General features: G+C 69.1%; 107 protein-coding genes and 14 pseudogenes (1 of these 121 only partly in view). 48 read left to right on the forward strand and 73 right to left on the reverse strand.

Annotated features, from left to right (window positions below; genetic code table 11):
• Nucleotides 1–374: 374 nt before the first annotated feature.
• From AB0G20_RS27625 to AB0G20_RS27650, 6 genes and pseudogenes are all read right to left on the reverse strand, one after another.
• On the reverse strand, nt 375–617 hold the full coding sequence (locus AB0G20_RS27625) for a hypothetical protein (protein WP_361306890.1): 243 nt from the start codon (nt 615–617) through the stop codon (nt 375–377).
• A 337-nt stretch (nt 618–954) separates the two neighbouring features.
• Nucleotides 955–1,541, reverse strand: a pseudogene (locus AB0G20_RS27630) (HNH endonuclease family protein).
• A 24-nt stretch (nt 1,542–1,565) separates the two neighbouring features.
• Nucleotides 1,566–3,188 (reverse strand): hypothetical protein, encoded by a 1,623-nt coding sequence (locus AB0G20_RS27635; RefSeq protein WP_361306892.1) that lies wholly within the window; start codon nt 3,186–3,188, stop codon nt 1,566–1,568.
• Between the two features lie 602 nt (nt 3,189–3,790).
• Nucleotides 3,791–4,249: a maleylpyruvate isomerase N-terminal domain-containing protein gene (locus AB0G20_RS27640; RefSeq protein WP_361306894.1), complete on the reverse strand. Its 459-nt coding sequence runs from the start codon at nt 4,247–4,249 to the stop codon at nt 3,791–3,793.
• A 229-nt stretch (nt 4,250–4,478) separates the two neighbouring features.
• Nucleotides 4,479–4,604: pseudogene (locus tag AB0G20_RS27645) on the reverse strand (IS630 family transposase); the annotation flags it as partial.
• A 40-nt stretch (nt 4,605–4,644) separates the two neighbouring features.
• On the reverse strand, nt 4,645–5,160 hold the full coding sequence (locus tag AB0G20_RS27650; protein WP_361306896.1) for a hypothetical protein: 516 nt from the start codon (nt 5,158–5,160) through the stop codon (nt 4,645–4,647).
• 176 nt (nt 5,161–5,336) lie between these two features.
• Between AB0G20_RS27650 and AB0G20_RS27655 the strand changes: the two are divergent.
• Nucleotides 5,337–5,435, forward strand: a pseudogene (locus AB0G20_RS27655) (IS5/IS1182 family transposase); the annotation flags it as partial.
• Between the two features lie 121 nt (nt 5,436–5,556).
• Here AB0G20_RS27655 and AB0G20_RS27660 read toward each other — a convergent pair.
• The 3 genes from AB0G20_RS27660 to AB0G20_RS27670 form a co-directional block, all read right to left on the reverse strand.
• Nucleotides 5,557–6,327: a glycoside hydrolase family 25 protein gene (locus AB0G20_RS27660; RefSeq protein ID WP_361306898.1), complete on the reverse strand. Its 771-nt coding sequence runs from the start codon at nt 6,325–6,327 to the stop codon at nt 5,557–5,559.
• Nucleotides 6,328–6,478: 151 nt separating this feature from the next.
• On the reverse strand, nt 6,479–7,468 hold the full coding sequence (locus AB0G20_RS27665; protein WP_361306900.1) for a histidine kinase: 990 nt from the start codon (nt 7,466–7,468) through the stop codon (nt 6,479–6,481).
• Nucleotides 7,469–7,484: 16 nt separating this feature from the next.
• A complete protein-coding gene (locus tag AB0G20_RS27670) occupies nt 7,485–8,501 on the reverse strand; it encodes a hypothetical protein (protein WP_361306902.1) in 1,017 nt (338 codons plus the stop codon).
• A 199-nt stretch (nt 8,502–8,700) separates the two neighbouring features.
• Here AB0G20_RS27670 and AB0G20_RS27675 point away from each other — a divergent pair, with 199 nt between their 5' ends.
• Complete coding sequence (locus AB0G20_RS27675; RefSeq protein ID WP_361306904.1) at nt 8,701–9,363, forward strand: response regulator transcription factor; 663 nt, start codon at nt 8,701–8,703, stop codon at nt 9,361–9,363.
• 25 nt (nt 9,364–9,388) lie between these two features.
• Here the strand turns inward: AB0G20_RS27675 and AB0G20_RS27680 are convergent, their stop codons facing one another.
• The 14 genes from AB0G20_RS27680 to AB0G20_RS27745 form a co-directional block, all read right to left on the reverse strand.
• A complete protein-coding gene (locus AB0G20_RS27680) occupies nt 9,389–9,931 on the reverse strand; it encodes a M23 family metallopeptidase (protein WP_361306906.1) in 543 nt (180 codons plus the stop codon).
• 632 nt (nt 9,932–10,563) lie between these two features.
• Nucleotides 10,564–11,136, reverse strand: coding sequence for a hypothetical protein (locus AB0G20_RS27685; RefSeq protein ID WP_361306908.1), 573 nt, complete (start codon nt 11,134–11,136; stop codon nt 10,564–10,566).
• 1,548 nt (nt 11,137–12,684) lie between these two features.
• A complete protein-coding gene (locus AB0G20_RS27690) occupies nt 12,685–13,755 on the reverse strand; it encodes an alpha-hydroxy acid oxidase (RefSeq protein ID WP_361306910.1) in 1,071 nt (356 codons plus the stop codon).
• A gap of 1 nt (nt 13,756) precedes the next feature.
• Nucleotides 13,757–15,034 (reverse strand): ATP-grasp domain-containing protein, encoded by a 1,278-nt coding sequence (locus AB0G20_RS27695; RefSeq protein ID WP_361306912.1) that lies wholly within the window; start codon nt 15,032–15,034, stop codon nt 13,757–13,759.
• Nucleotides 15,031–16,398 carry an MFS transporter gene (locus tag AB0G20_RS27700; protein ID WP_361306914.1) on the reverse strand — a complete coding sequence of 456 codons (1,368 nt, stop codon included), beginning with the start codon at nt 16,396–16,398 and terminating at the stop codon, nt 15,031–15,033. The genes AB0G20_RS27695 and AB0G20_RS27700 overlap by 4 nt, the downstream gene beginning before the upstream one ends.
• Before the next feature lie 16 nt (nt 16,399–16,414).
• On the reverse strand, nt 16,415–17,422 hold the full coding sequence (locus AB0G20_RS27705; protein ID WP_361306916.1) for a hypothetical protein: 1,008 nt from the start codon (nt 17,420–17,422) through the stop codon (nt 16,415–16,417).
• Nucleotides 17,419–18,339: a branched-chain amino acid transaminase gene (locus AB0G20_RS27710; protein WP_361306918.1), complete on the reverse strand. Its 921-nt coding sequence runs from the start codon at nt 18,337–18,339 to the stop codon at nt 17,419–17,421. The genes AB0G20_RS27705 and AB0G20_RS27710 overlap by 4 nt, the downstream gene beginning before the upstream one ends.
• 6 nt (nt 18,340–18,345) lie before the next feature.
• Complete coding sequence (locus AB0G20_RS27715; protein WP_361306920.1) at nt 18,346–19,557, reverse strand: GNAT family N-acetyltransferase; 1,212 nt, start codon at nt 19,555–19,557, stop codon at nt 18,346–18,348.
• Complete coding sequence (locus AB0G20_RS27720) at nt 19,554–20,798, reverse strand: hypothetical protein (protein ID WP_361306922.1); 1,245 nt, start codon at nt 20,796–20,798, stop codon at nt 19,554–19,556. The genes AB0G20_RS27715 and AB0G20_RS27720 overlap by 4 nt, the downstream gene beginning before the upstream one ends.
• The gene (locus AB0G20_RS27725) at nt 20,795–21,913 is read right to left on the reverse strand and encodes an Ldh family oxidoreductase (RefSeq protein WP_361306924.1); all 1,119 of its coding nucleotides are present in this window, start codon (nt 21,911–21,913) and stop codon (nt 20,795–20,797) included. Before AB0G20_RS27725 ends, AB0G20_RS27720 begins: the two co-directional genes overlap by 4 nt.
• Nucleotides 21,910–23,370 carry a dipeptide epimerase gene (locus AB0G20_RS27730; protein WP_361306926.1) on the reverse strand — a complete coding sequence of 487 codons (1,461 nt, stop codon included), beginning with the start codon at nt 23,368–23,370 and terminating at the stop codon, nt 21,910–21,912. Before AB0G20_RS27730 ends, AB0G20_RS27725 begins: the two co-directional genes overlap by 4 nt.
• Nucleotides 23,367–24,650: a lysine 2,3-aminomutase gene (locus AB0G20_RS27735; protein WP_361306928.1), complete on the reverse strand. Its 1,284-nt coding sequence runs from the start codon at nt 24,648–24,650 to the stop codon at nt 23,367–23,369. The genes AB0G20_RS27730 and AB0G20_RS27735 overlap by 4 nt, the downstream gene beginning before the upstream one ends.
• A gap of 19 nt (nt 24,651–24,669) precedes the next feature.
• A complete protein-coding gene (locus AB0G20_RS27740) occupies nt 24,670–25,707 on the reverse strand; it encodes a diiron oxygenase (protein WP_361306929.1) in 1,038 nt (345 codons plus the stop codon).
• A gap of 79 nt (nt 25,708–25,786) precedes the next feature.
• Entirely contained in the window at nt 25,787–26,497 is a 711-nt protein-coding gene (locus AB0G20_RS27745; RefSeq protein ID WP_361306931.1) for a TauD/TfdA family dioxygenase, read from the reverse strand.
• Between the two features lie 281 nt (nt 26,498–26,778).
• On the opposite strand from AB0G20_RS27745, the gene AB0G20_RS27750 reads away from it, so the two are divergent.
• Nucleotides 26,779–27,231, forward strand: coding sequence for a GNAT family N-acetyltransferase (locus AB0G20_RS27750; protein WP_361306933.1), 453 nt, complete (start codon nt 26,779–26,781; stop codon nt 27,229–27,231).
• Nucleotides 27,232–27,294: 63 nt separating this feature from the next.
• Here AB0G20_RS27750 and AB0G20_RS27755 read toward each other — a convergent pair whose 3' ends face one another.
• From AB0G20_RS27755 to AB0G20_RS27765, 3 genes are all read right to left on the reverse strand, one after another.
• The gene (locus AB0G20_RS27755) at nt 27,295–27,687 is read right to left on the reverse strand and encodes an alpha/beta hydrolase (RefSeq protein WP_361306935.1); all 393 of its coding nucleotides are present in this window, start codon (nt 27,685–27,687) and stop codon (nt 27,295–27,297) included.
• A gap of 449 nt (nt 27,688–28,136) precedes the next feature.
• Nucleotides 28,137–29,135: a YdcF family protein gene (locus AB0G20_RS27760; RefSeq protein WP_361306937.1), complete on the reverse strand. Its 999-nt coding sequence runs from the start codon at nt 29,133–29,135 to the stop codon at nt 28,137–28,139.
• Between the two features lie 55 nt (nt 29,136–29,190).
• Entirely contained in the window at nt 29,191–29,445 is a 255-nt protein-coding gene (locus tag AB0G20_RS27765; RefSeq protein WP_361306939.1) for a hypothetical protein, read from the reverse strand.
• On the opposite strand from AB0G20_RS27765, the gene AB0G20_RS27770 reads away from it, so the two are divergent.
• Nucleotides 29,435–29,725, forward strand: a complete 291-nt coding sequence (locus AB0G20_RS27770; protein WP_361306941.1) for a hypothetical protein — start codon at nt 29,435–29,437, stop codon at nt 29,723–29,725. The two genes, AB0G20_RS27765 and AB0G20_RS27770, sit on opposite strands and share 11 nt — an antisense overlap.
• Nucleotides 29,726–30,107: 382 nt before the next feature.
• Here AB0G20_RS27770 and AB0G20_RS27775 read toward each other — a convergent pair whose 3' ends face one another.
• The 3 genes from AB0G20_RS27775 to AB0G20_RS27785 form a co-directional block, all read right to left on the reverse strand.
• The gene (locus AB0G20_RS27775; RefSeq protein ID WP_361306943.1) at nt 30,108–30,455 is read right to left on the reverse strand and encodes an Rmf/CrpP fold protein; all 348 of its coding nucleotides are present in this window, start codon (nt 30,453–30,455) and stop codon (nt 30,108–30,110) included.
• Between the two features lie 210 nt (nt 30,456–30,665).
• Entirely contained in the window at nt 30,666–32,162 is a 1,497-nt protein-coding gene (locus tag AB0G20_RS27780; protein WP_361306945.1) for a non-reducing end alpha-L-arabinofuranosidase family hydrolase, read from the reverse strand.
• Between the two features lie 191 nt (nt 32,163–32,353).
• Nucleotides 32,354–33,790, reverse strand: coding sequence for a non-reducing end alpha-L-arabinofuranosidase family hydrolase (locus AB0G20_RS27785; RefSeq protein ID WP_361306947.1), 1,437 nt, complete (start codon nt 33,788–33,790; stop codon nt 32,354–32,356).
• Nucleotides 33,791–34,420: 630 nt separating this feature from the next.
• Here AB0G20_RS27785 and AB0G20_RS27790 point away from each other — a divergent pair.
• Nucleotides 34,421–34,587, forward strand: a pseudogene (locus tag AB0G20_RS27790) (DUF305 domain-containing protein); the annotation flags it as partial.
• Nucleotides 34,588–34,749: 162 nt separating this feature from the next.
• Nucleotides 34,750–35,262, forward strand: coding sequence for a DUF4396 domain-containing protein (locus tag AB0G20_RS27795; protein ID WP_361307444.1), 513 nt, complete (start codon nt 34,750–34,752; stop codon nt 35,260–35,262).
• 114 nt (nt 35,263–35,376) lie between these two features.
• On the opposite strand, the gene AB0G20_RS27800 is transcribed toward AB0G20_RS27795, so the two are convergent.
• Nucleotides 35,377–35,904 carry a hypothetical protein gene (locus tag AB0G20_RS27800; protein ID WP_361306949.1) on the reverse strand — a complete coding sequence of 176 codons (528 nt, stop codon included), beginning with the start codon at nt 35,902–35,904 and terminating at the stop codon, nt 35,377–35,379.
• Complete coding sequence (locus AB0G20_RS27805; protein WP_361306951.1) at nt 35,901–36,071, reverse strand: hypothetical protein; 171 nt, start codon at nt 36,069–36,071, stop codon at nt 35,901–35,903. The genes AB0G20_RS27800 and AB0G20_RS27805 overlap by 4 nt, the downstream gene beginning before the upstream one ends.
• Before the next feature lie 101 nt (nt 36,072–36,172).
• On the opposite strand from AB0G20_RS27805, the gene AB0G20_RS27810 reads away from it, so the two are divergent.
• Complete coding sequence (locus tag AB0G20_RS27810) at nt 36,173–36,742, forward strand: TetR/AcrR family transcriptional regulator (protein ID WP_361306953.1); 570 nt, start codon at nt 36,173–36,175, stop codon at nt 36,740–36,742.
• Between the two features lie 250 nt (nt 36,743–36,992).
• On the opposite strand, the gene AB0G20_RS27815 is transcribed toward AB0G20_RS27810, so the two are convergent.
• Both AB0G20_RS27815 and AB0G20_RS27820 read right to left on the reverse strand, forming a co-directional pair.
• Complete coding sequence (locus AB0G20_RS27815; RefSeq protein WP_361306955.1) at nt 36,993–37,745, reverse strand: hypothetical protein; 753 nt, start codon at nt 37,743–37,745, stop codon at nt 36,993–36,995.
• A 97-nt stretch (nt 37,746–37,842) separates the two neighbouring features.
• Entirely contained in the window at nt 37,843–38,394 is a 552-nt protein-coding gene (locus AB0G20_RS27820) for a pentapeptide repeat-containing protein (protein ID WP_361307446.1), read from the reverse strand.
• A gap of 174 nt (nt 38,395–38,568) precedes the next feature.
• On the opposite strand from AB0G20_RS27820, the gene AB0G20_RS27825 reads away from it, so the two are divergent.
• Nucleotides 38,569–38,967: a hypothetical protein gene (locus tag AB0G20_RS27825; RefSeq protein WP_361306957.1), complete on the forward strand. Its 399-nt coding sequence runs from the start codon at nt 38,569–38,571 to the stop codon at nt 38,965–38,967.
• A gap of 234 nt (nt 38,968–39,201) precedes the next feature.
• Here the strand turns inward: AB0G20_RS27825 and AB0G20_RS27830 are convergent, their stop codons facing one another.
• A complete protein-coding gene (locus AB0G20_RS27830; RefSeq protein WP_361306959.1) occupies nt 39,202–39,573 on the reverse strand; it encodes a low affinity iron permease family protein in 372 nt (123 codons plus the stop codon).
• Between the two features lie 302 nt (nt 39,574–39,875).
• Between AB0G20_RS27830 and AB0G20_RS27835 the strand changes: the two genes are divergently transcribed.
• Entirely contained in the window at nt 39,876–40,049 is a 174-nt protein-coding gene (locus AB0G20_RS27835; RefSeq protein ID WP_361306961.1) for a hypothetical protein, read from the forward strand.
• Nucleotides 40,050–40,551: 502 nt separating this feature from the next.
• On the opposite strand, the gene AB0G20_RS27840 is transcribed toward AB0G20_RS27835, so the two are convergent.
• The 5 genes and pseudogenes from AB0G20_RS27840 to AB0G20_RS27860 form a co-directional block, all read right to left on the reverse strand.
• Entirely contained in the window at nt 40,552–41,046 is a 495-nt protein-coding gene (locus AB0G20_RS27840; RefSeq protein ID WP_361306963.1) for an STAS domain-containing protein, read from the reverse strand.
• Between the two features lie 111 nt (nt 41,047–41,157).
• A pseudogene (locus AB0G20_RS27845) lies at nt 41,158–41,340 on the reverse strand (hypothetical protein); the annotation flags it as partial.
• Nucleotides 41,282–42,544 carry a PP2C family protein-serine/threonine phosphatase gene (locus AB0G20_RS27850; RefSeq protein ID WP_361306965.1) on the reverse strand — a complete coding sequence of 421 codons (1,263 nt, stop codon included), beginning with the start codon at nt 42,542–42,544 and terminating at the stop codon, nt 41,282–41,284. The pseudogene AB0G20_RS27845 and the gene AB0G20_RS27850, both read right to left, overlap by 59 nt.
• A 200-nt stretch (nt 42,545–42,744) precedes the next feature.
• The gene (locus AB0G20_RS27855; RefSeq protein ID WP_361306967.1) at nt 42,745–43,533 is read right to left on the reverse strand and encodes a hemolysin III family protein; all 789 of its coding nucleotides are present in this window, start codon (nt 43,531–43,533) and stop codon (nt 42,745–42,747) included.
• A 60-nt stretch (nt 43,534–43,593) separates the two neighbouring features.
• Entirely contained in the window at nt 43,594–43,926 is a 333-nt protein-coding gene (locus AB0G20_RS27860; RefSeq protein WP_306920941.1) for a MerR family transcriptional regulator, read from the reverse strand.
• 919 nt (nt 43,927–44,845) lie between these two features.
• On the opposite strand from AB0G20_RS27860, the gene AB0G20_RS27865 reads away from it, so the two are divergent.
• Nucleotides 44,846–45,016: a hypothetical protein gene (locus tag AB0G20_RS27865; RefSeq protein ID WP_031106884.1), complete on the forward strand. Its 171-nt coding sequence runs from the start codon at nt 44,846–44,848 to the stop codon at nt 45,014–45,016.
• Nucleotides 45,017–45,253: 237 nt separating this feature from the next.
• On the opposite strand, the gene AB0G20_RS27870 is transcribed toward AB0G20_RS27865, so the two are convergent.
• The 3 genes from AB0G20_RS27870 to AB0G20_RS27880 all read right to left on the reverse strand — a co-directional run bounded on the left by AB0G20_RS27870 (nt 45,254) and on the right by AB0G20_RS27880 (nt 47,951).
• Complete coding sequence (locus AB0G20_RS27870; RefSeq protein WP_361306969.1) at nt 45,254–45,463, reverse strand: hypothetical protein; 210 nt, start codon at nt 45,461–45,463, stop codon at nt 45,254–45,256.
• Between the two features lie 306 nt (nt 45,464–45,769).
• Nucleotides 45,770–46,888, reverse strand: coding sequence for an acyl-CoA desaturase (locus AB0G20_RS27875; protein WP_361306971.1), 1,119 nt, complete (start codon nt 46,886–46,888; stop codon nt 45,770–45,772).
• 7 nt (nt 46,889–46,895) lie between these two features.
• Nucleotides 46,896–47,951: a ferredoxin reductase gene (locus AB0G20_RS27880; RefSeq protein WP_361306973.1), complete on the reverse strand. Its 1,056-nt coding sequence runs from the start codon at nt 47,949–47,951 to the stop codon at nt 46,896–46,898.
• Between the two features lie 87 nt (nt 47,952–48,038).
• Here AB0G20_RS27880 and AB0G20_RS27885 point away from each other — a divergent pair, with 87 nt between their 5' ends.
• The 3 genes from AB0G20_RS27885 to AB0G20_RS27895 all read left to right on the forward strand — a co-directional run bounded on the left by AB0G20_RS27885 (nt 48,039) and on the right by AB0G20_RS27895 (nt 50,622).
• Nucleotides 48,039–49,178, forward strand: coding sequence for a helix-turn-helix domain-containing protein (locus tag AB0G20_RS27885; protein WP_361306975.1), 1,140 nt, complete (start codon nt 48,039–48,041; stop codon nt 49,176–49,178).
• A 155-nt stretch (nt 49,179–49,333) separates the two neighbouring features.
• The gene (locus AB0G20_RS27890) at nt 49,334–49,672 is read left to right on the forward strand and encodes a thioredoxin domain-containing protein (RefSeq protein WP_361306977.1); all 339 of its coding nucleotides are present in this window, start codon (nt 49,334–49,336) and stop codon (nt 49,670–49,672) included.
• Nucleotides 49,673–50,190: 518 nt separating this feature from the next.
• Nucleotides 50,191–50,622 (forward strand): hypothetical protein, encoded by a 432-nt coding sequence (locus tag AB0G20_RS27895; protein WP_361306979.1) that lies wholly within the window; start codon nt 50,191–50,193, stop codon nt 50,620–50,622.
• A gap of 613 nt (nt 50,623–51,235) precedes the next feature.
• On the opposite strand, the gene AB0G20_RS27900 is transcribed toward AB0G20_RS27895, so the two are convergent.
• The gene (locus AB0G20_RS27900) at nt 51,236–52,135 is read right to left on the reverse strand and encodes a hypothetical protein (protein WP_361306981.1); all 900 of its coding nucleotides are present in this window, start codon (nt 52,133–52,135) and stop codon (nt 51,236–51,238) included.
• Entirely contained in the window at nt 52,132–52,524 is a 393-nt protein-coding gene (locus tag AB0G20_RS27905) for a hypothetical protein (RefSeq protein ID WP_361306983.1), read from the reverse strand. The genes AB0G20_RS27900 and AB0G20_RS27905 overlap by 4 nt, the downstream gene beginning before the upstream one ends.
• 162 nt (nt 52,525–52,686) lie before the next feature.
• Here AB0G20_RS27905 and AB0G20_RS27910 point away from each other — a divergent pair, with 162 nt between their 5' ends.
• Nucleotides 52,687–55,578 carry a CHAT domain-containing protein gene (locus AB0G20_RS27910; RefSeq protein WP_361306985.1) on the forward strand — a complete coding sequence of 964 codons (2,892 nt, stop codon included), beginning with the start codon at nt 52,687–52,689 and terminating at the stop codon, nt 55,576–55,578.
• A 55-nt stretch (nt 55,579–55,633) separates the two neighbouring features.
• Here the strand turns inward: AB0G20_RS27910 and AB0G20_RS27915 are convergent.
• Nucleotides 55,634–55,909, reverse strand: a pseudogene (locus AB0G20_RS27915) (HEAT repeat domain-containing protein); the annotation flags it as partial.
• A 297-nt stretch (nt 55,910–56,206) separates the two neighbouring features.
• On the opposite strand from AB0G20_RS27915, the gene AB0G20_RS27920 reads away from it, so the two are divergent.
• On the forward strand, nt 56,207–57,394 hold the full coding sequence (locus AB0G20_RS27920; RefSeq protein WP_361306987.1) for a serine hydrolase domain-containing protein: 1,188 nt from the start codon (nt 56,207–56,209) through the stop codon (nt 57,392–57,394).
• Between the two features lie 211 nt (nt 57,395–57,605).
• Here AB0G20_RS27920 and AB0G20_RS27925 read toward each other — a convergent pair whose 3' ends face one another.
• Nucleotides 57,606–58,136 (reverse strand): cupin domain-containing protein, encoded by a 531-nt coding sequence (locus AB0G20_RS27925; protein ID WP_361306989.1) that lies wholly within the window; start codon nt 58,134–58,136, stop codon nt 57,606–57,608.
• 64 nt (nt 58,137–58,200) lie between these two features.
• Nucleotides 58,201–59,097 (reverse strand): phosphotransferase, encoded by an 897-nt coding sequence (locus AB0G20_RS27930; protein ID WP_361306991.1) that lies wholly within the window; start codon nt 59,095–59,097, stop codon nt 58,201–58,203.
• A gap of 95 nt (nt 59,098–59,192) precedes the next feature.
• Between AB0G20_RS27930 and AB0G20_RS27935 the strand changes: the two genes are divergently transcribed.
• Entirely contained in the window at nt 59,193–59,666 is a 474-nt protein-coding gene (locus AB0G20_RS27935; RefSeq protein ID WP_361306993.1) for a GNAT family N-acetyltransferase, read from the forward strand.
• 759 nt (nt 59,667–60,425) lie between these two features.
• On the opposite strand, the gene AB0G20_RS27940 is transcribed toward AB0G20_RS27935, so the two are convergent.
• Entirely contained in the window at nt 60,426–61,850 is a 1,425-nt protein-coding gene (locus tag AB0G20_RS27940; protein WP_361306995.1) for a protein kinase, read from the reverse strand.
• A 444-nt stretch (nt 61,851–62,294) separates the two neighbouring features.
• Nucleotides 62,295–62,924 carry a hypothetical protein gene (locus tag AB0G20_RS27945; RefSeq protein WP_361307448.1) on the reverse strand — a complete coding sequence of 210 codons (630 nt, stop codon included), beginning with the start codon at nt 62,922–62,924 and terminating at the stop codon, nt 62,295–62,297.
• 372 nt (nt 62,925–63,296) lie between these two features.
• On the opposite strand from AB0G20_RS27945, the gene AB0G20_RS27950 reads away from it, so the two are divergent.
• The 3 genes and pseudogenes from AB0G20_RS27950 to AB0G20_RS27960 all read left to right on the forward strand — a co-directional run.
• Nucleotides 63,297–63,689: a nuclear transport factor 2 family protein gene (locus AB0G20_RS27950; RefSeq protein ID WP_361306997.1), complete on the forward strand. Its 393-nt coding sequence runs from the start codon at nt 63,297–63,299 to the stop codon at nt 63,687–63,689.
• A gap of 78 nt (nt 63,690–63,767) precedes the next feature.
• Nucleotides 63,768–63,860: pseudogene (locus AB0G20_RS27955) on the forward strand (hypothetical protein); the annotation flags it as partial.
• 338 nt (nt 63,861–64,198) lie between these two features.
• A pseudogene (locus tag AB0G20_RS27960) lies at nt 64,199–64,363 on the forward strand (ISL3 family transposase); the annotation flags it as partial.
• Between the two features lie 302 nt (nt 64,364–64,665).
• Here AB0G20_RS27960 and AB0G20_RS27965 read toward each other — a convergent pair.
• Together AB0G20_RS27965 and AB0G20_RS27970 are read right to left on the reverse strand one after the other, a co-directional pair.
• Nucleotides 64,666–64,914 (reverse strand): annotated as a pseudogene (locus AB0G20_RS27965) (leucine zipper domain-containing protein); the annotation flags it as partial.
• 50 nt (nt 64,915–64,964) lie between these two features.
• On the reverse strand, nt 64,965–65,333 hold the full coding sequence (locus AB0G20_RS27970) for a VOC family protein (RefSeq protein WP_361306999.1): 369 nt from the start codon (nt 65,331–65,333) through the stop codon (nt 64,965–64,967).
• 92 nt (nt 65,334–65,425) lie between these two features.
• On the opposite strand from AB0G20_RS27970, the gene AB0G20_RS27975 reads away from it, so the two are divergent.
• Nucleotides 65,426–66,391, forward strand: a complete 966-nt coding sequence (locus AB0G20_RS27975; protein WP_361307001.1) for a WYL domain-containing protein — start codon at nt 65,426–65,428, stop codon at nt 66,389–66,391.
• A 429-nt stretch (nt 66,392–66,820) separates the two neighbouring features.
• A pseudogene (locus AB0G20_RS27980) lies at nt 66,821–66,946 on the forward strand (IS5/IS1182 family transposase); the annotation flags it as partial.
• A 61-nt stretch (nt 66,947–67,007) separates the two neighbouring features.
• Here the strand turns inward: AB0G20_RS27980 and AB0G20_RS27985 are convergent.
• Together AB0G20_RS27985 and AB0G20_RS27990 are read right to left on the reverse strand one after the other, a co-directional pair.
• Nucleotides 67,008–67,655 (reverse strand): S41 family peptidase, encoded by a 648-nt coding sequence (locus tag AB0G20_RS27985; RefSeq protein WP_361307003.1) that lies wholly within the window; start codon nt 67,653–67,655, stop codon nt 67,008–67,010.
• 654 nt (nt 67,656–68,309) lie between these two features.
• Entirely contained in the window at nt 68,310–68,912 is a 603-nt protein-coding gene (locus tag AB0G20_RS27990) for a CGNR zinc finger domain-containing protein (protein ID WP_361307005.1), read from the reverse strand.
• 82 nt (nt 68,913–68,994) lie between these two features.
• Between AB0G20_RS27990 and AB0G20_RS27995 the strand changes: the two genes are divergently transcribed.
• The 4 genes from AB0G20_RS27995 to AB0G20_RS28010 all read left to right on the forward strand — a co-directional run bounded on the left by AB0G20_RS27995 (nt 68,995) and on the right by AB0G20_RS28010 (nt 72,733).
• Nucleotides 68,995–69,789: an MBL fold metallo-hydrolase gene (locus tag AB0G20_RS27995; protein ID WP_361307007.1), complete on the forward strand. Its 795-nt coding sequence runs from the start codon at nt 68,995–68,997 to the stop codon at nt 69,787–69,789.
• 136 nt (nt 69,790–69,925) lie between these two features.
• Nucleotides 69,926–71,011, forward strand: coding sequence for an LLM class flavin-dependent oxidoreductase (locus AB0G20_RS28000; protein ID WP_361307009.1), 1,086 nt, complete (start codon nt 69,926–69,928; stop codon nt 71,009–71,011).
• A gap of 77 nt (nt 71,012–71,088) precedes the next feature.
• Entirely contained in the window at nt 71,089–71,370 is a 282-nt protein-coding gene (locus AB0G20_RS28005) for a hypothetical protein (protein ID WP_361307011.1), read from the forward strand.
• A 76-nt stretch (nt 71,371–71,446) separates the two neighbouring features.
• Complete coding sequence (locus AB0G20_RS28010; RefSeq protein ID WP_361307013.1) at nt 71,447–72,733, forward strand: MFS transporter; 1,287 nt, start codon at nt 71,447–71,449, stop codon at nt 72,731–72,733.
• 226 nt (nt 72,734–72,959) lie between these two features.
• Here the strand turns inward: AB0G20_RS28010 and AB0G20_RS28015 are convergent, their stop codons facing one another.
• Nucleotides 72,960–73,091: a hypothetical protein gene (locus AB0G20_RS28015; RefSeq protein ID WP_361307015.1), complete on the reverse strand. Its 132-nt coding sequence runs from the start codon at nt 73,089–73,091 to the stop codon at nt 72,960–72,962.
• A 141-nt stretch (nt 73,092–73,232) separates the two neighbouring features.
• Between AB0G20_RS28015 and AB0G20_RS28020 the strand changes: the two are divergent.
• Nucleotides 73,233–73,571, forward strand: a pseudogene (locus tag AB0G20_RS28020) (hypothetical protein); the annotation flags it as partial.
• On the opposite strand, the gene AB0G20_RS28025 reads toward AB0G20_RS28020, so the two are convergent.
• A complete protein-coding gene (locus tag AB0G20_RS28025; RefSeq protein ID WP_361307017.1) occupies nt 73,523–74,503 on the reverse strand; it encodes a winged helix-turn-helix domain-containing protein in 981 nt (326 codons plus the stop codon). The pseudogene AB0G20_RS28020 and the gene AB0G20_RS28025 sit on opposite strands and share 49 nt — an antisense overlap.
• Before the next feature lie 89 nt (nt 74,504–74,592).
• On the opposite strand from AB0G20_RS28025, the gene AB0G20_RS28030 reads away from it, so the two are divergent.
• The gene (locus AB0G20_RS28030; protein WP_361307019.1) at nt 74,593–75,909 is read left to right on the forward strand and encodes an MFS transporter; all 1,317 of its coding nucleotides are present in this window, start codon (nt 74,593–74,595) and stop codon (nt 75,907–75,909) included.
• 183 nt (nt 75,910–76,092) lie between these two features.
• The gene (locus AB0G20_RS28035) at nt 76,093–76,677 is read left to right on the forward strand and encodes a DinB family protein (RefSeq protein WP_361307021.1); all 585 of its coding nucleotides are present in this window, start codon (nt 76,093–76,095) and stop codon (nt 76,675–76,677) included.
• A 438-nt stretch (nt 76,678–77,115) separates the two neighbouring features.
• Here the strand turns inward: AB0G20_RS28035 and AB0G20_RS28040 are convergent, their stop codons facing one another.
• From AB0G20_RS28040 to AB0G20_RS28050, 3 genes are all read right to left on the reverse strand, one after another.
• Nucleotides 77,116–77,490: a hypothetical protein gene (locus tag AB0G20_RS28040; protein ID WP_361307476.1), complete on the reverse strand. Its 375-nt coding sequence runs from the start codon at nt 77,488–77,490 to the stop codon at nt 77,116–77,118.
• Nucleotides 77,491–77,925: 435 nt separating this feature from the next.
• A complete protein-coding gene (locus AB0G20_RS28045; RefSeq protein ID WP_361307023.1) occupies nt 77,926–78,435 on the reverse strand; it encodes a GNAT family N-acetyltransferase in 510 nt (169 codons plus the stop codon).
• A 20-nt stretch (nt 78,436–78,455) separates the two neighbouring features.
• Entirely contained in the window at nt 78,456–79,076 is a 621-nt protein-coding gene (locus tag AB0G20_RS28050; RefSeq protein WP_361307025.1) for a TetR/AcrR family transcriptional regulator, read from the reverse strand.
• Nucleotides 79,077–79,191: 115 nt separating this feature from the next.
• Here AB0G20_RS28050 and AB0G20_RS28055 point away from each other — a divergent pair, with 115 nt between their 5' ends.
• A complete protein-coding gene (locus tag AB0G20_RS28055; protein WP_361307027.1) occupies nt 79,192–80,103 on the forward strand; it encodes an alpha/beta fold hydrolase in 912 nt (303 codons plus the stop codon).
• A 686-nt stretch (nt 80,104–80,789) separates the two neighbouring features.
• Here the strand turns inward: AB0G20_RS28055 and AB0G20_RS28060 are convergent.
• The 5 genes from AB0G20_RS28060 to AB0G20_RS28080 all read right to left on the reverse strand — a co-directional run bounded on the left by AB0G20_RS28060 (nt 80,790) and on the right by AB0G20_RS28080 (nt 85,681).
• Nucleotides 80,790–81,797, reverse strand: coding sequence for a hypothetical protein (locus tag AB0G20_RS28060; protein WP_361307029.1), 1,008 nt, complete (start codon nt 81,795–81,797; stop codon nt 80,790–80,792).
• A 396-nt stretch (nt 81,798–82,193) separates the two neighbouring features.
• Complete coding sequence (locus tag AB0G20_RS28065; protein WP_361307450.1) at nt 82,194–82,667, reverse strand: helix-turn-helix domain-containing protein; 474 nt, start codon at nt 82,665–82,667, stop codon at nt 82,194–82,196.
• A gap of 271 nt (nt 82,668–82,938) precedes the next feature.
• The gene (locus tag AB0G20_RS28070) at nt 82,939–83,805 is read right to left on the reverse strand and encodes an alpha/beta hydrolase (RefSeq protein WP_361307031.1); all 867 of its coding nucleotides are present in this window, start codon (nt 83,803–83,805) and stop codon (nt 82,939–82,941) included.
• 612 nt (nt 83,806–84,417) lie between these two features.
• A complete protein-coding gene (locus AB0G20_RS28075) occupies nt 84,418–85,008 on the reverse strand; it encodes a TetR/AcrR family transcriptional regulator (RefSeq protein ID WP_361307033.1) in 591 nt (196 codons plus the stop codon).
• Between the two features lie 172 nt (nt 85,009–85,180).
• Nucleotides 85,181–85,681, reverse strand: a complete 501-nt coding sequence (locus tag AB0G20_RS28080; protein WP_361307035.1) for a PaaI family thioesterase — start codon at nt 85,679–85,681, stop codon at nt 85,181–85,183.
• A 105-nt stretch (nt 85,682–85,786) separates the two neighbouring features.
• Between AB0G20_RS28080 and AB0G20_RS28085 the strand changes: the two genes are divergently transcribed.
• Nucleotides 85,787–86,254, forward strand: a complete 468-nt coding sequence (locus AB0G20_RS28085) for a helix-turn-helix domain-containing protein (protein WP_361307037.1) — start codon at nt 85,787–85,789, stop codon at nt 86,252–86,254.
• Between the two features lie 192 nt (nt 86,255–86,446).
• On the opposite strand, the gene AB0G20_RS28090 is transcribed toward AB0G20_RS28085, so the two are convergent.
• Nucleotides 86,447–86,650, reverse strand: coding sequence for an alpha/beta hydrolase fold domain-containing protein (locus AB0G20_RS28090; RefSeq protein WP_361307452.1), 204 nt, complete (start codon nt 86,648–86,650; stop codon nt 86,447–86,449).
• A gap of 233 nt (nt 86,651–86,883) precedes the next feature.
• Between AB0G20_RS28090 and AB0G20_RS28095 the strand changes: the two genes are divergently transcribed.
• From AB0G20_RS28095 to AB0G20_RS28120, 6 genes are all read left to right on the forward strand, one after another.
• On the forward strand, nt 86,884–87,897 hold the full coding sequence (locus AB0G20_RS28095) for an NADP-dependent oxidoreductase (protein ID WP_361307039.1): 1,014 nt from the start codon (nt 86,884–86,886) through the stop codon (nt 87,895–87,897).
• A 128-nt stretch (nt 87,898–88,025) separates the two neighbouring features.
• Nucleotides 88,026–89,000 (forward strand): GNAT family N-acetyltransferase, encoded by a 975-nt coding sequence (locus tag AB0G20_RS28100; RefSeq protein WP_361307041.1) that lies wholly within the window; start codon nt 88,026–88,028, stop codon nt 88,998–89,000.
• A 721-nt stretch (nt 89,001–89,721) separates the two neighbouring features.
• The gene (locus AB0G20_RS28105) at nt 89,722–90,627 is read left to right on the forward strand and encodes an NADP-dependent oxidoreductase (protein ID WP_361307043.1); all 906 of its coding nucleotides are present in this window, start codon (nt 89,722–89,724) and stop codon (nt 90,625–90,627) included.
• A gap of 78 nt (nt 90,628–90,705) precedes the next feature.
• Complete coding sequence (locus tag AB0G20_RS28110; protein WP_361307045.1) at nt 90,706–91,767, forward strand: alkene reductase; 1,062 nt, start codon at nt 90,706–90,708, stop codon at nt 91,765–91,767.
• An 8-nt stretch (nt 91,768–91,775) separates the two neighbouring features.
• Nucleotides 91,776–92,255: a MarR family winged helix-turn-helix transcriptional regulator gene (locus tag AB0G20_RS28115; protein ID WP_361307047.1), complete on the forward strand. Its 480-nt coding sequence runs from the start codon at nt 91,776–91,778 to the stop codon at nt 92,253–92,255.
• Between the two features lie 729 nt (nt 92,256–92,984).
• The gene (locus AB0G20_RS28120; RefSeq protein ID WP_030853914.1) at nt 92,985–93,155 is read left to right on the forward strand and encodes a hypothetical protein; all 171 of its coding nucleotides are present in this window, start codon (nt 92,985–92,987) and stop codon (nt 93,153–93,155) included.
• Between the two features lie 152 nt (nt 93,156–93,307).
• Here AB0G20_RS28120 and AB0G20_RS28125 read toward each other — a convergent pair whose 3' ends face one another.
• Nucleotides 93,308–94,510, reverse strand: coding sequence for an epoxide hydrolase family protein (locus tag AB0G20_RS28125; protein WP_361307049.1), 1,203 nt, complete (start codon nt 94,508–94,510; stop codon nt 93,308–93,310).
• A gap of 103 nt (nt 94,511–94,613) precedes the next feature.
• Here AB0G20_RS28125 and AB0G20_RS28130 point away from each other — a divergent pair, with 103 nt between their 5' ends.
• The 3 genes from AB0G20_RS28130 (at nt 94,614) to AB0G20_RS28140 (ending at nt 97,666) form a co-directional block, all read left to right on the forward strand.
• Entirely contained in the window at nt 94,614–95,189 is a 576-nt protein-coding gene (locus AB0G20_RS28130; RefSeq protein WP_361307051.1) for a CGNR zinc finger domain-containing protein, read from the forward strand.
• A gap of 854 nt (nt 95,190–96,043) precedes the next feature.
• On the forward strand, nt 96,044–96,547 hold the full coding sequence (locus tag AB0G20_RS28135; protein ID WP_361307053.1) for an Imm21 family immunity protein: 504 nt from the start codon (nt 96,044–96,046) through the stop codon (nt 96,545–96,547).
• Between the two features lie 429 nt (nt 96,548–96,976).
• The gene (locus AB0G20_RS28140) at nt 96,977–97,666 is read left to right on the forward strand and encodes a hypothetical protein (protein WP_361307055.1); all 690 of its coding nucleotides are present in this window, start codon (nt 96,977–96,979) and stop codon (nt 97,664–97,666) included.
• A 120-nt stretch (nt 97,667–97,786) separates the two neighbouring features.
• Here the strand turns inward: AB0G20_RS28140 and AB0G20_RS28145 are convergent.
• Nucleotides 97,787–97,894 (reverse strand): annotated as a pseudogene (locus tag AB0G20_RS28145) (Ku protein); the annotation flags it as partial.
• Nucleotides 97,895–98,559: 665 nt separating this feature from the next.
• On the opposite strand from AB0G20_RS28145, the gene AB0G20_RS28150 reads away from it, so the two are divergent.
• From AB0G20_RS28150 to AB0G20_RS28160, 3 genes are all read left to right on the forward strand, one after another.
• A complete protein-coding gene (locus AB0G20_RS28150) occupies nt 98,560–99,564 on the forward strand; it encodes a 2-dehydropantoate 2-reductase N-terminal domain-containing protein (protein WP_361307057.1) in 1,005 nt (334 codons plus the stop codon).
• Between the two features lie 196 nt (nt 99,565–99,760).
• Complete coding sequence (locus tag AB0G20_RS28155) at nt 99,761–100,180, forward strand: hypothetical protein (protein ID WP_361307059.1); 420 nt, start codon at nt 99,761–99,763, stop codon at nt 100,178–100,180.
• Nucleotides 100,181–100,546: 366 nt separating this feature from the next.
• Entirely contained in the window at nt 100,547–100,801 is a 255-nt protein-coding gene (locus AB0G20_RS28160) for a hypothetical protein (protein WP_361307061.1), read from the forward strand.
• Between the two features lie 350 nt (nt 100,802–101,151).
• Here the strand turns inward: AB0G20_RS28160 and AB0G20_RS28165 are convergent, their stop codons facing one another.
• Nucleotides 101,152–101,598: an ATP-binding protein gene (locus AB0G20_RS28165; RefSeq protein ID WP_361307454.1), complete on the reverse strand. Its 447-nt coding sequence runs from the start codon at nt 101,596–101,598 to the stop codon at nt 101,152–101,154.
• 212 nt (nt 101,599–101,810) lie between these two features.
• On the opposite strand from AB0G20_RS28165, the gene AB0G20_RS28170 reads away from it, so the two are divergent.
• On the forward strand, nt 101,811–102,173 hold the full coding sequence (locus tag AB0G20_RS28170; RefSeq protein ID WP_361307063.1) for an STAS domain-containing protein: 363 nt from the start codon (nt 101,811–101,813) through the stop codon (nt 102,171–102,173).
• Nucleotides 102,174–102,231: 58 nt separating this feature from the next.
• Here AB0G20_RS28170 and AB0G20_RS28175 read toward each other — a convergent pair whose 3' ends face one another.
• Complete coding sequence (locus AB0G20_RS28175; protein ID WP_361307065.1) at nt 102,232–102,582, reverse strand: ANTAR domain-containing protein; 351 nt, start codon at nt 102,580–102,582, stop codon at nt 102,232–102,234.
• A 226-nt stretch (nt 102,583–102,808) separates the two neighbouring features.
• Between AB0G20_RS28175 and AB0G20_RS28180 the strand changes: the two genes are divergently transcribed.
• On the forward strand, nt 102,809–103,291 hold the full coding sequence (locus AB0G20_RS28180) for a GNAT family N-acetyltransferase (RefSeq protein ID WP_361307067.1): 483 nt from the start codon (nt 102,809–102,811) through the stop codon (nt 103,289–103,291).
• A gap of 253 nt (nt 103,292–103,544) precedes the next feature.
• On the opposite strand, the gene AB0G20_RS28185 is transcribed toward AB0G20_RS28180, so the two are convergent.
• The gene (locus tag AB0G20_RS28185) at nt 103,545–104,912 is read right to left on the reverse strand and encodes a DEAD/DEAH box helicase (RefSeq protein WP_361307456.1); all 1,368 of its coding nucleotides are present in this window, start codon (nt 104,910–104,912) and stop codon (nt 103,545–103,547) included.
• A 287-nt stretch (nt 104,913–105,199) separates the two neighbouring features.
• A complete protein-coding gene (locus AB0G20_RS28190) occupies nt 105,200–105,628 on the reverse strand; it encodes a hypothetical protein (protein WP_361307069.1) in 429 nt (142 codons plus the stop codon).
• 63 nt (nt 105,629–105,691) lie between these two features.
• On the opposite strand from AB0G20_RS28190, the gene AB0G20_RS28195 reads away from it, so the two are divergent.
• On the forward strand, nt 105,692–106,423 hold the full coding sequence (locus AB0G20_RS28195; RefSeq protein WP_361307071.1) for a helix-turn-helix domain-containing protein: 732 nt from the start codon (nt 105,692–105,694) through the stop codon (nt 106,421–106,423).
• Between the two features lie 26 nt (nt 106,424–106,449).
• A pseudogene (locus tag AB0G20_RS28200) lies at nt 106,450–106,584 on the forward strand (IS110 family transposase); the annotation flags it as partial.
• Nucleotides 106,585–106,591: 7 nt separating this feature from the next.
• Here the strand turns inward: AB0G20_RS28200 and AB0G20_RS28205 are convergent.
• A pseudogene (locus AB0G20_RS28205) lies at nt 106,592–106,801 on the reverse strand (hypothetical protein); the annotation flags it as partial.
• 8 nt (nt 106,802–106,809) lie between these two features.
• Nucleotides 106,810–107,928 (reverse strand): serine hydrolase domain-containing protein, encoded by a 1,119-nt coding sequence (locus AB0G20_RS28210; protein ID WP_361307073.1) that lies wholly within the window; start codon nt 107,926–107,928, stop codon nt 106,810–106,812.
• A 172-nt stretch (nt 107,929–108,100) separates the two neighbouring features.
• On the opposite strand from AB0G20_RS28210, the gene AB0G20_RS28215 reads away from it, so the two are divergent.
• Nucleotides 108,101–108,751, forward strand: coding sequence for a TetR/AcrR family transcriptional regulator (locus AB0G20_RS28215; RefSeq protein ID WP_361307075.1), 651 nt, complete (start codon nt 108,101–108,103; stop codon nt 108,749–108,751).
• Between the two features lie 353 nt (nt 108,752–109,104).
• Here the strand turns inward: AB0G20_RS28215 and AB0G20_RS28220 are convergent, their stop codons facing one another.
• Nucleotides 109,105–109,974 (reverse strand): MBL fold metallo-hydrolase, encoded by an 870-nt coding sequence (locus AB0G20_RS28220; protein WP_361307077.1) that lies wholly within the window; start codon nt 109,972–109,974, stop codon nt 109,105–109,107.
• Nucleotides 109,975–110,160: 186 nt separating this feature from the next.
• Between AB0G20_RS28220 and AB0G20_RS28225 the strand changes: the two genes are divergently transcribed.
• Nucleotides 110,161–110,853 carry the 5' portion of a phytanoyl-CoA dioxygenase family protein gene (locus AB0G20_RS28225; RefSeq protein ID WP_361307079.1) on the forward strand. It continues 78 nt past the right edge of the window, so only the first 693 of its 771 coding nucleotides appear in the window; its start codon is at nt 110,161–110,163; its stop codon lies off the right edge, out of view.

Consider the following 110,853-nt stretch of genomic DNA (forward strand, 5'->3'; position numbering starts at 1 on the left):
TACGGACGACGAGCACTCACGCCTCTTCCAACGACGGCCAACAGCACCAGTCACAAAACCATCCCAGAACACCAACTACCTAGATCAGATGCCCTCTTAGGCCACCGCGAATGACCCCGCACCGGCGTCCCGTCAGAGCGCACGTAATCCCGAATCCAAGGCATACAGGCCTCCCCCTCGATGACCGGACCGCCCATGGTGACAGCAGGCACTGACAACCGGTCCGCGCAGCACCACACACGGTGATCAAGGAAGGCCTGAACAGGACGTTGCCGAGCAGGGGGTGCTCAATTCCTTGACCGCCGAGCGTAGCGCCGGATAGGCGAGCGCGTAGGTGTCCTCGAGTATGTGGCGGGCGGTTCGCCGGGGCGTCCTCATGCGGCGTCCTGGGGGTAGAACTGCCTGCGCCATTTCCGGTACCGGCCGATGGGTCCGTCCGTGCGCCACAGGACCACGTCCTGGCGCCCCAGCCTCCTGGTGACGACCTGGCCGGGCTTCACCTCGCCGGCCAGGCCCATGTAGAACCATCCGTCCGGTATCGGAAGAGGGCTGACTCCCGGCGGATAGGCGGGGCTCGGCTTGTGGTCGTGGGCTGTCCAGGTACGCAACCTCTTCATGGCCCGTCCCCCTCGGTGAACTTCCGGGCCTCGTCGAGGAGCGTCTCGACCAGTGTCCCCGCCCTCCCCTGGCCGGGGACAGCCCCGAACCCGTGCACGCCAAACCCTCCCCCCGACCAGCCCGGCACGCCCTGTCGCCAGGAGCGCATGGATCACGAAGAGGCAGTGCATATGACCATCACATGCCCCGCGCGCCCCTCCCGCGCCCCGCACGCTGTGGTGCGCTGACGCCCGCCCCGGGCAGCACCGCTCACACGGCCGGGCCCTGAGCTGGATCCCAGCCGAGCGAGGGGAGCTCCGCAATCGCGTTGGCCCTCCCCTGCAGCCGCCAGGCCGGTTATGCGGCTGACTCGTACGTCACGGTCTGCTCTGGGCAGCCGGCCGCCACCTCGCGCAGGGCCGCCACCTCGGCGTCATCCGCTGTGAGGCTCCAGCGGAGCTTCGTTGCGACCCACTCGGCGACGTACCGGCAGTGCACGTCGGCGGCAGGCGACAGCCACTGGGCGGGATCCTGGTCTGCGTTGGACTGTTCGAGCGGGCCGTGACCGCGACCAGACTGCTGGCCGCACCCTGGTCGTTGGCGTACGCCTCGCGGCGCTGCGCCGTCCACGCCGACGCACCGCTGTCCCAGCTTTCCGCCACGGGCACCATGTGGTCGATGTCCAGGCCGGAGGCTGACGTCACCCACACCTGGTCGTAGTACGACCACCAGCTCCCACCCGTCAGACGGCAGCCGGGTCCGACCGCAGGGGCTTCGACGGCCTCGGAGATCAACACTTCGGCACGCGTGTTGCAGCCGTCAGAGGGGTTGGCGCCGGCGTTCCCGTGGCGGAAGGCGTCCCGGTCGTAACCGTCCCGGGACTCCGTCCCCGTCGGCAGGGCGGCGACGGCTTCGGGACCCCGCACGTCCGTGTGGTCCGGCAGCTTGGTGGGCACGCTCTTGATTCATCACACGGTGTAGGTGAAATGCCACCAGTTGCTGCTGGGGCCTGAGCTTCCGTCCTCGGCGATGCCGGTAACCCGCCAGCGGCCCTTTTGGGCGCCCGCGAAGTCGAACTGGTAGCTGGTACTTGCCGTCTCGTCCTTGATCCAGGGACGCCACTCAGTGTCGTAGAACTCAACCTCGACGGTGTACCGGCTTGTCCCGCTGACGGACTCCCAGGTAAGCGTGGTGGTCCGTGGGAAGGTTTCGAACACCGTGCCGTCAGCGGGGCTGACCTGCACGGGTGCCTGCATGCTGGTGTCGTAGCGGAAATATCGCCAGGGGCTGGTGCTTCCGCTGGTCCCATCCGCCGCGATGGCGGTAATCCGCCACCGGCCCTCGTTGTCGGCTGGCCATTGGAAGCTGTGGCTGGTGTCGGTGGTTGTGGTGTTGGCCTGTGGGGACCAGGCGCCAATGGTCACGCAGTGCTGACACTCGACCTCGACACGGTATTCGGACGCGCCGGTCACACCGGCCCATTCGACCGTCGTGGTCCGCGGGGAGTGGGTGAGCACTGCCCCGTCCCCTGGCTGCAGGAGTGTGGGGGCGGGCAGTCTGGACGGGCTGCTCTCCCCGCCGCCGCGGGTCGTGGATCCGCTATTGCCGGTGCCTGGGTTGGTGGTGCCGTTGCCAGTGTCACCGGTGCCTCCCGTGCCACCGGGGTTACGGGACGATCCGCCGTCAGAGGTAGTGGTGGTGTTACCGCTGGCACCGCCGCTCTGGTCAGCGCCTCGGGTGGGTGAGGGCGAACTGTCGTCGGTGGGCAGACGGTCCAAGACGTATCCGGCAACCAGGACGGTACATAACAGGACCACTGCGAACGAAAGGAGGTAGGCGGCTGCGTGGCCGGCGCGCCGGGCGTTCTCCCCTGACGGCAACGCAGCGGTGGACCGAAAAGGGGAAGGCCGAGGCACGGGCGGAGGGGGCGCGGACCGAGATGGCGTAAAGGTGGTTTCTTCATCAGGAACAGCGTCTACGGGTTCGGCGCGAGCGATTTGGCGGATCAGCGCCTGCTCAACCTGGTCCAGCAGCCAAGCGGTGTTGTCCAGCATTGCGTCGACAGCTGGGGGGCGCTGGGCACCGGGGGGTGGCGTGACGATGGGCTGCGGAGGAAGTGGGACTCCAGCGCGTGCGATCTGCCCATGCAGCCGGGCGGCTTCGTCCCGGAGCTGGACAGCCGGGTGCTCCTTGTCCAGGTCGTCTTCGGCCGCAGACTCCGGTGGCCGAGATGCCCGCTCGGCCGCCATGGCGTGCTGGCGACGCCGGAGGTCCTCCTCCTCCTTCTTAAAACGGTAGTACTCGGCTAGACCTGGCCGGGTGACTTCCACAGCACGCAGATACAGACCCCACACGTGTTCGCGGACTGTTTCGGTCAGCGGCTGCCCAGGGGCCTTCTCGTCGACCAGATCCAGCAGCGCGAACAGCTCCGCGCAATCGGGTAGCTGCAGGCCGTTGGCAATCCTGCTGAGCTTCGTCTCGCTGTACCCCAGCCTCTTGATCATCGCGGCATAGGTGAAGCCCAGTTCTTTCATCCGATCGAAGACGACCACCCGGAGCACTGCGACGAAGGCCCGTTTCTTCGGTTCCATCGCCTCCGGAAGCTCCTTGCGCGGACGACCCTGCGGTCGGCCTTCCTCTGGTCGGCCGTTGGTGTCCTGCCTCGCCAAGTTCTTTCCCCCCGACCCCCACCAAGGGCTTTATTTCACCCCTGGTCTGCGCTTCTTTCCTCTTGAGCAAGATTTTTTGGTCCCCGACGGTGGGTGCACCGCCCCGGCTTCCGCCCGGAACGGCGCCACCCGCTGCAGAAGGAGACCAGCATGGCCAACAGCAGTCACCCACCGCATTCGTTCGGACACATTCGCCCCGCGGCGGTGTGCTGTGTATGAGTTCGCATTCGAGTTCGCCGGGAACTTCCTGTCGGGTCTGGCCCTGGCCGCCTCCTTCGTGCTGGCTCGCAAGGTGCGGGCACGGTACGCGCGTCGTCGGCGCCCAGACGACAACCCGGCACCATAACCCTGCGCCCGAGCGGGAACATCCACTTCCGCCAATCACCACACGGACTTGCGATAGCGGGTGCTGGTAGGACCCCTGTCACCAGCCGCACCACGGCAGCCGGGACCGCCGGCGGGTCCTCGGTCAGGAAGGTGCCGAGCATCCGAACACCTCGTCGCCGGACAGCGTTTCGCCCGCGTCAGGCCCAGGGCCCTCTTGTCCAGGCGGAAGGACTGTTCCAACTCCGGAGGAAGAGCCGGTTGAGTACTGCTGCGCTCAGCGGTGCTGGTGGCAGCCAGTCCACGGACAGTCCCTGCGTGATGTCGTAGGTGTGCAGCAGAGTTTCGGCGACGCCCATCGCCGCGAACCCTTCGGAGTCGCACGGACCCCAGTGCCAGGCCCTCAGGGTCGGATTGGCTGTGGCCAGGGCGCTGCTGAGCAGTCCGCCGCAGGCGGTGACGGCCTGGAGTACTTCGGCCGGCGAGGCAGTGGGGCGAACGTCCAGGTCGATGGGAAGGTAGGCGTCGGTGGGCTGTGCTGCCAACGGCCCTGCGTAGGCCAGCAGGTCGTGGCCGATGTGGGGTGCTGTTTGCCAGCAAGTCCATTCGAGCGGCCCTGCCGGCACCGTCCAGTCCTCGGCGGTACGGGGCCCAAGCACCGCAGCATCTCTGCCACGGCGGCGTCGACGTCCTGATGGTCCATGCAGAGCTCCTCGCGGTCCGTGTTGTGGGAGCGGGCAGTGCCGGACGTCGATCCTTCACGCCGCCGGGCATCTGGCACGTCCGCCCCAGCGGATGCACTTCTCGCTGCGGATGCGGGCACGCTCTCGGCGTTGTGCGGCGAGGCGTCGGGGGTGGCGGGCGTGAGCGTTGCGCCAGCGCAGGTAGTGACGCCAGCAACATCATCGCCCGCCGGTAGCGCACCGAGTTGGTACTTCCCCGGCGCACGATCTACTCCAGCTTCTGCCCTTCCTGATCGGTCAGACTGCGCGCCCTCCCAGGCTCGGCCGCCACACCTCCAGCGATCGGATCCGACGTCACCACCGATCCAAATTCAGTGGCTGGGGAAGACGCTGGGAGACGGCACTCCTGCCGTCGTACACACGGACTGTGGTTCGTCTTCTACGGCCAATTCCTTGATGGTGACCTCAGGCCTCCGATGGCCGCGCCCGTCCGGTGTGATGCTGAAGGTGAAGCACCCCGTCACAAGTGTCTCGCTGGTGAGAAAGGCCCCCGGCCCGACGCCCAGCAGTTCTGCCGTCACCATGACGTCAGGCCCGTGCCGCTCGATCCTGACCAGGCCCTGAGCTGGCTTTCCCCGCGGGAAGACCCGAGCGATCTCGCTGTCGTCCAGCACACCGTCGGCCGCCGCCCCGACGAGCCTTTCCTGCCGCGTCTCAGCGCCACTCCGCATATCGGCGCGGGCCTGGCTGTCAGCGCGGTCATCCGCCGTGGCTACCCAGGCCCCCAGTCCGATGATGCACACAAGAAGCAGCACGAGCACAGCCAGACAACCGTTGAACAGACACCCTCCGGCCGTTCCACTCCGCACCCCGTCGCGTCTGCCCATGACCCGAGCATGCCGGTGCCCAGGCCGACTAGGGGCCACGAGTCCAAGCTGTTACTCACTGAGCTCTTTCAGCGGGACCACTGATCGGGTGACGGGATCGGTGGCCCCAACGCACAAGGCCCCCGTGCCGTTGAAGGAGGTGTTCGATGTCTCACCTCATTGGCACAGGAGCCCTGTTGGTTTCCTCTCCTGCCCCACTCGACCTTCCTCACGCCCTGGTCGAGTGGGTAACCATGCTCATCGTCACCCGCGAGGGTGACCGGCGCTGCAAGCTTCCCTGCGCCGCGGGCAACCGCCGCCGCGTCATCAACCGCAACGAAGCCCGCCGGGTCCTGGCCTCCGCTCCGAAGGCTGACTCGTCCGGCTGTTGGGGCTACGGGAGCGCTGGTAGCGGCGTCAGCCGAGGTTGGCCAGCCGCTTGAGGCCGGCGTAGCTGCCCCTGAACACGTTCGCGTCCGTCTCCTTTGGGATGCCGGGCACGGTGGCCTTCTCCGTGTACTGCCAGAAGGACCAGCCTGTGCCGCCGGGCAGCGGGGGCGGCGGGGTGGGGCTGTAGTGGGCCAGCCAGGCCCGGTACTTACCGAGCGCCTTGGTACCTCCCATGCACTGGTTCACGAAGGACTTCTGGGAGTACAGGGTCGGTGAGACGCCGGTCTTCTTCTCCACAGTGTTGAGGAAGTCGAGCACGCGTGACGTCAGGGCGCCGGGGCCGGCGCCGCAGGCGGGCTTTCCCTTCTCTTGGCGCTCTACGTCGAGTACGAGGGGCAGTTGGTAGGGACGGGTGCCGTTGAGGTTCTGCTGTTGGACGGTTTTGAGGAAGTGCTCTGCCTGGGCGGCGCCGCCCTGTCCGTGCTCGAAGTAGTGGTAGGCCGTGTGGATCAGTTTCACGCTGCGGGCGCCGGCGAGGTCGCGGGCAAACCAGGGACTGACGCTGCGTGAGCCTTGTGTGGCCTTGACGATCGCGAACTTCTGGCCGCTGCGGCTGACTTGCCCCCAGTTGATGGGCTTGTTGCCCGGGTGCTGGTGGCCGGAGGTGTCCACGCCGTGTACGGGGTAGTCGCCGGGGCCGGCGGTGGTGGCTGTTGCTGTGGTGAGGGGGGCGGACAGGGCCAGGGTGGTTGCCAGCATCGAGAGGGCGAGGCGGACGAGCAGGCGGGTCTTTGGCATAGCTGAGGTCTCCTTCGGGTCTGGAGAGGGTGAGCGGTGTCTCTGCGGATGACTTTGGTGCGCCCGCTGTCCCAGGCGAATGAAGCGAATGTCCCGTGGGGTCCCGGGCCGGGTCCCGGACCGGCCCCGCACTGGTTAGTGCGTCAGTGCGTCATTGCAGGTGAAGGGGCAGCAGTGCCCGCACCACGGTTCCGGGGCTGCCGTCCTCGGGTGCGGAGATTGCGCAGCGGCCGCCGATCACTTCGGCCCGCTCGGCCATCGAGGCCAGTCCGACTCCTTCGCGGCGTGGGTGCTGGGGCAGGCCGCTGCCGTCGTCGGTGATCTCCAGCACGAGCCGGTCCTGCTCGTGGTCGACGGCGAGGACGAGGCGGGCGAGGGTCGCCCCCGAGTGCCGGGCAACGTTCGTCAGCGCTTCGGCAGCGATGCGGTAGGCCGCGGTCTCGCTGGCTGCGGGCAGTTCGGGCAGCGTGGCCGGGACGATGACAGCCGTGGTGAGGGAGCCGGTGTCGAACCGGGCCGCGAGCGAGGTCAGGGCGCCGGCAAGTCCCCGGTCGTCGAGTGCCGGTGGGCGCAGGTCGTCGATGATCCGGCGCACTTCGTCCAGACTGCGGGCGGCTTCGCTGCTGGCGGATTCGATGAGGGCACGGGGGCGGGAGGTGGGGGCCAAAGCGATGGCTGCGGCGTCGAGTTGAAGGCGCATGCCGGCCAGAGTCGGGCCGAGTCCATCGTGCAGATCGCGGCGGAGTCTGCGCCGTTCCTCCTCGCTGGCCGAGACCACTCGCTCACGGCTGATCCGTAGTTCCTCCCGGAGCCCGATGGCGGAGACGACGGGACCGAGCTGGTCTGTGACCACGCCCAGCGCTGCGCAGTCGTTGGCGTCCAGGGTGCGCTGTCCGGGACGGAGCTGGACGCTGAGGACGCCAACCTGCTCGCCCCGGTCCAAGAGGTCCAGGTGTACGTTGACGGCGCTCGGGTGGTCTGCTGCCCCCGCCCGTGCCAGTACCTGATCCCCGGACCTGGTACGCGCCGTGAGGGCGGCGGCCGGCAGGCCCAGGCGTTTGACGACCGTGCCGCACAAGGCGGCCGGTACGTCGTCGGCGGGGATGCGGTGGCTGAGGCTGTCGGCCAGGGCGCGCAGCATCTCATACGGTTTCGCCCTACGGCCGTAGAGCAGCAGGTTCGCCGGCTCTCCAGAGCAGACCGGCGGCGGGGCGCAGGGCCAGCACGCTGAGTGCGGAGGCGATCGCGGCGCTGAGGTCTGCTGGCAGCGTCAGAAGCTGGGAGAGGCCGAGGAACATGCCGTAGTAGGCGGAGCTGAGGCCGACGATCAGGCCCACGCCGATCAGGGAGCGGCGCAGGAACCGGTCGAAGGTCGTGAGGTCCTCGCGGTATACGGTGGCGATCGTGATCAGTGCCAGGGAGAGCGCTGCGGGAGCGTTAAGTGCATACAGCAGCCACTCGGCGAGGTGGCGCCCCGAGCTTCTTTCCAGCAGCTGATAGAGGATCTGCACAGCCCAGTACACCGCGAACCCGACTGCCATCGCTGTCAGTTGACGGCGCAGCAGGCCTGTGGCCGCCCGTTGCCGCCGGAGCAGGTCGATGAGCACGGCGACCGCCACGAGACGGGGCATCCAGATCATGACGTACCCGTAGCATTCCCACCAGGCGTGCTCCTTGGCGGTCGCATCGGCCGTCCAGGCCACGTTCGTGACGCCCCTGCCGTACCAGAGGATGGGGGCCAGGTGGAGGGTGAATGCGACGGCCATCGTGATGACGGTCCGCCGCCAGTACCGATGCTCCAGGCGGCCGTGAGGAAACCATAGCGGCAGCACCGCGAGGCAGCCGTACACCGTGAAGTTGGCCATGCCTCTGAGGAGGCTCAAAAGCGGGGGATGCAGATGCCACCCGCCGTTCTTCGCGGCGTAGAAGAGCACCCCACCCATCCCGTACGCGCTGAGCCCCACTGCGGCAATCGTCAGGACGCGGCCCAGGCCACGTCGCCCTCCGGCCTGCAGAACGACCGCAGCGGCAGCCGCGAAGCACAGGCTCATGACAAAGGCACGCGCTGTCCAGGAGCCGACGTTGGTGTACAGATCCAGGCTGCGCTCGGCAACGGCCACCACTGCCGAGGCGATCGCCACGGCGGTACAGCCCATGACGAGGACCGCCGCCATGACCGGCGCTTTCCCGGGGTGACGCTTCGACGGACAGGGCGGGGCGCCCCCGTCGGACGGTTGGGGGGCAGACCCTTGCTGTGTGAGCACGGCGCCAGGCTAGGGGCGCAGGTGTTGTACTCCGCCAGGATGTCCACCGACCACCTGATGGAGTGAAGGCGCGGCGCAGCCAGGACGATCACTCACCTAGAGTGACCGAATGTCCATCAACGTGGTACTCGTCGACGACCACCCGCTCTTCCGCTTCGGCCTGCGCGCCGCGCTGGAAAGTTCCAGTGACATCACTGTCGTCGGCGAGGCGGCAGACCTCGACACCGCAATCAGCACCACGCTCGCCACTGCCGCAGATGTCGTTCTGATGGACTTGGAATTGGGCACGCCCGGAGCGTCGGGTATCGAGGCAACGCGGCGCCTCGCAGACGAAGCTCCGGCGGTGGCAGTGTTGGTGCTCACCATGTCGACGGACGATGACCACCTGCTGGCCGCGGTCCGCGCCGGTGCCCGGGGATATCTCGTCAAGGGCACCGGACGCGAGGAGGTGCTGCACGCCGTGCGCACCGCGGCAGCCGGCGGAGCGGTCTTCTGTGCCGGTGTCGCACCACGAGTCACGCAACTGCTCCGCGGTACGGGCACGTCCAGAAATCCCGAGGTGTTCCCGCAACTGACGGCACGCGAGCGGGAAATCCTCGACCACGTAGCGCGGGGGAAGGCCAACCACCGGATCGCCCAGCAACTGGGACTGTCCGAGAAGACCGTCCGCAACCACGTCTCGCGCATCCTCGACAAGATGCAGGTCACATCGCGGGCAGAGGCAGTGGCCCGGGCCCGCACCGCGGGCCTGGGCGAAGACAGCGACGCCTGAGGGATCGAAGGACAGAGGCGGTCCTCTACTGATTCGGCGCCTCGTCGGACCCGACAACCTCGCCGGGTCCGGCGACTTCCCGCGTGTCCGGCTCATCGGCGGCCTCGCCCCCTACGGTCGCGGTGGTTTCACCTTCCTCGAGATCCTTAGTCACCCCCGTCGCCACCGGCGGATTCCCCTTCAGCAGCGGCACCGGATTTACCGTGGCCCCCGAGCTGTTGCGCCCCTTCCGCACCTCGAAGTGCAGGTGAGGACCAGAGGATTTCCCCGTACTGCCGGACAGCCCGATCTGCTGTCCCGCCGCGACCCGGTCGCCCACACGGGCCTGCCGCTTGTCCAGATGGGCGTAAAGGGTGAACACGCCGCCGGAGTGGGCGATGATGACGTACCGCCCGTATGACACCGTCAGATCCACCGACTTCACCACGACTCCGGCAGCAGCCGCGAGGACGGGCGTGTGCCTCGGGGTGCGGTAGTCGACTCCCGTGTGTTGGGTTCGATAGTTCTGTCCGGTGAAACCACGGACAATTCCATAGCTGCCTCGGAAGGGCTTGTAGAGCGTGGGCATGGCGACCTCCAGTCGCAGAAGCGGGTGGTTCGTTCGCCGCACACGGTGCCGTGCCCGCCGTCCCAGGCACCTGGGACTGGTGCCCCAACAGGTCCCGGTGCTGCATTCCCGAACGTGTACACGACCAGCACCCCGCCGGCACACGTCCAGTCGCGCTGTCGTACCTGACGCACGGGTGCGCGGCTGTTCCGCTGGTCACCTACACCCGCGGATCCAGCGTCGCGTCCTCCCCGCCGACGCGGGGGTGCTCCGGTTGTAGGCCGAAGGTGCCCAGTTCAGGAGCCGTACTCCCCGTCGGGCGTGCGCCAGTGGCGCACTAGCCCGTCGGCCACGTCGGCGACGTCACCGGGGCGGGCGAAGACGCGGCGCAGTGGTGCGACGGGGCTTGGAGGAGGGAGTTAGGCGTAGGAGCAGCTGGTGTCGTCGTCCCGGGCGAGCACCGGGTCGTGAGGTTGCCGGCACGGCTGACGTCCCAGACGACGAGCAGCCGTCCAGGGCGGCGCCGGCTCCGGCGGTGCCCCGATGGACGAGTCGTGCCCAATGCCGCCGCCCCGTACGACGAGCGCGTTCTGGGGCCGCTCGGTCACCCGTTTGATGGGGATTTCACCCGTCCACGCGGCTCCCATCGGCAGTCACTGATGGGGGCCCGGCAGCACGAACCGTCGAGTGCGCCGTCGCGCCGAGTCGTCGAGGAAGGTACGAGCTTCGACCGTGAAGTGGGTGATCCGGGCATTGAGGTCGGCGGTGCCCTGCTCAAACTGCTTTTGAACGTCTCCGAAGGCGAAGGCCGGCAGCAGCGTCCGAGCGAACTGCGCCAGTCTTTCCGCTGCGTCCGCAGCTTCCTGCGCGTACACCGCGAGCGTCTTGGGGCCTTCCAACTGCACGACGGGCAGCGTCTCGGCTATGGGTTCGAGGGAGATCGCCGCGCGACGGCGCACAACTTCGCGAAGCAGGGCCTGCCGGTCGAGCTCCAGGCCGTTGTTGTCGGCCTTAGCAGCGCGCGCCAGGTCCTCGAACCGTGTCGCTCGCTCGTACTGCCGGGCAGCTTTCAGAAACGCCGCGTAGGCGTCGCGTTGATGCTGTCGCCGTACCGCGTCCACCGGGCCGCGTCTCGCGCCGCTCGCCTGCGCACGACCGGCCGCGTACGCCGCCGCAGCGGCCAGCACAGCCACCAACGCCTGCAACAGCTCCCCCGAGACACTCACGGCAGCATCTTCGCGCCTCACCCGCCCTCCACGTAGCCCGTTTCCGACATCCATCGCCCCGGCCTATCGGCCCTCTGCCTGCCCTTCCTCCTGGCCAACAGCGTCGGTGAAGGCTCACCTCTCAGCGTCGAGCCGTTGAGGGGCCGCGCCGGGGATCGGCGGCGAACGGTGCGTCAGATGACGAGTTCCGGGCGACGCAGCTCCTACACCAACCGCAACGACGACCCCGACAGCAACGGATACATCAACTTCCACGGCTGAGGTCACGCATCCAGCCCCCGGGGCCGGATGCCCAGTCCACCTCAGCCAGGGACATCGGTGATTGCGAAGGTGCCAGGGCTGCGATCGTGGCCCACCTCCAGGAGCGTATGCCAGTCTGGGGCGTCGGACGGGGCCCAGTCGGTCGGGTGTTAGTGGTTAATGAGCCACCAAACGCCTCCTGCGATGAGCAGCAAGGAAACCAGCACCACGGCTGGCGTGAGGAACCAGGCGCGCCGGCTTACGGGCACTTCGGTACCCGCCGAGGGCCCCTCATGCGAGGATGCAGGAGACCGCGAAGTCCCAGAATATGGGCCTTCCAGCACGACTTCCCTGATATCGGGGGTACAATCCTGGGGCCCCAGACCTCCGAGCCGCTCACGCCGTGCTCGGCGCTCCGTAGGGCACCGTCCACGTCGGTACGCCAGCGGATGCCTGCGACGTCTGTGAAGTCGACGGTGAGACGAAGCAGGTACCCGTCGCTCCTGAGTACCGAGTCGGGCAGTGTGAAGGCTTCCATACTGGCGCTACCGAGCAGTGGCAACGTGCCGACAACGCTGCCGCGATAGGACACACGCAAGTCCGCGATCGTCCGGTTTGACCGATTCTGAATCACGGCTTTAGGAACGATCCAGTTGGCATCCAGCGGGGAGGCTTGGCGCCTGACTTCCACATTGATCATGGATGCCTGGCGACTTTCCCGCTGTTGCTGTTCGATCCGTTCCAGCTGGCGTCGTCGCTCCTCCTGCTCCCGTTCTCGCCTGCGTTGTCGCTCCTCCTGCTCCCGCTCGCGTTGGAGCCTCGCCAGTTCCTCTGCGCGCAGCTCCGCCTCTTGGCCCTCCTGCCGAACCTTCTGCCGGTGAGCGCATAACTCAATGTCAGGCCCGCCAGGGTGCGGTTGTCCCGCGCCAGTGGAGGCCTGAGATGCCTTGGCCCGGACCGGATTGGGCAGGTTGTCCTGGCCCCCGGCATGCGCGGTTGGCCGCTTTTGCACTTCAGGTCCCCTGCCTTGGTGACGGCCTGTGCTTCAGCTCGTCCACCTTGCCGGTGGCCTGCTGCTTGACCTCGGCCGCCTAGTCCAAGGCACGAACCTTGACGTCGGTCTTGGCCGCGAGCGCCTCGACCGTCTGCCCGAGCTCCTGACGGGGGTCTTCGCCATGCCCACCAGCAAGCCGCCGGGCGCGGTGATGCCCCGGGCGTACCCGGGCGTACCTGGCAGGAGTATCCGATGCTCATCGTGTCTGCAGGCGCGGACAGGCAGTTCGTCCGGGCCTGGGCGGCCCGGCCGCTTCAGGATCCGCTGTGGAGCAGGTCCGCATCGATGTCCGCCGGGCGCCTGCAACCCCCCAGGGCCATGGCTGTCGACAACTGCGTGCGATACGAGTCCAGCAGGGCGGTCACCCCTGCGGCACCGCCGAGTGCCAGGGCCCACACCACCGGGCGTCCCAGGAGCACGGCCCGTGCGCCCAGGGCCAGAGCCACGAGGACGTCGGTGCCGGTGCGCACACCCCCGTCGACCAACACCGGTACGTCGGCGCCCACCGCCGCCGCGACCGCGGGCAGCGCGTCGGCAGAGGTCACGGCACGGTCCAGCTGCCGGCCGCCGTGGTTGGAGACGATCACCCCAGCCGCTCCCGCGGCTACGCACGCCTTCGCGTCGTCGGGCCGCAGCACGCCCTTGACCAACACCGGCAGGCCCGACATCCGGTGCAGCCGCTCGATGGCGTCCAGTCCTAGCGACGGGTCCTGCTCCCAGCCGGGCAGCCGGGTCCCCACACCCACCGACCGACACAGTTCGTCGTCGTCGGGGAGCGGCAGCGGAAGCCCCGACGTCGCCCGGGGCGGTACGTACGGGGCGTCCACTGTCAATACCAGCGCACGGGCCCCGGCCGCAACGGCGCATTCCACCTGACGGCGGGTCACCTCTGCGTCCCGCAGCCAGTACACCTGGTACCACCAGGGTCCGGCCGCCTCGGCGACCTCCTCCGGGTGACGGGTCGCGCGGGAGGAGAGCACGAGCAGTGAACCGGCTGCGGCGACGCCCGCAGCCGTGGCCGTCTCACCCTCGTCGTGCGCCATGCGGTGGAAGGCCGTCGGCCCCGCGAGCACAGGCGATGTGAGCCGGGTGCCCAGCAATTCCACGCCCGTGTCGATGGACGAGACGTCGCGCAGCACCCGGGGCAGCAGCCTCCGGCCGCGCCAGGCGGCTTCAGCCTCGCCGGCGCTGATCTCCTCGTCGGATCCTGCGGCGTAGAACCCGTACGCGGCGGCCGGCAGAACGGCCCGCGCTCGCACCGCCAGGTCCCGCGTCGCACGGATGCCGAGATCCTCCGGTCCGGGTCGCGCCTCGGGCACTGCCATCTCAGACCCAGTCCTGCGCGTCGCCGGCCGCGTCGTCGCCGGACACCGTGACCGCGAACCCAAGCGCCGCCGCGGCCTGCCGGGCCCGGGCCACGGCCTCACCTGCGTCCGCTCCGCGCGCCCGGACGAAGGCCGCGCGCGACTCCGAGCTGTCCAGGTCCCCGAGCGCGTCGCCGACGCCCAGCAAGGCCTCGGCGGCCACCACACCTGGCCGGGCGGCGACCTCGTCCAGACCGTCGATGCGGGTGAGCGTGCCGCGTGCCCGCGGCACCGCGAACCAGATCGCCTCCGGACTGCGGTCCACCGACGGGTCCGCCAGGGTCCTGCGGATGTCCGGGAGCACCGGCCGGCCCAACGTCTGGCGCACCACGCAGTCCACCAGATCCACGCCGGTAACGTCCTGCACCAGGTACGGGATCTCGTCGCCCGCGAGCCGGACATGGGTTTCGATGACCCGCGGCCCGGCCTCCGTCAGCACCACCTCGGTGTGGGTGACGCCGTTCGCGATGTCGAGGGTGTCCAGCAGCCGCCGCACGTAGGTGTGCACGGCGTCGGTCTGCTCGGCGGAGAGATCGGCGGGCACCACGTGGCCGAGTTCGACGAAGCCCACGGGGTCGGAGAACTTCCGCGTCACGGCGAGGATCTCGTGTTCTCCGTCCTCGGAGAAGGCCTCCACGCTGAACTGAGGGCCCTCGTGGAAGCGCTCCACCAGCACGCCCGCGTCCGGGATGAGGCCGAAGTCGCGCGCGGCGCGTGCGAAGGCCGCCTCTGCCTCCTCGACGGAACGCAAGACGGAGACACCGAAGCTGCCGGCCCCCTGGACGGGCTTGACCACGCACGGCGTGCCGTGCTCGGTCAGGAACGCCCGCAGCTCCGCCACGTCGGCGACCCGTCCGCCCGGGGTGTCGTCCACGCCCACCTCCGCCAGCCGTCGTCGCATGGCGTCCTTGTCGTGTACCCAGGCGATGGTCTGCGGCGAGTGGCTGGGCAGGCCCAGCGCAGCGGCGACCGCCGCGGCGCGGTCCTGGTCCCGCTCGCCGAAGGTACCCACGCGGGTGAAGGGGTGCCGTGCGTGCACGGCTGCGGCCAGGGCGATCCACTCCTCGTCGGGGGCGTCGCTGCGCAGCGCCAGCACCCGGTCGTGCTGCCCTGGCTTGCGGATCTTGGGGACGAGATCCATCCTGCAAAGAATCGTCGTGGCGGTCCCGGGACCACCCACCTCCCGGATCAGGCCGGGGATCTCGCGGCCGCCGCCGACGATGAGCACGTGTTCGGTCATGAGGCCACCTCGGTGGGAGAACTGGATGCAGGAGTTGAGGCCTTGGCGGACACAGGCTCGGCCGGGGCGGTGCGGGGTGCGCCGGTGACCCTCAGGACTGCGGCCGCCAGGACGTACACCACGGCGAGCACGCCCCAGCCCGCGGTGCCCAGGGGCAGGAGCACACCCGTCATCAGCGCGGGGCCCACGATATGCTGCCCGGTCATGCCCAGGCTGAACGCGCCGAGGTAGCGGGCACGGGCCGGGGCCGGTGACAGTTCGTACGACAGGTTCCACACGGCGACCGAGTGCAGGTTCTCCCCCACCGTCAGCAGTACCACTGCGATGACGGCACATGCCGCTGCCGGCCACACCGGCATGTGTTCGGCGCCTGCGAATGCTGCACACGAGACCAGCAGCGGAACGAGGGCCATCGGCACGAGGCGTAGCGCCCCGGCGGTGGTCTCCGCGAACCGGGCCACGTACACCTGGAGCAGCACGGTCAGCGCGGTGTTGACGGCCAGCAGTACCGAGACCGCCGAGGAGGGTGCGTCGGTGGCCGTGGTCAGCCACAGGGGCAGTAGGACGAACAGCACCGAATCGTGCAGCGACAGCACGCCGTTGGAGAGAGTGAAGAGCAGGAACCGCAGATCCCGGAAGGGAGTGCGCACCGCTGCGGGGGCCGGCTCGTCGCTGCTCGGTCCGGGCGACTCCCTCGATGCGGGGGCGGTGGACACGGCCTGGGGAGCGGAGGCGGCCGTCCGGCGGCGCAACTGCTCCACCACGGCGGCGATGACCCAGAAGGTCAGCGCGTTGCCCAGGAACAATGCCACGAAGGCTGCCCGCTCCTCGATCGCGAGGACGGCACCCGCCAGCAGGAAGCCCGCCGTCAGGCCGATGTTGCGCACCGAGCGGATGGACGCCATCGTCCGCGTCTGGTTCTCGCTCCCCTCGATGATGCCCACGACGACCTGCTGCAACGGTGAGCAGCCCCGGTCCAGCGCAGTGAGCAGACAGGTCAGCACCGCGTACGACCAGAAGCTCTCGACCAGGGCGAAGCCGGCGTACCCGAGTCCGCGAAGGGCCAGCAGCGCCACGTACACCCGCGTCGGACCGATGCGGTCGGCCAGCCGGCCGAGCGGCATCGGACTGAGCAACCCGGCCACGGCGGCCACCGACAGCACCAGGCCGACCCGGGCGGCGGGCAGGCCCACCACCGTGACGAAGTACAGGGTGGATGCGGCCAGGAACATACCCGAGCCCACCGAGTCGACGGCGGCGCCCGCCGCCAGCCGGCGCCCGGCCGGTGTCCTGGGCAGGATGGACAGCAGCAGACGCGCGGCTCGTCGGGTCGCGCGCCTGTGCTCCTCAGGTCCCCCGGTCATGGGCACCTCTCCCCCTTCATGTGCCGCTCCGCGCTGCGGTTCCAGCGATCCAGTTCACGAGTTCCACGGTCCGCCGCAGGTGGAGGGCGGTGGCCGCCTCCGGCGGCGGCTGGCGCAGGTGATTCCAGGTGTACCGACGGGCCGCGTTGACGCAGATCTCCGCCTGCGCGGTCGGCAGGTCGGGGGCGGACGCCAGCAGTGCAGCGGCGAGCGCCAGCCGGCCGATGCGGTCCACGAGAACCCAACCGCCCGCCGCCGTGTACGCCGGGTCGGCGTCGACCCATTCCTCGCGTGTGGCGCCCAGGCCCGACAGGGCCGTGTCGGCGATCTCCCAGGCGGCGGCCGCCCGGCCCGCCGGGCAGTCGCCCAGCACGGCACGCAGCCCGGCGCACACCGCGTCGTACACCTCGGCTGAGGCCAGCGCGGTGATGAGGGCCGCCGCCCGGCCGTGTGCCGTGACGGCGGCGGGCACCGAGCCGCCGGTCACCTCCTGAACCGCGGGCACTGCTCCGACCGCCGCCTTCTTCGCGGCGGGCGCTACCCTGACGGCAGCCGCTGCTCCACCGGTCACCTCGTCTGCGGCTGGCGCTGCACCGCCCGCCGCCGCGTCCGTCGGGGGCCGGGCTGCGACGGTGTCCGTCATGGCCAGGGCGCGGACGGTGTCGGCGTCCACGGTCCACAACGCGCATCCGCGCAGCACAGCCGCCGCGGCATCCGGGTCCCGTTCGGAGGCCGAAGCGGGGGTCGCCTCCCGCGCGCCCCAGGCCCGGGCGGCCGCAAAGTCGACCAGGCGGTCGCACAGTTCCTCGTCCAGGGCGGTCCGTCCGGCGTGTTCCGGTGCGCCGGCATCGCGGGCCGCCGCGTCGGCCGTCGGCGCGTCCAGAACTGCGTGCAGCATGGCCGTGGCGGCCTCCAGGCGTGTGACGGCGGTGCGGACCGCGTCCGCCCCTGGGTCCTGGTAGGCCGGCAGCACGCCGGAGCCGCGAGGGCCCACTGTGCCGATCATCGATTCATTGCGGCTCACACCCGCTCCAGCCAGTGCGCGTACTGCTCGTGCCGGCCGGCGACCACGTCCCGGAACAGTTCGCGCAGCTGCTTGGTGACCGGTCCGACGCCTGTGGCGCCCATCGGCCGCTCGTCCACCGAGGCCACCGGCACGACTTCGGCGGCGGTGCCGGTCAGGAACGCCTCGTCCGCGATGTAGACCTCGCTGCGCGGAATGCTCCGCTCAGTCACCTCCAGGCCCAGGTCGCGCGCCATGGTGATGACGCTGTCGCGGGTGATGCCGGGCAGGATGCCGTCGCTGACCGGCGGGGTGATCAGGGCGCCGTCGCGCACCAGGAACAGGTTGGCGGCGGAAGCCTCCGCGATGTGCCCGGTCGCCGTCAGCATCAGCGCGTCGTCGTAACCGGCGCGCTGCGCGCCGACCTTGGCGAGTGCGCTGTTGACATAGGCGCCCGTGGCCTTGGCCAGCGGCGGAACGGTCTGGTGCGAGTTGCGCTGCCAGTTGCTGACGATGAGGCGGCAGCCCTCTGCCTCGGCCTTGTCTCCGAGGTACGACCCCCACGGCCACACCGCGATCGACATCCGCACCGCGTCCAGCTGAGGTGCGACGCCCATTTCGCCGTAGCCGAGGTAGGCGAGGGGACGGATGTAGCAGGAGTCGTGGCCGCTGTTCCTGACCAGATCGAGCACCGCCATGACCAACTCCTCGTCGGTCCAGCGCAATTGCATCATGTAGACCCGGGCGGAGTTGCGCAGCCGGGCCATGTGCTCGCGCAGCCGGAACACGGCCGGGCCGGAGTCGGTGGCGTAGGCGCGGATGCCCTCGTAGACGCCCCATCCGTAGTGCAGGCTCGGAGTGAGCACGTGCACCTTAGCGTCGTCCCAGGGAACCAGCTCGCCGTCCATCCAGATGAGCGGGGTCGCGGTCAGTGGCATGTGTGCTCAGTCTCCTTGTGAAGTCGTGCTGTGGTACCCGAGGCCCCGGAGCCGGTCGTGTTCGCTCGTGCCCTGCAGCCGCAGGATCTCCTCGAGCTCGGTGCTGCCCGTGCCCGTGAAGCGGAACCAGCCGTGGCGTGCCGCGAGGTCGCAGCCGCGCAGCTTTTTGGCGTCGTAGGCGGCGAGTCCATACCAGATCTCGCGCACGCCGTGGGCCAGCGCCCAGCGGTTCGTCTCGTGGTACGTCAGGGCGAAGTAGACGCCCTTGGCGTCTTCGTTGAAGCCGGCTGTGCGGCCGTACATGGCGTGACCCGCCCGCAGGTAGAGGACGAACCCGAGTATCTCGCCGTCGCGTTCGGCGCTGATCACCATGCAGCTGTCGCCGACGGTGTCGCGGATGGCGTCGAAGTCCCGCTGGACGCGGACCCGTCCGCCGGGCAGCCCGTACTTGGCGCGCAGCTTGACCTGCAGGTCCACGATCGGGTCCGACAGCGACTCGGGCCCCTCGCGGACCACGGTGGTGAAGCCTGCCTCGGTGTAGTCGCGCAGTTCGTTGATGACGCGGCTGCGCTTGCGGCTCACCAGCCCGGCCAGGTACGTCTCCCAGTCCGGCGCGTCGAGCCGCATGACGGACTCTGCGCCCAGCACCGCCGGGATGTGGCCGCGTGCCCGGGCCGCGGGGCCGAGGACTGCGGCTTGCTCGTCGGTGGCGTACAACAGGGAGCTGCTGCGGCAGCCGAGCAGTTCGGCGGTCTCCTCCAGCAGCCGCGGCAACTCTGCCAGTACCCGCGCCCGGCTGGCCGCGTCACGCCCTTCGGCGTGGACGATGCCGTGGTGTGAGCCGAACACGGCGAGGGCGACCGAGGGGTACTGACCGCGGCGGGCGTCGGCCAGCCGTCCGGCCAGTTCGTCCCAGCGCGCCCGGTGCTGTGTGTCCAGCAGCTCCGGGGCGCCGAAGGCACTGGTGTCGCCGGTCATCTTCGGCGTGTCGTAGAAGAGCAGGCCTCCGCCGTCATGGGTGATGAGCAGGGGCGCCAGGGCGACGAGGTCGCCGTCCTCGCGCACGACGAGGTAGCGCACCTCGTGCAGGTCGGTGTGCTCGGTGAAGCGCCACCAGCGGTCGTCCTCCCAGATCACCGCGGGCGCGGCGAGGGCCGGGAAGGTCGCGGCCGTAGGGCGGACGTCGGGGCTGAGGACCTCGGCGGTCAGGTCGCTCACCGGGTCGCCTCCTCGGGATCTGCCGGCCGGTCGGAGGGCTCCCAGCCGAAGCCGGCCTCCGTCTGCGCGCTGGTCTTGTCGACCAGTGCGAGCAGTTCCTCGGCGTCGTCCGCCGTCACCAGCCATGTCGCGATGAAATCGCCGGACTTGCGGCCCGCGTACCGGGCACCGCCCCAGTCCTCGCCGAGATGAGCGAGGACGGTGAAGTCGAGGGCGCCGTCGGGTGCTTGAGAAGGCAGCCGGACGATCCGCCCGTCGCGCGGCGGCAGACCGAAGTTGGCCACCAGGGGCGCGGCCTCGGCGTGCGCCCGTACCGCGTCCAGGTCCACCGGGAGGCCGCACTCGATCCTGGCCCACAGGTGCCGCGGGTCCAGCCCGAGCACGGCGTGCAGCATGGCGGGGATGGGAGTGCCGCCGACCCGGCCAGCGATCTCGCAGAGTACGACGTCGCCGGTGTCCGTCACGAAGAATTCGGCGTGCACGAACAGCGCGGGCGCCGCGGGCAGCGCCCCCACCAGCCGCCAGGTCTCCCCCACCAGCCGCTCGTACAGCGGATCGAAGGCCGGCAGCGTCCAGCTGCCGTTGCCGGAGTCGGTCCAGTGCGACAGGCAGCCGCCGTCGGTGTACACGGACGGTACGCACACCACGGGCTCCCCCTGGACGTGCAGCGCGTCCACGTGGCACATCCGGCCGGTGACGTACCCCTCGACCTCGTGGTCGCCGCCGGTCACCCGGTCGGCCACCTCCGTGATCTGCGACGGATCGTGCAGCACAGCGACGCCGGTCGAACCAGAACCGCCCCGCGGCTTGACCACGACCGGGCCCGGGTGGGCCGCCATGAAGGCCGCCACGTCCGCCGCGGACGCCACCGCCGCGAAAGGCGGCACCGCCACACCGCCGGCCGCCGCCAGCTCCTTCATTGCCACCTTGTCGCGGTACGCGCGGGCGCTGGCGGGCAGTTGGCCCGGCAGGCCCAGTTCGGCGCGCAGGCGCGCCGCGCGCTCGACGTCGACCTCGGCCAGGGCCAGCACGCGGGTCACGGTGTGGCGGTCCGCCATCCGCCGGGCCGCCGCGAGGACGGACGCGTTGTCGGTGTAATCGGTGACCCGCTCCACGTCGGCGAAGCCGGGTCCGGCGGCCACCTCCTGCGCGGTGACGGCAAGCAGCCGTCCGGACTCCTCGGGCAGCCACTCGGCAAAGGGCAGGCCCGCGTTGCGCGGGCTGATCAGGACGAGGATCACGCCGGCACCCCCGGCCAGGCCACGCCATGCTCGGCCGCGAGTGCCGCGAAGGCCCGCGCGGTGTGCGGGTCCAGCGGAATACCCTTGTGGGTCCGCTCGGCGGCGATGCGCCGCTGTGGATCACCGGGCACCTGCACGGGTTGCTCAGCGTCGGCGCCGGGCCGGGCACCGCGCGTGGTGTCCAGCATGCCGCTGAGCCCAGAGGCGAACTGTGCGCTGCCGACGAAGGCGGCCGGGTCAAGGCACACCACGAGGTGGCCGATGCCCCGGCTGCGGCCGGGGCTGGAGGAACCGATGTGTTCCAGTTCCCAGTCCGCCGGGGAGCCGGTCAGCACCGCGCCCAACAGGGTGGCGACCATTGCGAGGCCCTGCCCCTTGTAGCCGCCCAACGGCGAGAGCGCGTACGCCTGCTCCGGGTCTGTGGCCGGCCTGCCCTCGGTGTCGGTGGCCCAACCGGCGTCTAGCGCCATGGCGTGCTTGCGGCGCTCCTTGATCTCACCGAAGCAGACCTGGCTCGTGGCCATGTCGAGGGCGAACTCGTCGTCTTCGGCGGCCGCGGCGAAGCTCAGCGGGTTCGTGCCGAACAGGGGCTCGGTGCCGGAGAACGGAGCGACCCGGGAGGCCGCGGAGGTAGTGACGATGCCGACCAGGCCCTCCTTGGCGAGGTGGCGGCTGTAGACGGAGGCCGCCCCGAAGTGGTTGGAGTTGCGGACCCCGACCGCGGCTACGCCGTGCGTGCGAGCCCGCTCGGCGGCGGTCCGGGCGGCGGTCAGGCCGGCCACGACCCCCAGTGCACCGCCCGCGTCGAGCATGACGGCGGCTCCGGTGTCCCGGACGGTCCGGATCTCCGGGCGGGCGGTGGCGATCGCGTCCGCCAGTTCGTCCAGGTACTGCGGCAGTAGGCGCAGGCCGTGGGTGTCAATGCCGCGCAGCGAGGTCTCGGTGAGGGCCTGTGCCACGTCCCGGGCGTCGTCGGGGCTGAGCCCCGCCCGGGTCAGGGCCGTCTCGGCGAGGGCTGCGGCGGTGGCAGCCGGGAGCAGCGGGGTGTCCGCGGACGCGGCGATGGTGGCGTTGCCCGCGGCCGTCGTGTTCTGCACGTCGTGCACATCGGTCATGCGGATCGGTTCGCCTTCCAGACCATGAGGGACGACGGGTCGGCGTCGTCCGTGAGGGTGTCGTCGCCCGGGAGGTCGCCGTGACCGCTCCGGCCGGGGGTGTCACCGAGGGGACGGAATCCGGCCGTGCGGCAGGCCTGCCGCAGGCCGGTGTGACCGGTCCGAAGCCAGACCGTGTCCGCTCCTTCGGCGACCGCGCGCGTGATCGCGCCGCGTATCAGCGCGACCAGTTCCTCCGGGCCTGCCGCGTCGGCGGCCGGCTCGTCGGGTCCGTCGAGCTGCCGGACGGTGTCCGAGGGCGCCCGGCCGGGCAGGGGCCGGCGCCGGATTCGCACCGAGGCCAGGGCCGTGCCGTCGCGGTGGGCGGACAACTCCTCACCTTCCCAGCCGACTTGGCCGGCTGTGGTGGGACGGATCGTGAACGCCGGTCCGTGGAAGACGGCCTCGAAGCCTGTGCCGGGTGCCGCGGGCAACGTGATGCCACCCTCGTCGTCGAGGAGGATGCCGACGCCCGTGTCCACCGCGAGGAGCGCGATGCTGTCGGCGTCCAAGTGGTCGACGAAGGGCCCCAGATGGGCCGTGGCCGACACTCCGGCACTGGACTCGGGCATGCAGCCGAGCATCGTGCCGAGCCCGGCCGCCCGCGCCGCCCGCAGCATCCGCAGGGCGGGCGTGATGCCACCGGCTTTCATGAGCTTCAGGTTCACGCCGTGAAACGCTTCGGCGCAGGCTTCGAGGTCCTGCGGTCCCGTGATGCTCTCGTCGGCGTACACCGGGATCGGGGAGATGTCCTTGAGGGCCTTGGCCTCCGTCCACATGTCGCGGGGGAAGGGCTGCTCCAGCAACGTCACGCCGAGTTCGGCCATCGCGCCCAGGGCGGTATGCGTCGCGGCGGGTTCCCATCCGCAGTTGCCGTCGACGAAGAAAGGCGCGTCGGTGTGCTCGCGCAGCGCCTTGAGGATGTGCAGGTCACCGGGAGCGGCCAGCTTGACCTTGTAGGCCGGCCAGGCCGGCCGCTCCAGCAGCTTGCGCACCATCACCGCGGGCTCGTCCAGGCCAATGCTGTAGCTGGAGCGCAGTGCGCCCGGCTCCGCCGCGCCCAGCTGGCGCCACAGCGGTACACCCGCCAGTCGGGCCGCCAGATCGTGTGCGGCCACGTCCAGCGCGGCCAACGCGAACGGGGAGCCGGACAGCAACGGCGCCAGGACCGAGAACGCCCCTTCGGGGTCGTCGGCCGGCAGTTCCCGCAGCGTCGGCGCGGCGCGGCGCAGCGCCGCGTGCAAGGCGTCGAGCGAAGAGTTGTAGCGGTCGGTCATGAAGGCCGAGGCCTCGCCGAATCCGGATTGGCCGCCTGCCGTCAATTCGACGAGCACGCCGGGCTGCACCGGGATCGCCTCGCGGGCGCTGCGCCACACGTCGTGGTCCGTGAGGCGGATCTCGTGGACCTGGAGCCTCATCCCTGCTCACCCGCGTACGTCGGCAGGGTGGTGCCGAAGGACACCGGCTTCAGCTCGTCGTACCACTGAGCGTGCTCGTCGTACGCCGCGAAGAATGGCCGCCCCACCCAGTCCGGACGGCGGGCCTGGAGGAAGCTGAGGACGAACGCCTTCTCCCCGGCCACCTCCGTCGTGCCGTGCAGCATCACCTTGCCCGGGGCGGCAGACATCACGGGTCCGCGAGCGGTTCGGGCCAGACCGGAGACCTGTTGCACGGCCTCGCGGTAGATGTCGAGGGCGCGGGCGAGGGGAATGCCGAAGTAGCTGCTCGCCCCGGTGTCCCGCTCCACGAACATGTAGTAGGGAACGACGCCCAGTTCGACCTGGAGCTGCCACATCCGCGACCAGGCGTCGGGGTCGTCGTTGACGTGCGCGACCAGTGGGGCCTGGGCCCGCACCTCGGCGCCGGTGGCGCGAATGCGGGCGATCGCCTCGCGCACCTGGTTCGTCTCCAGCTCCCGCGGGTGCGAGAAGTGGGCCATGACGGCCACGTGCCGGCCCCGCGCCACGCACTCCTCGAACAGCCGCAGCAGGTCGTCCGCGTCCGGGCCTTCCGTGAACCGGGCCGGCCAGTACGACAGGGCCTTGGTGCCGAACCGGAGGGTGCGCACCGTGGGGGTGGCGGTCAGCAACGGCTCGACCCATCGGCGCACCACCTCGGTCCGCATGATCATGGGGTCGCCGCCGGTGAACAGCACGTCGGTGACCTCGGGGTGACGGGTCAGGTAGCCCGTCAGGTCCGCCGGGTCACGCAGCGCTTGGCGCAGTTCCTCCTGGCTGACGAACTGGGCCCAGCGGAAGCAGTAGCCGCAGTACGAGTGGCAGGTCTGCCCCTGCGAGGGGAAAACCAGCAGCGTCTCGGCGTATTTGTGCTGGAGGCCGTCGAGCCGGCGCCCGTCGAGGGTCGGCACGTTCGACTCGAGCTGGCCGCCTGGATGCGGGTTCAGTTCCAGCTGTGCGGCGGTGGCGGTTGCGCGCAGTTCCGAGCGCGGCGCCCCGTCGTCCAACAACGCCGCCATACGGTCGAAGACCTCTGCGGGCAGCATGTCGCGGTGTGGGAAGGTGAGCCGGAAGATCGGATCGTCGGGTGCCGCCGACCAGTCGATCAGCTCGTCGGCCACGTACTCGTTGACCTTGAACGGCAGGACGCTCGAGACCACGCGCAGATCGCGGACGTACTCGTCCGGCATGCCGCGGTCGCGCGCGAGCTGCGCAAGGCGCTCGTTCGCATAGTGCTTCACGGGTTGGTCTCGATTCCGCTCAGCGCGCCACGTAGGACTTGGACCAGTCGAACTCGACGAGTTCCTGGACGCCCATGCGCTCGATCAGGGTGTGCAGGCCCGTGTAGTCGCGGACCAGCCGGCTGCGGCTCTGCTCAGCCTGGCAGTCGTGCAGCATCGTGTGACCGCCCTCGACACCGACCAGGTCCATGATGCGGTGCCAGGTGGTGTAGTCGGTGGCCACGAAGGCCTCCAGGCCTTCGAAGAGCATGTCGCGGAAGAAGCGCTGCTTCTTCTCGTCGAGCCGGTCGTGGACGACCTCGGCGAGCACGGCGGAGATCGAGGCGTGGCAGTACTCGTCGCGGTTGTGCAGCTTGGCGGTGCTGCTGTTGATCGGTTGGATGTCCGGGTCGTCGGCGAGAAGGTCCAGGTACGCATTGATGGAGATTTCCGACACCGTCGCGAACGCGAGGGTGGTCAGGGACTGCTGCCAGCGCTCGTCCGCGCTGTCGCGCAGGCGCTGGTGCTCGCGCGCAGTGTGGGAGATCGGCAGTTCGTGATCGGGCATCGCCCCGCCGCGCTTGCGCCGGGTGACGGCGCTGGCGTTGAGGTGCATCAGCGTGTGGTACTGCTCGTCGACCATCGCCTGGGCCAGGGAGATGTTGAGCGCCTCGTCCTGGAGTTCGGGGTACTCACCTTCCATGACCAGGGCGAAGGCGGGGTTGGCCACCTTCTGCTCGGCCATGACGGTGTGCCGGTTGTAGGCGATCCAGGCCCAGCTGAGCAACTGGGTCTTCTTCGCGGGGTCCAGCGCCCGGTAGGTGGGGTGATCGTGGAACGGCAGGATCCGCTCGGGGTAGTCGGGGCGGTCGAGCTCGAACAGGTCGTCGAGGTTCGGCTCGTCGCGCTTGACGGTGGCACGCCGGTGCCAGTTGCCGACCAGACGGCTGATGACGGCGCTCTCGATCTGGTCGTCGGGGTCGTGGCGGGGTACGCCCTCGGGCAGTCCCCGGAGCTCTTCCGGCAGCCCGGTGGGGAATTGCTCATCCTGAACCGGCGCGTTCCGGTCGTCAGTCATGCGTGGGCCTCACGTGATCGGTGTCTGTCACGGGTGCATGTGCCACCGGTGACGGGGTGACTGGTGACGGGCGCGCGATTCAGCGCTGGGCGGCGATCCAGTAACGGGTGAGGTGGCGCCGCTTGTCCGTGTAGGCCGAACGGGCGTGCACCATCCGCTGGTTGTCCCACACAAGGACGTGGTTCTCGGGGATGAGCACCGAGACGCGGTGCTCCCGGAAGAAGGCCTCGGCCTGTTCCGCGAGGTGGATGCCGAAGCTGCCGAGCGGCAGTTGCTCCGGATCGACGGACGCGTCGACCGGCGGGTCGTACTGGCCGGTGGTCAGCAGGTTGTAGCTGAAGCGGAGGATCTCCTGACCGCTGTCGGTGACCTCGACGACGGGGCGGCGGACGCCTTCGGTGCCGACTCCCCCGGTGTTGTGGCCGACCCAGTCGACGGTCTGCTCGTAGAGGGCGGCCCGGTCGTGGTTGGGCAGTGAGGCGACGAACTGTCGCATGTCGGCGAGTTCGGTGTGGCCGCTGCCGCAGGTGGCCTGGACCCGGCAGTGCAGCGCCAGGTAGGTGGGCGGCGGGTTCCAGCCCGGCGCTTCTGTATGCACCAGGATCGTGTTGACGCTCTTGGAGTAGCGGCGCTCCTCGAACCCCGGAGCGGCCTGCACCTGGTAGCGCAGCGAGCCGTCGTACTGCGGGACCAGATCACCGAAGACGCCGACGGCGGCGGCCGCCTCCTCGTCCGTCGTGATCCCCTCGAGCAGCGTGTACCCCTGCTCTGCAAGTTCCCGAGTGTGCATATCAAGGGCCGTAGACATGCAGGAATCCCCCATCTTTGATTGAAACGAGTGGGCCGACGAAGTGGTCGAGATCAAGCTGTCGGCGCACCCGGAGTGATCATCTGTGAGCAGTGGGTTGAGCCGCAACGGCTCGCATTGTGAGATGACTCACGGAACCAAATGCCCCGACTTGCTTCTTACAACGGCGCGTTTCCGCAGGTGAACTGGAGCAGAACAGTGCGGTAAGGAAGCCGAGTTGGAATCTGCGCCCCGCGAGAGTCCGTCCGGTTAGCATGCACCGCATGACGAATATCGACATCCGTCCGGCATCACGGGATGACATCCCGGACATCGTGGCCATGCTCGCCGACGACACGCTGGGGGCGACCCGCGAGTCTCCCGAGGACCTGTCTCCCTACCAGTCAGCATATGAGCGTTTGCAAAGAGATCCGAACCAGCTGTTGGTCGTCGCCGAGTCAGACGGCAGAGTCGTCGGCACTCTCCAGCTCACGATCATTCCTGGACTTTCACGCAAGGGTTCGACTCGCTCGATCATCGAGGCCGTGCGCGTGCACAGCTCCCAGCGTGGGCACGGCCTCGGTGCCCGGCTCATCGAGTGGGCGATCGAGGAGTCCGCCCGCCAAGGCTGCCAACTGGTCCAGCTGACCTCGGACTCGGCCCGCACCGACGCCCACCGCTTCTACGAGCGTCTGGGCTTCACTGGTTCGCACGTCGGTTTCAAGCTGCAGCTCTGACTAGCCCTGATGTCGCGCCCAAGGGCCGGGACTGATGAGAGAAGGAGGAATGGAGCCTGGGCTTCAGGCCGCGGCGACCGCCTTGATACGGCTGTCTGCAGCCGCCGCGGTGAGCGCCATACCGCTCAAGCCGCAGACGGCCTGCGCGCCGATCCGCTCGCGGTCGACGATCTTCTGCAGGCCGAGGAAGTCGACGGCGGCGCTGTAGTCCTCGGTGTAGATGTCTGGCGAGGCCACGTCGCGCACCGTGCCGCCGCTCTCCCCGGAGAAGGAGGGGTCGAAGGCAAGGGCGACGTAGCCGCGGCAGGCGAACTCGTTGGCGTAGAGCCCCGAGGACTGTTCCTTGACCGCGCCGAACGGGCCGCTGACCACCAGAGCGGGCAGCTCGCCCCTGGCGTTCTTCGGCACGTAGAGGTCCGCGGCGACCTCGATGCCGTAGTGGTTCTTGAACCGCACCGAGGACCGCTTGACGTTCTTGTCCAGCGCGAAGGTGTAGCCGCCCTTGGCCGTGGCCTTGCCCTGTCCTGTGACGCCTGCGGCGCGGTTGGTTTCCGCACCGAAGGAGGGTAGAGCCGTGAAGGAGGCGGCGCCGGTGGCGGTGATCAGTCCGAGCGCTTTGCGACGTTCCGTCGAGTGGACCTCATATTCGTCGGTGGAGGAAAGCGCGACGGTCGGTGGTGTCGTGACCGAGGCGAGATTCCAGCGAACCGCTTCTGCGCCAGGCGTGACAGGTCGGATTTATGGGGGGGTACAAGCTCGACCCCCACCTCGCGAGGTGTGCGTCGTAGCGTGGAAGGCTGGCACACCGACACCTCCCGGACACCCGCGCTCTCGAACGTGACGGGCGGCAGCCCGTCGGCGGCGCTGTGGCGCCGTTTGGTGTTGCGAGGTCTGCGGCCGGCGCTTCAGTGCTCGAAGACCGCCGTCGCCACCGGCACTGCCAGCAGCAGGCTGAGTCCGACCAGGGGGACGCGGTCCAGCCACAGGATGGCGGCGAATTCGCGCAGTGTCGCGGCCAGCCAGTAGGCGGGGGATGTCGGCGCGCCCACGACGTGCACGGGCACGCCGACGCGGCGGGCCAGCAGGGTCGTGCGGTAGACGTGGAAGCCGCTGGTGACCACCGTGGCACGGTGGCCGGGAGTGGTGCCGTCCACGAGGGCCGCGCTGAAGCGGAGGTTCTGCCCAGTGTTGACGGAGCGGTCCTCCCGCACGATCCGGTCGGCGGGCACTCCGCGTCCGCGCAGATACTCGGCCATCGCGTCCGCCTCGGAGCGGACCTCGTCGTCGCCCTGGCCGCCCGAGACGACGAACACCACACCAGGCGCGTCCGGTGCGCGGGCGGCGTCGATCGCCAGGGCGCGCTCCAGCCTGCGGGTCAGCAGCGGGCCGGGCCCGTCGCCGTTGAGCCCAGCGCCCAAGACCACCACATGGGTGGTTTCCGGCAGGGGGGTGCTACGGCCCCGGACGAATACGTAGCCGGCGAAGACGAGGAAGAGCAGAGTGAGGTATCCCGCGGCCGCGTTCACCGCGACCACGAAGGCACCGAACGCCTCGCCGCCGACCGCGTGGAAGACCGCGTCGAGGCCGAGCACCGCCAGCACCGCGCAGCCGACGGCCCCGGTCGCCAGCAGGGCCGCCTGCGGTCCGTAGCGCCGGACCAGGAGGACGCCGTCGGCCAGCAGCAGCAGGCCCAGCGCGAGCGCCAGGAGGAGGGCGGCGACGGCGAGGACGGTGGCGATGGTCGGGTGGGCTGCCGCACTGCGACCGGCCACGCCGAGTCCGGCAGAGGTCACCGCGAGGCAGAACAGGACAGCGGCGGAGAACCGGTGCGGGGCCAGCAGGGCGTTGACGACGCCGCCCGCGGCGAACACGACCGCGGCGAGGTACTCCGGGTACTCCGGCATGTGCCCCACCGCTCCGCTCTCCCGCCCGCCGGGCCGCTGCCCGTGCCCGCCCGCCTCACGCCGCCCACGGGTTCCCGGACCCGGTACGGACGGCTGTCGGCCATCCTCCCAGACCCGCTGTGGTGCGCCGAACGTGGGCGGGCGGTGGTGCGTTCGGCTGGACCGGCATGGTGCCGGAGACGTCCGTGCGGGATTTGGCGTTGCCGTCACCGTCGCCGGCGTAGGAGTAGGTGACCGTGACGTTGGTGGAGGACACCTTCGTCACACGGTCACGGTTGTCGTAGCCGTAGACCGTCTTGATGCCGCGCATCTCGGCGGACACCGGCCTGGACGGCGAGCGGGTGGTCTGGGAGCGGGACCGGTTGGCGTTCGAGCGGCTTCAGCAGCGCCTCGCCCGGCGCGGTGCCGGTGCCGCCGAAGCGGCGCGCCAGTGGCCGGCACACTACGTGGTCTTCGATCTGCTGCACGCTGATGCGGACCTGATCGACTGGCCGTACGAGCGGCGGCGCGCGGCGCTGGAGGCACTGTTCGCGGACCACGGCTTGGCGGCGCCGATGACGTGTGCCCGTCGACCACCGACCCGACTGTGACGAGAAGGGTGGCCGGCGTGGACGGCGGTCGGGCTGGAATGACGTGCGGCTGGAGGAGGCCCGGCGCCGCCTGCGTCCGCTCGACGACGACAGCCAGAACTGAGCCGATGGAATCTACGGGCCTCCAACGCAACCGCATCCGCAGTCATGGCCCTGGCCCGCAGAGCGGCGGCCAGGCCGGCGACGACATGTTTGGTCTTGTCGACGGGATCCGCCGTTCCCACCTACGAAGTCATCGCGTTGTGGCTCGAGTCATGCGGTCTGGCCGGCAACAACGTTGCTTCCGTGCGCCGGTCAAGTGCTTCCGGCGCCATGGCGTAGCAGCTTGGCTGCGAGCGCGCTCCTGCCTACTCAAGAGACATGCATGGATTCGCCGTCTTCATCATCGTCGTCGCCGTCGTTTGGACGATTTGGGAATACTCTCGGCCCCTTGCTCCCAACGCGTGCCGTACGTGCCGAGGTAGGGGGCGCATGCCGGATTGGAACCGCAATCACATGAAGGGCAAGACGGAGTGCACCTGGGTGAAGTGTCGTAGCTGTCGAGGTTCGGGGAAGGTGTGAGAGAGCTGGTCAGTCGGTTGGAGTTGACCGGTGGCGCGGTTCGGGCACAGCCCTTGATCCACGCGGTACGCAGAATGTCACGGTACGGGCAGACGGTCCGGGGATCGCCGCGGCGTCCGGCCTCCCCCCCCTCCAGCACGGCGCGTGCGATGTCCTCGCGCGTACCCATCTGCTCACCTCCCTCCGGATCTGCCGGTCGGACTCGCTTCCGCGACGCCTACACCGAGGCCGGCGAGCAGATCATCGAAGCCAGGCGCGAGCACCGCGAGCCACCGAAGCGGGAGGAGCCCGAGGAGAAGACGGGCCAACTGGTGGTCCGGAAACGCCCCTTGCCCAGCGGGCAAGGGGCGTTTCGGTGGACTTGAACCGGATACCGGTGTCAGCAGGGGGAGTTGGTCTGCGTGAGCAGGCCCATCCGGTAGGGCATCTTGATGTAGCCGTCGTCGCCGTTGGCCTTGGGGTCGACGCCCTGGTAGACGAATTGGAGCCGGCAGGGGTTGATGGTCAGTGTCTGGTCGTTGCTCGCGCGGATCATCTCTCCGTGGCTGAAGTCCTCGGTCCAGGCGTCGCCGGGGAAGGTGACGTTGAAACGGCCCGCGAACGGGTCGTCGTAAAGGCCGGAGGTCGGCGTCCAGGGCCCGGTGAGGCTGGTGGAGGTGAAGGACCGGAAGTAGCGCCGCCAGCTGGGGTTGGCCGCCTCCTGGATCAGCAGGTACTGGTCGCTGCCGGCCACCTTGTAGACGTTGGTCGCCTCGAACAGGTTCTCCTTGGTGTCGGACAGGATCAGCTGGGTGTCGCCGAAGCCGTTGGGGAAGTTGCCCAACGACGTCTGGGCGCGGTAGATGTGGCCGTTGTCGTCACTGAAGAACAGGTGGCAGTTGGCGCTGTCGCAGATGACCCAGAAGTCGATCCACCCGCCTTCGCCCTTGTTCTGCTTGACGATGTCCGGCTCCTCGGACATGAACGTGCGCGGCGCCGACCACGACCGCGGGTCGGCCGGGTTGGTGCTGGTCGAGTAGGTGGGCCAGGGGGTCTGGTAGATCAGGTACCACAGGTTCTGCGGCGCGAAGTACAACACCTGCGGCGCGGCACGGTAGCCCTCCCCGATCGCCGTGGTGTCCAGGTAGGTGTGCGGCGCCGACGCGGCCTGCGACCAGTCGTCGAACGCGTAGTGCACCAGATTCCACCCGGCAGGGCTGGCCGTGGTGGCGTAGACCTGCCACTGGTTGTTGTACCGGATGACCGAGAAGTCCTTCACCGCCAAGGCTTCGGGGTGCTGGGCGTCGGGCTTCGGGCCGGCCAGCGGACCGCTGGAGGACCACTGGAACCTCGACGGCAGCGAGCCCGTGGTGCCGACGCGGACGAGCTGCCACTGCTGGTTCACGCCGCCCAGGTCCGAGTACTGGACGATGCCGGTCCCGTCGGCGGAGGAGAAGCCCGGTACCTCGACGGCCTTCCCGCTGTTGCGGTTGATCAACCGGACGTATCCGTCCGGTGAGTCCTCCAACCGGAACTGCTGGTTCACGCCCCCGTGGTCGCTCCACTGGTTGATGGCGGCGTTGTCGGCCGGCGACCAGCCGGAGACGTCCAGCAGCTTGCCGGAGTGCCTCGCCTTCAACCGGTAGTAGCCGCCACCGGAGTCCACGAACTGGAACTGCTGGTTGGTCCCGTCGTGCCGTGCCCACTGTGTGATCGCGGCACCGTCCGCGGAGCTCGCGCCCGCCACGTCCAGTGCCTTGCCGCTGTTGCGGTTGACCATGACGTACCAGGCGTTCGTGTCCACAGTGGCCGCTTGCGCCGCCGGCGCTCCGATCGCGACCAGTAAACCGGCCACCAGGGCGGTGACCGTGCCGATCACCGTTGTTCGACTGCCCATGTTCACCATCTTTTCCCATTCGTCGGCCCGAGTGGGCTCAGCGCTGGACGCGCCCGAAATCGTGGCACCGCTTGGTTGCGGTGGTCAGGATGACTGCACTGTGGAGTGCCGGAGATATCGCCCACGCGGTGAACAGCTCGTCCACGCGTCGGCGGACCGCACCCCATCGCGATCACCGTGGATCAGGCGGGTCAGCGCTGCAGGGTGAGCAGGGCCGGCCGGTACGGCAGCTTCACGTAGTCGGTGTTCTCCGGTGTGTTGGTGGGGAGGCCCTGGTAGAGGAACCGCAGGTTGCAGGGATCGATGGTCATGGTCTGGTCGGGGTTGTTGCGGATCAGGTCACCGTGGCTGACGCCCCTGGCCCAGGTGGCACCGCTGTTGGCTGTGCCCGCGAAGGGGCTGCTCTGGCTGCCGGCCTGGACGGTCCACGGACCGTTCAGGCTGGAGGCCGTGAACGAGCGGAAGTAGCGCCCGCTCGCACCCTGCGCCTCAACGATCATGAGGTACTGGTTCTGTCCCTGGACCTTGTAGACCTCCGGCGCCTCGAACAGGTTGTCCCGGGTGTCGCTCATGATCGTCGTGTACGAGGAGCCGAAGCTGCTGGGGAAGTCCCCGAGCGGCATGCTCGCCCGGTAGATCTTGCCGTTGTCCGCGGCGAAGAACAGGTACATGTTCTGGTCGTCGGCGATCATGGTCGGGTCGATCGGGGCGTCCTTCTGGCCCGGCTCGGGGCCCTCGGGGAGGCTGCCGGTGAACAGCGGCTGCGCGGCGGACCAGCCGTTGGGGTCGGTGGGGTCGCTGGACGTGCGGTAGTAGAGCGGCCACTGACTCCACTGGGACACCATCACCCAGATGTTCTTGGTTGAGAGGTAGAACAGTTCGGGCGCCACCGCGGGCTCGTTCATCGCGGTCTGGCCGGCTGTCGCCATGTCCGACCAGTTCGTGAAGGGACTGAACGCCGTCGAGCCCCACGACGTTCCGTTGGAGGTGGTCGCGTAGACCAGGTGCTTGCCGTTGTACGTGGTGGTGGTGAAGTCCTTCAGCGCGACCTGCCCGTTCGCCGGTTGCGCCAGCGGACCTGTCGAGGTCCACCGGTAGGTCGACGGAAGAGCACACGCGTTGCTCGCCCCGGACAGGCCGGTCCACTTCTGGTTGTTGCCGCCGTGGCACGACCAGATCTGCACCCCCGTGCCGTTGGCCGTACCCCAGCTCGAGACGTCCAGGCACAGCCCGGACCGCACGCCGATGACCGTGCCGTCGGGGTTCACCCGCCACTGCTGGTTCTCACTGCCGTTGCACGTCCAGATTTGCACCGGGGTCCCGGACGTGGTGGCGCCGCCCCGGACATCCAAGCACTTGTTGCCGTACACGGTCAGCTGGTTGCTGCCCGTCAACGTCCACTGCTGGTTGGTTCCGCCGTGGCAGTCCCAGATGTGCACGTTCGCGCCGTCGGTCTGGCTGAAGGCCGCCACATCGAGGCAGCGACCGGAAGCAACACCGCGCAAGTCGCTGGTGGTGGCCGCCTGAGCCGGGCCGGCGACGAGCAGCGCCGCTAACGCGGCCAGGGCCGCAACCGCGGCGGCGAGCACCGCGGACGGGCGTCTGAGGCTGAAACTACGTCTGCGCATAAGGACCTCGTCATCCTTGAGCAAGCGGCCTCCGGTCTTCCCCGTCAGAGGCTGTCCGGCTGCCGGCGTGATACGACCCCGACTGTCCGAGATTCCGAACAAGGGTCGAAGTACCGATCAACAGAATGCTAGACATCCCATGAATGACGTCAATGCTTCTCGCAGAATCCGCGGGCAGAAACGTTCGCAGGCTGAAACCCGGCAGCTTCAAGTCCCGTGGTTGTACGAGTCTTTGGCGTGAGGGGCAGGTAGCGGTGCGGGCGCGGGCTTGGTGATCATCACGGACCCCGACCAGGTCGCTCACCTGCGCCTCTGGTTCGGCTTGGTGCCCGACCCTCGCTCGCGGCGGGGCCGGTGGCACTCAATGACGCCGGTCCGGTCGACGTGTGCCTGCGGCGGTCTTCTGCAGTGCGGGGAGCGTCGAGAACTCGCCGAGCGGGGTGCGAGGGCCTCGGTTGGGCCGCTCACGGGCCCTCGCTGTGGGCCCTCACCTCCTCGGGTGGCGGCCTACACCGTCGTCGGCGGCGATCGGGCGTGTGCCTGGGGTTGTTGATGGCGACACCCCGGACCGGGCGGTGACTGCCTACCTCGCCGACCGGCACCACTCCACCGACGAGCACCGCGGGGGGGTTCGACACCGCCTTCATGGAGATGATGATCAAGCATCACGAAGGCGCGGTGGCGATGGCCAAGACGGAGAAGACCGACGGCACCTCCCCCGACGCCAAGAAGATGGCCGAGCCATCATCACCTCGCAGACCGCCGAGATCACCAGGATGAACGACCTCCTCGGCAAGAGCCGACCCACTCCTGCAGTGGGGGTGTCGAGCGCCGACGCGGGCCCGCGCACCCCCATTGCTCGTCACGCTCCACCACTGACGGAATACCCCCTAGGGGTATATCGTTGTGGTGTGGGAATCGAGATCGGGCCACACTGGACGGGAATGGGGATGACGGTCATGGACCACACCGCACACCACACCGGTGCCGCTCACGACCACGCCGCACACCAGGCGAACGGTGACGACGGCAGCCATGGCGGCGCGTCCTGGGCAACGGCGGCGAAGGCAACGCTGCACTGCCTGACCGGATGCGCGATCGGGGAGATCCTCGGCATGGTCATCGGCACCGCCCTGCTGTGGGGCAACGTGCCCACCATGGTCCTGGCGATCACCCTGGCGTTCGTCTTCGGCTACTCCTTCACCCTGTTCGCCCTCCGCAGGGCGGGCCTGAACTTCAGGAGCGCCGTCAAGGTGGCCCTGGCCGCCGACACCGTCTCCATCGCGATCATGGAACTCGTCGACAACGGCGTCATCGCCCTCAGCGGCGCGATGGACGCTCACCTGTCCGACGCCCTCTTCTGGACCGCGCTGCTCGGCGGCTTCGCCGTCGCCTTCGTGATCACGACCCCGGTCAACAAGTGGATGATCGGCCGGGGCAAGGGCCACGCTGTCGTCCACGCCTACCACTGACCTCTCACACTCAAGCGCACGCCGGGTGCACCCTCTGCGGGTGCGCTCGGGCGCGTTTGCGCTGCAGCGCGTCATCTGGCGATGTCCGGCGACCGACCGGCTCGGGAGAGAGGTTCAGCGCGGCAGGAGGTTCTGTTCGCGCCGGTGGCGGCGACCGTAGCGGGTCACGCCGCGCGGCTTGAAGACCGACAGGGCCGCCGCGGTGAGCAGCACCAGCAGGGCGGCGGCCGCGTCGGCGACCAGCTGGACGCGCATCCCTTCCAGCTCACCGCCCGCGAGTGTGGCCCGGGCCGCCGCGTCGGCGAGGTGTCCGACCGGTTGCATGTGCACCAGCAGAAGCAGCGTGGCCAGCACCGTGATCAGCAGTTTCGCGATGACCCAGTAGTGGCGCAGCAGCCCCCAGACGGTTCCCAGCGACTGGAGAACGCCGGTCAGCAGCGCGGCGATGCTGAGGGGAACGATCACGGACCACCCCACCAGCTCCATCGCCACATAGACGCCCTGCACCGTCCGGGGCGAGCTGCTGGACAGCCCGGCGACGGCCAGCGCCAGGAAGGCGGCGACAACCCCCAGCCAGCCGACCGAGGCAGTGACGTGGAGGGTGAGGGTCAGCTTGCGCAGCCGGGGCGGGAACGGTCTCACGGCGTGTGCCCGTGCATCCCGCCGCCGGCCAGGTGCACGATCACGAACACCACGACCAGGACGACCGCGACCGCCGCGGACACCTTCACCCACCGGGGCGCCCCGTCGTCGTCATCGGCATCCGAACGAGGCGGTGAGCCGGCCATGGCGTCCTCCACAAGATTCAATCCGGGAGCGTCACCGCCCCGGCCCCGTACTTGTTTTACGAGACACAGTGTCTCTCTTGCGGCGGAGTGTATCCACCCCGGGACATCCGTATCCTTGGGGGGTGCCCAAGCTGTGGAACGAGACGATCGACGCCCACCGTCACGCCGTGCGCGAGGCCATCCTGGACGCCACCGCCCAGCTGGTAGAGGCGGGCGGCCTGCGGTCGGTGACCATGTCACAGGTCGCCGAGCGGACCGGCATCGGGCGCGCGACGCTCTACAAGTACTTCTCCGACGTCGACGCCGTCCTCCTCGCCTGGCACGAACGCCAGGTCACCGGACACCTCCAGCACCTGGCGGAAGTCCGCGACCGCGGCGGCACAGCCGGCGAACGCCTCGAAGCCGTTCTGCGCTCGTACGCGGCCATAGCCCGGCAACGCCACGGCGGCGAACTCGCCGCCCTTCTCCACCAGGGTGAGCACATCACCCACGCCGAACGGCACCTGACGGGCATCGCGGAAGACCTCATCGCCGAGGGCGCGCAAACAGGCGACGTGCGGGCCGACGTCCCACCCGCCGAGCTCGCGCAATACTGCCTTCACGCCCTGACCGCCGCCGCCGGCCTGACCTCCGAAGCCGCCGTGACCCGCCTCGTCGACGTCACCCTGGGCGGACTGCGGCCAACTCCCTGACCCGTGCAGACGGGTGCGCGGCGCATGCGCAGTTCTCCATGTAGGCGGAGCTGAGGTTCAAGCGGCGCGGTTCCACGAGGTACACCAGGGCCGACGACTGCTTCGGCGGGCACGTTCAGCGGTGCGACGTCGTCCTTGTCGAGCGTCGCCGCCGTACGGTGATCTCCCTGGGCGTGGTGGTCAGGCGGTGAAGGGTGGCGTCTCCTGCGGGGCCAGGTGCGGCCCCGCCCCCGTGTACGGGCGGGTCGGGTCAGGGAGTGGGCGAGGCCTGAGTGAGTGCCATCCAGCCCTCGACCGTCTCCTGGTGGGAACCGGCCGCCGTGCTCGCGGCCACGGCCTCCACATCCCGGTCGGAGCGCGGTGTTCCCGCGCGGGTCAACAGGACGAGCGGCCATGCGGGGCCCGGGCCGGCCGGTTCCGTGTCGAAGGGGAGCCAGTCCCAGGGGCCGTCGAACCGCCAGGCACGTCCGGCGGCGTCGGCGACCTCGTCGCCCGGCTGGAGACAGGCGTACGGCCGCATCAGCAGGTCGAAGGTGAACGGGGTCCCGTCGCCGGGATGAAGGCTGTACCCCGTGCCGTTCAGGTGGCTGTCGTCCGGGAACTCGCGGTAGGTCATGCCGCGGGGCAATACGTTGACGGTCAGCCGGGGGCGGGGCAGCCAGCCCGTCTCGAGGGGCGGGTCGTGGTGGTCGACGGCCGTCACGTGTACCACGGTCGGCGGTATGCCGACCCGGCAGGTGTCACCCTCCGCGAGGTGCTCGGGTGACGGATCGGTCCGGAACAACTCCGGTACCGCCTCGCCGTGTTCGTCGCCGACGCCCAGGCCGACGACGCCGTTCCAGCGCACGGACCAACTGTCGGGGTCGATGTCCCACCACGGCCATCGCACCGAGATGTGCCCCCACTTCACACCCCGCTCGACCCACGTGGGCGTGAAGGGGCAGGCGAGGGACAGCACGTCACCGACCCGGAAGTCCCGCCGGGTGCCCGTCGCGTCCGTCATGGGGCCAGCGTAGACGTGACCCGTGCGGCGCCCGCCGCCCAGTACGAGGTGGGGCCCGGCACGGACTGCTGGGACCGTGCGCAGGTCCTTCCGACGGCTAAGTGCTCCTGTCCGTCGAGGAGGCGATGACCTCCACCCTCGCCCCGCGCTCGGTGAACCACGACTCCAGTGCGGAACCCGCGAGTTCGCGCCCTCCGTCCGGGCCGGTGACGAACGCCGGTCCGAAGACGCTGCCGTGCAGGCCTTGGAGGCTGGTGCGTTCGTCGAGGACCACCTGGAAACTCGTGCGCTCAACCCGGGCACCGCGCAGGTCGGCGCCTTCCAGCCGGGTGCCGCCGAGCAGCGAGGCGCCGGCCAGGCGGGCTCCCGCCAGGCACGCTCCGCGGGCGTCCACCGCCCACAGGTCGGCGCTGCCGAGGTCGGCTCCCGTCAGGTCCGCGTCGCGCAGCACCGTCTCGGTCAGCTCGGCCTTCACCAGGCAGGCCCCGGCCAGCACCGCGCCGGTGAGGTCCGACCAGCCGAGGTTCGCCCGGTACAGGTCCGCCTCCCGCAGCACGACGCCGCGCGCGCTCGACGGGCAGAACAGCGCGAGGCCGAGGTCCGCCCGGGATAGGTCGGCGCCGGACAGGTCCAGGTGCGTCGCGTCCAGGGTGCCGTCCGGTCCGGAGGCGGCCTACCGGGCGAGCACCGCGGCGGCCTCGGCGTCGGCCGGCGCCGCACGGACGTGGCGCCGTGCGCTGCCGGGCGGGCCGGGGGAAGCGTGGTCCGGGGAAGCGTGGTCCGCGTCCGTCATGCCGTGCACTGTACGGAAAACCTCCTGCGCATGGACTTCACTGCCACACTGGAAGAGATGCTGGCCACCCTGATCGCGGGCACCCTGGGGTGCGGGAGACCACTGGTGTACTCGCCGCCCCCTGCCCCGGACACCGAGCGCCGCATGCGCGCCCACCATGCCCGCGCCGCGAAGGCCTTGGACGTACGAGTCGAGCCAGGCAGGGAGTTCTGGGGACGGGCCGGACGTATCCTGGGCGCCCTGGCCCGCACTGCTGCCGGGCAACTGGCGTGGCTGCGGCTGGTGTCCGCGCCGGAGGACAAGGCCTCGGGGAAACTGTGGGACGGCGACCTCGATGCCCAGCACGCCTTCGGCAACCTCGACGTGGTTGGCCAGAGCTGCGACCTCACTGAGGTTTTCTCTATGAAGATCGATTCGAGCGCTGATTGAGGGCGAGTGGGCGCGAGTGATGTCGCCGATGCGGCGGGGGCGCCGTGAGGTCTGACCTGCGGCATGTCCCTTCGCCGGACGCGGGCTGCGCGCGCTGTCGGCGACCGCAATTCCCCGTGGTTCCCTGCCCGATCTGGCGAGGTTGTTCTGATATTCAGCTCTGGGCGGATCGGTCAGCGACGGTCGTACCGGCCGCTTCACGAGACGTGGAGGATCGCTAGCGGAATCGGGCGATCAGGGCTTCCCTTCCCTGCCGAGGGCAGAGCGCAGTTGGTGGTGTGCTTCTCCAGGTCCGCGGCCCTCCTGACCTTCCAGCAGGGCGGCTGCGATGGCGTCCAGCTTGCGCTGGACTGCGCGTTCGGCCCGCAGCTCGGAGTTCTTCAGCAGCGCCACCAGGAGCAGGGTCACTGCCGACATTGCCTCTCCCATGAACAGAAGCCACGTAATCGGCAGACCGATCACGTGCAACGTGACAGCCACGGCAACCAGGAGCAGGCAGATCCCGAAGAACGGTGCTGAGCTGGTGAACCGTGAGGCATTCTCGGCCAGCCTCTCAAATGGCTGACTCCGCGAGCCTCCGCGGTCGGACGGATGCTTGAGAATCATGCCCACTCTCTACAGCGGACTGTGGCATACCCGAGGGTTGCCACACCCGGCCAGGATGAGGACTTCCTCCCTGCGGGTTCGGCGAGGTCCCGTCCTGGTGTGCGGCGAAGGGGTCCTGGTCGACGCGATGGGCGCCGTGACACCGGCCCGTCAGTCGGACATGAGCCTGTGGGGGCCGCTGAGCTCGTGCACCCGCTCCATGTCGTCGCCGAGGGTACGGAGGCGCTCTTTGAAAGCGGGCAACCGTTTCCGCCCCGGCGTCAGGGGCAGGCGCATCGTAGAGCGTCGATGAAGGGACCGACATGAGCACCAGGGAGAAGGCCAAGGCCACGACCGAGCAGGTTGTCGGGAAGGCTGTGAGGAAGCTGGCCCACGCGGTGGGCAAGGACACCACCCCCGCCAAGGGTGCCGCACTGGAGGCACGGGGCAAGGCCCGGGCAACCAAGGAGGGCGCGAAGGGCAGCTTCCGTCACTGACCGCCCCAGGGATGGCGCGAAACGACTTCACATTGATGTCCGTGCCACCGCTGCGCGTCGGGTTCTTCGGTGGCCGCCCGGTGCCTACCACCGTCCGGCCGCCGACCGCCCCGTCGGGCTGACGGGGGTTCTACGTCCTCGGCACCGCCGACCATGCGGCCAATCGAGTCACCGCGACCAGGGCGCCGGCCGCGACGCGCGGCACCGGCGCCTACGCCCTGGACCCTTCCCGCACGCGTCACACGAGGAAAGCGATGTCGAGCGCTTCGTAGGGGCGCGGTCCAGAGAGAGTTCGGCGTCCGCCAAGCCGTGGGGGCGAGCACGGTGTAGGTGTCGCTCACCGGTGCCTCGCCGAAGGCGGCCCTGGGACCAGCACTGGAGCGGGCGCGTTCAGCGGAGGTCGAGGACGGTGTCGGACGTCAGATACAAAGCCACAGCCGCCGCACGCGGAGCGTCGGCACACCGCCTGCTCATATCACCGACCCCGCGGCTCTGAGCAGACTCAGTATCCGAAATCGCCTTCTGCATCGCCAGCGGTGTCATAGACCCGCAATACCTGATCCACCCCGGTCATCTGCAGCACGCGCCGCACCGGCCCGGACACATTCGCCAGCACCACGACAGCCCCGCGCGAATCCGCCTGCCGCCATGCCTGAAGCAGGACGTTCAGCCCGGCTGAGTCGCAGAACGAAACGCCGGACAACTCCAGCACGATCAAGCGCTCAGCCCGCGCCATCAGTTCCATGAACTCCGCGCCGAACGCCGGACCGCTCACGTAGTCCATCTCGCCGCTGACCCTCGCCACCAAGCACCAGCCGGAAGTGCTCACCTCGACCGACGGATGGCCCACAACGCCCTCCCCATCGTCTCCCCGGGAGACCGCGGCACCAGCACACGAAGCACCGCCCGAGTGCCCCGCCCCGGACGCCCTACTCCGCCCTTCACTCCCCCGGGCCACACACGCCCTGGCTACGTCCAACACGGGCGACGCGTGCACCGTCCCGGCCCTGTTTCCCCGTTCAGGGCGGGCCGGGCCTTTTACGGTTCGGGCGGTGACCGGCGGTCTCGGGGGGCTCGGGGGTCTCAAGGCTTCCGGGGCCGTGGGTCACTACACGGCATGCAGCAACCACAGCGTCAAGCCCACCATGCGGGGCAAGCGCAGCGGCGACGCGCGGGCCGCACGGCACGCGAAACAGGCTCTGCCGGGCAGTTGCTCCTCAGGACGCCGCTGTTCACCGTGCAGGGCGTTGAGCACCACCAGGCATCCGGTCAAGGCCGGCATCGCCCACTGCGTGTGAGGCGTCGGTGAGGTCGGCGCCGGTGGCCGCGTACCGCTGGGAGTGGCTGGTGCCGTGCCAGTCCAGGCACATGACGGTCGCGTCGTCCTGCAGGTGGCCGTCGTTGGCGTCGACGATCGCGGCGATGAGGGTGCGGGCGGCCTCGCGGGGGTGCAGCGCGCGGGTGCGCGCGATCAGGTCGGACAGATCGACGCTGTTGGCGTTGCCCTCCAACATGCCGTCGGTCAGCATCACCAGCCGGTCGCCCGGCCGCAGGTCCAACGACTGGACCCGGTAGGTGTGAGGGGCAGAGAAACCGAACGGCATGTCGATCTTCGGAGTGATCTCCCGCACCTGGCCGTCGCGCATCCGCAGCGGCCAGGGGTGCCCGGCGTTGATGAACTCGGTCTTGCCGTCGATCAGGCTGATGCGCAGGAGCTGGCCGGTGACGTAGCCCTTGTGGCCGTGCTCGCACATGGCCTGGTCGGCCTGGCGGGCCTGCTCGGCGAGGTCGCCACCGGCCCGCCGTGCCCGGCGCAGGGCGCCCACCGCAAGCGTGGCCAGCAACGCGGCCTCGACATCATGCCTCATGGCATCGGTGACGGAAAGCTGGACCGTGTCCCGGTCGATCACATAGTCGAAGGTGTCACCCCCGACGTGGTCGGCCGGCTCCAGCGCCCCGGCCACCGCGAACTGCGCGGCCTCGCACGCAAGCGACGCCGGTAGCAGCCGGTGCTGGATCTCCGCGGCCAGGCTCAGCGGGCTGGTGCGCCGACCCCACTGATAGACGTCGGTGTAGGAGCGGTTGGCGATGACGAGGTACGCCAGCGCGTGCGCGGTCTCGCCGATCTCCCGCATCGCCTCCGCGTCCGGCGCCGCGGGCAGGAACAGTTCGAGGAGGCCGATGGCATCCCCGCGGTTGGTCACCGGGGCGACGATCCGCACCAGCGTGCCCTCGCCCTTGTCCTCCGTGCCCGGCCGCTGGGTGCGGATCACGTCGTCGTACAGGGTGCCCCGCAGTGCGATGCGCCGGGCGGGTTCATCGGTATCGACGCTGCCCGCCGCCCCCAGCCGTACGACCGAGCTGCCGGTGAAGTCGGTGATCAGGAACGACACCGACACGGCCCCCAGGCGCTCCTTGAGCATGCGCGCGACCACGTCGAGCGACTCCACAGGCGCTGCGGCCTCCGCCGCCTCCAACGTCCCCGCCAGAGTCATCGCCCGGCTCCGACCACTCCCGTCCCCGTGAGCACGAGGGCCCCGCTCGCCGTCCGGCCCTCTCACAGTCACAGCGACTCCTTCGTTGCTCGATGATGCTCAGGGCTTCGCCCCGAAAGTCGCGGAAGACCTGTGCCGAGCCCGGTACCGGACAGGTCACTCGCATCACCGGACCCGACTTCTGCCCGCTGGCAGCACCTTCATGTGGCTGCGAGGAGAATGGCTGTGTAGTGCGCGGTGAAGGCGGCGATGGTCAGGGCGTGGAAGACCTCGTGGAAGCCGAACCAGGCCGGTGAGGGGTCGGGGCGCTTGAGTGCGTAGACGACGGCGCCCGCGGTGTAGAGCAGACCGCCGACGACGACGAGTACGACAACCGCGACGCCGCCAGCGCGCGCGAAGTCGGGCAGATTGAAGACGGCCACCCAGCCCAGCGCGAGGTAGCACGGCGTGTACAACCAGCGGGGAGCCCCGATCCACAGGATGCGGAAGGCGATGCCGGCCAGGGCGCCCGCCCATACAGCCGCCAGGAGCACCCGCTGCCGGCCCGCGGGCAGCAGCAGTACAGCCAGCGGGGTGTAGGTGCCGGCGATGATCAGGAAGATGTTCGCGTGGTCCAGCCGCCGCAGGACCGCCTCGCCGCGCGGGCCCCACGTTCCGCGGTGGTAGACGGCGCTGGTACCGAACAGCAGGCAGGCCGACACCGCGTACACCGAGCACGCCGCCACCGCCGCAACCGAGCGCGAAACGGCAATCAGTACGATCCCGCCGACCAGCGCCAGGGGGAAAACGCCGGCGTGCAGCCAGCCGCGCATCCTCGGCTTCAGCGCAGCCGCCGCGCGCTGCACCCCGTCTTCCAGGCCGGCGGCTATCTGCCCGCCGGCCAGCCGGCCGGTTGCGCCGGCAGGCGCATCTGCCGCCGGGGTGCGTAGGGCGTCGGGCGTCTGGGGCTCCCGTCCGCGTGCCGGCGGCTGAGGGTCTTCGGCGATCATGCGCTCATATTCTGAATCGGCAGAGGAATTGCGGTCCGGCGCGTCGCCGTGGAGTGCGGATCAGACGCCGGCCGTGTGTCGCGCTGCGGCGCGGCGGTATTCGGCGTTGAGGCGCCGGGCTTCCTCGAGCTGGTCCTCGAGGATGATGATGCGGCAGGCGGCCTCGATGGGGGTGCCCTGGTCGACGAGTTCGCGGGCGCGGGCGGCGATGCGTAGCTGGTAGCGGGAGTAGCGGCGGTGTCCACCTGCGGAGCGCAGCGGCGTGATGAGGCGGGCGTCGCCGATGGCACGGAGGAAGCCCTGGGTGGTGCCGAGCAGCTCGGCGGCCCGTCCCATGGTGTAGGCGGGGTAGTCATCGTCGTCGAGACGGCCATACGAATCGTCTGCTGTCATTGCACCTCTCTGTGGAACGCGTGGAGGGCCCTGGCGCCGTACGGCGCCAGGGCCCGAAGGAACTGCTACACCATCTGCCGGCCCTACTGCTGCGCCGGCCTTCTGTCACCGCACACCCGACCGGAATGCTGCCGGGGATGCTGGGATCGCGGTTGCTCGACCGGAGACCACCTCACTATCGATGTCCTGCGGTACCCGGACTCGAAAAGCCGCCCGGGCGATCCTGATGGCGTCCACTTCCTCCGTTCATTCCCTCATTGCTGATACTGCTCTACTGCGTACTACTGGTGATGCGTACTACTGGTGGCCTGTTACAGCGCCACTCTTCGGCAGCCAGCCCCGTCGCCCGTCCTGCGTCTGCTCTGGCTTGGAACCCCACTGCCGAACCTCCCGGTGCGCGCGCCCGCAGCCGACGCCTTCACCGAGGTACTGCTCACTGATTCCACTGCTGGGTACTGCCACTGCGGTACTACTCACGGCGGCCCCTGATCACTGCGGGCCACCCGGTCCGGTCGTCAGTCCCGTCGCCGTCCTGCAACAACCCTGGCTTCGGAACTCCACCACCGCACCGTCCTGCGCACTGCAACTGCGGTACTTCTCCCCGGCAGTTCGTGTCTGCCGGGCCCTGCGGTCTTTCTGGGTTACGAGAGAAACCATAACCACACCACCGACCAATGTCTACTCTAGCCAAGATAGATTTTCGGGTGTGGGTGGTGAGGTGTGGAGGCCGAGGACCAACCCACGACCGGTCGGCGCACACGTGACCGTCGACCAGTGAGCGCAGCATCACCTCCGTCTCGGGCGCGAACGCCGGTGACGAAACTGGGTTCAGTTCCCGCAAGAACAGTGAAGAAACCAGGCAGATCTGCCGCGTGTTCTGCGAATCACCGGGCACGAGGAGCAACGGAGGTTGATAACTATGGTTCCCCTGCTTCTCGTCCTGCTTCTGGCCCTGATCCTCTTCGGCGCGGGATTCGCACTGAAGGCACTGTGGTGGATCGCCGTCATCGTGCTGGTCGTCTGGCTGCTGGGCTTCGTGCTGCGCAGTGCGGACACCGGCGGCCGCAAGGGCCGCTGGTATCGCTGGTAACCCACCCAACAGCAGCAGACCTGTGGGCCCCGGGAACACCCGGGGCCCACAGGCACGTCCGACCTCAGGGCAACTCCCCGGGCAAACGGTGTAACCACCACCTTCCCGGGCACCAGGCCCCACAGCTGGGGCCCGGTGAAGCAGCGGAACCTGCACCTCCAACCACCGGACCCCAGCCGCACCCCAACACCCCTCACGGCCGGCTTCGCCGCCGAGCACCTGAGACGCCCATGCAGGTCACATAACGCCGTCCAGTGCCGTCGCGTCCGGCAGCCGGCTGCTCCCGGATTCGATCTCGGGGAACGAAGCCGCCAGGCTCGTGCCCCGCCGTGAGTGCAGCACTACTCGGCCCGCGTCGACGGAGACCAGGGCCCGCCACCCGTCCCACTTCGGCTCACCCGCCCACCCCGGCAGCAGCGCAGGGTCGGACTCAGGGGCGGCGAGCATCGGTTCCGGCAGTGTCCACGTCGCAGCCCATGCCTTCCACCCAGTCCGCCCGTCGGCAACCGAGTGCGCGTACGCACCCGACTACCGGCCCGACCACGGCAGGTCAGCGCACTACAACACCTCGACGGGGGCTGTGTGCTGAGTTCCTGGCGCACGTCCAGGCGGCGCAGCCGGACGCTGGCTACTGGCTGCCCCGGGTCCCGTGTCGTACGGTCTGACGTCGCGGCCGCCCACCGTCCGCAACGGATCTCACCGACCCCGGCGGTGCCGCCGGTACGGCCGGGAGATCTGAATCCATACCGGGAATCAGGCGGCGACGAGCTCCTGCTCGCGGTCCGGCGTCTTGACCTTGGGCTTCTTGTTCGGCAGTGAGAGCCGGACGACCTTGCGCCACGCGGAGAACACCTGCTTGGGCAGCGGGCCGGTGACGTACTCCAGCTCGTACTTCTCGAACAGCGCGCGTACCTTCACCGCGACCTCGGCGTACCGGTTGCTCGGCAGGTCCGGGAACAGGTGGTGCTCGATCTGGTGCGACAGGTTGCCGGTCATGAAGTGCATGGCCTTGCTGCCGCTGATGTTCGCCGAGCCCATCATCTGGCGCAGGTACCACTGGCCGCGCGTCTCGCCCTTGATCGACCGGCGCTCGAAGACCTGTACGCCCTCGGGGAAGTGCCCGCACATGATCACCGAGTGGGACCAGATGTTGCGGACCAGGTTCGCGGTGAACGTGGCGGCGAGCGTGGGGAGGAACGACGGGCCCGACAGCAGCGGGTGGATCACGTAGTCCTTGAGCACCTGCTTGCGGATCTTGCGGCCCACGGCCTTGGCCTGCGCGCGGAACACGGGGTTCTTGCGGCGGCGCTTGTTCAGGTTCTTGCCGAGCTCCAGGTCGTACGCGGCGATGCCGTACTCGAAGAAGCAGGCGTTGAGGAAGTTCCACAGCGGCTGGCCGAGGTGGAACGGGTGCCACTTCTGGTCCTCGTCGACGCGCATGATGCCGTAACCGAGGTCGTTGTCCTTGCCGATCACGTTGGTGTACGTGTGGTGCAGCTCGTTGTGCGAGTGCTTCCACTGGTCGGACGGCGAGACGTGATCCCATTCCCAGGTGGTGGAGTGGATCTTCGGGTCCCGCATCCAGTCCCACTGGCCGTGCAGGACGTTGTGACCGATCTCCATGTTGTCCATGATCTTCGCCACGGACAGCCCGGCGGTGCCGATCAGCCACGCGGGCGGGAAGAACGAGAACAGCAGCACGCCCCTGCTGGCCAGCTCGAGCTTGCGCTGCGCCGAGATGACCTTGCGGATGTAGGCGGCGTCTTTCTCGCCGCGGCTGGCGATCACCTCGTCGCGGATCGCGTCCAGCTCGCGGCCGAGCTCCTCGATCTGCTCCGCGGTCAGGTGGGCGGTGGGGTCGATGGCGGTCAAATTGTTCCTACCGTTCGATGTCGCAGGGGCCCGCGGCGGCGGACACGCAGGTCTGGATGAGGACGCCCGGATCGGCTTCGGTGATATCGCCGGTGCGCAGGTCGCGGACGGCGCCCGCCTTGAGCGGCGTGATGCAGCCGAAGCAAATGCCCATGCGGCACCCGGAGGGCATGAGCACGCCGGCCTGTTCGCCGACGTCCAGCAACGGCGTTGCGCCATCCGCGTCGACGGTCTTGCCGGTGGCGCTGAACGTGACCTCGCCGCCGTCGCCGGCGACGACGATGCTGGGGCGGAAGCGTTCGGTGTGCAGGCGCTCTTGGACGCCGTGCTCGGTCCAGTGCGCTTCGGCGGCGTCGAGCAGGCCCGCGGGCCCGCAGGCCCAGGTCTCGCGCTCGGCCCAGTCGGGCACGAGTTCGTCGAGACGGGCGATGTCGAGCATGCCGTCCGTGTCGGTGTGCACCTCGGTGAGCCGCAGCTTCTTGTCCGCGACCAGGTCGTGCAGTTCGTTGCGGAAGATCACGTCTTGCGGCTGTGGCGCGCAGTGGACCATGACGACGTCGTCGAACTCGGTGTCGCGCAGCATGCCCATCACGGGCGTGATGCCGCTGCCGGCCGTCAGGTAGAGCACCTTGGCGGGCTTGGCCTGCGGCAGCACGAAGTCACCGGTCGGCTGGTCGAGCTGGATCAGCGTGCCCGGTTTCGCCCTGCGGACCAGGTGGTTGCTGACCTTGCCGTCCGGGATCGCCTTCACGGTGATCGTGACGCGGCCGTCCTGGCGGTTTGTCGGCGAGGTGAGGGAGTAGGCACGCCACAGGCGCACCCCGTCGACGTCGACCCCGATCCGCACGTACTGACCGGCTGTGTGGCCGCGCCAGCCCCGTCCCGGCCTGATCACGATGGTCGCGGCGTCATCCGTCTCGGGGTGCACGGCCTCGATGCGCCCACGCAGGTCAGCGCCCGCACGCAGCGGGCTGACCAGGTCGAGGTAGTCCGACGGCAGCAGCGGCGTCGTGACCATCTCCAGTAGCTTCCACGCCCTGCTGCGGAGGGCTGCACTCGTCATGACTCCAGCTTGCTGCGCCTCAGGGCGTAAAGTCCTGACCGCAGGACGTAAATCTGGTCGGCTGAATTGTTCGCAGGGAACAAAATCATGAGCCATGCAATACAGAGGGCCAGCGAACTGGCCCTGGACGAGACGACGGTCACCGCACTGCGGGCCGCGCTGAAGACCACCGCCGACGAGGTCGTCCAGGCGATCATCGACGAGGTCCCTCCCTACGCCAACGCCCTTTCGGGCCACATGGGCGCCACCATCCGCCGAGCCGTCCGCACCGCCCTTGGGCACTACCTGGACCTCGCGAGCGGGAACGCCACGGGTGGCGACGGCGGTGACGCGGCCTACGAGCTGGGCCGCGGCGAGGTCCGCGACGGCCGTTCGATGGACGCCCTGCTCAGCGCCTACCGCGTCGGTGCCCGCGTGGCCTGGCGATGCCTGGCAGCGGGGGCCGTAGCCGCAGGTCTGCCCGCCGCCGAGGTCGCCAAGTTCGCCGAGCTGACCTTCGCCTACATCGACGAGCTCTCCGCCGCGAGCGCCGCGGGCCACGCCGACGAACTGGCCGCCCGGGGCAGGGATCACGAGCGCCACCTGGAGCATCTGGCTCGCGACCTCCTCGCCGGTGCGAGCCCGGACGTGCTGCTGGCCTCTGCTCAACGGGCCGGGTGGCAGCCTCCGGTTTCGCTGACCGCGGTCCTGTTGCCCGCCGCCCAGGCCCGGCCTGCCTATCGCGCGCTCGATCCGAGCACCCTCGTCCTCGACGATCTGCCGGACGCCACCGGTGTGCTGCTCGTCCCCGATGCCGACCGATCACATCTCTTGCGGCAACTGACCGACCGCACCGCCGTGGTCGGCCCGGCCCGGCCATGGACTCGTGCGTCCGCCTCGTACGCGCGAGCCGCACGCGCGCGCTCTCTTTCCTCCGACATTCGCGACACCGAGGACCACCTGCCCGAACTGGTGCTGAGCGCCGACGTGGACGCGTTCGCAGACCTGCGTGCCCGAGCCCTCGCACCGTTGCGGACCTTGCCTGTCGCGACCGCAGGGCGGCTGGAGGATACGTTGCGGGCGTGGCTGCTGCACCAGGGCAGGCGGGACGAGGTGGCGGCGGAGTTGTTCGTCCATCCCCAGACCGTTCGGTACCGGATGTCGCAGCTGCGGGAGCTGTTTCCGGATCTCGCATCGCCGCACCGGGTCCTTGAACTGACGCTGGCGGTCGGTCTTCGGGGCAGCTGACGCGTACGGCCGCTCGCGCCGGGGACCACCGTGGTTCTGCGACGGCCCCGTGCCTCCCTTCCAACAGGTCAGCCGGACGACCGACCGGGCCGGCCTGGCACACCGCGCGAGGGATGATGGGCATGGAATGACGGAACGTGAGGTCAGGAGCTTCCATGACGAAGCGGGTTCACCGACCCCGTGAGGACGCGGAGTTCGATTTCATCCTCGGGATGAGCGGAGTTCCGGTCCTCGCATACTTCACCGGGACATGGCCCAAGGCAATCGAGCCCTGCCGGGTGATGGACCTCGTCGTGGGTGGCATCGCCGACGACTACACGGGCCGCCTGACGGCCGTCCGCGCCGACATCACGCGTTGTCCGGCCGCGACCGAGCGATACGGAATCACCGGAGCCCCGTCCTACGTCCTGCTGAAGGAGGGAGAAGCGGTGGCGCACGGCACGGGGCCTATGACCATCGCCGAGCTACGGAAGTTCCTGGACGGCCACCTCTGAGCGGCCGCTGCGGCACGAGGCGGCGACGCCCGCCACGTCTCGTCTATGGGAGCTGCGCCGCCTGAGGCACCTTGGGGCTGGGACACCCCCACAGGTCGCATAACCCCGTCGAGCGCGGTCGCGTCCGGCAGCTGCGCGGCGCCGGAGGGCACCTCGGGAAAGGCGGGCAAGAGGTCCGTCCACCTGGCGAGAGCGCAGCACCAGGCGCCCGGCGGCCACCGCGAGCAGGCCCGCCAGCCATCCCACTTCACCTCTGCAGCCCACACCGGCGGTAGGCCGGGATCGGACACGGTGCGGCGAGCATCGGCTCCGGCAGGGTCCACATGACTCAGACCTTCCACACGGGGGCCTTGAACCCTCACCCCGTCGCCGGGCAATGGTCGCCGCCGACGAGGCGACGGCCGACGGGGAAACCAGGTCGGCCAGGAGACCCCGCCGACCGAAGCCCAGCCAGGGTGGGATCATGCAATGCAGCAGGTCAGATCCGTACAACGGGGAGTACACGTATGCGCCGGGCAATGACCATCACAGCGCTCATAGCGGCAGCCGGGCTGATGGCCGCGTGCGGCAGCAGCAGCGACGGCGAGAAGACGGAACGCGCCGACAAGGGCACGCCCACGTCCTCGCCGAAGCCAGCCTCCGAAGGCGAGGACAGGACGTACGAGGTCTCCTTCGAAGTGGGCGGCAAGGGCAAGTCCAACGTCTCCTACAACCTCGACACGAACCACTTCGAGCAAGTCCCACTTCCGTGGAGGAAGTCAGACAAACTCACCTTGAACAGCACCGAACGCAAGGTCGGGATCACCGTGTCCGTCGTACCGGGGCCAGTGATGCTGTCCAACGGCCAGGCCGCCGCTGCTCCTTGCTCCATCTCCGTCGATGGGAAGAAGGTCGCCGAGGACCCGGGTGGCGCCGACGGTAAGCACATGTGCGAGTACACCCTGCGGTAACAGCACACTGTTGACGATGCTCAGCAACCCGGGAGCGCTGTCCGCGCCGGTCGGTACTGAGGAAGCGGCGCCCGTTTCGTCAAGAAGACAGGCGCTGGCGCACCGCGAAGCAACCTCGCCGGCACCGCCGGGGCCCGGCTCAGCGCGGCCTTCACGGAGATGCTGAGTAAGGTCGCGCAGCAGTGTCCCTCCAGCGCGTCGCCAGCGGCGCCGCCGACCGGTCCGGCGGAGACGTTGCCGACCGGGGAGACACCGCCAAGTGACTCGATCGAGCCGATCGCCCCACGGCGGGGCCGGAGGTGGAGTTGAACGCTCGCGACTGGTGCGCGAGCAACCTCCATGAGCAGCGCATCACCCAGGCGCTCTGGGATCTCAGGGTGGCGCCGAGGGTCGGACACCCCTGCCGCCGCCGTCGACGTACCTCTGCGTCATTCGAACGGGTGAAGGTCCTTTCGCTGCGCGCTTTCCTCGTTGCCGGGATCGAAACCGTCGAGCCCGGTTCGGAGGGTCCGGCCCCCGCTCCGGCATCGAGGAGTTCCTGGAGTACCACTACTTGGCGGTGCTGGTGTGCTGATCTGTTGGCCGCCGACCTGCGGGAGGCAGGGCGCCGCGATCAGGCGGCGCCCGGCGGATCACGGTGTGGATCGGGCTGCGGATCCTTGCGCAGGGTGGTGGTGATTGCGTCGCCGACCTCCCTGGTGAGGGCGGGCCGTTCGCCAGTCAGGCCGAGTTCCTGGGCCAGGGTGATGCCGTGCAGGTCGACGGTGGCCTCGACGAGATCGGCGAACACCGCCGTCGCCGAGCGGCCCCGGATCCATGCCGTGGCCGCGACGACCACGGCGGCGGACAGCGCCGGCCACCACCAGGCGCCAAGCAGCAGGTACAGCGCGGCCCATCCGGCGAGCCCGAAAGCGGCGCCGTAGGCCTCGCGAGCGGAGAGGAGTTCGGCCCGGACCGCATCGGGCACCGTCAGCCAGAGCCGGGGCCAGGCGGCGCCGAGTTCCAGGCCGTAGGCGTCATACACCCGCTGGTCGGCCGCGTGGAGGCGGTCGCCGATCCAGGTGGGCCGCCGGGGGCGGACGAGGGCGATGGCCTCGCGCCGTTCGATGGCCCTGGCGAGTTCGGCGCGGGTCCCGGCCGCCTCGCACGCCGCGGCGGCCTGCTGCCAGCGGTGGACGCGGCGCCGTACGAGAAGGCGGGCGGGCCACCGGTCGCCCCGACTGGTCCACAGGCGCTCCACGACGACGGCCGACGCTCTGGCGCACATTCCGGCCAGCGTGGCCGCCGCCAGCACCCCGGCGGCCACGAGGAGGATCGCACCGGCGTTGGAGGCTCCTGGGTGTGCGGCCAACCGGTCGATGGCGCGTTGGAGTGCAGCCAGGTCCAGGGCGTGGGCGTGTCCCAATACGACGGCGGCGGCCACACCGGCGACGTAGACCACCCCGGGCAGGACGAGCAGGGCGAGCCACTTCTCGGCGGCCTTGCTGGCGAGGGCGGACAGAAAGGTGGTCACAGCCGGGCCCGGCCATAGACGAAGGGACGGCCAGTCATCGCGCACACGGGGGCCTCCGGGTACAACTCCGCGCTCGACAACCGCTCGCAGGGGTGGGCGGCGGGACAGATCCACCGGTGCACCACCGGACGGCCGGCGCTGTTCCCCGGCAGAGTCGGCAAGCCCTTCGCCGCCCTGGTCACGATGCCGAAGCCGGCCGCGGCCATCCGGTCGTCCAGGGTGTCCAGCCGACGCTCCAGCACGGAGCGTGCCATAGGTTCGTCTCCGCGCAGCGCCGCAAGAACAGCCCCGACGAGTTCCGCCGCGCCCGCCTCACGCGCCGCCTCCTCCAGCTCGCCCGCACCCATGAGTGTGCACACGCGACTGAGCCGTTCCGCGAGTTCGTCCACCGAGCGCTCCCTGCCTTCGCGATCGCCATGTGAGTTGCATAAACTCGGAGTTGGTGACTTTACGGGGCCCCAGGATCCGGCGCATCCCGCTACGGTGGTCGGCGGTGCGGCGCCAGGGTGATGTCGGGACGCCGCGGGGGACCAGACGGAAGCAAGGAAGCCATGAGCAAGTGGAAGCGCCGCAGACTGCTCTTCATGGCCTACGTGCACGAGAGGCGGGGCACCGACCCGTCCGACGTGCTGGCCGGGCTGCACGAACTGGCGGCCGAGGATCCGTACGACCTCGAAGTGCTGCTCACTGCCGCAGAACTGCTCGCCGACCGTGCCGACCGCAGAACCGGCACGGCGCGGGAAGCGGACCTCGCGGCCTCGATCGCCCTGCTGCATCGCTGCGTTCCGCTGGTGCCGCCGGGCCACTACGACCGCGGCCGGGTCTTCAACAGCCTGGGGCAGCGGCTGTTCACGGTCGCACAGGGCACGGACTCCCCCGAGCCCGTGGCCGAGTCAGTGCTCGCCTTCCGCGAGGCCGTGGCGGCGACGCCGCACGGCGACAGCATGCGCCAGGTGAACCAGTTTTATCTGGTGGTCCAGCTCGGTGAGCACTTCGAGCGGAGCGGGGACCGGGACGCACCCGTCGAGGCCGTCCAGGTGGCACGCGAGTGCTACGCCACCCTCCCGCCCGGCGACGAGCTCCGTCCCATGTTCCGGACGGCCCTGATCACCTCATTGCGGCATCTCGCGGGCGCCACCGCACACGTCGAACCGCTCCAGGAAGCCGTCGGCCTCGCGCGCGAAGCGCTGTCCGAGGCCAGCAGCACCTCCGACCGTGCCGGGGCACAATTCGATCTCGTACGCGCTCTGAGGGCACTGCACGACGCGACGACGGACACGCGACTGCTGGTCGAGGCGGTCGACTTGAGCGAACAGTGCCTTGCGGCCACACCGCGGCGCGATCCCGAGTTCAACACGCGTCGCACACGTCTCGCATCCGCCGTCAGACTGCTCGCCCAGGACCGCAGGGACCCCGACCTGATGCGCCGGGCCATCGACCTGATGCGGGCGACGATCGAGACACCGTCGGCCGCCGACGAGCACGCCGACACTCTCATCGACCTCATTCAGTCGCTGGCTTCCCTGCACGCCATGACCGACGACCAACTCGCCCTCAGGGACGCGGAACTGACCGCCCGCACGGCCGTTGCCGCCGCCCCCGACCCCGGCCCCTGGCGCACAGAGGCACAATTCACCCTGGCGACGATCCTGTTGTACCGCTCCAGCGTGGACGCGCGCGGCACGGACGGCGAAGCACTGCATGAGGCGCTGGGGCTGTTCCAGCACGTGGCGGCTGCCACACCGCCCGACCACCGGGAACGAGGAGATCGCCTGTGGCATCTGGGCGTCACCCTGCGCGACCTGGCCAGGCACGGCGACGGCGACACCGCCGCGTGGCGGCGCCAGGCACGGCATGTCTTCGCCGAGGCCGCGTCCGCCGCCGGACCGCCCAACGTACGGATCAAGAGCTTCCAGCACCTGGGCGCCATGGAGGCCGCCCTCGGCGACCCGCACGCCGCACTCGCTGCCTACGAAGCCGCAGTTGCCCTGCTGCCGCAGCTCACCCCGGACTGGCTGTCCTACATGGGCAACGTCATCGGACTCAGACAGATCGAGGGACTGCCGGACGGTGCCGCTGCCGCCGCACTGGAGCTCGGCAGACCGGAACGGGCTCTGGAACTTCTGGAGTTGTCGCGCGGAATCCTGCACGGCCGGACTCTGGAGGCCCGTGACCTCAGGCTGCTGCGGCACCGGGCACCCCAGCTCCATGCCGAGTTCCTGCGGCTGCGCACCGCCCTCAACGCCCGTGCCCGCGACGGGAACGACGGGAACTGGGACGACCTGATGAGCCGGATCCGGAGCCTCGACGGCATGGCAGGCTTCCTGCGGGCGCCCTCCGTCCAGGCGCTGCGCCGCCACGCCGATCAGGGCCCCGTAGTGATCGTGAACGTCACCGAGCGCCGCTGCGACGCACTCATCCTGCGGGCGGACGCCGAACAGCCCGTCCTGCCGGTGCCGTTGACCGGCCTGACCCAGGCCGACGTCATCGCTCACCTCCTGCGCCTGACTCGTGCCGTCTTCGTCGCCCCGAACGACCCGTCGCTGCTCACCCGTCGGGACGCCCAGCGGGACCTGGACGAGATCCTGCGCTGGCTGTGGGACCGCGTCACCGCACCCGTGCTCGACGCGCTGAGCCTCACCGCCCCGTCCTCCGATACGCAGCCCCCGCCCCGCATCTGGTGGTGCCCCGTCGGCCTGATGGCGTACTTCCCGCTCCACGCCGCCGGCCATCACGACAGCGGCGGGAACGCGACGGTGATGGACCGGGCCGTCTCCTCCTACACAACCACCGTGCGCGCCCTGTCCGGCCGGTTCAGTCCCCCGGCGGCCGGTACGCCCCTGCACACGCTGGTCGTGGCGGTGCCCGACGCCGAGAACGCCCCCTCGCTGCCGGGTGCGGCGGCAGAGGCCGCGGCCCTCACGGAACTGCTGCCGAACGCCCTGGTCCTGTCCGGCGCACAGGCCACCTACGAGAACGTCGTCCGCGCGCTGCCCGCCTACCCCGTCGCCCACTTCTCCTGCCACGGCCTCACCTTCTGGGAGAACCCCGCCGCCGGCATGCTGCTGCTCCACGACCACCTCACCCGGCCGCTGACCGTGGAACAGCTTTCCGCCATGGAACTGCCCTACGCGGACCTCGCCTACCTGTCCGCCTGCAGCACCTCCAACACGCACCCGGACAACGCCGACGAGGCACTGCACATCACCGGCGCCTTCCAACTCGCCGGATACCGGCGCGTCATCGGCACCCTCTGGCCGGTCAACGACACCACCTCGATGGAGATCACCCGCGCGACCTACGCCGACCTCACCCGCGGCGGCAGCCTCCCACCCCGCACCGAACTGTCGGCCCAGGCGCTGCACCGGGCCGTACGCGCCCTGCGTGACCGGTATCCGGCCAGCCCCTCACTGTGGGCCGGGTATGTCCACGTCGGTCACTGAAGGGGTATCCGTACCCGCAGCTTCACTGCCGCCCGCAGCACGGTCAGGGCCAGGTTAGATCGGCTGCCAGGTCCTTCTCCTCGCCCTCGGGCACGAGGACGGCCGCGACCCGCCACGCAGTCCGCGCCACCTCGTCGTCGGCGTCCCGCAGCATGACACGGTTGATCCAGGCCCACACACTCTTGTCGCCGATCTTGGAGAGTGTGTGCAGTGCCTGGCTGCGGGCCTGGGTCCGCTCGGAGTCGAGCTCCTGGCGGATCCGGGGCAGAGTGGTCTCCGGCGGGAGACGGGTCACCGCCCAGGACGGCATGTCTCGTACGAAGAAGTCCGGAGTATCCCCTGCTCACACTGGGCTTTCGAGGTGATCACGCGACCATCCATCGAGACGCCCCACGATCTGGGCGAGTGGTGCGAGTTGTAAGTGCGTGTTTCTCATCCCATGGTTCGTAACGGGTCTGATGGGGGGCTCGTCCGGGTGCCCTGGCGGTGCCGGTTGGTTGAGAACCGTCACACCGCGCCCGGCAGGTCAACGCCAGACCGGTGACGGCCCGCACCGGGGGTTATCCCCCGTTCTGATCTTGGGGTGCGCCGGATCGCGCCCCCGTTGGGGCGAAACTAGCGTTCGACCATGACCTCGACTCTGCGAAAGCACCTCGCCATGGCAATCGGTGTCGCTACGCTGCTCGCCGCAGAGGCGGGCACGGCCGTCGCCCAGCCTGTCGGCCCCTCCCCCGTGGAGCAGTTACGCCGGGATGCCGCAAAGATCCACGCCCTCGGTGTCAGCGGTGTGCAGGCCCGCGTCGTTGGGCCTGACGGTCGGCAGTCGGTCGCCACCAGCGGCACCGCCGACCTGACCACCGGCCGCCCGGTCTCTTCCCGCGGCTACTTCCGCATGGCCAGCACGTCCAAGGCGCTGGTCGCCACCGTGGTCCTCCAACTGGAGGCCGAGGGCAGGCTGTCCCTGGACGACACGGTCGACCACTGGCTGCCAGGAGTGGTGCAGGGTAACGGCAACGACGGCACTCGAATCACCATCCGCCAACTCCTCCAGCACACCAGCGGCATCCGCGACGCCCTGCCCGGATACACCACGCCGAAGGAGTACTACCAGCAGCGCCACGACGTCTACGAACCCAAGCAACTGGTCGACCTCGCCATGGCCCACGAGCCGGAGGAGTTCCTGCCCGGCGAGGGCTGGGCGTACTCCAACACCGGCTACGTCCTGCTCGACATGATCATCAAGAAGGCCACCGGTCAACCCGCCCACCAAGAGATCGAACACCGCATCCTAGGCCCGCTCGGCCTCAACCAGACCCGGTGGATGGGCACCTCGCCCACCCTGCCCCGGCCCCACGCCCAGGCCTACCAGCTCTTCGGCCCCGGTTCCCGGGTGAACGTCACCGACCAGATACCGGTGGACTACGAGAACCTTTCGTGGGTCACGACCACGCGGGACGAGAACCGCTTCCTCCGCGCGCTGCTCGACGGCCGCCTACTGCCGGCACGGCAGCTGGCCAAGATGAAGCAGACCGTCCCTGTGAGCGCGCAGGTCCAAGAGCTGTGGCCCGACGGCCGATACGGACTCGGCCTGGTCGAACGCCCCCTGAACTGCGGAGGAACCTACTGGAGCCACGAGGGAGGGGACGGCGGCTACATCACCCTCAACGGCGTCACCGACGACGGCAGGCGAAGCGCCGTCGTCTCCATGTCCGAGGCACGCGGCGACACCCCGCAGCACATACTGGAGCAGGAGAACGCGGCCAGCGCCCTGATCGACAACGCACTGTGCGCCGGGGGCCGCCCCAGAACCCGGTGAGCGGACGCGTCGTCGCGGTGAGCTCGGCGCGACGTTCGCTGGTACCGCAGATGAACGTTGCGCACCACCTTGCCCGGCCACATCGCGGGCTGGTCGCGGCGAAGCCGTACAAGCAACGCAAGCGTGAGCGGGCACCATGTGTCGATGGCTTCCAGCAGCACTTGGCAATCGAGTGGGGACGAAGCCTTCGTTCGCAGCCGCTCCTGCGCTGTCAGCGGCCGCATTCCGCGCCGACGAGGACGAAGGCCATCGTGACTGGTTGGTCGCCGTGGTTGCGCCAGGCGTGGCGGGTGCCGTTCTGGATCACGATGTCCCCTGCCGAGAGCCGAGTGCGGCGGCCGTCGTCGAGTTCGAGGACGATCTCGCCCTGCAGCACGATGCCGTAGTCGACAGTCGGCGTGGTGTGCATGCCGTCGGGTCCGATGAGTTCGGCAATGCCGGGCGAATCGGCTCGCTGTTCGCGGTCGAAGGCGACGGGGTCGAAAGCCGGGTCGGCCATCGCGGCGCCCGGCGGGAAGGTCAGGACGATGAACCGTGTCCCACCGGGGGCAGGGAGCAGACTGGTGACCTTCGACGTGGGGTCCTCCCCGGTCCGGCTGACCTGCTCGCCGGGTTCGGTGGCCCATGGCAGGCGGGACACCCAGCCCGGCAGGCTGGTGAACTCCCGGCTGCGCGGGACGGGGCCATCGCTGACGACGACCGACCTCCCGTTCTCGTCATGGCCGGTGACGACTCTGCGCATGTGTGTCTCCTCGGTCGGTTCCGGCGGATCCGCCAGGCCCGCCGGATCCGTCGAGTCGGTTGGGTCAGTCGCGTATGGGACTGCCGGGTTCGGTCGGGGACTCGAGCGCGGTCGCCCAAGCGTCCAGGACGTCCGCCATCGTGAGGCCAGGGGCCCGGAGCAGGGCCGACGCCACTGTCCGCACGAACTGCCGGTGCAGGTCATCCGTGAGGTACTCCACCGGGGACTTGCCGTCCACGCGCGCCAGCAGCAGCGCCGGCAGCAGTGATGCGGCCCGCGCCTCGAGGGCGGGCACGGGCTCCCAGTCGACGCACCGGACGTACTCCTCGGCCAGCACCCGGGCGGAGCCGAGGAGATCGGCTCGGTGGCCGGGTACGACGAGGCTCTTGAGGAGCAGGTGGTTGACGCAGAAGGCCAGATCGAAGGCAGGGTCTCCGTCCCAGGCGCACTCGGCGTCCAGCAGCACAGGCCCCGAGGTGCCGACGAGGATGTTCTTGGGGCTGACGTCGCCGTGCACCAGGGCGAGGTGTGTGTCGGCCGTGCGGTCGGCGAGGCCCTGGAGGATGTCGCTGAGATCGGGGTGTGCGGCGGCGGTGGCCAGCAGGTACGGCTCGATGCGCAGCGCGTGGAAGTTGTCGTCGGTGGCGAACTCCTCGGCGAGGGTGGCATCGCCCGCGCTCGCCGCGTGCAGGTTGCCGAGCAGCTGTCCGACGGCCGCGGCGGTCGCCGCCGTCACCTGGCCGTCGAACAGTTGCGCCTTCCACACCGGGTACTGCTCGGGGGGCAGGAATGCCATCGCGAAGAGGCCGGCTTCGGCGTCGTGAGCCAGCAGCTCGGGCACGCTGTCAGGCTGGTGCCGGGATGCGAACCGCATCCACGCCCATTCGAAGGCGTTGCGCGACACCGGTGCCTGCCAGTCGGCGGTGGCGGCCTGCCACGTGGGGGCGGGTTCGTCGAGCAACTCGCCGAAATGTGCGCGGGAGACCCCGGACAGGACAGGGTGGGAACTTGCCCATGCCGTGCGGACCTTCGCCTGTATCGGCCAGGGCGCCTGCCATGATCGTCATCATGGGGATACACATCGCACCGGCAGCGGTGGCCGACTTCCACCAGGTTCTGACTGATCACTCCCGTTACTGGGGCGAACGGGACCTGAGGTCGCTGCACCTTCTGGCCCTGGTGCAGGAGTTCGGTTCCACCTGCTTGGTTGCCCGGGCCGAGGACGGAATCCGCGGGTACATCTTCGGGTTCGTCACCCCAGACGGCACCGGCTACGTGCATCTGATCGCCACGCGGGACGATGCCCGTGGCACCGGTCTCGGGCGTCGTCTGTACACGGCGTTCGCTGAAGCAGCGGAACGTCACGGTGCACGGAAGTTGAAGGCGATCACGTCAGTCGAGAACTCCGGCTCGATCGCCTTCCATCGCAGCCTCGGCTTCGACGCGAAGATCGTCGACGACTACAACGGCCCCGGCCGGGCTATGGCCGTCTTCCACCGAGATCTGCCGCTCAACGCCTCGCGGCCCTGACCCGCCTAGCCGTCACCGGTGATCGCTCCCCAGGTCGTCAGTAGTGGGATGACCTTGATTCGTGGCGCGTGGAGATCTGACGGACGAACCATGGGCGGTGCTGGAGCCGTTGTTGCCGAGAGGCAAGAAGCCGGGCCGTTCCGCGGCCCGCCAGGCACCATCGCGCGAGCAGTGTCGCGGCCACCACCGACAATGCGCTGGCGGCATAGACCTGGCGCTGGCGAGCCAGTGAGACTCCTCGGCGGGTCCTCGTAGCTCGAGGGGGAGGGCACGGCAGCCTCCGCCATGCCGAAGACGCATCGGGGCCTGTGTGGAGCGCCGGGCAGGCCTTGCACCTGCATTTCCCCGCGGGAAGCGGGACGTCTTTCCTTAGACGACCAACGCGCGGAGTGCAGCCGCCGCAGCGACCACCTCTCGAGATCAACGTAGGGCAGTTGCGTCAGCAGTGCACCCCGAGGCTGTCCGGACGGGGGCCTCACTGCCCTGCCACCATGTCATCTCATGACGGCTTGCCCGGGTCAGCTGCGGAAACGCCGTTCAAGCCAGCCTCCGGCCTTCGACGCGGACGGCGCCTCCCGCTGCTCTTGGCGCTCGCGCACGTCCTGTTCGGCCTGGCACGCCGCCTCGATGTCCCGGGTCTTGACGGGTCGCACGCACGTGCCCGTTGAAGGCGCTGGGCCGATGAACCGCGGTCGGCCGCCCGACAGGCCTCCCCGCCGAGCCCGCCATGCTGGTACGACCGCCATCGCTTCCTGCTCCTCACTGGGCATGTGCTGCCTTCTTGCCCATCTGGTTGTTCCGCGCTTCACCCGGCGGTCGGGTCGGAGCCTTTGCCCTGCCCTTCCCTGCTGCGATGGGCGTTGCCTGCTCAGAAGTCTCGGGCGTCGAGGCGGGGTGGGTGGCGGGCCGTGTGCGTGTCGGGAGTGGCTCGCTCAGCGGCTGAGCGGGCGCGGAGGAGCCGTGCGAGGGCGGGGTGGCCGATGCGGAGGGCGTGTCATCGTTGGGAGCCGGGGTGTCCGATGGGATGGGCGGGGCTGCCTGATCAGGGGCGGATGGGGCCGCTTCTGGTCCTGCCTTGTCTGCGGCGCCGGGTTGTGAGGGGCCGTCGGTGACGATCAGGCCTGCGGCGACGACCGCGGCGAGTGCAGCTGCCGCCCCATGCGTTCGGAGGCGGCCGCGGGCGGACCCGGACCGATACTTTTCCTCATGGAGACCTGTTGAGGTGTTCGAGCTCCAGGGCGCTTTCGCGGCGGGTGATGAGCTCTGGTGTGTGGTGTCGGTGTGATCCTCGGCTGCGGGCGGTGTGACGCTGAGCGCGGGCCGGGCACCGGGCGCGGCGGGGCTTGCCGTGCTCGGTGCGGCGAGACGGGTCAGGGCTCGAGCGCAGTCGCGCGCCATGGGGCGATCTTGTTCTTCCAGACTGGTCATGTCCCGCAGGAGGGTGGCAAGACCGTCGGGCAGGAAGTCCGGGAGGGCGGGTCGGCGGTGCAGGCGCGCTATGGCGGACTCGAGGGGACCGCCGTCGTACTCGAGTCGGCCGGTGAGGCTCTCGAGGAGGACCAAGCCGAGGGCATAGATGTCTGCGGGCCGGCCGACGGAGCGGCCCAGGACCTGTTCAGGAGAGAGATAGGCCGCCGTGCCGGTCAGGGTGCCTGTGGCGGTGCGAGTGGTCGCGTCCAGCAGCCGGGAGATGCCGAAGTCCGTCAGATGGGGGTGGCCGGAGGCGTCCAGGATGATGTTGGACGGTTTGACATCCCGGTGGACGATCCCCACCTCGTGCGCGTGAGCCAGGGCATCGGCCAATGCCGCGCCGAGCGCTGCGGCAGCCTCGCACGACAGGGGACCCTGGGCGATGCGAGATTTCAGGGTGGGCCCGTCGATCAGCTGCATGACCAGGAAGGCATCACCGTCATGGCGTCCGGCGTCGAAGGCGGTCACCAGTCCCGGGTGCTGCAAGCGGGCCAGGAGCACAGCCTCGCTACGGAACGCATCCTCCGTGTCGAAGCCGGTACCCGCGCGGAAGACCTTCACAGCAACCGGCCGCCGCAGCCGCAGGTCGAATCCGCGGTGCACGTCAGCGGCGCCACCCGAACCGATCAGCGCATCCAGACGGTAGCGGCCCGCCAGAACCCTGGCGCAGCCTTGAAAGACCCTGGCGCCCCGCACCTCGCGCAATCCCACCATCGATCTCCCCACTCCGCGCACTCGCACCGCTCCGACACCCGTCGTCGACGGGCCGCCGAACGCAAGTACCCATCCATTCGCCACTTGCACAACAATGGGTGTGGGCCGCCTCCACTCCCGGAGGCGCTGGGGGGCACCTTTCTCCGGTGACCGTCGACTGCGATCACCAAGCCGGCTATGCACCGCGGCGCTGGTTGATGCAGAGCCCTTCAGGTAGCACTCCACAAGCACGCCGCGGCCGCGGCGCAGTCCGAGGCCGCCGTGGCGGGCGTGCACGTCCCGGCACAGTCCGTCGCCCCATCCGCGACGCAAGAGCAGAACGAGGTGCCTGCCATGTCGGCGTTCACGTCGAAGTGCCAGGCAGGTACACGCGAACAAGCTCACCGCGTCGCACACCGTGACGATCCAGGGCCTCGCCATGGCCGACGAAGCCAGCCCGCCGTCCTACTCCGGCGGTATGGCTGGCGCGGGAAGGCCGACAATGCGGGCGAGGGCGTCTGTGACGAGCACGCAGTGACCAGGCAGGTGCCTGGAGGCCCAAGCGGCTGCCAGCGCTAGGAAGTCGGCGAGGTCGCGCTCGGCGCCGGCGAGCAGATTGCGGAGCTCGGCGACGGACAGCTCGATCACCGGACTGTCGCTCTGCTCGGCGTTGACTGTGAGCCGGACGGTGTCGCCGAAGCGCTCCGCAATCGGTGACACGGGATCGTGGCCGAAACCGAGCAGGTTGCCGTCGTCGATGAACTGGTGCCAGTCGCGCCAGTCCTCCAGTCCATCACAGCAGCCAGGCAGGAAGGTGACGCCCGTGGAGTTGTCGGTGACCCGCAGGCCGCCCGCAGCGAAGAGGTTGTCGAACGTCAGCACTCCGTGAAGGAACGAGTCCAGTGCGTCGGCCGGACGAGGCGGGCGGTCGCCGTCGGGGTCGATGTCGTTGCAGCGGGCGATGTGCATCACCGTCGACCCGACCTCAGCGGGTGAGAGCTCACCACTGAGAGGCAGGAAGCCAAACGAGTCGACCTCGGCGACAGGCCAGAGGTCGAAGCCTCCAGGTGTGTATATCTCCAGGACGGGCTTCATCACGATCACCGGCGAAGTGTTCCGCATCCCCCGCCCGTTTCGCCTCCCGATTACGCCGAGCACCCTCATCTCAGTCGAGCGAGCTGAGCACTTTCGGTTGTACCGTCCTGAGCAGATACGGGTGTACGCCGACACTGCCGGTGGCACTTTTCACGAGTAGTGGTTCTGGCTCAACTTCTGTGGTTAGTGACAGTGCGCCACGGGCGCCTCGAACGAGAGCATCATTGTCCAGCCAGGCGCGAAGGCGTCGGAGGTCGCCACGGCTCCCGTTGCGCCCGACCGGGTAGGAGGGGACGGCCGGCCCAGTGTCCTTGCGGCTGTCCATCCGGCTTCCGGTTACGTTCGCGGGGCCAGAAGCCAGAGGAGGCTGTGATGACTGATCATCCGAACATTGCTCTGTTTCATCGGACCTTTGCCGCCTTCACGGCAGGCGACATGGAGGCGCTGGCGGAGCTGTTCCACCCCGATGTTGTGTGGCATAACCCCGGCCAGAGCCCGCTGGCCGGGGAGTTCCACGGTCGTGAGGCCGCGTTCGCTGCGTTTCAAAAGGAATTCCAGCTCTCAGGGGGCACGTACCGCCCACAACTCCATGACGTGCTCGCCAACGACAAGCACACGGTCGCCCTGCTCCACGCCACGGCCTCGCGTGATGGCAAGGAGCTCGACATGGATTACGTGATCGTCTTCCACATCCGAGACGGAAGGATCACCGAGGGCTGGGACCTCTGGTCTGATCAGCAGGCATACGACGAGTTCTGGTCGTAGCGACAGACACCCCGCACTTCGATCGCGGACGTCGCGGTGCTGTCGGTCGACGTGAACAACGCGATAGTGCGTGTTGATGTGCAGTGCACCACCGTCGGCGCCTCGTGTCCGGGTTGCGGAGCGTGGTCCGCCCAGGTTCACGGCTCCTATCTGCGGTTTCCCGCAGATGTTCCGAGTGCGGGACGAAGCGTCGTACTCCAGCTGCGGGTCCGCCGGTTCACCTGCCGGACCGCCGAGTGCGGACGCCGCACGTTCGTCGAGCAGATATCCGGCCTGACTCGAAGGCACGGCCAGCAGACCGAGCGGCTCCGCTCGACCCTGGCCGCGATCGGTCTCGCCCTCGCAGGCCGGGCCGGATCCCGCCTGGCCGGCATTGTCGGTGCGCCGGTCAGCCGCAGCACGGTTCTGCGGCTGGTCGACGCACTTCCCGAGCCAAAGGTGTCGGCTCCACGGGTATCGGCGTCGACGAGTACGCCACCCGCAAGGGCCGTCACTACGGAACCGTCCTCGTGGACGTCGAAACCCGCCGGCCCGTCGACCTGCTGCCCGACCGGGAGTCGTCGACCCTGGCCGCGTGGCTGGCACAGCGGCCCGGAATCGAGGTCGTCTGCCGGGATCGCGCGCCGTTCTTCGCCGAGGGCGCCACCGTCGGCGCCCCGCAAGCCGTGCAGGTCGCGGACCGGTGGCACCTCTGGCACAACCTCAGCGAGGCCGCCGAGCGGAGTATCGCCCAGCACCGCCGATGTCTGCGCGTCCTGGTCCCCGAGACACCTGAAACGACCGGGACGGAGCCGGGCCCCACAGAGGAGTCGTCCGGCTCGCCATGGCCGACCGGCCACCGGTTCGCCGACCGAACCCGGACCACGCACGCGACGATCCATGCCCTGGTCGAGGCAGGGCACAGCCGCCGCGCGATCCAGCGGCGGTCGTCGGTGATCCGTTGCGCGGACCACTTGAGCGCGCGGCGCCAGGACTCGATCTGCTCGATGACCCATGCTGGAGTCGCGTTCGGACTCCGGTGCGGACCTGACGACCGGTCTTGCAATCCCGCATCACCGAGTAGCTGCCAGCGATTTACCCACTTGCTGGCGCATGTGCGAGAGATACCCATCTCAGCGGCGACGTGGGCAATGGGACGTGTCTGGCACCGCTTCACGAGCCGCCTACGGCCCTTGGCGCTCAGGGGCGCATGCGAGTGGGGCCCTCGTCGTCCTCTCGAAGTCAGACGACGGCAGGCGCGACACCTATCGTGCGCGCCTGCCGCATTGCGGCCTTTCAGCCCTTCGGTGCGACGCGGATACGGTTCCCGTCAGGATCGGCTGCGAGGAAGGTCAGCCCGAACCCCGCATCATGAGGCTCGCGCAGGATCGTGACGCCCTTGGACTGCCACTGCTCAAAGGTCGCGTTGAGCTCGTCGGGTCGTCCACCGTCAATGGCCAGGCAAACCTCACTGGTGCGCCGGACGTCCGGTGACAGATCCTCGAACTGGCCAGACCACAGAGCGAGGTCAGCGCCTGGCCCGAGGTCGAAGGTGATGTATCCCGGAGTCTCGAACGAGGGGCTCATGCCGAGGAGGTCGCCGTAGAAACGAGCTGCGGCGGGAGCGTCGTTCACGTAGACGATGGACACGACGGATGTGGTCATGATCATTCCTTTTCACAGGTCGTAGGTACGCATCCACCAGCCTGAGCGGGATATGCGCCGCATCGTGTCGCAATTCCTGAAAAAGTTGGTGTGTGACCCCAGACCGCTTCTTCGCCCTGATGCTGCTCCTCGAATCGAGGGATGCCGTGACTACACAGGAACTTGCCTCGGCGCTCGGGGTCTCCCTTCGAACCATCACCCGAGATCTGAACTGGCTCCGTGACGCCGGTCTGCCGGTGTCCGCACACCGGGGTCGCCTCGGAGGCGTGACCATGCTGCCCGGGTCCGGGCTCGACCTCACGCGGCTCACACAGGGCGAGCGTGATCATCTGTCGCTCACTGGGCTGGATGAGAAGCAACGTGCGGAGCTCAACGTATCGGTTGAAAGCCAGCGCGCGCTCTCCAAGATCGCCGCTACACAGTCACGTCGAGTTCATGAGCTCCTGCCGCTCACCGACGTAGTGCACGTGGACAGCCGTCCCTGGCGTCAGGTACGAGCTTTCGGCACGACTCCGGCTTCGCTGATCGGCGCAGTGCGGGGAGGTCGCCGGCTACGCATCGAGTACGACAGCCCACGCGAGTCATGCCCACGCGACCTGGTCGTGGATCCCTACGGGCTGTTCGCCAAGGCCGGCATCTGGTACCTCGTCGCCGATTGTGCCCGAGTGCCACGGATGTACCGACTCGAACGGATCACGACGTGGAAAGAAGTCGACCAGCCACGACGGATCCGCGAGAGCCAGACCCTGGCCACGGTCGCTGCAGCGCTCACAGATCAGTGGGAACACAACCACGCGATAGAGGTCAGCGCCACCATCGACGAGACCCAGATCGAGCGAGCGCAACGGATCTTTGGCCTACGACTCGTCTGGGACGACCAGGAAGAATCCACCCCCGGCCGCAAGGTAACGATCCGCTTCCTGCATCTGGAGGACGTGCGAGCACTACTGCCGTTCGGGAGCGCCATCACTGTGCACGGCCCCACCGAAGCCAGGGCTCACCTCCGCGACCTCGCCACCAATCTTGCCCACCACTATGCGCCGTCACCAACATCCTGACCTGCAACATCTAGGCCGTGTTTGAGATGTCGTCATAGCGACTGTCGTATCAGGGTGAGCTGGATAGTCGCCTCGTAGCGGACGGCGAGCTTGTCGTAGCGCGTGGCAACCCGCGCGCCTGCTTCAGCTGGCCGATCCGGCATTCGATCTTGTGGCGGCGTTTGTATCGTTCACGGTCGAATCCGGGTGGTCGGCCACCGGCCATGCTTCTGCGGAGCCGGTGGCCGGCCTGGTCACGCTTCTCCGGAATCGTGTGCGGGATCTGACGCCTACACAGGGCGAGCGGTTCTCGCGGGAGGAGTAGGCCCGATCGGCGATCAAGTGTGCTGGTCGGGTGCGCGGGCGTCCGGCGCTGATCCGCGGTACGCGAGTGCTGTTCAAGACTGCTGTGAACAGTGGCGCATCCGCTCGTTGTCCTGCAGTGAGGATGAACGCTCGCTCGCCTGGATGATGCATGCCCGCCGCCACGCCAGGGACTACGAACGGCTCATCCAGCACTCCGAGACCCTGATCACATGGGCCGCCATCACCCTCATGACCAGGCGCCTCGCCCGGAAAGCCGCCACCCCCAGCTGGCCAAGGAAACCGGCGCTGGCCAGCTGATCACCCAGCCCGCCTACGCGCAGCCAGGCTGCTCGGACAACCATTCCGTTGCAGCGTCCAAAACGGGATCCTTGCTTCCCCCGCGTCCGAGGTTGTCGACGACTGGCTGGTCAGGCGGAATGGGGCTGTCGTATGCACGCCCCGTGCGGTCGGCATCCATCACCTCCGTCAGGTTGAGAATGGCCCCGTCGGACAGTCGGTGATTTACGTTGCCAGTGGGGACGCCTGTGGTGTCCTCGCCGAAGGATCGCGTATCAGGGCGCCCACGGAAGGCCACAGTCACCGCCTCCCCAGAACTGCCAGTGGAACGGCTGGTGAGTACCGCAACAGGGGCTGATCCGCCGCCTACGGGAGGACTTGTTCCCCATCCGGTGGAACCACCGTCCAGACGAGGGCTGCCCTTCTCAATGGACCACACCGTCTTCTTGCCGTCCGCATCGACGAACGACCCGACGTCGCCATCACCGAGGATCGGTCCCACGACGGCAAGCATCGGCCACATGTTGCCACCGCGGTTGCGGCGCAGGTCGATTACCCAACCGCAAGCGTTCGGACGATCAGCCTTCGCCACGGCATCTCGCCCCTCCCGCAGGTACTGCTGATAGACCTTCTCAGATCCCTGCACTCCGGGGAGCGACAAATACCCCATGCCGCCGGCCAACACCCGCCCTTCCACAGGGCTGCGGACTGCTCGTCCCCGTGCGACTCCTCTGCCCTCTTCGGGTCGAAGAAGCTACTGTGCCCGTCTCCCAAACTGCCCAGAGCCGCCTCGATGGCCCGATAGGTATCGCCAGGACGCTGCGCGCTGCCTGCTTCGGTGAAGGCTGTTCGCCGTATCTCATCCCAGTCGACATCGTGGCGGCGAAGTGCCTTGTCCTCCATGAGGTCCAACGCGGTGGCCAGGTAGGACCGGGCCTTGTCAGACATTGCCGCCCCCGGAGTCGACGCTTCCTCCCCCGAGCACCCAGCCCCAGCAGCGAGAACACACACCAACCCGGCAGCCCCTAAACGCGGCAAGCGCCCCCGAACCATGTGCCCTCCCAGCCAGCCAAACCAGTCGATCTATTGGTGACCCTAACTTCCGATGATCAGTGCGCGGCCGACTCCGGTTCAGAAACAGGCTCTAACCGCTGATTTGCGGGCCTCGCTCAGAGCTGGTTTCTGCTCTGTCGACACCCGCCGGTGTGCCGGTCGATGCCCTCACCCGTACTGGCAGGGGTTCACTCTCCTGGACCAACCTGAGTCGTCGGGGGCTGCGCAGGCCTGGCCGTGCCGGGGGCGGGTGCTGGCGTGCCGGGCCGGCGATGCGGCGTCGTCAGTTCATCGCGGTGCGGCGGGCGTAGGCGCGGGCGGCGCGGGCACGGTCGCCGCAGCGGGTGGAGCACCACTGGCGGCGCCCGTGCTTGACCAGGAAGCGGTTGCAGGGCGGGGAGGCGCAGACGGCCAGGCGGGCGGCGTCGGGGGAGGTGAGCAGGTCGGCAGCGTCGGCGGCGACGGCCGCGAGGGCGTGCTCGACGATCGCGGTGGTGGGGTGGGGTGTGGCGCGGTAGGGGCCGGTCTTCTCGTCCCACAGCAGCAGAGACGCTGTGGGGACCCGGGTCATCGCGTCGTTGACCGCCGTGACGGCGGCGGGCAGGGCGGGCTGTCCGGCGACACGGGAGGCCAGCAGCGACCTGACCTGTTCGCGCAACGAGCGCAGTTGCGTCGCGCACATCTCCGCCAAGCCGGCGTCGGCCGGGGCGAGGTCGCGCCGCGCCAGCCACTGCTCGGCCTGCGCCGGGGTGCCCAGGAGGTCGGCCGTGTGCCCGCCGGGCAGTGCGACGGCGCTGTTGGCCAGGGCCAGGGAGGGGTGCTCCGCCTCGCCCGGTGCCGATGGCAGGGCGAGCTCTTCCATCACGAACTCTTCCATGCTTCTCATGGTACGGGTTGCATCCATCCGTGAGGCATGCGTACAGTCACCTCACGGTTAACACGCAACCTATCCGTGAGGAACTCTTTTCGTGTCTTCCCAGACCCTGCAGACCGCCCCATTCCCCGTGCGCGTCTTCGGCGGCCCGACCGCCCTCTTCGACTACGGCGGCCTGCGCTTTCTCACCGACCCGACCTTCGACGGCCCCGGCGACCACCAGGCGCCGGCCGTCGTGCTGACCAAGACGGCGGCTGCTGACGGCAGCCCGGCCGATCTCGGCCACGTCGACGTGGTTCTGCTCTCGCACGACGAACACGCCGACAACCTCGACACCTCCGGCCGGGCCCTGCTCGCGGACGTCCCGCTGACGCTCACCACCCCCGGGGGCGGGGAGCGTCTCGGGGAGGCGGCCACCGGCCTCGCCGACTGGCAGTCGGTCGAGCTCGAGCGCCGGGACGGCGGGCCCGGCACGGTCACCGTGACCGGCGTGCCCGCCATCCACGGCCCCGGCCCGCGCGAGGAGGTCGAGCCGATCTGCGGCGAGGTCGTCGGATTCGTCCTGACCGGCGAGGGCCTGCCCACCGTCTACGTCAGCGGCGACAACGCCTCCCTCGACGCGGTGAAGGACATCGCCGAGCGCTTCGCCCCGGTGGACACCGCCCTCCTCTTCGCCGGAGCGCCCCGCTTCTCCGACGTCTTCGACGGCGGGCTGATCGTCCTGGACAGCGCCCAGGCCGCAGAGGCCGCGAAGATCCTCGACGCCGGCCGAGTGGTCCCCGTCCACTACGACAGCTGGGCCCACTTCACCGAGGGCCGCGACGAGCTGGCGGCCGCCTTCACCGCCGCCGGGCTCGCCGACCGCGTCGACTTCGGCGTCCGCGGCTGACCCCACGTACGTCGGGCGCGTACGCCGGACACGGCCGGGCGCCGGCCGACAGAGATCCGCCGCGACTGTCGGCCGGCGCCCCCATCTCCCCGCGCATCGCACGCCGCACACCTCGAAACCGAAGGACCGCACGACCATGACCGACCCCATACGCGGCACCCGCCATGGCTCCGCCCCCGCCGCCCTGTCCGTACTGGACTCCGCCATGACCGGCACCGGCCAAACCGCCGCGGAGGCGCTGGCCGGCAGCATCGAACTCGCCCGGCTCGCCGACCGGCGCGGCTTCACCCGCTACTGGATGAACGAGCACCACGCCATGCCCGGCGTCTCCACCTCCAGCCCGCCGGTCCTGCTGTCCCGGCTCACCGCGGAGACCAGCAGGCTGCGGCTCGGAGCGGGCGGGATCATGCTGCCCAACCATCCGCCGCTGGTCGTCGCCGAACAGTTCGGCATGCTGGACGCCCTCGCCCCCGGCCGCATCGACCTGGGCCTGGGCCGCGCCCCGGGCACCGATCACGCCACGGCCGCCGCCCTGCGCCGCGGCGCGAGCGGCGCCGAGGACTTCCCCCAGCAGGTCCTCGAACTGCTGCACTTCCTCGGCGACGACTTCCCGGCCGAGCACCCCTACACCGACCGCGTGTACGCCGTTCCGGGACCCGCCCAGGACCGGCTCAACGGCGTCGCCCCGACCACCGGCCGCGTGCCGGTGTGGCTGCTCGGCTCGTCCGGCTACTCGGCGCAACTCGCCGCCCGGCTCGGCCTGCCGTTCGCCTTCGCCGCGCACTTCAACCCCCGCGATGTCGTGACCGCCCTGCGTCTGTACCGCGAGCGGTTCACTCCGTCCGGGGCCCTGGCCGAGCCGTACGCGCTGGTCAGCTTCACCGTCGCGGCATCCGACGACGAGCGTGAGGCCCGCCGCCAGGCCCGCACCCTCGCGCACGCCATGCTCCGCATGTTCCAGCGCAAGTCCTACCTGCTGCCGTCCCCCGACGAAGTGGACGCCTACCCCTACGACGCCCAGGAACGCCAGGCTGTCGACAGCTGGCTGAACCACGTTCCGCACGGCACCCCCGAGCAGGTCACCGCCCACCTCAACCAGGTCCAGCGGGACTCCGGCGCCGACGAGCTCATGATCGGCAGCGTCGGCCACTCCGTCCGGGCCCGGCTGCGCTCCACCGAGCTGATCGCCGACGCCTACGGCATGCCCGACAGCCCGCGCTGACGCGGGGCGGGCGGTCCTCCGCCCACCAACTCAGACCGCCCTCCCCCTCAAGTCCGCCTGCTTGGACAGGAGTTCTCGTGACCACCGTCCTCGCCCTGCGCGGCCTGCCCGCGGAACCGCTGCTCACCGCGGGCGCCCACGACGCGTCCCTCGCCCTCGCCGTGAGCCTGGTCGCCGAGGCCGACGCCCTCGTCGTGGCCGCCCCCATCTCCCAGGGCCTGTTCACCCTGGACCGGCACATCACGACCGCCCCGAACGGCGCGGCGGCCCTCGACCACGACGAGGAGTGGCAACTGGCCCATGTCACCGACCAGTTCGCCCGCGCCCTCGCGTCCCTTGCACACCTGACCGCTGCCTGACGACCACCGGACCGCCCCACCCGGCAACCCACCGCCCCGGTCTCCCGGCAACCCGGCAACCCGAAAGTACGGACCCATGGCCCACCCGTCCCGCACTCCCATCCGCACCCCGCCCTCCGCCGCTCCCGCCCCCGCCGTATCCGCGATACAGAAGCGCACCCTGACCGTGCTGCTCGTCTCACAGGTCCTCAGCGGTGTCGGCCTCGCCGCCGGTGTCACCGTCGCCGGGCTACTGGCCGGGCAGATGCTCCACAACACCTCGCTGTCCGGACTGCCCATCGCCCTGCTCACCGCGGGCTCCGCCGGCGCCGCCGTCGTCATCGGACGTGTCTCCCAGCGCCTCGGCCGCCGCCCCGGACTGGCCGCCGGATACCTCACCGGCGCCCTCGGCGGTGCCGGTGTCGTCGTCGCGGCCGCGCTGGACAGCCCCGCGCTGCTGTTCGTCTCCCTGTTCCTCTACGGCGCCGGCACCACATCCAACCTCCAGGCCCGGTACGCGGGATCCGACCTCGCCGCGCCCCATCAGCGCGCCCGCGCCACCTCCACCGTCATCGTGGCCACCACCGCCGGCGGCATCGCCGGACCTCTGCTCGCCACCCCCGCCGGGCACCTCGCGACCGCGCTACACCTGCCTGAGCTGACCGGCCTGTTCCTCTTCTCCTCGGTCACGTTCACGCTGGCCGCACTCACCCTCCTCGTATGGCTGCGCCCCGACCCACTGGTACTCGCCCGCACGCTGCCCGCGGCCTCGGACGAGGGCACACCCGCGGACTACCCGGCCCGGTCCGGCCCCGGCCTGCTCGTCGGCGTCGCGGTCCTCGTCCTCAGCCAGCTCGTCATGGTCGCCGTGATGACCATGACCCCCATCCACATGCACGCCCACGGCTTCGGCACCGCCGCGTCCGGCCTGGTCATCGCCCTGCACACCGGTTCTATGTACCTGCCGTCGCCGCTGGCCGGTCGCCTCGTCGACCGGTTCGGCGCCACATCGATGAGCGTGGTGACGGCCGGCACGCTGCTCGCCGCGGGAGTGGTCGCCGCCCTCGCGCCCGGCCACTCCTTCGCCCTGATCATCCTCGCCCTCGTCCTGCTCGGCGTCGGCTGGAGCTTCGGCCTGGTAACCGGCACCGCGATCGTCACCGACAGCACGCCCCTGGCCACCCGGGCCAAGGTCCAGGGACTGGTCGACGTCGCCATCGCCGTCGCGGGCGCCATCGGCGGCCTGGCCTCCGGCATCGTCGTCGCCACCACCAGCTACCCGATCCTCGCCGCACTGTGCGGCGCCCTCGCCTTCGTGGCCGCACCTGCGGCCATCGTCGCGGCCCGCAAGAGCTCCGCGCGCGCCTGGCCGACGCAGTCATAGGTGGCCAGCGTGGGCCGGGACCTTCGGGCGGGAGGAGCCCCTGCCTCAAGGTGACATCAAGTGTCGTCGCGATTGATCACGCGGAGACGCGCTTGACGACTCCCCAACACGCCGCGAAACGGCTCCCGTTCAGAGGCTCTGATCCACATCGGGTGGTGCAATCGCTCTCCGTGCCGGCGCTGTCCCGGCAGCGCCTCAACGCGGTGACCCATGCATGTCCTGGCAGTCACGCGGGAGCCGGCCCGCAAGCCAGTTCGTAGGCGAAGTCGACCGTTTCGGTGAGGCGGTCGTTGGTCGTGTGGCGGCCGAGTTCGGCAATGAGGTCGGCGTCGAACTCGGAGGCATGATCGGCGAGCACTGAGGGCGGCAGGGACGAGGTGGACCGGACGTGGCCGGCGAGTTCGGGAATCGTCCAGTGGTACTCGACCGAGAACTCGTGGCGTCCGGCGACGTCGAACCCGACACGGGAACATTACTTCGTGGTCGGGGTCCTGCTGCCGTGCAGCGCCCCGACGTCCTCTACGCCGACCGCGGTCACGACCACAACGTCTACCGCCGCCAGGTCCGTGAGCTGGGCATCCGCACGCTCATCGCCCGGCGCGGCACCGGGCACGGAAGCGGACTGGGCAAGAGCCGCTGGGTCGTCGAAGCGGCCTTCGCACTTCTGCGCTGGCTCCGCCGACTGCGTATCCGCTGGGAAATCCGCGCCGACATCCACCAGGCCTTCCTCACCCTCGGCTGCGCAATCATCTGCTGGCGGCGCCTCAAAAACAGTGCTGTTCTGAGCCCTCAGCCCGAACCGGCGACCAGCGCCTCGCCGAGCGGGGTGTGCCGGTAGAGCACCGACCGTCCGGACCGGGCGCGGACGAGCAGCCCCGCGCCTCGCAGGATGGCGAGGTGGTCTCCAACCGCGCCGGGTGCCATGGCGAGGCTTCGGGCGAGGTGGCTGGTACTGGCCGGGGCGTCCAGCGCCAACAGCAGCCGGGCTCGGGCCCGGCCGACAAGAGCGGTCAGCGCGTCCGGTTGGGGGACGGTCGCCTGTTCGCCCCACAGGGCGGCGGTGCCACGGGCACGATAGGCCAAGGTCCTGGGCCAGGGGTCTTCCAGGTGGGCGGCGATATTCCCGACGAAGACCGAAGGAATCAGGAGTAGCCCGTCGCCGGCGAGGCGGACGTTTCCGACTGGGGGGAAGAAGCCGATCTCGATACCGCCGTCGCTCCAGGCGATGCTCGGGTGCAGGCTCTCGATGGTCGTGGCCCATCCGTGTTCGCCGATCACACCCACCCGGTGCACGACATCGCGCTCACAGATCGCGCGCAGTTGCGGCCAGTCCGAGGCGAGCAGCTCGTGCCACGCCTGGTCCATCGCCTCGGCGATCCTGGAGACGGCGTCCGTGGAGTCCAGCACTGCGCGTACGCGGGGATCATGGGCGGACGGGCCGGTCGCGGTGGTGGCGCATTCGTGGCGGGCCGCTTCCAGCGGTGTGGCCCGGATCGTGGCCAGGTCGTCTGCCCAGGTCTGGTTGAGGCCGCGCGGGGGCGGGGCTACGAAGTTCGGTCCGGATTGCGGGGTGTGCAGGGCGAGGGCGGCGTCCAGTTCGGTCTCGCGGCGAAGCCGTTCAAAGGCCGGCAGGAGCCGGGTGGCCCAGGCTCGCGGCAGCGGCCGGTCTTGGCCGGCGAGCGAACGTAGCAGTAAGCAGAGGTCCAACGCGGGCGACAGTGCGAAGCGGCTGCGCAGCAGGTCGTCGACGGAGACTTCGAAGCGGAGCACCCTGTGATGCTACCGCCGGAGGCCTGTTCCGATTCGTCCAGCGACGAATCAATGGTGAGCGGCGTGGGCGCACGGCGAGGCTGGGCGCCATGACCCCAACCGCCGAACCCGCGCAGGGCAACCACCGTGCCACCTACCGGGAGGTGCTGGCCGAGCCGCGATTCCGACTGCTCTTCTCGACCCGCGCCGTCGCTATCACTGCGGGCTCGCTGCGGATCACCACGTTCTCGGTGCTGGTCTTCACGGCCACCGGCTCCGCGCTGTTAGGCGCACTGGCCTTCGGCATCGGCTTTCTCCCGCAGTTGTTCGGCTCGCTGCTGCTGGGCTCACTGGCCGACCAACTGCCGCCCCGCGCGCTCATCGCCGGCGGCTACGCCTTGGAGTGCGCCGCCGCCCTGCTGCTCGCCCTGGTGCGGATGCCGATCGCGGCAAGCCTCTGTGTCGTGGCGCTGGTCGCCCTCGCCACACCGGTGTTCGGCGGCGCGTCGAGTCGGCTGGTCGCGCAGTGGCTGAAGGGCGACGCCTATGTACTGGGCCGTTCACTGAACAACATCGCCTCCTCTGGCGCGCAATTGTTCGGTCTGGCACTGGGAGGAGCGGTCGTCGCGGTACTCGGCCCGCACCGGGCGCTCGCGGTAAGCGCCGCCCTCTACCTCGGCTGCGCCCTCGCTATCCGCATCCGGCTACCCCGGCTGGAGCTGGGAGAGTTCGGCGGCACACCCGGCAGTGCTCGGGGCGATGGCGGGGCCGTCCGGGCAAGCCTGCACGGTGCCGGCCTGCTGCTGCGCGGACACACGGTTCGACGACTGATGCTGGCCCAGTGGCTACCGCCCGCGTTCGTAGCGGGCGCGGAAGGTCTGATCGTCGCCTACGCGGGAGGACGCCACTTCGCGCCCGGCTGGTACGCGGTGCTGATGGGCTGTCTGCCGGTCGGCATGCTTGTCGGTGACCTGCTGGTGGGGCGACTGCTACGGCCACCCACCCGGGAGCGACTGGTGGTCCCGTTGATTGCGCTGACGGGACTGCCGCTGGTCGGCTTCGCCACCGAGCCCGGAGTGGGCGTCTCGTCCTGTCTGCTGCTGCTCTGCGGCTTCGGATTAGCCTACGGTCTCGGCCTGCAACGCCCGTTCCTGGACGCCCTGCCGCAGGATGGCCAGGGCCAGGCCTTCGGTCTGCTCGGCTCCGGCAGCATGACGCTGCAGGGCGTCGGGCCGGCCTGCTTCGGCTCGGTGGCCGCAGGCATCGGAACAGGCGGCGCAGTCGCCCTGGCAGGCGGCGCGGCGGTGCTTACCGCCGGCTGGATTCTCACCTGGCACCCGCCCACCTCCCCGGTCCCCGTCCCGAACTACTCAACGGGATCAGAGAACGGCACCGAACAGCATGCGTGCAGTTCGCCTGCGCAGTAACGTCACGGGTCGAGTCGGCCGCGAGCCGCCACGCACCCCACCCCCCACCCCCACGCCTCTCTGACAGACGGCCATTCCCGGTAGCTCATTGCGTCAGGAGTCCTGAGCCTCGGCTCTGCCAGCCGTTGCGGACTACGTACGGGATCTTGAGACCACGACCAGCCCATGGAAGGTTCATGCCGCATGATCGATGAATTCGCGAAGGACAACCTGCACAGGAGGCTGCGGCGGGACCGCGAGGCGCTGCTCTGGAAACTCGACGGCTTGTCCGAATACGACGCCCGCAGACCTTTGACAGCGACCGGAACCAACCTCCTCGGCCTGGTCAAACACGTGGCCACCGTCGAGGCCAGGTACTTCGGCGAGGTCTTCGACCGCCCTTCCCCGGAACCGCTGCCCCGGTGGCAGGACCACGACGGCAGCGATCAGTGGGCGACCGAGGACGAGACCCGCGATCAGATCATCGAGTTCTACCGGCGCACGTGGGAACACTCGGACGCGACGATCAACGAGCTCCCCCTCGACGCCCCCGGCCACGTGCCGTGGTGGCCGGAGCCTTATCTCAACACGAACCTGTTCGCCGTCATGGTCCATGTACTCGGCGAGTCCATCCGGCATGCCGGGCACGCCGACATCCTGCGCGAGGGCCTCGACGGCCGGACCGGGGTGCGCGCCGAAAACGAGCAGCAGATCGACGAGGAAGCCCGTGCAGCCTACTGCGCGAAGATCGAGCAGGCCGCCAGGTCGGCCGCATCAATCAAGGCTTAGTCGGACACATCAGGCATCACGACATCGGCTCGGCGCGGGCCGATGTCGGGTGCGGGCCAACCGGTTGGGGCTTGCTGCGAAGATTCCTGCTGACGTAGTCGCGGACAGTGGCCCAGCCGCGGGGACAGCCCTGTTCCTTGACTCCTCCCATATTTCCAGGTGTTGGTGCCGCCTTCCTGCCAGCGCTGGTCGAGGTAGGGCCTGTAGGGGTCGAACCGCGGCGCCCACGCAGCCGAGACGCCGACGGGCCTTCTTCAGGCTCGTCGGCTTCGGTGACATGTTCACCGGCGATCCGGCGTGGGATCTCGCCGCCGCATGGGTGCTGCTACCCGCGGGGCATGGTCAGTCGACTTCCCGAATCGGCAGCATGAGCCTCTCCGCAGCGTTGCGACCGGTCCCGGAGGGCAGCCGGCGGCCTGGAGGGCAGCGGAATCTGCCCTACTGCTTCGTCTTCAGTTGCTGCAGCCATGTCTCGTCCCCTCTGAGGTCCTCCGTCCTCGTCGAGGAGGCTGGCTGTGCACCAGGGCCGGGTGTCCGCAGGATGCGGCGCCTGCGGATGGCCGCTGCCGCGGTGAGGCTCAGACATAGCAGGGCCAAGGCCGCGGTTCCGTATGCCGGCAGATTCGGCGGCGGGTTCGCCACCCAGTTGCGGGAGAGGATCCGCGATGGCTGCTGAGGGTTGTACGTGACGAGCATGTCCTCGTTGACCTCGGCGTCGGGATACATCCCCGCGTAGTCCGACAACTTGACCTCGTCTCCCGTCTGGGGGCCGCTGACGAGGCGGACTTTGACGTACTTCGGCTTCGAGTCCACGTCGATGACGGTGGCGGCGGAAGTGAAGTGACGCCCCTGGACCGTAGGTCCCGTACCAGAGACTGTGACGGGAGCCAGAAGACGGCAGCCATGCCGACGCACAGGACAGATATGCCGAGCCCGGCTAGGATCACGCGGCGTTGCGGGGGCTTCGGGCGTGATTGCCATCCCGCTGCCTGGGCGGCCGCCTGGCGTGCCTTGTCGACGTGCGGTGGCAACTGATACTCGTCGGCCGGGAGTTTCCTCTTCTCAGCCACAGTTGGGCCACTTCAAGGGGGTCATCTACTCACCGTATGCGAGCGGGAGGCTGAGCCACCGGGTACTCCACCTGACCGCAACGGCCCCCGTCCTGCCCTGCATTGGCGGTCACACGCCGCCGCTGCGTTCGGGTGTGACTGAGCGCCGCAGTTGGTTGTGGCCGCGCTTCCGTGATGGCTACGCCTTGGCGATGTAGATCCAGTCGAAGCCGTCGTATCCGTCGGTGTCGAGATGCTGTGCTCGGCTGAGCCCGGCGCGTATCGCCACGCGCTGAGAAGCAATGTTGTTCGGTCGAACACGGGCGATCAGCGGGAGGTCGGGCAGGTGATGGGATGCCCAGGTGACAACTGCGGCTGCGGCTTCACCGGCGAAGCCTTGACCCCAGGCTGAGGTGGCGAAACGGTAGAAAAGATTCAGGACCGGGGCCCCATGCAGTTCCATGGGCTTGATTCCGCAGAATCCGAGCTGCTGGGCGGAGCCGTGGTGCCGGACCACCCAGTACCCATATCCGTACTGCTGCCACTGGTCGTCCCAACGCCGGTAGAGCGCCTCTGCTTCCTCGAACCGGGCGAGCGCATCGGACGGGTTGTGGGTACAGGTCTCAGGATCGCGGTGGACGGCGAAGATCGCGTCGACATCGGCCGCGGTCGGGCGTCTCAGCAACAGCCGGGCGGTCTGCAGCTCCACGGCTGCTGGGCTCCGGTCACTCATGTCAGGACCGCGTCACCGGTGCGGAAGATTCGGTTCAGGTGGTGGTCCAGGATCGTGGTCGCGGACTCCGGGCTGCGCTGGCCGACGAGGATGCTGGTGCCGAGTCCCGCAGACATGGCAAGCAGGCCGGCTGCCTCCAGCCGTGCGTCCACACCGGGCTCAAGCAGTGCCGCTTCTTGCGCCTGCCGGAGGAGTTCGGTCAGGGCATCTTCGGCGGCATCAGGGTTCTTGATGAAGGGCTGGGCTGCGAGCGCCGGGTCGTTCACGGCCAGAACTGCGTATGAAGTGTAGAGGTGGTGGAAGGTGCGGCTCTCGTCGTCTGTCGGCAGCGCCGCCATCAGCAGCGCCTCGACGATTGCGCGCGGACCTGGACTGTTCCCGGCGGCCCGTACACGGGCGGAGACCCGCTCCCCGAATCTCTCCGCCAGAAGCTCGAGCCCGAAGAGCAGCAACTTTTCCTTGGTCTCGAAGTAGTACTGCACCAGCCGCAGCGATACGCCCGCCTCCGCTGCCACATCGCGCATCCCGACGGCATGCAGCCCGCGTCGGCCGGCGACCCGGACGAGGGCCTCGGCGATCTCGGTGCGCCGTTCTGCGTGGTCTACGCGCTTGGGCATCGGCCGGTTCTCCGCTCGTCGTTCCTGCTACGGCTCCCATGAAGCCCTTTGATGATACAACTGTACCAACTCTGTGGTACGTTCGTATCATAAAACCGAAACGCCGGAGGTGGCCATGCCCGAGACCGCTGCCCGAACCCAGTCCGATGTCGGCCGTTATGTGAGCGATGCCTGGCGGGAGCGCTACTTCACGGCCTGCGATGCGGTCTACGCACTGGGGGCGCCCGCGCTCGCGGAAGAGGACGTGGAGACGTCCTTCGGCACCACGCACGTCTACCGCTATGGCGCCGCGAACCAGGCTGCCCGATCCCCCACTCCCGTCGTCCTGGTGCACGGGGCGGGCTCCTGCTCCGCCATGTGGTACCCGAACACCCCCGCCCTCAGCGCAGACCGCCCGGTCTACGCGATCGACACCCTGGGCGATCCCGGCCGCAGCGTGCAGCGCGAACCCATCCACCAGCCCGAACATGCGGCGCAGTGGCTGGATGAGACGCTCGCCGGGCTCGGACTCGACCGCGTCCACCTCGTCGGCTCCTCCTACGGTGGCTGGCTTGCCCTGAACCAGGCGCATCGCAGGCCCGGTCGCCTCGCCTCGGTCACCTTGCTCGACCCCGGCGGCCTGGAAAAGGTGGGGCTGCGCTTCTTCGTCTGGATCTTCGCCAGCCTCTTCGCGACCTTCGCGCCCATGGCGCTCCGCCCGCGACTGGCGGCCTGGCTCGAGCAGCCGGTCCTCGTCGTCCCTGAACTGCGCGCGATGATCCGAACTGCGGTTCGCGCCTATCGCATACGCCGCCCGGCGCCGCTTCCCCTGTCCGAGGAGGAGCTGTCCACCATCCGGACTCCGCTCTATCTGGTGCTCGGCAAGCGAAGTCTCCTCGTGCACCCGGAGCGGCAGGCGGAGCGCGTGCCGCGCCTGGTCCCCGGTGCCCGAGCCGAGATCATCTCCAGCACGGGCCACGGGCCGCAGATCGACCACGCGGAGGAGATCAACCGCAGGATGCTGAACTTCATGGTCTCCGTCGACTGACAACTGCAGGATCGCTCCACCAGGGGATCCCTCTGTCATGCGTGTGGAGAGGCTTGAGGACCTCCTTCTGCCCGGCCTGAACCCGTTGCGGGCACCGTCCGCTTCGCCAAGGCGGCTGCGGTTTCCGGTATCCGGCCCGTCTTCGGTTTGATGTCGCGTCGCCCAGATCCCCCGCCGGGGTTCGGGTCCAGCCGTCGGACGGTCGCGTACTCCCGTGCGCGGGGGGCGCCTACGTGATCGAGCCGCGTCGCTGCGGATCACCCTGCTCACACAGAATCCGGCCGGGTGGGCGCGGCTGCGAACTTGGTCTGATTGCCAGTGAAGTTGGAGAACCACTACGTTCCTGTCCCTGGAGTTGAACCGTGGTGTCTGGGGGCAGGGCGGCGGCAACGTATGTGGTTCAGGCGGAACCGGAACACCAAGAGGCAGTTCACGAGCATCAGCGTCTCGCTCACTGGCGCGACCTTGAGCTGGCAAGCCCAAGAAACCGAGCACGCACGAGCCCGGCAGATCCTGCACCACCTGGAGGATCACCGGATGCTTTACGACCCGCATGAAGACGAGTTCTTCGAAGCGGTGGTCGAGTCGGCTGAACTCCACGGCGTCCTGGTCCCAGCAGCGACTCGTCCATGACTACGCCGTCCCTACGTCGAGTTCACGTCTGGGGCCGCACTACCTCTGACGGGTCAGCATCCTCGGTCGTAGATCGCCCGCAGCCACGGTTCCCTGACGGCGGGCATCCGCGCGAGCGTGTACCGGAACGCCTCCCTGGACGGCTGGAACGGGTACCACGGGTGCGGCGGCAGCGGGTCGTCCCGCTCCACGTCTGCCGGCAACCCGCCGAGCACCGGCAGCCGGGTCCGGTGTGGCGGGAAGGCGAGCTCGGCCCAGAGCGCGGCATCCATGGGTACCGGCACCGCCCCGGCACACGGCTGCCACATGTCTCCGGTCTGCGGATGGACCGGCACCAGCACCAGGTCAGTGGCCGGCTCGCCATACCCCGGTCCCGCCAGGTCCAGCCGCTTCGTACCTTCCCCTGCGGGCAGCAGCGCGCCAAGTGCCCTGCCGAGGAGCTCCGCGACCGGCCCGGGCGCCACCTCGACCGGCGCGCCCCCGGCGGCCACCACCACCTGGGCGAGGGCCACGCCCGCCGGTATGTCCCGGTACTCGCTCAGCCGGTGCCACAGCGCGCCGGTGGCCAGCAGCTCCGCCCAATCCATGATCGGCCGCTCCGGTGGGTCGGGCAGCCGCACTACCGCCTGCGGGACGAGCCGGACGACCTGCCAGCACCCGCAGTCGTCCATCCTCGTTCCAACCGGCAGATCGCAGCCCAGGCAGGCAAGGTTCGGCCCGTCCCTCCCGTCGATCCCCATGCAGTAGCCCCCGGCCCGCTCGGGGATCAGCCCGGTGCCGCGCATGTCGCCGGGCGCGAGGAGGATGGTGTCCGACGGTCCGTCGGACAGCGTGCCGAACGGCGCGAAGCGCCCCCGCTCCGCCGCCTCCCGCGCCCCGACCTCGTCCCACTGCCGCCACGGCGGCCCGTACGGCGCGGGGTCGACGGCGTAGGATCCGGCCTCCAGCAGTGGCGGGTGCAGCGTCTCCCAGTGGGCGTCGGCCAGGTGGATCGGCAACGCCACCTCCGACACCGCCGCCGTCAGGACCGCACCGCAGCCCGCACACCCGAACACCGCCAAGCTGTCCCCTCCCGCCCTCGAAGCCTCTGCATCCCACCAAGCAGACGGACCGGGGAGCAAGGGGTTTTCAGACGACGCTGAGCGCCCCACCGATAGGCAGAGCGGGCCTTCACTCCCGGTCGCAGCCTCAGGAAGCCGGAAGCCGCGCCGGACTGAGCCGCTGACCTGCGGCGAGGTTGCCGATGTCGCGCTTGACCAGCGCCCAGATGCCCTGAACTCTCGCAGAGGCTTGCCCCCAGCCCGTTCCTCATCGCCATCCCGCAGGCCGGTTTGGACGACGTCTGCGCGAGCTCGGCGTTGCGCAGCAGGCCCTTGGTGGGGTGCAGCCCGCATTCAGGCAATCATCGACGGCGGGCCGAGGCCCCGTCGACTTCGTCTGGACGAGGAGTCCTCAGCTCACTCGGGCGACCTCATGCGAAAGGCTGGGCCGGGGACGCTCTCGATGTCCTTCGCTTGCACCGGGTGACCTCGTTCGCAGCGAATCTCGACATCGACGTGCCCGCCGCACTCGCGGTGTCGCGCCAATACCGCCGGCCCCTCCGGGTCGGCGCGGTAACGGTCACCCCACTGCAGCAGCCCCATGACGGCAGGCACCAGATCCATGCCCTTGGAAGTGATCACATACTTCGGCCGGCTCCGCGAACCGGGTTCCTTGTACGTCTCGGTCGCCAGGATCCCTTCCGCCACCAGCATCCGAAGCCGCGTGGCCAGAAGATTGCGAGGACAGCCTAGGACACGTTCGAAGTCACCGAACCGGGACGAGCCGTACAACACCTCGCGCAGGATCAGGATCGTCCACTTCTCGCCCACGATCTCAAGAGTCCGCGCGATCGAGCAGTTGGACGTGTCCCGGTCGAGTCGGTGGTCCATGCCGGCGTCTTGAAGCACTTCGGTCCACGCATCCATGGAGGCGATTCTAACCGCATTTGAGTTTACTATCGGATACTCAGCCGTCGGTGCCGCGACCGGCCACACAGCCCGACTGCGTCCGAGAAGCGTCAAGATTTCCGGCACGTCGGCACGACGACTGCGGCGCTCTGGCCCGCTTTGCCGTCCCCTGCCCCGGCAGGGCGATGCGCCGAGCCTGAATGCGCGAACCTCCAACGCCCCCAGCGCACCTGCCGCCCGTCCCCGACACCCGCTACCGCCCGAGGAATTCGAGGGCTTCCGCCACGAACTGCTCGTGGAACTGGAAGATGCCTCCGTGGCCGGCGTCGGGGTAGACGACCAGGTCGGCGTTCGGCAGTCGCCGGGCCAGTTCGAACGAGTTCTTCGTCGGCACCATCCTGTCACTCTCGCCGTTGGCGACGAGCACGGACTGATGGATGACCGAGAGGTCCTGGGGCTGCGCGAGCCCCCAGCGGTGGATGGCCTTGAGCTGGGCGAAGTATGACGTGAGGGAGATCGCCTTGTCCCTGTCGTGGGTGCGCTCCTTGAGACGGGCCAGGAACTGCTTCCCGGCTCGACGCCCGCCCGGGGTGCGGGTGAAGAAGAGGAACTGCTTCGGGTCCTGGAGAGTGAACAGGGCCCGGACGGTGTCGAGATGGGACAGTCGGCTCACATTCCTGATGCCCTCGCCGCCCGCGGGGCCGGTGCCCGTGAGGATCAGCTTGCGGACGAGCTGCGGCTCTTCTTGCGCGATCACCTGGGCGATCATGCCGCCCATCGAGAAGCCGTGAATGTCGACATGCTCGAGCCCGAGTCCCCGAATGAAGGTGACGGCATCCTTCGCCATCTCCTCGATCGTTTTCGGTGTCGAGCCACTGGAAGCACCGACACCTCTGTTGTCAAAGGTGATGACGCGACGCCTGGCGGCGATGCCGTCGACGACCCGGGGGTCCCAGTTGTCGAGGACTGCGGCGAGGTGAGTGATGAAGACCACCGGGACACCGACCTTGGGGCCGAGGTCGCGGTAGGCGAAGGACACTCCCCCGGCGGCGAGCGTGCGGGTGGGTGCCTTCTTGTACGACGTCACCACGTCGCCTTGTACTCCTTGTGCGTCGTGCACGGCCGTGCCCTTCCCTGCGTGGGTTTGTGGACTGCGGCTGCAGTCCGTTCGGTCGGCGGCGGAAGGTCCACAGGAGTCGGAACCCTGCTCGATTGACCCTTCCAGCATCACGTCGACTATTGAAGTATGACCGTAATTTAAAGCGACCGCAAGAGATGCGCCGACATGATGACGGTGAGGCCGCGACAGCGGGTCAGTTCCGCCGGAGGTCCACCCCCTCCCCCATGAACCAGCCCTCCGTGTCGCGGCAGCGCACGAGGTCACTCCGCAGAGATGTTGATGGCCGTTCCGCCTGCGCCCCCGAAGGCTTCGACCCGGTCGGCGATCACGGGGCCGGGGCAGGATCGTGGAGGATTCAGGGACCGCTGGTTGATCCCTTGGACGACATCGGAGGCACTGTCATCGGCAGCGGGAGGCAGCCCAGCCCGTCGATGATCAAGAGTTCGGGTCCGGCGAGGAACCGCAGGTCTTCCAGCAGCTTGGGCGCCACAGGAGGGGAGGCCCGGTCACGCCGGCCGGTGAGCAGCGGGAGAGAACCTGCCGGCGTCGGGCTCTTCTTCAACAGCCCCAGCCTCGGGCTGGAGCCGTGGTGCGCCTGGGGCTGGGGGTGCGTTAGACGCGCTGTCCCACGTCCAGCAGGGCGAGGGCGTTGTTCACCCCTTGATCGAGGAGCTCATCAGCCAGTCGGCTGTCGGTCAAGGCGCGGGAAAGCTGAAGCGTTCCGGCCATCAGGCCGAGGAGACTGAGCGCCTTCACGCGAGCGGACGCCGGGGCCTCGGGCGCCATGCGGGCGGCAATGCCGTCGATGAGCGCCAGCACGCCGTCGGTGTAGGCCTGCCTGGTGGTGTCGGTGCAGCGCCCGATCTCGTCGAGCAGAGCGGCGTTCGGGCAGCCCTCGCCAGGGGTGTCGCGATGCTGGGGGGACAGGTACCCGCGCACGATCTGCTCGAGTCCGGCACGGCCAGGCGCAGCCCGAGCGACGACACTCTCGGCCTGCACCCTCAGCTGGTCGGCGATCGCCGTGGCGACGAGGTCATTCTTGGATTCAAAGTGAGCGTAGAACGCACCATTGGTCAGCCCTGCGTCCTTCATGAGCGTCGAGACCCCGGAGCCATCGATACCGTCCTGCTTGAACCGGCGGCCCGCCGTCTCGATGATCCGCCGCCTCGTCTCCGACTTGTGCTCTTTTCCGTACCGCACCACGGCACACACTCCTTCGCCGGCCGCAAGGACCGGTTGCCCTCCACCGACTTCACCCCAGCCTATGATATTGCGAACGTAATCCAAAGGAGGTCGACGCTCACGTCCAGGACGCCGTCGACAACCGCCGCCGGCGCTCCATGTCCCGCCGCGGCCGAGGGCCCTGCCTGCTGAGTCACAGCCGAGGGGCGGGTACCGGGAAGAGCATGCAACTGCTGGTGGCGTGGGCGAGGAGACGGTCCTTCGCGTCGACCAACTGGGCCTGGGCGAGAGCCGTTTGGCGACCCTTGCTGACGACCGTGCCGATGGCGCGCACCGGGCCCGTGTCCACGGTGATCGGTCGCAGGAACTTCACCGTCAGGTCGAGCGACGTGTACGCCACACCCTGCGGGAGGGTGGACTGGACGGCGCAGCCCGCCGCCGAATCGAGCAGGGTGGCGAAGACGCCGCCGTGCACGCTGCCGATCGGGTTGTAGTGCTCCTCCCCCGGCGTCATCGAGAACACCGCCCTGCCGGGCTCCACCTCGTCCAAGGCGAAGTCGACGGTGCAGCTGATCGGCGCCCTCGGCAGCCGCCCCGCCTGCACCTCGCGCAGGAAGTCGATGCCGGCCATGCGTCCGGCGGCCTCCGCCGAGATCGCGGGATCGTCCCAGTCATACGTACGCGTTCGCCCCACGGTCCAGCGTCCTTCCCTCTGGCGGTCAGCTGACTTTTACAAGTGAAGCTAGGCTCACGCTCACCTGACTGTCAATGGTGAAGGCAGCTCGCTTACGATGGCGGAATGGAGTGGCTTGAGGCGAGCACGGAGAACTGCCCCGTCCAGCGCACGCTCGACGTGATCGGGGAGAAGTGGACACTGCTGATCCTGCGTGACGCCGTCAACGGGGTCCGCCGCTTCGATGACTTCCACCGCCACATCGGCCTGTCGGAAGCCGTCCTCAGCGACCGCCTCCGCAAGCTGACCTCGGCCGGCATTCTCAAGACCGTCCCCTACCAGGAGCCCGGCAGCCGCTCCCGCAACGAATATCGCCTGACCCGCAAGGGCTGGGACCTATGGCCTGTCCTGATGGCACTGAGCCAGTGGGGCGAGGCGTACGCCCTCGGCTCCGAGGGCCCTGCACTGGACGTCCGCCACACCAAGTGCGACGCTCCGGTCCGCGTCGTCGTCGAGTGCTCTGCGGAGCACTCCACCCTCACTCCCCGTGAAGTCACCGCACGGCTGGGCACGGGCGCCCGCCCCCGGTCATGAGCCATCGACCTCGCGGTCGGGGGCCGTCACGTCGATGGTGAGGTTGGAAGGCTCCCCGCAGGAGGCGGGACCTGCGCCGCCGGGCAGGTGCTGGACGAACCGGGCCGGCGGGGCGGCGTGGGAGGCAGGAGCAGCGCGACGCGGTCGTAGCTGAACGATCCTTGCTGAGGATCTTGTCGGTCTCGGCGTTGGTCACCATGGTCTCGTGGGCGATCTCGAGGTCGCACCATGGGGAAATCGACGCGATGGCGCCGCGCAGCGGCTCTTCTTGTCACGGAGGCGAAGCGCCAGGGCGACTGCGATGAACCCGCCGATCGAGTGGCCGATCGTGATGATGTTTCCCGGCTCATAGCCTTCGGACAGCAGCCAGTTGAAGGCCGCCTCCGCGTCGTCCAGCTGAGCCGGGTACTTGTGTTCCGGTGCTCGCCGGAAGAGTCCAGGACCAGTACGGGGACGGGCCCCCTCCGGGCCAGCGCAACCCTAACCACCTGAGTTTACTTTCCTATACTCAGAGAGTAGCGTCGTGGCCAGCCCATCAACCCGGCCGCACGCGGGGAACGGGCGCGCAGGGGGGACCTGCGCGAAGAATCAGATCGACTACCGGATACCCACGCAGAGAGACGGCCGACATGAAGGCATTCGTCGTCGAGAAGTACGGCAAGGACGGTGCGCGCGCCGCAGACGTACCCGAGCCCACGGTCGGAGACCGCGACGTCCTGGTCAGAGTGAGCGCCGCCAGCATCAACCCGCTGGACAAGATGGTCCGCAACGGGGAGTTCAAGCAGCTCCTGAAGTACAGGCTTCCGTTCGTGCTCGGCCACGACGTGGCCGGTGTCGTGACGCGGGTCGGCTCCGCCGTACATGGCTTCGAAGTCGGCGACGAGGTCTACGCCCGTCCGCGCGACCTGCGGATCGGAGGCTTCGCGGAGTTCATCGCGATCGACATGGACGATGTCGCGCCCAAGCCGGCCTCCCTCACCCTCCAAGAGGCAGCCGCAGTGCCGCTGGTTGCCCTGGCAGCCTGGCAGATGCTCGTCGACCGGGCCCAGGTGAAGCCGGGGCAGAAGGTGCTCATCCACGCCGGTGCCGGTGGCCTCGGCTCGACAGTCATCCAGCTCGCCAAGCACCTCGGCGCAACCGTAGCGACGACCACGAACGCCAAGACCGAGGAGTTGGTCAGGAATCTCGGTGCCGATGTCGTCGTCGACTACACCAAAGAAGACTTCTCGAAGGTGCTGTCCGGCTACGACCTGGTGCTGGACTCCCTGGGCGGGGCGAACCTCGAGAAGTCGCTGACCGTGCTCAAGCCCGGCGGCCTGGCCATCAGTGTCGTCGGACCGCCGGACGCCGGCTTCGCCAAGCAGCTCGACGCCCCCTCCTTCCTAGGCCTGATCATGAACACGCTCAGCCGCAAGATCCGCAAGCAGGCGAAGGCTCTGGGCGTGCGCTACCAGTTCTTCTTCATGCAGGCCAACGGCTCCCAGCTGCGCGAACTCGGCGCCCTCTACGACAGCGGGAAGCTCCGCCCGGTCATCGACAGCACCTTCCCGTTCGACCAGACCCTTGAGGCGATGGCGCACGTCGAGCAGGGCCGCACCAAGGCCGGCAAGGTCGTGGTCTCGATGGTGCCCGACAACGACTGAGACCGCTCCGGCCGCAGACCCTTCCTGCGGCACGGCCACCGGAGGCCGACGACGCCCTTGGACCTGTCGCTTCGCCCGCGGCGCACGTCCATGGTGCGATGGAACCGGGGGCGGAAAGGAGAGCGATCATGTCCGCAGCGAAGCGAACGAGTGTCGCCGCCCCGGTGTCGGTCCGCCCGCTGGTTGAGCCCGACCTGGATCGGGCCGACGAGATCTTCAGACTCGCCTTCGGGACATTCCTCGGGGCCCCTGAGCCGGAGACGTTCTTCGGGACCGCCGACTACGTCCGCACCCGCTGGGCGGCAGATCCACACGCGGCCTTCGCAGCGACCGTCGAGGGCGAGGTCGTCGGATCGACCTTCGCCGCCAACTGGGGCAGCGTCGGGTTCTTCGGCCCGCTGACCGTACGTCCGGACCTGTGGGACCAGGGCATCGGCAGGCGTCTCATGGAACCGGTCATGGCCTGCTTCGACGTCTGGGAGAGCCGCCACCTCGGCCTGTTCACCTTCTCGCACAGTCCCAAGCACCTCGAGCTCTACCGCCGGCACGGCTTCTGGCCCCGATTCCTCACAGCCATCATGAAGAAGCAGGTCACCGTCAGTGCCGCAGTCCCCGGCCGAGTGCTGTACGGCGAGCTGACCGCCGCTGAGCGGCCCCACGCACTGAACCTCAGTCGCACACTGACGGGGGCCGTGTACGAGGGCCTGAGCTTGGAACGCGAGATCATGGCCACACAGGCGCAGGGACTCGGTGACACCATCCTCCTCGAGGGCGCCGACTCCCACCTCGACGGTCTGGCTGTCTGCCACTGCGGAGCGGGGTCGGAGGCCGGTGAGGACGTGTGCTTCGTCAAATTCGGCGCCGTACGCCCTGGCCCGGGCGCCGCGGACCGGTTCGAACGACTGCTGAATGCGTGCGAGCAGCTGGCCACCGAGAAGGGACTGGGGCAACTGGACGCCGGAATGAACCTGGCCCGCCAAGATGCCTACCGGCGCATGGTCGACCGCGGTTTCCGTACCTGGCTGCAAGGCGTGACCATGCACAAGCCCAACGAACCTGGCTACAGCCACCCGGACGCCTATGTGATCGACGACTGGCGCTGAGTCCACTGCCGTACTCGGCTTCGGGGAAGACCCTATGCCGTCAGGGGAGGACCGACACCAGAACTCCCCCTGAACGACCTGCCGCTGACCGCCCGTCACCGTTCCTACTGACCACGTCGGCATACCCCAGGATCACGAGACGTCAGCCCTACGACACCGCGCCTTGAAGGTCAGTAACAACACGGTCCGGCAGCTGGAGAAACGCCTGTCAGCTCAGCTCAGCTCAGCTAGGCGAGAGCGCATGGGCCGAGTCGGGCCTGGAGCCCCGGTCGACATCGACCAGCTCCGACGCAGCATCGCCGTGCTCGAACGGGACCTCGCCGACAAGCGGGGCGAGCTCGATGAGAGGACGGAGGAGCTGGAAGCGGCGCGGGCCGGCCGCGAACCGGGAACGGACCCGGGCGTTGCACCACGCCCCGCAAGACTGACGCCAGCTGAGGGCCTGGTGAGTCACAGGAATGGGTCCTATGTGGCACTGCCGCCGGGGACCCACCTCATCCCCGACACGATGCTCGGCCCTGACCCGACGTAGCCCTTGGCCGCGCAAGGCGCGCTCCGGCGGGCGCATCCCGCCTCGACCGCCGTCCCGAGCAGACCGACGCGACCGCGACCGATCTTGCGCGGCCCGAGCGGGAACAAATACTTGGCTAGCCACGCTTTTACTGTTACGTTGAATTAGTGGCCAGCCACATAAGTGGGTGGTGACACGAGAGGAGTCGTCATGAAAGCCATCCTGTTCGACCGCTTCGGAGGCACGGAAGTGCTGCGCGAGGCGGACATCGAGGCCCCGCAGCCCGGCCCGGGGCAGATCCGCGTCCGCGTCAAGGCGGCCGGGCTGAACGCGCTGGACGGCAAGATCCGCTCCGGGGCGCTGGAGGCCGTGTTCCCGACGCCGTTCCCCGCCGTCCCCGGTGGTGAGCTCGCCGGGGTGGTGGACGCCCTGGGTGAGGGCGTGCGGGACGTGCAGGTCGGTGACGAGGTGCTGGGCTGGTCGGACACCGGCTCGTACGCCCAGTACGCGCTGGCCACCACCGTGGCCCCCAAGCCCGCCGGCCTCGACTGGCAGCACGCGGTCGCGCTCCCGGTTGCGGGCGAGACGGCCGAGCGGGTCCTGAACCTTCTCGGCGTCACCGCCGGGGAGACCGTCCTCATGCACGGCGCGGCCGGAGCGGTCGGAACCCTGGCGGTCCAGCTCGCCACGGCCCGCGGAGCGCGTGTCATCGGCACCGCCGGCCCCGCAAACCAGGAATACCTCGCCGCGCTCGGCGCCACCGCGACCGTTTACGGCGAGGGCCTGGTCGAGCGGGTCCGGGCGCTCGCCCCCAATGGCGTGGACGCGGTGTTCGACCTGGCCGGGAAGGGAGCCCTTGAGGACTCCATAGCCCTGCGGGGCGGCACCGAGCGCATCGTCACCATCGCCGACTTCCGCGCGCACCACCTCGGCATCACCTTCGCCAACGGTCCCCAGGAACGCTCGGCCTCCCGCCTGGCCGCCTTGGCCGAGGACGCCGCGGCCGGCAAGGTCGTCACCACCGTCACCGCCTACCCGCTCGCCGAGGCCGCCGCGGCCCAGCAGGTCAGCGACGCCGGGCATGTCCGGGGCAAGCTCGTCCTCACCCTCGACTGACCACGCCCTCCACTGCACCCACCACACCCACCGCCCTCCCGATGACCACCTGGCCATCACCACACCGAAGGACCACGCATGCTGAACTCCCTGTGGACACCGACCACCGTCGGTGACATCTCCCTCCCCCACCGCCTGGTCATGGCCCCCATGACCCGTGACCGCTCCACCCCTGAAGGCGTACCGACCGAACTGAACGCCGAGTACTACGCCCAGCGGGCCTCGCACGCCCTGATCATCACCGAGGGGACCCAACCCTCCGCCGACGGCCAGGGCTACCTCCTCACCCCCGGCATCCACAATGACGAGCAGATCGCCGGGTGGCGCAAGGTCACCGACGCCGTGCACGCTGCCGACGGCCGGATCGTCATCCAGCTGATGCACACCGGACGCATCGCCCACCCCGACAACACCCCCCACGGGCGCCGGCCGGTGGCCCCTTCGGCGATCCGGCCGCAGGGTGCGATGTTCGCCGCGTCCGGGCCCCAGGACATGCCCACCCCCCGTGCCCTGTCGACGCAGGAGGTTGTGGCGACCGTCGAGGACTTCCGCCGCGCCGCGGCAGCTGCCATCGCGGCAGGCGCCGACGGCGTGGAGATCCACGGAGCCAACGGCTACCTGGTGCACCAGTTCCTGTCCGACAACTCCAACCAGCGCAGCGACCGCTACGGCGGTTCCCTCGACAACCGAATCCGCTTCGCCGTCGAGGTCGCCACCGCCGTGGCCGACGAGATCGGCGCCGACCGCACCGGCCTGCGCATCTCCCCCGGCAACCCCTACAACGACATCGCCGAGTCCGACACCTCCGAGCTGTATCCGGCGCTCCTGGACGCCCTCAGCCCGCTCGGCCTCGCCTACCTCCACATCCTCCACGCGGGCGACGACGCGCTGCTGACCACCCTGCGCGCGCTGTGGCCGACCACGCTGATCCTCAACCGGGCCGGCACCGACCTGCCCACCCGCGCCAAGGACATCGACAACGGCACGGCCGACCTCGTCTCCGTCGGCGCCCTCGCGCTCGCCAACCCGGACCTCGTCGAGCGGCTACGCTCTGACGCGCCGCTGAACACCCCCGACCCGGCGACCTTCTACGGCGGCGGAGTGGCCGGCTACACCGACTACCCCACCTACACCGTCTGAGGAACCGAATGCCCGACCCCGCTCCCCGCATCCCCACGACGGCCGGCGAAGGGCCGATGAGCTACGCGATCTTCCAGCTCGCCCGTGCTCACCGCGCCCGCGCCGCCGCCATGCTCCGCGAGATGGACCTGCATCCCGGACAGGAACTGCTGCTGATGCACCTCCTGGACCGGGACGGCCAGACCCAGTCCGAGCTGCTCGACAGTGTCGGCCTGGACCACTCCACCGTCTCTAAGTCCCTACGCCGCATGCAGGACGCCGGCCTGCTCATCCGCGAGCCGGCCGAACACGACCGGCGCGTCATGGTCGTCCACCTCACCGACAAGGGACGTGCCATGCGAGGGCCCCTGGCAGACATGTGGCGGACCCTGGAGGAGACCTCCACGCAGGACCTGTCGGCGCAGGAGGCAGAGGCCTTCGTCCGCACCGCCTACGCCATCGCCGACGCGATCAACAGCCGCGCCGTTGCAGGGGAAGAGACCGGGTAACCACCCGCGGCTTGCATCCCGGTTCCGGCCTGGAGTGCGGATCGTTTCCGGTGTTCCTGCTCAGTGGACAGCGCTGCAGTTCACGGTCACATGCCCGCGAGGTCAGTGGTGCCACAGTCCCTGAACTCGCCGGTGCCCGGCCGCCCGTGGGTCAGGGTCGGTCGCGGCTCGGTCAGGGAAGGATCTTGATCGAGCTTTGCCGGCAGCTCGGGTGGAAGGACGCCGCGGGCGAGATCGACTGGGACATCTCGGTGGAGTCCACGTCGTGCACGCCCATCAGCATGGGGCAGGCGCCCGCACCGAGCGGCTGCCGGGTCCCGGCGTCAAATGGGGACGAAGCAACGGGACACCAGGACGAGACGTCACGGCAGAGGCTGCTCGCCCGTCTGGTTGAGGTGGTGCGGGAGGTCAGCGCCTGGGCCGCTTGCGCGGCGGGTTCACCAGCAACTCCGCCTGAGCGCCGACGCCGCTGCCGCCCGCTGCCCCTGGTCGCCACTCCGGGACAGCGGGCAGACTGCACCCAGTTCGAGTCGGTCCTGGAGAAGACCCGTGTCCCGCTTCAAGCTGCGCGGCAAAAATGGACCGGACGCGCCGGGGCGCCCCCGGCCGTGAGGCGAACGCCGGTGACGAAACTGAGCCCAGTTCCCGCAAGAACGGTGAAGAAACCAGGCAGATCTGCCGCGTGTTCTTCGAATCGCCGGGCACGAGGAGCAACGGAGGTTGATAACTATGGTTCCCCTGCTTCTCGTCCTGCTTCTGGCCCTGGTCCTCTTCGGCGCGGGATTCGCACTGAAGGCACTGTGGTGGATCGCCGTCATCGTGCTGGTCGTCTGGCTGCTGGGCTTCGTGCTGCGCAGTGCGGACACCGGCGGCCGCAAGGGCCGCTGGTATCGCTGGTAACCCACCCAACAGCAGCAGACCTGTGGGCCCCGGGAACACCCGGGGCCCACAGGCATGTCCCGCTTCAGGACATCTCCCCGAGCGGCGGTGCAACCACCACCTTCCCGGGCACAAGGCCTCACAGCTGAGACCCGGTGGTCGCTCTCAACGCCCTATGAGGATGCTTCGTTCAGGTGATGGCGGCCAGAACAAGCGGCCAGCACTGCCGCGAGGCCCTCTTGCAGATCTTTGACGAAATACTCGGGAACCTCCAGCGACGGGAAGTGTCCCCCCATTTCGGGTGACCTCCATCGGACGATTTGTCGGTACCGCTCCTGCGCCCAGGGGCGCGGACACTTCTCGATGTCGCGGGGATACATACTGATTGCTGACGGGACGTCGACCCGAAGTTCGGGGTCCAGCGAGTTGTGGCTTTCGTAGTAGATTCGGGCCGCCGATGCGCCGGTCCGCGTCAGCCAATACAGGGTGACGTCGTCGAGAACCCTGTCTATGGAAATCGTCTCGAACGGGCTGTCTTCGGTGTCCGACCACTCGGCGAACTTGTCAAGGATCCAGGCGAGAAGCCCGACCGGTGAGTCGACGAGCGAGTAGCCGATGGTCTGCGGTCGGGTCGCCTGCTGCTTCGCGTAAGCCGCGCGGTGGCGCCAGAAATCGCGGGTTTCCTCGGTCCACTTGCGCTCGGCCGCCGTCAGCCCGTCCGTTGTCAACCCGGGCGGCGCCTCCGCGAACAATGTGTGGATGCCGAGAACGTGCGCCGGGAACCTGCCGCCGAGAACCGTGGTGATATTCCCTCCCCAGTCGCCACCGTGGGCTGCGAACTTGCTGTAGCCGAGCCTGCCCATCAGTTCCACCCATGCGGCCGCGATCTTTTCGGTTCCCCACCCGGTGGTGGCCGGCTTGTCGCTGTACCCAAAGCCCGGTAGCGACGGGACCACAACATGGAACGCCGGCGCGTCTGCATCTTTCGGATCTGCCAACTCGTCTACTACATCGATGAACTCGGCAATGCTGCCTGGCCAGCCGTGCGTCAAGATCAGAGGGGTGGCATCTGCGCGCGCGGATCGGCGGTGCAGGAAGTGGATTCCCAGATCATCAATGGTCGTGCGGAACTGGCCGATGCGGTTGAGGCGCTCTTCGAACGACCGCCAGTTGTACCCGGTGCGCCAGTAGTTCACGACGTCGACGAGGTCGGCGAGAGGAACGCCCTGCTCCCATCGGTGAGGGCCGGGCGCGGCGGGATAGACCGTCTCAGCCTCCGGTAGTCGCGCCGCGGCCAGTCGCGCGCGCAGATCGTCGAGGTCAGCGTCAGTTGCGTGGGCTTCAAATGCTTGCACGTCGCTGGTTGGACGGGGCATGAGACCTCCTGGCCATCGTGGAACCGGCTGCGAACCACCGCGAACCGGCTAAGGCGGTTCTACCACGCCTTCGCGCCCGCATGGAACCTGCTAAGGTGGTTCCATGCGTGCTGAGTTTCCTGACTTCCGCCTCGGTAACGTGCTGGCGACCAGCTTCACGGGGACTCTTTCGGAGCGTCATGGCAACGCCGTGGAGCGCATCCCCACGCCGCACCGGCTCATCGACTGGCTGGCAGTGAACGGCCTCGTCGTGGACTCCTGCACTACTGCCCAGCTCGACCTCGCTCGGGAACTGAGGGAGTCGATTCATGCCGCCGCGACAGCGACCGCGATCCAGGACGCTCTCCCTGCGTCTGCTGTCCAAGTCATCAATGACTGCAGCGTTCAGGGTCGGGCCGCGGCGATCCTGACGCCCGAGGGCACGCGGCAATGGCAGCTCAGTTCGGCTTCCTGCGTGGAAGATGCCCTCAGTGTGATCGCCGCCGACGCGGTCAGCATCATCGCAGGCGAGCGAGACGGAAAATTGGCCTTGTGTGCATCACCAACCTGCCAAGCCGCCTTCTTCGACACCAGCCAAAGCCGCACCCGCAAATGGTGCGACATGAACACGTGCGGGAATCGCCAGAAGAAGGCGCGCTTCAATGCCAACCAGCGCAACATCCCTAGATCGGTGGAGTGATCGTCACCTCGGTACATCACGTTTACGTTTACCGATCGGCGACGTCCATCGGCTCTTCGCAGTAGGGGCGGTGATCGAGTGCCGGGTCGCCGAGTCGGATCCGTGGTGCCGGAAGTGCGGGTCGGAGGATGTGGTGCGCGACGCAGCCACGCGGCGGCTGACGGAGAGCCGTTGGGACACCGCGCATCCGACGGGGTCGACCCGGGACTTCTTGCGGCGCTGCTTCTTCCGCTGCTCAGGCCACTGTCCGTCCAAGGCCCGCCGAACCGTCCTCCAGGTCACGTTGTGCGTGCGCCGTGAGCACGGAGTGTCCGCGGCGGACGTTCGTGGGAACGGATTACTCCGGATGACATCAGGATGCACAAGTGCGAGATGTTCGGCCGGGCCGGATTCCAACTCCGGCGAAAATGCACTCTCAACATCGCCCAGCTCTGGGTGGAGTGCGCACCCTTGCTGGAGCCCGGTGGGCGAGCCTCGGTACGACTTGCTCCTCTTGCTCCCTCGCAGTGGCAGAACCTTCAGCCCGGCCGACTGATCACCATGCACGAGGACCGAGCCGTGGCAGGCACGGCGGTTGTCCTGGAGGTTCAGCGCCCTACAGCCACGCCCACCGCATAGAAGCCAGCGCCGTCGGCTCGTGACGTCAGTGAAGAGAAGTTCCGGGGCGTGGGCGCCGTGCCGAGCGTCACGGCCGGCGCCCAGGTAGCGGTGACCGGATGGGCCGCATGGTCGGGGGTGCCGAGGAGTAGAACTCCCCCTTCCCACACACATCGGCGAGTGTCGGTGGGTTCGGATGTCGGCTGGTGCGGAACAGCGCCTCGGGCGCTGTCGGTGGGCAAGGGCAGACTGATCACATGACCGCATCGCGCAACAGCTCTCGACACCTCCGCGCCGAGCTCGCTTGGGTGCAGTCGATGGGCGGCCCGTTGATCGTCATCCCGGCCTCTGCTGTGGACCAGTGGGGTGGCTGCACGGAAGACGGGATCATCGTCGGCGGGACTGACGTTCCCGACGACTACGACCGCGCGTGTGACGTGGAGAGCTTGGCTGGGATCATCGATGTGGGCACCGAAACCTCGGGGTTGGTGCTGGCCGACGAGCCAGCCACGACCTGCTACCTCTCAGAGCGGAATGTCTTCGTGCGATGGCTCGCCGCTGATTCAGATGCCGAGCTCCTTGAGGCCGCGAGGGCCGTCTTGGACGACCCCGCCACCGACTGGGAGGACTGCGGAGTGTGGGAGACCGATGGATCGGCGATTCTCCTGGATTCCGCCGTAGCCGGAGCGAACCTCACCGTGGAGTACCCGGACCAGGGAGGACTGCCGGAGCAGGCCCGGATTCCAGGTAGGCGGTTCTGACGGCTCCCACCGCCCACCGTTTCAGCAGCGAAGGAGCTGACCCCCGAGGAACCGCTGGAGGACAGCCGGGCGCATCTGGGCACAGAGATCGTGCAGGGCAACGCATCGCGCGGCTTCGGAGGGAAGCCCGGGGCGCTGGGTCGGAAAGAGCCGGGGTGCGTTCTGGTCGTTGGACATCACTAGGGCGTGTCTGATGGGGCGGTGACGGCCCGCATCGCGGATCGTTCCCGGCCGTTCGGTGCGAGTGACTCATCCGCTGTGGAGTGGCGTCGACCGGAAGCGCAGTTGCCGACGATCGGGCGGGGCGAACCTCTCTGCGGTCCTTCGCCCCTTCGGCCCAATCCGGGGCGCCGGGGCGATCCGACACCCCACGTCTCGACCACCATAAGCGGGATGAGGCTTCCAGGCGATAGGCACGAGACCGCTCCGATGTCCGACGAGGCCCAGGCAAGGGTCGGGAAGCGGCTGGACGACGTCGCCAAGATCCTCGCCGGTGCCCTGGTCGCTGTTGCAGGCATCATGACCGCACTCGGGCTCACGAGCGACATCGTCTTCGTCGCGCTCAACAACGAATCGTGGCCCATCTATGTGGCCTCGCTCTGCGCCATCCTCGCCATCGTGTGCAGCATCGTGGCACTGCTGATCCGCCCGACGCCCCGGGGGATTCTGTGGGAGACCATCGTGCTCATTCTCGGGGTGATCTTTTACATGGCGTCGTTGAGCGTGGCGGTCGTGGGCGCCTCGAAGGCAGCGGGAGGAAATGGGCGCCCCACCATCACCGACGTCGAGTTGAGAGGTCACCGGTCTGATCTGACGCTGAGCTTCACCGTACGTGCGCATGGCGTTGACGCATGGGCGGCCGTGGAGGTATACGCAGACGCCGTGGACCAAGACATGGATCCCCTCGACGAAAGGATCGATTTCTACAGCAGTTACCTCAGGCCCGATGACAAAGGTGTGGTGAAGCAGCGGGTCAGTTCACCGATTACCGTGCCGACGGAAGCCTGGGGCGTCGAGATCGGCGCCGTGGCCGCCGGCGGATCCCAGGACTGCGAGTCCCTCACAGAGCGCGGCCCGGCATGCGCGACGATCCAGTTCCCTCCGACGACCCGGCGGTGAACCCCCTTGGCCCTCCAGCACGCCGATTCCTACCCGTTCCGGACGGACGGCCCCAGCCCGAGGGACTGTCCGGTTGGTCACGTTCGCAGCCACAGACGCATCGCCGTGCCCATGTCCTCCATGTGGTTGGTGGAAGCGGATGCTGTGGTCCTCGGTCGCGGACTGGACGTTGATCGGCACGGTGACCAGGCCGAAGCTGAGGGCGCCGTTCCACACGGTTCGGGGCACCGCAGACTCCGCAGTAGTCCCGAGCAGCACCAGCCTGAGAGCGCCGCGCCAGTGGCACACCCCTCCTGCGCGGCCGCGGGGTGAGGAGACGGCTTCTCCAACCAGACGGCCTGCAGGATGCCCTCGATTCTGTAGTGGGCAATCGCGAAGAGGCTGAGCAGCAGGTAGACCTCGAGGCCGGGACGCCCGTCACCAAAGCGTTCGTAACCGCCTCGTGCTGGGCGAGATCGGCAGCCGGACCGGCGGCGCACTGACCGACCCCCCCATCCGCGCGGGCACCGGCTTGGACCTCGACCTCGACCTCGACCAGCAGTGGTTGCGGCCCAGGTCATACGTCAGGGTCCGATCGCTCGCGGCCCTGCACGCGGATCCCCCGGCCCTTCGTGGTGAGGAACCTCTGCGGGGTACGGTGGCAACGGCGTACCGGGGGGAGTCAAGTCCGGTGTTTATGCGGCGCGTTACGTCCTGACCGGTGCCGACGGCCATGAGGTCGAGTGGCGGGCGCAGGAACTCGACCGGCGGTACGCCACGGGGGTGCGGTGGACGGGACACCGCGGCGAAGACGACCACGCGGCCCTCGACTGACAGCAGTTCGAGCCCGCTTCGAACCGTGCAGCCCTGTACGAGCCGTACGAACGACCTGAAGCGGAGAGCCAGGGAGCGGAATGCGCTACATCTTCATCGGGTCCGGAGCCATCGGCGGTTCGATCGGGGGGCGGTTGCACGAAAGCGGCCGGTCCGTCGTCCTGGTCGCCCGCGGCGCACACTTCGAGGCGCTGCGCGCCAACGGGCTGCGGCTCAGAGTCCCCGCCGGCACGCTCACCCTCGACGTGCCCCTCGTGGCACGGCCCGAGGACATCGAACTGCGCGAGGACGACGTGCTCGTCCTCGCCGTCAAGACCCAGGACAGCGTGGCCGCCCTGGACGCCTGGGCCGCACGGCCGGTGGTCGGCGGCGGCACGGCGGGCGAACGCCTGCCTGTGGTGTGCGCCCAGAACGGAGTGGAGAACGAGCGCCTGGCACTGCGCCGCTTCCACGAGGTGTACGGCATGTGCGTCATCCTGCCGAGCACCTACCTGAACCCGGGTGAGGTCGTCGCGCCGTGCGGCCCGTACACCGGCGCCCTGGTCCTCGGCCGGCACGGGACGGGCTCGGACGAGACCGCCCGGCGGATGGCGGACGACCTGGAGAAGGCTCACTTCCTGGCTCCGGTAGCGACGGACGTGATGCGCTGGAAGTACGGAAAACTCCTCGGCAACCTCGCCAACGTAGTCGAGGCAGTGTGCGGGTCCGCCTCGGACGCCGCCGCGCAGGACCTGGTCGCCCGGGCGAAGGCCGAGGGCGCCGCGGCCCTCGACGCCGCGGGCATCGCCTACGCGAGCGAGGCCGAGATCACGAAGCTGCGCAGCGGAACGGTCGACCCGCAGCCAATCCCCGGCGAGCCCACTCGCGGCTCGTCCTGGCAGAGCCTGGCGCGGGGCGCGGGCTCGATCGAGACGGACTACCTCAACGGCGAGATCGTGCTGCTCGGCCGGGAGCACGGCGTGCCCACCCCGGTGAACGCGGCCCTTCAGCACGCCGCCCGGGAGAGCGTGTCCCAGGGCCGGGAGCCGGGCGGTCTGACGGCCTGGGAACTGAGCAGGCGCATCGCCGAAGGTGTCACTGCCTGAGGACGATAGGGATGATCCACCGTCCGGGGGGGGGCGCCCCCGGACTCATTGGCGCCGGGGTCATTGACGTCGGCGGCAGCCGTGATGTGGGGCGGGTCGTTGGCTGCCGCGAGGACGCCGCCTCACGGCCCCGGCCGAGCGCGCTGCCGTCTACGGCCGTGAGGCTTTCCCGCTGCCCGCGCCTAGGGTGATCACCATGGCGTACATAACACCGCGTTCCGACGGCCAGGCGCGAGCGATCATGTTCGTAGGAGCGCTCTTGTCCCTGCCGTCGGGTGTCGGCCTGATGGTCGGCGGGCCGCTCAGCGCCTTTACCGCTCTGGGTGCGGCCTTCACCGCGGTGGGAGTGTGGTTCGCCTGGCGCTGGTGGCTACTGCTGTCCGAGTTTCCAGGGCGGAGCAGTCGGTTGCTGCTCATAGGTGCAGCGCTGAGCGTCGTGAGCACTGTGCTGCTGGGGCTCAGCGGCTGGCTGTACTTCAACACCACCCAGCCCGGCGACGGGCTCTCCGCCTTCGCCTGGACCATCGCAGTCGGCAGCGCGGGGATCGCCTGCCTGATCGGCCGAGTCGTGGTCGGCGTGCAGCGGCAACTGCAGCACCGTCGCCGGGGCTCGTAGCAGGTGTCCGCAATCGCTGTCAGCGGTGCGTCGCTGGGCTGACCCGCCTGATGTCGTGCGTGGTCGGGTACTTGGTGTCCGCCACAGCCCTCCGCCCTTCAGAAGGGGCATCCCAGCACGGTGTCCTCGCGGCGGCCTTCCCCGGGCTCCATGGTCGGCAGGTGGCGCCGAGCACCCGAACTCCGCAGGGTCGGCTGGGCGTTCCCTCACCCAGCAGCCGCGGAAACAATCCCTGACAGCTCACCAGGTCATAGCAGTACTCCAAGCCGCTCTGCTGCATCCGGGTGGACCCTCACGCCGACCGCAACCGGCTTCCCCTCACCCGAAGTCCCCCTCCACAACACAAGCGTTGAAAGGAGCCTGTCCATGGCCCACACCACCACGCCTTGCCGGCCGTCCTGGGCACACGACGACTTCCTGCTGCCACCGCCCAACCCCACCCAGCGCCTCAACTTCACCCTCGCCCCCCAGGACGTGCACCGCCTGGAACTCCACGCGGCACTGACCACCGCCGGCGTCGCCCCCATGCCCGGCGACCGCGAAGCCATCGACTACCTCAGCACCCTGCCCGACGACGTCCACACCGCGCTGCACCGCTGGCTCACCCACACCACCCAATAGCCAGCCCCCACCGGGACGCTCATGACGAAGGCGAGTGCGGGCCGAGCGGCAGGTTCAGCTGCTTCAAGACCAATATGGCCGCAGCCCTGCGAGCGAGGGCCACATGCACGGACCCTAAGGTGGGCGGTAAGCCCCCCGGGGCGCGCCACGCCCTTCGGACGCCATGCCCACACCCGAGGCACCTGGTCCCACTCGCGCCTTCCCCGCTGGTCAGACGTGCGCCAGTGACCCACCAGCCTTCACCCCACAGCGGCGGCACCCTCCGGGCTGGCGATGACGGAGTACGTCCCCTTGAGCCGACGTGCCCGCCGCCGCTGTCCCCGGGCCGCCACCAGGTTCCCTGGCGGGCGCTACACGGGGTTGTGCCCGGCGATGTCACCGCCTGGGTCGTCCAGCAGGGCGATGCGGGCGGTGATGCGTTTGCCGACCGGCTCCCGCTGGACCTCGAAGCCTTGAGCGACGGCCATGACGATCTCCAAGCCGTGCTGCCCGACTCTGCCCGCGTCGGCGGCCCGGGCTACCGGCAGGACCGGGTCGCTGTCCCACACGACCACTTCCACCACGGCGCCGGCGATGCGCAGTTCCATCAGCGCCGGCCCGGGAGCGTACTTGTGGGCGTTGGTGACCAGCTCGCTGACCACCAGCTGCGTCAGGTCCATGGCGCGTGCGGAGACGGGCAGGCCGTGTTCGGCCTGGACGCGTGCGAGGAAGTCCGCCGCCCGGTGGCGCGCCTCAGCGATCACGTGCCCGTCGCCGTCCAGGGCGACGGTGTCCTGTATCGGAGGGGCGTCCGGCATCACGTTGCCCTCGCCCTCGGGGACTGATTCAGCCGGGTCCACCCTTGTTCTCCCTGTCCACACGACTCCTGCACGTACCAGCACTATGCCTCACGTGCCCCGTGAGGTCCCGGCAATGGGCCGCACACGTGTTCGCCGTAACATCGGGGCAGGCTGTCGGCGCATACTGTGTCGGGACCCGAGCCCCCATCGCGAGCGCAGTCGAGGAAACGGTGACAGAGACCCACGGAACAGCCCGGCCCGGCCTGTCGATCGACCACACCAGCGTCGACGGCATCCGGGTCGTCACCCTGCGCGGTGAGATCGACCACGACGTCAAGGACGTGCTCACCGAGGTTCTGATGTCTTCCGACGGCGTGATGCCACCGCGGACCGTGGTGGACCTCAGCGGCGTGACGTTCATGGACTCCAGCGGCATCAACGTCTTCGTCGCCGCCTACCATGCCGCGAGTGACGCTCAAGGGTGGCTGCGTGTGGCCGGCGCCCAGGAATCGGTACTGCGGATCCTTCAGCTCGTCGGCCTCGACCAAGTCATCGGCTGCCACCCCACCCTTGAGGAAGCCCTGACCGCCTGACCACTTCGCGCCCCTTCCCTGGGGGAAGCGGCCTCCAGCGCGGCCGCTCTGGTTACCGCTACCGGGCCTCCGCGTCAGGCGCTTCCTGCTCGCGTGACCGCCGCCGCACGGCCGCCTCCAGTTCCTGACCCACCGACTCGGGCAGTGGCTCCCCCAGTGCCCAGCCGATCACCGTCTCCGCGACCGTGTGCAGCTTGGTGTTGGTGTGCTGGGACACCTCACGCAGCACCTCGAACCCGGCCGCCGGCGGCAACCGGTGGGTCGCGATGAGGATGCCGAGGGCCTGGTCGACCCTCGCGTGCGAATCGACAGCCTGCCGCAGCTGGGCGTTCTCCTGCTCAAGGCGGGCGTTCGCGGCGTGGTCACGTGTGCCGTCGGGCATGCGCCGCGGCACCCGGGAAGTCGTCATCACCAGTCTCCATACACAGGGGCAAGGTCTCCTCTCCCTCTACGCCTGCCCCGGACACAAACAGCAAGACACCCTCTGGCCCCCACCGACGGGATCACAGGGACCGGGTTCGGCGACCGTCGTGGTACCCGCGTCCGCCTGTGTGACGGCCGTGCAGTCGTACCGCCAGGTCGGCCGGTGCGAGCGGTGGGGCCCCTGTCTCTTCCACTTACGTAAGATGCTCCATATGAAGTCGAGCATTACGCCCGTGCATGGCAAGACCGTCATACGACGGGCTGTCGCCCGGGACGCCAAGCGGCTTACGCGGCTCGTGCGCGGCTCGCGTGCCTACGAGGGCCACTACGCGGCAATGGTCGCGGACTACCGCGTCGGGTCCGACTACATCGAAACTCATCGGGTCTTTGCGGCCGTCGACACCGATGATTCCGCGAGCCGGGTGCTCGGCTTCTACTCGCTGGTCCTCGTGCCGCCGGAGCTGGACCTGCTGTTCGTCGAGGACGGGGCACAGGGCCGCGGCATCGGGCGGCTGCTCGTCGAGCACATGAAGTCCGAGGCGCGCGCGGCAGGGCTGGACCGCGTCCGGGTGGTGTCGCATCCTCCGGCCGAGGGCTTTTACCGCAGCGTGGGCGCGCTGCTTACCGGGACCGCCTACGCGAACCCGCCCGCGGTGGCCTGGGATCGCCCCGAGCTGGAGTTCTTGATCCCGTAGCTGCTGACCCGACCTCTTGCCGTCGGTGCGATCTCCCACCCCCACGACAGTGACGCGGCCAGGCCGCACCATGACAGCCACGAGGCTGACGCGCGGAAACATGCACCGACGCCTTCGTCGCCAGTCGGCCGCCAGCTCGAGACGGGCCACCTTGACCGTGACCGCACGACTGGCCCCGTGACCGCACGGCTGCCCCCGTGACCGGGCGACGTAGACGGCCGAAGACACCGTCCGCCAGTCCGGGAAGCCGAGCTCAGCCGCCGCGCCGCACCCGGGCCGCCTTGCGGGCCTCCGCGAGCTTGCGGGCTTCGCTGCTCTTGCGGGACGACTTGCCACCGGAGCCGCTCGTCGCGTCCTTGACGCTGCCCAGGCCGCGGAACGGGGCGTTGTGGTTCTTGGGGCGCGATACTGCCGATCCGTCGAGAGGCTTTCCGGACGGGGCCTTGGCGCCGGTGATCCGGCTCAGCTCCGCCTCGCCGGATCGCACCTTGGTGACCTTGGGAGCGACCTCGGCGGCCGCCATGACCTGGCTCGTCTCGCGGCGCTGTCCCGACAGGACGAGGGTCACGACGGTGCCGGAGCGGCCGGCCCGAGCCGTGCGGCCCGCGCGGTGCAGATAGTCCTTCGGGTCGGTGGCGGGGTCGACGTTGACCACGAGGTCGAGGTCGTCGACGTGCAGCCCGCGTGCGGCGACGTTCGTCGCCACCAGGGAGGTGACCTGCCCGTTCTTGAACTGGGCCAGGGTCCGGGTGCGCTGCGGCTGGGACTTCCCGCTGTGCAGGGCGGCGGCGGCCACGCCGTTGGCCCGCAGATGCCGCGTGAGCTGGTCGACGCCGTGCTTGGTGTCCAGGAACAGCAGGACGCGACCGTCCCGGGCGGCGATCTCCGTGGTCACGGCGTACCGGTCCGGGCCGTGCACGACGAAGACGTGGTGCTCGATCGCGGTAACCGCGCTGGACGAGGGGTCCACCGAGTGGACGGCGGGATCGCGCAGGTAGCGCTGCACGAGCTGGTCGACGTCGCGGTCGAGGGTGGCGGAGAACAGCATCCTCTGCCCGTCCGAACGCACCTGGTCCAAGATCTCGGTGACCTGCGGCAGGAACCCCATGTCACACATCTGGTCGGCCTCGTCCAGGACCGCGATGCGCACCCGTCCCAGTCGGCAGCCCTTGCGCTCGATGAGGTCGTGCAGCCGACCGGGCGTGGCGACGACGATCTCGGCGCCGTCCCGCAGCGCGGCGGTCTGCCGTCCGATGGACACTCCACCCACAACGGTCGCGAGCCGCAGCCGCAGCGCCTCGGCGTACGGGGTGAGCGCCTCACCGACCTGCTGCGCCAGTTCCCTGGTGGGAACCAGCACGAGCGCCAGCGGCTCTTTGGGCTGCGCGCGCTGCCCGGCCGTCCGAACGAGCATCCCCAGGCCGAAGGCGAGCGTCTTGCCGGATCCCGTGCGGCCCCGGCCGAGGACGTCCCGTCCCGCGAGCGCGTTCGGCAGGGCCGCCGCCTGGATGGGAGAGGGCGCAGTCAGACCGTGCTCGTCGAGTGCCCGCAGAACCTCGTCCGGCAGCCCCAGTTGCGCGAAGGAAGCCACCGTGGGCAGCGCCGACGCGGCGCCCGACACCTCGGACCCACAGTCCTGCCGCCGGGCATCGCCACGTGCTGATTCGCTCACTGAAAGCCTTCCTCCGAAGGGACCGAACCGAGGAAGGCGCGGCGGGGATACGGTCACCGGCCAGGGACACCGAACGGAGCACCGAGCAGCGACGCTGCAAACGGTCAAACTTAGCACGGGGCACGCCGCGGGCTCCCCACGGCTACGCCGCTCAGCCACGGGTCGTCGCCGCCAGGTGGGCCGCCACCCCGTCCGCCGGCGAGGCCGTCGGTGGCGGCGTCGAGGGGCGCACTGCGTCACCTGGTCGACTTGCCGCGGTAGCGCTGTGCGAGCCGGGCGAGGGCGACCGCGCCGAGCAGGAGGCCGAAGTCGCGCAGCGCGATGTCGTAGTGCCCGGGGATGGTCAGCAGGTTGACGATGATCCCGGCGAGCCAGCCGGCGACCAGCCACCCCCCGATTCGTGGGGCGAGGGCGACGACAAGGCCCGCGATGATCTCGATCACTCCGACTGCGTACATGACCGCCTGGGCGCTGCCCGGAACGACGTTGTTGATCCACGGCGCAAGGTAGGTGGGCCAGTCCACGAGCAGGTTGGCGAACTTGTCCAGCCCGAACAGGATCGGCGCCACGGTGAACCCGGTGCGCAGGATGACGAACGCCTGGTAACCGGGATCGGTGAGCACGGCCCGCCGAGAGGCGGCGGATGTGGTGGTTGCGGACGACATGACGCCCTTCCTTCTATCGACAACTCTCACTATCGATAGAAGCTCGGCAACCTTCTTTAGTCAATGCCTATTGGTTTTACACTGGTGTTCGTGGACCACTCGAAGGAAGCAACCCGCCCCGACGTCTCCGCCGTCGCCGCCTTGGACGAGCCGACCCGCAGGAGGCTCTATGACCACGTCGTGCGCCAGCCGGGACCGGTCAGCCGCGACGAAGCCGCCGAGGCCCTCGACCTTGCCCGGCAGACCGCGGCCTTCCACCTGGACCGCTTGGCTGAGGAATCACTGCTGGACGTCGTCTATGAACGACGCAGCGGACGCACCGGTCCGGGAGCGGGCCGGCCCGCCAAGCTCTACAAGCGCTCCAGCAAGCAGGTCACCGTCAGCCTGCCCGAGCGGCACTACGAGATGGCCGGACGGCTCCTCGCCCAGGCGCTGGAGGAATCCGAAGCCACCGGCGAACCGGTCCGTTCGGTCCTGCACCGAAAGGCCCACGAACTGGGCACACAGCTCGCAGGAACGGGCCGACCGGGCCAGGCAGACGTGTTCACCGTGCTGGAGGAGAACGGCTTCGAACCCCGCCGTGACGGGGACGCCATCGTCCTGGGCAACTGCCCCTTCCACGCACTCGCCCGCGAACACACCGAGACGGTGTGCGGCATGAACCTCCACCTGCTTCGCGGCGTGCTGGAAGGGCTCACCGAGAGCGGCCGCCGGGCCTGCCTGGCGCCCAGCCCCGGTCACTGCTGCGTCCGTCTGGAGCTGGCCTCACCACAGACCGGCGTGCACCCGTCCTGAGGGCGTAGCCCCCGTTGCCTTCCGCGTCCCGGGCCTACTACGACAAGACGATCCCCCAGGGAGGGCACCACACCCAGGCCCTGCTCTGCCTCGCCAGACGCAGGGCCGACGTCCTGTTCGCGATGCTCCGTGACGGAACCCTTCACGAACCGCTGCCGTCGGCCGCAGTCACCTGTCCTGCGGGTCCGCGAGGAGAACGACTCGATCGGCCTCGACATCAAAGCCGAGCACCGGATCGCCGTAGTCGCCTGCCGGGTCCATCAGCACCGGCTCGCCCAACCGCCGCCCGATCTCGCGGAGAAACTCGCAGAACCCCTCAAGTCGCTCCTGGCCCTGCAACTCCCGCACGTCGACGTCGAAGTCGACTTCATCGTCGGCATGCCCGGTCAGCCGTACATCGCCACGCGGTACAACTGCGCAAGTGCGTCGTCGATCGGATGGGGCTGCGGCTTGCCGGAGGAGTCGAGCCTGTTCCACCTCTGCAGGTTCACCGCGACGGACATCTGCCGTTTGCCGTCGGCACGGGTCATGGCTAGCGCCCCACCGCCCCAGACCGTGCCGCCATGGCCCCAGAAGGTGCCCTGGCCGGGACCCTCCATCGGGTGCAGGCCGAGGCCGTAGTCGATGGTCCTTCCCTCTTGGGAGACGACCGGGACGGTGCGTTGCATCTGCGCCAGCGACGACGGACTGACGATCTCCCCGGCCATCAGCATGCCGAAGAAGCGGTTGAGGTCCGCGACCGTCGATATCAGCGAGGCCGACGGCCCCACCCATGACATGTCGTAGACGCTGTAGTCCCGCGGCGGGTCGATCATGCCGAACCACGCCTCGTAGAGCTGCGAGTGCGGCCCGTTGACGTACGGTCCGGCGGGGAGTTCGGTGTCCCGGAGCCCGGCCCGCTCGATGACGTTTTGGGTGATGTATCGCTCGGCCGTAGTTCCGGTCACCTGTTCCAGGAGTTGGACGAGGAGCAGGTAGTTGGTGTTGGAGTACACCCCCGGAGTACCGCCCGGGGCGCCGACGGCAGGTGCGGTGACCCCCATCTCGATCAGTTCAGCGGGGTCGAACCGCGTGAACCGGTGGTCGTCCAGGCTCTGGGGTCCAGTGTCCGCGAGGGCGGGGTACGCCTTGAGGGAGGGGTAGGCGTACGGGAGGTACTCGGCAAGTCCGCTGGTGTGGTTGATCAGCATCCGGACCGTGATCGCGTCACCGCGTTCTCCGGGAACCAGCTTCGGAAGGTACCGGCCGATGGGTGTGTCGAGACCGATCTGGCCGCTCTCGACATGCTGCAGAACTGCGGCGGCGGTGAAGGTCTTGGTGATGCTGCCGACGCGGTGCCGCATGTCGGCGGTGACGGGACGGCCGGTGACGACATCGGCGACCCCGGCGGCGCCGCGCCAGACCTGGTCGCTCTCTCGCACCTCGGCAAACAGTCCCGGCATCCCGGCGCGGTGGACGTTCTCGATGGCTGCGTTCAGTGCCGCGCGATCCAGTGAGTTCTTCACGTCATGCGTCCTTTCGTGTTCCCCGGGGTGAGCTCCGCATCGGTCGCCTGACCCGGACAACAGGGCACGAGCGGCATGCCGGCCCGCCCGGCACGCCCATGTCCTCATTATGCACGCGGTGCGTGCAACACCAAGTGCATAGGTTAGGCTGAGATCCGGTGAGAGGAGCAAGATGGCAGGCCGAAGGCGTTGGTCAACCGAAGAGATCCTGGACGCGGCGGCGGAACTGCTGCGCACGAGCGACGCGGACTCGTTCAGCGTGCGCCAGCTGGCTGCGGCCCTCGGGACCGATTCCTCCAGCCTCTACCGGCACTTCCGCAGCAAGACCGAACTGCTGCGCGCGGTCGCCGACCGGATTCTCCTGGCCGCGATGGACGGCTACCGCCCCGAGGGTGACTGGAAGCAGCGCATCACGTCCCTGGCGCTGCGTGTGAGGGAGGCCTTCGGACGGCAGCCCCAGCTCGCCGCGGTCTGGGGACGTTATGCATCGAGCGGCACCGGCTCCCGGCTGGTCATGGAAGAGGTACTGCAGGCCCTGCGCACGTCGGGGCTGCCCGACGAGGAGATCCCGGCGCGCTACCACCGGATCGCGGTGCTCATCGCCGCGTTGATCGCCTCCGAGGCCGGGGTCAGCACCGTCTCCCCCGGAGAGCACGAACAGGGCATGGAGCTGTTCCGCGTGGCGGTTCTGGGCGCCGACCCCGAACGCTTCCCGGCTCTGGCCCACTTCGCGCGCGACGTCCGCCCGCTCGGGGCGGATCGCCGCGCCGCGTTCGAAGAGATCCTCGCCGCCCAACTCGCCCACATCGAGGCCGCGATCTGACCGAGCCGGCTGTGCAGTCCGGGCAGGTTGGTTGGTGACGCGGCTGGCTGGGGTTTGACCGCAGCGGGGAAACGCTGCCCCATGCTCGGGGTGGAAACGTTCGGCCTCAGGTTGGGGCGGGCTCGTCGGATGCCGAACGGCGGGCGCGGCTGCTGCGGATGGGCGAGCTGCCGCGCTCACCGTGCCCAGCGAGACCGAGGAAGCCGCCCGGGACCTGGTGCAGGTACGCGAGGGCAGCCGCGAGGACCTGATGCGCGCGGCGGCACCGCCCAGTCGGCGGTGACTGCGCCTCACGGTCTTCAGTCCCGTCGACGACGAGACGGCCGAGAAGTCGGCGAGCTGAACGGCCTGGATCACGCCGAGTGGAACGGCTCCGTCAAATGCGGCGTCGCCAGGTGCAGCGTCGTGGCGGTTTCGCGGTCGAGCATGCGCTCCCTTGAGTGCCTGGCCGCCTCAGGGTCGGCCTCGTGCGCGTAGGCGAGCTCGGGGTGGAGCAGCTGGAGCGCGTGCACCAGGAGGTCGCCGGTGACGAGCGCCAGCTCGCGCCCTTCGGCGACCAGAACGCTCTGGTGTCCGGGCGTATGACCGGGCGTGGCGACCGCGCGCCCGGCGCGCAGCGGCGTGTCCCCGTCGAGGAGCCGGAGCCGACCGGCGGCTGCGAGCGGGTCGGTGAGGGTCTCTCGAAGCTGCGGGTTGAGGGCGTCGAGGGCGTCGAACTCCGCCCGTTGGAGCAGGTATTCGGCGTTCGGGAAATAGGGGCGGCGGCCGCTGTTCGCGGCGCCTGTCGAAGCGTTGCCGTCCACCGCGCCGTCCGCCGACGGGACGGCCGCCTCGGTCACGACCGCCCACCCGACGTGGTCGGTGTGCAGATGAGTGAGCACCACGGTGTCGACTTCGGCCGGGTCGATGCCCGCGGCGGCGAGCGACTCGGGGAGCGCACCGGGCACGGGCGCCCACGAAGCGGCCGGACTGTCCGCCGGACCGATCCCGGCGTCCACGACGGTGAGGCCCTTGTCGCCGCGGATCGCGTACGCGCGGAACTGGAGCCGCCAGCGGCCCTCGGCGTCGACCGCGCCAGGGTCGTAGCGGTCGGCCTCGGCCCACTGAGCGGCCGTGGCCTCGGGGAAGGCCTCGGCGCGCGGAGAGAAGAACGGGCCCTCACCGTCGGCAAGGGCGATGATCTCGATTGAGCCGATCCTGAGGCGGGGAACGCTGACGGACATGGCCGCGATCCTGCCATGCCTTCCACGCGGATGGGCAGTGCCGGCGCCCGTTGAGGCTCTTAAGTCGAGCGACCCTCACTGAAGTTGCCGGTGGCAGCGGTGCGAGAGGGGGCTCGGTGAGTACCCGACAAAGGCGGTTCGGGAGATGTCGGGTGATCGCAGCCGGTGTCGCCGCACGATGGGGGCATGGATGACACGACCTTGATATCCCGCTTCCTCCACGACGGCTTCGTGAAGTTGGAGGGTGCCGTCGCGCCGCGCGTGGCCGCGGACTGCGCGCGGTTGCTGTGGCGAGAGACGGGCTGCGACCCTGACGATCAAGCGACGTGGACGCAGCCGGTGCACTGGGTGGCCGGCATGGCGCAGGGGCCGTTCGCCGCCGCACCCAACTCCCCGTCCCTGCACCGCGCGTACGACCTGCTCGTCGGTGCGGGACGGTGGGAGCCGCGCTACTCGCTGGGCACGTTCCCGCTGCGCTTCCCGCACGAGGAGGAAGCGGATGACGCGGGCTGGCACATCGAGGGGAGTTATCTACCAGAGGGCGAGAGCTGGTACTTCACAAATCTGCGCTCCCGGGGCCGGGCCCTGCTGATGCTGTTCCTGTTCAGCGAGGTGGGTGAGGAGGACGCCCCGACCCGGATCCGGGTCGGCTCACACCTCGACGCGCCGAAGGTGCTGGAGAAGTACGGGGAGGAGGGGGCAAGCGGGCTGGCCCTTGCGCCCGACCTGGTGGCGGCGTCCGACCACCGGCCACTCGCCCTCGCCACCGGATCCCCGGGCGATGTCTTCCTGTGCCATCCGTTCCTGGTGCACGCGGCGCAACCGCACCATGGCGTGCGACCGCGCTTCATGGCCCAGCCGCCGCTGATGCCGGCCGCG

This window comes from Streptomyces sp. NPDC024017 (assembly GCF_040638895.1).
Lineage (GTDB): Bacteria > Actinomycetota > Actinomycetes > Streptomycetales > Streptomycetaceae > Streptomyces.

Excerpts from the sequence above, each read along its gene's own strand:
- AB0G20_RS28130 (WP_361307051.1), top strand. The coding sequence starts at position 94,614 with ATGCGTGCTGAGTTTCCTGACTTCCGCCTCGGTAACGTGCTGGCGACC.
- AB0G20_RS27830 (WP_361306959.1), bottom strand. The coding sequence starts at position 39,573 with ATGATTCTCAAGCATCCGTCCGACCGCGGAGGCTCGCGGAGTCAGCCA.
- AB0G20_RS27865 (WP_031106884.1), top strand. The coding sequence starts at position 44,846 with ATGGTTCCCCTGCTTCTCGTCCTGCTTCTGGCCCTGATCCTCTTCGGC.
- AB0G20_RS28105 (WP_361307043.1), top strand. The coding sequence starts at position 89,722 with ATGAAAGCCATCCTGTTCGACCGCTTCGGAGGCACGGAAGTGCTGCGC.
- AB0G20_RS27780 (WP_361306945.1), bottom strand. The coding sequence starts at position 32,162 with ATGGGCAGTCGAACAACGGTGATCGGCACGGTCACCGCCCTGGTGGCC.
- AB0G20_RS27795 (WP_361307444.1), top strand. The coding sequence starts at position 34,750 with ATGGACCACACCGCACACCACACCGGTGCCGCTCACGACCACGCCGCA.
- AB0G20_RS27925 (WP_361306989.1), bottom strand. The coding sequence starts at position 58,136 with ATGCGCAGAGTCGTCACCGGCCATGACGAGAACGGGAGGTCGGTCGTC.
- AB0G20_RS28215 (WP_361307075.1), top strand. The coding sequence starts at position 108,101 with ATGGCAGGCCGAAGGCGTTGGTCAACCGAAGAGATCCTGGACGCGGCG.
- AB0G20_RS27650 (WP_361306896.1), bottom strand. The coding sequence starts at position 5,160 with ATGGGCAGACGCGACGGGGTGCGGAGTGGAACGGCCGGAGGGTGTCTG.
- AB0G20_RS27950 (WP_361306997.1), top strand. The coding sequence starts at position 63,297 with ATGACTGATCATCCGAACATTGCTCTGTTTCATCGGACCTTTGCCGCC.
- AB0G20_RS28165 (WP_361307454.1), bottom strand. The coding sequence starts at position 101,598 with ATGCCGGACGCCCCTCCGATACAGGACACCGTCGCCCTGGACGGCGAC.
- AB0G20_RS28065 (WP_361307450.1), bottom strand. The coding sequence starts at position 82,667 with ATGGACCACCGACTCGACCGGGACACGTCCAACTGCTCGATCGCGCGG.
- AB0G20_RS27680 (WP_361306906.1), bottom strand. The coding sequence starts at position 9,931 with ATGCCCACGCTCTACAAGCCCTTCCGAGGCAGCTATGGAATTGTCCGT.
- AB0G20_RS27945 (WP_361307448.1), bottom strand. The coding sequence starts at position 62,924 with ATGAAGCCCGTCCTGGAGATATACACACCTGGAGGCTTCGACCTCTGG.
- AB0G20_RS27710 (WP_361306918.1), bottom strand. The coding sequence starts at position 18,339 with ATGCCACTGACCGCGACCCCGCTCATCTGGATGGACGGCGAGCTGGTT.
- AB0G20_RS28000 (WP_361307009.1), top strand. The coding sequence starts at position 69,926 with ATGACCGACCCCATACGCGGCACCCGCCATGGCTCCGCCCCCGCCGCC.
- AB0G20_RS27815 (WP_361306955.1), bottom strand. The coding sequence starts at position 37,745 with ATGACGGACGCGACGGGCACCCGGCGGGACTTCCGGGTCGGTGACGTG.
- AB0G20_RS27940 (WP_361306995.1), bottom strand. The coding sequence starts at position 61,850 with ATGGTGGGATTGCGCGAGGTGCGGGGCGCCAGGGTCTTTCAAGGCTGC.
- AB0G20_RS28175 (WP_361307065.1), bottom strand. The coding sequence starts at position 102,582 with ATGACGACTTCCCGGGTGCCGCGGCGCATGCCCGACGGCACACGTGAC.
- AB0G20_RS27725 (WP_361306924.1), bottom strand. The coding sequence starts at position 21,913 with ATGACCGATGTGCACGACGTGCAGAACACGACGGCCGCGGGCAACGCC.
- AB0G20_RS27760 (WP_361306937.1), bottom strand. The coding sequence starts at position 29,135 with ATGCCGGAGTACCCGGAGTACCTCGCCGCGGTCGTGTTCGCCGCGGGC.
- AB0G20_RS28115 (WP_361307047.1), top strand. The coding sequence starts at position 91,776 with ATGCCCGACCCCGCTCCCCGCATCCCCACGACGGCCGGCGAAGGGCCG.
- AB0G20_RS28085 (WP_361307037.1), top strand. The coding sequence starts at position 85,787 with ATGGAGTGGCTTGAGGCGAGCACGGAGAACTGCCCCGTCCAGCGCACG.
- AB0G20_RS27910 (WP_361306985.1), top strand. The coding sequence starts at position 52,687 with ATGAGCAAGTGGAAGCGCCGCAGACTGCTCTTCATGGCCTACGTGCAC.
- AB0G20_RS27785 (WP_361306947.1), bottom strand. The coding sequence starts at position 33,790 with ATGCGCAGACGTAGTTTCAGCCTCAGACGCCCGTCCGCGGTGCTCGCC.
- AB0G20_RS27870 (WP_361306969.1), bottom strand. The coding sequence starts at position 45,463 with ATGCTCGCCGCCCCTGAGTCCGACCCTGCGCTGCTGCCGGGGTGGGCG.
- AB0G20_RS27690 (WP_361306910.1), bottom strand. The coding sequence starts at position 13,755 with ATGGCAGTGCCCGAGGCGCGACCCGGACCGGAGGATCTCGGCATCCGT.
- AB0G20_RS27970 (WP_361306999.1), bottom strand. The coding sequence starts at position 65,333 with ATGACCACATCCGTCGTGTCCATCGTCTACGTGAACGACGCTCCCGCC.
- AB0G20_RS27890 (WP_361306977.1), top strand. The coding sequence starts at position 49,334 with ATGACGAAGCGGGTTCACCGACCCCGTGAGGACGCGGAGTTCGATTTC.
- AB0G20_RS27745 (WP_361306931.1), bottom strand. The coding sequence starts at position 26,497 with ATGCACACTCGGGAACTTGCAGAGCAGGGGTACACGCTGCTCGAGGGG.
- AB0G20_RS28100 (WP_361307041.1), top strand. The coding sequence starts at position 88,026 with ATGTCCGCAGCGAAGCGAACGAGTGTCGCCGCCCCGGTGTCGGTCCGC.
- AB0G20_RS28190 (WP_361307069.1), bottom strand. The coding sequence starts at position 105,628 with ATGTCGTCCGCAACCACCACATCCGCCGCCTCTCGGCGGGCCGTGCTC.
- AB0G20_RS27770 (WP_361306941.1), top strand. The coding sequence starts at position 29,435 with ATGCCGCGCATCTCGGCGGACACCGGCCTGGACGGCGAGCGGGTGGTC.
- AB0G20_RS28110 (WP_361307045.1), top strand. The coding sequence starts at position 90,706 with ATGCTGAACTCCCTGTGGACACCGACCACCGTCGGTGACATCTCCCTC.
- AB0G20_RS28010 (WP_361307013.1), top strand. The coding sequence starts at position 71,447 with ATGGCCCACCCGTCCCGCACTCCCATCCGCACCCCGCCCTCCGCCGCT.
- AB0G20_RS28030 (WP_361307019.1), top strand. The coding sequence starts at position 74,593 with ATGACCCCAACCGCCGAACCCGCGCAGGGCAACCACCGTGCCACCTAC.
- AB0G20_RS27895 (WP_361306979.1), top strand. The coding sequence starts at position 50,191 with ATGACCATCACAGCGCTCATAGCGGCAGCCGGGCTGATGGCCGCGTGC.
- AB0G20_RS28155 (WP_361307059.1), top strand. The coding sequence starts at position 99,761 with ATGGCGTACATAACACCGCGTTCCGACGGCCAGGCGCGAGCGATCATG.
- AB0G20_RS27675 (WP_361306904.1), top strand. The coding sequence starts at position 8,701 with ATGTCCATCAACGTGGTACTCGTCGACGACCACCCGCTCTTCCGCTTC.
- AB0G20_RS27635 (WP_361306892.1), bottom strand. The coding sequence starts at position 3,188 with ATGGAACCGAAGAAACGGGCCTTCGTCGCAGTGCTCCGGGTGGTCGTC.
- AB0G20_RS28125 (WP_361307049.1), bottom strand. The coding sequence starts at position 94,510 with ATGCCCCGTCCAACCAGCGACGTGCAAGCATTTGAAGCCCACGCAACT.
- AB0G20_RS28120 (WP_030853914.1), top strand. The coding sequence starts at position 92,985 with ATGGTTCCCCTGCTTCTCGTCCTGCTTCTGGCCCTGGTCCTCTTCGGC.
- AB0G20_RS27775 (WP_361306943.1), bottom strand. The coding sequence starts at position 30,455 with ATGGGTACGCGCGAGGACATCGCACGCGCCGTGCTGGAGGGGGGGGAG.
- AB0G20_RS28150 (WP_361307057.1), top strand. The coding sequence starts at position 98,560 with ATGCGCTACATCTTCATCGGGTCCGGAGCCATCGGCGGTTCGATCGGG.
- AB0G20_RS28160 (WP_361307061.1), top strand. The coding sequence starts at position 100,547 with ATGGCCCACACCACCACGCCTTGCCGGCCGTCCTGGGCACACGACGAC.
- AB0G20_RS28135 (WP_361307053.1), top strand. The coding sequence starts at position 96,044 with ATGACCGCATCGCGCAACAGCTCTCGACACCTCCGCGCCGAGCTCGCT.
- AB0G20_RS27665 (WP_361306900.1), bottom strand. The coding sequence starts at position 7,468 with ATGCTGCGCGCCCTGGCCGACAGCCTCAGCCACCGCATCCCCGCCGAC.
- AB0G20_RS28180 (WP_361307067.1), top strand. The coding sequence starts at position 102,809 with ATGAAGTCGAGCATTACGCCCGTGCATGGCAAGACCGTCATACGACGG.
- AB0G20_RS27660 (WP_361306898.1), bottom strand. The coding sequence starts at position 6,327 with ATGCCAAAGACCCGCCTGCTCGTCCGCCTCGCCCTCTCGATGCTGGCA.
- AB0G20_RS28050 (WP_361307025.1), bottom strand. The coding sequence starts at position 79,076 with ATGCCCAAGCGCGTAGACCACGCAGAACGGCGCACCGAGATCGCCGAG.
- AB0G20_RS27855 (WP_361306967.1), bottom strand. The coding sequence starts at position 43,533 with ATGATCGCCGAAGACCCTCAGCCGCCGGCACGCGGACGGGAGCCCCAG.
- AB0G20_RS27920 (WP_361306987.1), top strand. The coding sequence starts at position 56,207 with ATGACCTCGACTCTGCGAAAGCACCTCGCCATGGCAATCGGTGTCGCT.
- AB0G20_RS27740 (WP_361306929.1), bottom strand. The coding sequence starts at position 25,707 with ATGACTGACGACCGGAACGCGCCGGTTCAGGATGAGCAATTCCCCACC.
- AB0G20_RS28220 (WP_361307077.1), bottom strand. The coding sequence starts at position 109,974 with ATGTCCGTCAGCGTTCCCCGCCTCAGGATCGGCTCAATCGAGATCATC.
- AB0G20_RS28095 (WP_361307039.1), top strand. The coding sequence starts at position 86,884 with ATGAAGGCATTCGTCGTCGAGAAGTACGGCAAGGACGGTGCGCGCGCC.
- AB0G20_RS27990 (WP_361307005.1), bottom strand. The coding sequence starts at position 68,912 with ATGAGAAGCATGGAAGAGTTCGTGATGGAAGAGCTCGCCCTGCCATCG.
- AB0G20_RS27700 (WP_361306914.1), bottom strand. The coding sequence starts at position 16,398 with ATGACCGGGGGACCTGAGGAGCACAGGCGCGCGACCCGACGAGCCGCG.
- AB0G20_RS28140 (WP_361307055.1), top strand. The coding sequence starts at position 96,977 with ATGTCCGACGAGGCCCAGGCAAGGGTCGGGAAGCGGCTGGACGACGTC.
- AB0G20_RS27695 (WP_361306912.1), bottom strand. The coding sequence starts at position 15,034 with ATGACCGAACACGTGCTCATCGTCGGCGGCGGCCGCGAGATCCCCGGC.
- AB0G20_RS27850 (WP_361306965.1), bottom strand. The coding sequence starts at position 42,544 with ATGACTCTGGCGGGGACGTTGGAGGCGGCGGAGGCCGCAGCGCCTGTG.
- AB0G20_RS27835 (WP_361306961.1), top strand. The coding sequence starts at position 39,876 with ATGAGCACCAGGGAGAAGGCCAAGGCCACGACCGAGCAGGTTGTCGGG.
- AB0G20_RS27730 (WP_361306926.1), bottom strand. The coding sequence starts at position 23,370 with ATGAGGCTCCAGGTCCACGAGATCCGCCTCACGGACCACGACGTGTGG.
- AB0G20_RS27885 (WP_361306975.1), top strand. The coding sequence starts at position 48,039 with ATGAGCCATGCAATACAGAGGGCCAGCGAACTGGCCCTGGACGAGACG.
- AB0G20_RS28035 (WP_361307021.1), top strand. The coding sequence starts at position 76,093 with ATGATCGATGAATTCGCGAAGGACAACCTGCACAGGAGGCTGCGGCGG.
- AB0G20_RS27750 (WP_361306933.1), top strand. The coding sequence starts at position 26,779 with ATGACGAATATCGACATCCGTCCGGCATCACGGGATGACATCCCGGAC.
- AB0G20_RS27935 (WP_361306993.1), top strand. The coding sequence starts at position 59,193 with ATGATCGTCATCATGGGGATACACATCGCACCGGCAGCGGTGGCCGAC.
- AB0G20_RS27765 (WP_361306939.1), bottom strand. The coding sequence starts at position 29,445 with ATGCGCGGCATCAAGACGGTCTACGGCTACGACAACCGTGACCGTGTG.
- AB0G20_RS27625 (WP_361306890.1), bottom strand. The coding sequence starts at position 617 with ATGAAGAGGTTGCGTACCTGGACAGCCCACGACCACAAGCCGAGCCCC.
- AB0G20_RS27880 (WP_361306973.1), bottom strand. The coding sequence starts at position 47,951 with ATGACGAGTGCAGCCCTCCGCAGCAGGGCGTGGAAGCTACTGGAGATG.
- AB0G20_RS27670 (WP_361306902.1), bottom strand. The coding sequence starts at position 8,501 with ATGGCGGCGGTCCTCGTCATGGGCTGTACCGCCGTGGCGATCGCCTCG.
- AB0G20_RS28195 (WP_361307071.1), top strand. The coding sequence starts at position 105,692 with ATGCCTATTGGTTTTACACTGGTGTTCGTGGACCACTCGAAGGAAGCA.
- AB0G20_RS27825 (WP_361306957.1), top strand. The coding sequence starts at position 38,569 with ATGGACTTCACTGCCACACTGGAAGAGATGCTGGCCACCCTGATCGCG.
- AB0G20_RS27860 (WP_306920941.1), bottom strand. The coding sequence starts at position 43,926 with ATGACAGCAGACGATTCGTATGGCCGTCTCGACGACGATGACTACCCC.
- AB0G20_RS28055 (WP_361307027.1), top strand. The coding sequence starts at position 79,192 with ATGCCCGAGACCGCTGCCCGAACCCAGTCCGATGTCGGCCGTTATGTG.